Here is a 112496-nt window from a genome sequence, read left to right on the forward strand (position 1 = left end):
CCCTTCCAATGCTGGCGGACCGACCCGAGCGCGCCGAAGTCGATCTTGAGCAGCATCGGTACGATCATCAGCCAGATCAGCACCGCGACGATGAGGTTGACGCGCGCTACCTCGGCCGAGGCAACGCGCGCGAACAGGCCGGGCAAAAGGTGCCCCAAGCCGATGCCGGCAACGATGCAGAGCGCCACCCAGAGCGTCAGGTAGCGCTCGAAGGTGCCGATGCCGGCGCGCGCCGGCGCAGGTCCGGCGACAGGGGCGATCGTCGACATGGGCTCAGCCGACCCGCTCGCCGGACGCGTCCACCACCTGTTCGCCGTCCTCCTTGGCGAACGCGCCGAGCTGCCCGCTCGGCAACAGATCGAGGACGGCTTCGGACGGGCGGCAGAGCTTCACGCCCAAGGGTGAGACGACCAGCGGGCGGTTGATGAGGATCGGGTGCGCCATCATCGCGTCCACCAGCGCCTCGTCGGACAGTGTGGTGTCGCCGAGCCCCAGCTCCGCATAGGGCGTGCCTTTCTCGCGCAGCAGCTCGCGCGGCGAGATGCCCGCCCGCTCAATCAGCTCGACCAGCAGCGCGCGCGACGGCAGGGTCTTCAGATATTCGACCACGTGCGGCTCGATGCCGGCATTGCGGATCATGGCGAGCGCGTTGCGCGACGTGCCGCACTCGGGATTGTGGTAGATGACGATGTCGACGACCGAGTCAGTCCGGCTCATGGGGCGTCCTTTCAGCAGCAGGGAGCGAGTTCGGCGATGAGCGGCCCGCACAATTCGGCGTTGCCGGCACAGCAATCCTTGACGAGGAACAGCGTTAGCGCGCGCAGCCCGTCGAGGTCGGCGCGGTAGATGATCGACCGGCTGTGCCGTTCGGAGCGAACGAGGCCGGCACGGGCCAGAATACCAAGGTGCGCCGACATCGTGTTCTGCGGCACATCCAGCCGGCGGGCGATCTCGCCTGCAGCCAACCCGTCAGGCTCGTGCCGCACCAGCAGACGAAACACGTCGAGGCGCGTGCCCTGCGCCAACGCCCCCAGTGCCGCGATCGCTGACTCGTTTTCCATATATCCAGCATAGCAGATATATTAGAGAGCGATAGGCCTTCTCCCTTACCGCGGTTCGAGTGAGTGGGGGGGCTTAGGCGGTGTGACGCGCAGGTGTGCCACGTGGCACACCCTGCCCCGCCCCGATCGTCGGCAGCCCATCGAGCAGAGCCAAAAGATCGCCTAGCGCACGCCTGCGATAGGCGTTGTACCACCGGCGCCGGCGATGCTCGGCCGCGTCGTGGATCATGTGGCAGCGCTGGCAGAGCGCGGCGAGATTGCGCGGCGCATTGTCGGTCGGGTCGTGATTGAGGTGCGCGCAGGCGATATACACCCGCGTGAGCCGGACGATCGCGGCGACGTCTGCCCCGACGACACGGATGCGCCGTCCCCGCCCGTCGCGCCACTGTCGGCGATCGGCATCCCACCAGCGACCATCGCCAAGATGGAAGACGCGCGCACCGTGCGGCCGTCGGCAATGCTCGCAGCGGCCTTTAGCGCGGCCGAACCGGATCAGCCTGGACAGCTCGGGCCAGTCGATCGGGTACAGCCAGCGATGTTCCGGCATGATCGGCATGACGATTCTATGAGTCAGGGCCGAGCGGAACGAAAGCAGAAAATCACGGTCCGCACCGCGGGCGGCACATCACTCGCGCCAGCGCTGCCCATACTGAGCTAAGCGAGCCTCGATTTCGTCGATCCGGCGCCGCTGCGCCGCGGTGAGCGCCGCCATGACTCGCTTGAAAGCGGCCGGCTTCATCGTTCGGAGCTGGCCGATATCGCTGTCGCGGCGCAGCCGCACCTTCCAGTCGGCCGGGCGATACTCCACCCCGGCCGAGCCGAGCCGCCAGAAGATCATCGCCACCTGGTTGGGGGTGAACGCACCTTTGTCGTCGACGAAGGCGATGAAGTTCTGCGCGTCGAAGTCGGGTGCCTTGCGACCGAGCTTGAGCAGCGCGGTCATGACGCGTTGCTTGCGCGCGTCCTCCACCAGGCCGCGGCGGTGACGGTCCACCAGCTTTCCCGTATCGCGTGCATCGAGCCGTCGCCCTTGCTCGTCAATGCCGGCGATCTCGAAGCGCTTGATGCACTCGGAGCCGACCAGCAACGACGCGGACGTGCCGTCGTTCTCGATCTCGAAATGGTAGCGAAGCTCCTGCTGCCCGCACAGCTCGCAGGTGCCGTCCGCCGCTTCGAGGTCGAAGAAGCGCCCCGTATAGGTCCACTCCTTGAGCGCGGCGCCAAGGGTGCTCGCGCGGCTGAGCGGTAGCAACGACGCCGACGCCCGCTCCGCCCAGTTCGACATTCGCGCTTCCCCCCGAAGTCCCCTCCCGAACCTTATCCGTTTGTCTGGCGCGGGGCGACCCGCGCCGGGGAACGCCAAGGGCGCCGCCCTTTCGTTCCCGAACGACAATCTTGCCGCCCGTGTAAGCCGCCAAGCGCGGCGCCCGGCCCCGTCGGTGCCGGCCGCGCTAGGGCGGCTCGCCCGCGCCAGCTTACCAAGATTCTCGTTCCCCTCCCCATCCCGTCCTCGCCGGACAGGCAGGGCCGTGAGGCCGAACGGCCTTGCGGCCCATGCCAACAAGGAGGATCACCCATGCCGACCCCCGAGCAGATCGACACCATCCGGCGTCTCAACGATGCGGCGCGTACCCACCCTGGCCTCGCGAGCCTCGCCAACGTTACGATGGGATTCCAGGCCCTCCCCGAGCTGGACCGTTTCGCCGCGTTGGTCGCGATCACCCGGTTCACGAAGTTCGATGGCAACAACGACCCTCATGGCGAGCACGATTTCGGCGCGATCTATAAGCTCGCAACCGGCGCGTGGACGCAGGACCGTTCGGACGATGCAAAGGCGGTTGTGCAGACGGTGTTCTGGAAGATCGACTGCTACGACACGAGCCTCACCTACGGCAGTGACGCTCCGTGGAATCCCGAGCAGACTAAACGGGTGCTGACGATCATGCTGGCCAGCGAATACTAACGCCTGTGGCGTAGCGATCCGCGCTCGATTGAGCGCGGATCAACCGTGCCGAAACGGACCTGCGCCAACGTGATTTGTTGAGAAATCGCGGGGGAGCGCGTAGGGTTAACGGCGAAAGGATGACGCGATGGCCCAGATCAATCTCGACACGCTGCGCGAGCGCATCCGCTCCATGGACTTTGAGCGTGGCACCCCCGAGCAGATCGCGCTCTGGCGCGAGGACGTAGCAGAGGCGCGCGCCAACCTCGTCATCGAGGACATGACGCCGACCGGCGACGAGGATGCCATGTTCGCCATGATGCTCGATGAGGGTGTTCCCCCTTCGCTCATGCCGTCCATCATCCTCGGCCTCTACAAGCCAGGAACCCACCAGATCGCGGCCTGACCTTGGCAGACGATCCCTACACCTATCCGGGGACCGACACGCTCCGGAACCGGCTTGGGATCACGGACGACAAGACCCTCATGGAGGCCGAGCGGAGGTTGACCTTGGCGCGCGGCGCAGAAGCCGCGCGCCTCACCTTTCCAGCGACGGCGGACGGCTATCGCGCCCTACATCGGCACCTCTTCCAGGACCTTTACGACTGGGCGGGTCAGGATCGCACCGTCAATATCGCCAAGGGCGGCTCCAGTTTCGCGCACGTGCCTTACATCGCGCGCGAGCTCGATAAGCGGTTTGCCGATACGCGGGCGGGCGATGCGCTGAAGGGCCTCGCCCGCGACGAGTTTTTCGACCGGCTCGGCAACCACATCAACGAGATCAATGCCATCCACCCTTTCCGCGAGGGAAACGGGCGGACGATGCGCCACCACGCGGCGCAGCTCGCCCGCGATGCCGGCCATCCCATCAGGATCGCCTCGATCGACAAGACCGCGTGGATGGACGCGTCCCGGCATGGCTTCCTCACCGGCGATCATCGGCCTATGGCCGCGGTGCTCGCCGAGGCGGCGATCCGTCGCGACCTTGCGCCCGAAGCGCGGATCGGTCCCGCCGGGATAGCCTTGCTGCCTCAACGTGCGCCGCCCGAAGGGCAGCGCTACCGGGTGACGCTGACCAAGGCCCGCGAGGAACTGGATCGCTATCTCCCGGCCGCCCGCCAGCAGGCGGCCGACCGGCTGCGCAGCCTCATTCGAGAAGGCGCCCCCTCCCCGGTCATCGCCAACGCCCGCACCGAGCTGGCCTATGTCCGCCACGCCAAAGGCCCGATCTACCAGTCACACCTTCTCACCTATCTTGGCGTGCGTCAGGTCGATGCGGTCATCACCCCGCAGCAGACTCCGCTTGAGCGCGTCCGCGAGATCGGCGCGGCTCTCGGCGTCCAGATCAATTCGCAGCAGCCAGCGCAGCTCCAGCGCGCCGTCCGCTCGCTGGAGCGACCGATCCTGCCGCCTGGGGCTTCGCCAGGCCAGGAGCGGCTCGCCGAGCTGTTCCTGAAGAACACGGCCGAGAAGAACCACGCCGACCCACGTCTCGCGCCCGCCCAGACGATCGTCGACGACGCCATGCAGAAGGCGCGCGAGCGCGGCGAAAGCGCGCGCATGGTCAACACGGTCGGGGAATCCACTCGCCAGCTTGTCGCCGACCGGATCAAGATCGGGGCCGCGCTCGAAGGGGCGTCCGCCCCGCCGCCCGACCGGAGCACGCCGCCCCCGGATCGTGGCAAGGATCGGAGCCGCTAGGCTTCGCCTTAGCGTTCGGGGCGTCGGGTCGGAAAGACCGGCCCGCGTACCGTCATCCTGGCGGGGTCATAGGGCTTCTGCAGGGCGACGATCTCGTCATAGAAGCCGCGCAGCCAAGTATCGACATCCTCAGGCTCCAGGATCGTAATCATCGCCTTGGGATGGATCGGCGCAACGAGCGTGTTGGGGGCACACGTCACCATCGTGAAGCCGTTGCCGTCCTCTGTGCGCTGCTAGAACCCGGCAACTGCGAACACCGGCTGATCCCCACAGGGTTTCGGGCTCGTTCGACATATGGGCGCGGTTTCACCTTGCGTCAGGTATCCCCATCCAAACGACGTCGCGTAGCGAGCCACCGGATCTCCTGGAGCCGGTGATTAGGCCGGGCTCTTCTGCGACGCTTCGTGTCGAGACAGGCGCTCGCGATGGGCGGTTGCGTCCGCAAAGGCGAGAAGGGTCCAGCGGCGATGAGCACCCGCTATTTACTGTTTCTCATTATGTTGATCCTCTCCATGTTACGGCCCAACGCCACTTCCCTCCGTTGCGACGCCATGCGTGAAATCCGTTGCGGTGAAGCCGTGCAACCCACTTGATGAGAACGATCGCGCTAGCTGGCGAGATCAGGCTAAAGGCACGTGCGAAGCGTGTGATGCGGACAAGCATCGAAGCCGCTATGAGCCAAAGGCCGGCAGGAGGCACGGGCAGCAGGCCAGCCATCAGTGGCCACCCCTTGATCGCCCGAAAGTCGCGACCCGCCAAAGATACCAGATGACGGCCAGCGCGAGCACGGCGTTGCTGACCGGCTCGATGACGCTCGCCACCTGGCTATAGCGCTCGCCCAGCTCATAGCCCGCCAGCACGAGGATCACGGTCCATATGGCCGAGCCGGCGAGCGTCGAGACCAAGAATGGACCAAGGGGCATCCCGCTGACCCCAGCGGGCACCGAAATCAGGGTCCGGACTCCCGGGACCATGCGCCCGAACAGAACCGCCCAACGACCGTAGCGGTCGAACCAGCGGTCGACATGATCGACCTCACCGGGCGTCAACGTCAGCCATCGGCCGTGGCGGGAAGCAAAGCGCTTCAATCGATCGATGCCGATCCAGCGGCCGACATAGTACCACAGCACTGCCCCTGCAGCCGATCCAAGGGTGCCGGCGATTGCCACTACCCACAGCGAGCCGCGCCCCTGCGCAGCGGTGTAGCCGGCAAGTGGCAGGATCACTTCCGACGGGATCGGCGGAAAGACGTTCTCCGCCAGCATCAACAGGAAGACGCCAAGGCCGCCTAGTGACGCGAGGATCGATGTTATAATGTCGAACACAAACCAGCCTCGTCAGAAGATCCAATAGGAGATCGCGCAAATCACGAGCAGGAGGGCGACGACGGACCCAACGATCCGATTTTCCAGGCGCGGACATTCGACGTTCCTGATCCGCACGGCGAGCTGCCAAGCGGGTCGAACCGGACACCGCCACGAACCTGCGGCAATCCGATCCAGCTCGGCATCCGACAACCCGAAGAACGATTTTGCTTCACCGCGCGATCGCCCCGCCAACCCCATCACCCGCAGCACCACGTCGCTCCATGCGACATCGATCGCGCTCGGCCGATCGACCATCGTGCCGCGCGCGTCGCCGCCCGCCCAAGAGGGGGACAGCAGGCCGATGATCTGGTGGGGGTTGCGCTCCAGCAGCGTCGCCCAGCGCAGCAAGCGATGTTGGCGGTCCCGCGCCGCGATGGTCCTCACCGGTGCCCAGCGCCGGGTAAGGCATCGCACAGGCCGCATCCATCGGCTCGCCCAAGGGCTCGTCATGGGCTCGCCGAGGTGCCGACGTCGCCATTGGTGGCGCGCTTAAGCGGACGAGAACAGCGCAGGGTGAGGAAGGTGGTGGCGCTCAGGATGAAAGCGATGTCGTATAGGCCGTAGCCTACGGCCGCGCCGAGTGCCCCAGTCGCCCACAGACTGGCCGCCGTCGCCGTGCCTGACGCCTTGTCGCCCTTCTTCAGAATCGCGCCGCCCCCGATGAAGCCGACGCCCGTAATCAGACCTTCAAGCAACCTGGCTTGCGCTGGAGACGTGCGGCCGAGGATCGCGATGCCCACCAGCACGAAGCCGCAACTGGCGATTGCAACCAACGGGAATGTACGGATGCCTGCACTGCGGGCGTCCTTCTCGCGATCCCAGCCAACAGGAAGGGCGAGTGCGTAGGCGACGGCGAGACTGATGATATGGGTGGTTATCTCCCACCACGAGCTTTGAAACATGCCGGCCTGCCTGTTCTACGCGATTGCTCCAGATCGGAGGTAAAGGGGTAAGGTCGGGCGGGGAGTCCCACAGACGTTCAGGCCCAAGGCGGGGATCGTGAACACCGGAGATCCCTACCGGTGCAGACATGCGATGATGGCGGTCACGACGGCGGTGGTTTCCGCAACGTCGCGCACTCTCACCGTATCGAGGCCAATTTCAGCGGCGGGATAGTCATTCCCACCGGGGAAGATCGCATCGCCGATGAACAGCATCCCGTCGAGCGGGACGCCGCTTTCAGCACTCAGGCGGTTCAGGCCATAGCCCTTGTCCACCCCTGCCCTGGTCACGTCGATCGATGTCGTGCCACCCAGATTAATCGAGAGGTCCGGCAGCGTCGCGCGCAACGTGGCCTGCAAAGCGGTCCTCTTCTTTCGGTCGGGATCCCACGCTTCCTTTTCCTTTAGCGGCGCTGCCTGCCCCAGCCCCGAAAAGGTGATCTGGCTGCCCCGGTCCTCGATCCGTTCGCCCCAGATACGTTCGTCGGCGAGGCCGGCATCGGTCAGGGCTTGATCGAAGGCCGTGCGGATCGTCGCCTTCTCTGCGTCGTCGAACAGCTCGGCATATACCGCGCGCCAAGCGCCATTGATGAACCGATAGAGTTTTGTGCCTGTGGTCGGCATCAACCAGAGACGGTCAAGCGCGGCGCCGGCAGGAAGACGCGAGGCGACCTGCTTTTCGAACTGCGGCCAGTCCCCGCCCGAGATCACCGCCACATCCGTGACGGCGAGCAATCGGGCGAGGGTTGCGGCCATATCCTCCGATAGCGGCCGCTTGCTCTCGGCAAGTGTGCCGTCGAGGTCGAAGGCGATCATCCACTTCATGCCGCCTTCCCCGCCGGATCGCGGTAGGCGAGCAGCCTGAGCGCATTGATGACAACAAGCAGCGTTGATCCCTCATGAACCGCCACTGCTGGCCCAATACCGAGGCCAAGGATGGTGGCAGGAACGAGAAAGGCGACGACACCCAGGCTGACGAAGACGTTCTGCCGGATGATTCCACGCGTATGCCGGCTTAGGCCCACCGCGAATGGCAGGTGCGCCAGATCGTCAGCCATCAGGGCGACGTCGGCTGTCTCCAGCGCAACGTCCGACCCCGCCGCGCCCATCGCGATGCCGACCGTGGCGCTTGCCATCGCCGGGGCATCGTTCACGCCGTCACCCACCATTGCGACCTTGTCTTCGCCGGCGAGTTTCTTGATCGCGGCAACCTTGTCTTCGGGCATGAGGTCGCCCCACGCCTCGTCGATCCCGACTTCGTTAGCGATCGCTTCGGCGACTTTCTGGTGGTCGCCAGAGATCATTATCATCCGCGACACGCCCATCTCGTGCAGCCGGCGCAGCGCGGTCTTTGCCGCTTCGCGGGGCGTGTCCATCAGGCCGATCGCGCCCAGGTCGCGGTCCCCCTTGCGGACCACCATCGTCGTGCGACCGTTCTCGCGCAGTTTCGCGATCGCGTTCTGCGCTCCCTGCCCTAGCGCCGGAATGCCCTCACTCCCGAACATCTCGGCCTTGCCGATCCAGACCGTCTCGCCATCCACGCTCGCGGTGACGCCCCGACCGGTCAGGCTCTTGAGGTCGCCGGCAGTCGGCACGGCACGATCGTTCAGTCGTTCGCGGCCGTCCTTGACGATCGCTTGGGCCAGAGGATGGTCGCTCAACGCTTCGACGGCGACGGCCAGCACCAGCAGCTCGCCTTCATCGGCGCCATCGACGGGCACGACATCGGTGATGCGCGGACGACCTTCGGTCAGCGTGCCCGTCTTGTCGAAAGCGATCGCCTTGAGCGACCCGAGGTTTTCGAGCGGTGCACCGCCCTTCACGAGCACGCCGCCCCGCGCTGCACGGGCAACGCCAGACAGGACAGCGCTCGGCGTTGCAATGGCGAGCGCGCACGGGCTTGCCGCCACCAGCACCGCCATCGCGCGATAGAAGCTGTCGCGGAACGGCTCGTCGACGACCACCCATGCGAAGAGCAGGAGCACCGACAGGATCAGGACAGCAGGCACGAAGATCCGCTCAAACCGATCGGTGAAGCGCTGCGTCGGCGACTTCTGCGTCTCCGCTTCGCTCACCATCTTCACGACCTTGGCGAGCGCGCTTTCATTGGAACGGCGTGTCACCTCGATCTCGATCGCGCCGCCACCGTTGATCGTACCGGCAAAAACCCGGCTTTCCGCGTCCACTGCATCAGGCTTTGCCCGCGCCGCTGCGGCATCGGCGACCGGCACCTTGTCGACCGGGATGCTTTCACCCGTCACCGGGGCCTGGTTGATCGCGCTGGTGCCCTTGGTGACGAAGCCGTCAGCAGGCAGGCGCTCGTTCGGGCGGACAATGGCAATGTCCCCAACGACCATTTGCTCGACCGGGATTTCGCTGGTCTGGCCGTCGCGTCGCACGGTCGCGGTTTCGGGCGCGAGCTTCGCCAGCGCCTCGATCGCCTTCTTGGCGCGTCCCATCGCGTAATGCTCAAGCGCATGGCCAAGGCTGAACAGGAATAGCAGCAGCGCGCCTTCGGCCCATGCGCCCAGCGCAGCGGCGCCGGCGGCAGCGACCAACATCAGCGTGTCGATCTCGAACTTCTTCATCCGAAGGTTGTCGATCGCCTCGCGCAGCGTGAAGAATCCGCCGAAGAAATAGGCTGCGACATAGCAGGCCGTGGGCAGCCACTCCGGTGCGCCAACAACCAGCCTCTCGATCGCATAGCCGATCCCCAGCAGCGCGCCGCAGGCAAGCGCGAAGATCAGCTCGGTATTGGGGCCTAGAAATTCGGCGTGGCTATGGTCGTGACCATCGCCGGGGCCGTGCTTCTCTTCGCCCGCGTCGTGGCCCCCGGGGCCGTGGTCGTGGCCGGCATGGTCATCGGCGGCGACCCGCTTGCCAACCCTCACCTTCAGCTTGCGAAGAGCAGCGCGCACTTCCTCTTCTGTGGTCTCTCGGCGATCATATTCGACCCGGACCGACCCGCTGGTGCTGGCGCTTGCCTGTACCACCCCGGGCAACGCGCATAGCGCATCGCTGACCGTGCGCGCCCGCCGTTCGTGACTGATCCCTGTCACCTGCCAGATCGCATGGCCGTAGCGTTCGGTGATTTCTGCGCCTGCGGCCCGCACCATTTCGCGCAATCGTGGCAACGGCAGCTTGGCGGCGTCGAAATGGATGCACAGGGCCGCCGGCGTGTCGCCTTCGAGGCAGATCACATGCGCTCGCTCGACGCCTTCGCGTTTCGACAGGGTCGATACGAGACGGTCCAGGCAAGCGTCGGCCGCGTCAGGAAGGTCCGGCAACAATACTGGAATATCGAGTTCGAGCTTGTCGTTCATGACGACCTCCTTTCGCTTTTCTTGGTTTCGGCGCGCGCGTCGCGCAGGATTTCGACACCGCCCTTGATGGCGATGATGGCGGTAGCGAAGCCGACCAGAAGGTCCGGCCAGTTGGTGCCCAGCCACAGCACCAGCACGCCGGCAATCAGGATGCCGCCATTGGAAATGAAGTCATTGAAGCTGAAGGTGGTGGCGGCCCGAAGGTTGACGTCCGGATCCTTGAGCCGCTGGAGCAGCCGCAGGCAGAGGTAGTTCACGACGCCGGCGATCGCCGACATGACCATCATGGTCGGTCCGATCGGTTCGCTGCCTTGAAGGTAGCGCCGGCCAACGTCGATCAGGATGCCGCCCGCGAAGATCAGCAGCATGACGCCCGAAGCGACCGCGGCGCGTGTCTTCCACGTCTGGCCCCGGGTGAGCGCCACAAGGCTCAGCGCATACACGGCCGTATCGGACAGGTTGTCGACGCCGTTGGCGATCAGAGCGCTCGAGTCCGCGAAAAATCCTGAGACGAAGAAACCCCCCGCGATCGCCGCGTTCAGCAGCAGGACGATCCAAAGTGTGCGACGCTCTTGCCCGCCATTGTTGTCGTTGCTCGAAATCATCCCATGATCTCCTCAAGCGTCAGCAGGGCAAGGAATCCCACGAAGAACATCGAGCTGATGAGTGGGGTGTCAGGCTTCTCGTGCGCCTCGACCAGCAGCTCTTCCGTGACGAGGTAGAGCAGCGCCATCAGACCAAAACTCAGGAAGCCAGCGACCATTACCGGTGAGAGCGTGGCGACAGGAACAGCCGCGAGTGCGCCGATCGGCAGCAGCAGCGCCAATGCCGACACAGTCACGATGATGCGCAGGCGCGAGCGATAGGTTTCCGCCAGCTCGTCGGTCAGTGTCAGACCAAGGAAGAGCACTTCGAGCGTCAGCGCGATCGTCAGCAGAAATCCCGCCTTCTCACCCGCGACGAACGCGAGGCCGAGCACCAGACCATCGACCAGAATGTCAATGCCGATCGCGGCGAGCAGTGCCATTGGCCCCTTGAAGCGGGCCTCGAAAGCCTTGAGACCCAGCATCGTCGCAACGCCCGCCGCCCCGCCGATCAACGTAGCGCTAGGTGAAGCCTCATGCTTGACCTGCGGCAGGATTTCAGTCGCTGCCGCCGCAAACACGACGCCGGCAGCGAGATGCTGGAGGCCCGCCACGACGCCAGGATTTAATTTGGTCCGGCTCGCGATGATCGCGCCGAGCACGACCGCCAGCACAGGCGCAAGCGTGTACAGCAATGCCTGCATATCCTATGATTCCTCCGGGGTTCGATGACAGACGCGGATCTTCCCGCGCTGCGTGAAGGCGATCGACCCGCCGGCCACGACTGCCCGCGACCGGTCGCCGCGAAATTCCTCGCCAGTACGTTGCGCGCGCAGGATCTCAGTTCTGCCCCTGGGCAGCCAGGTGACAGCCATTTTCAGGCCGTCGTCGATGAAGTCGACATCGGCGCGCGATCCGTCGTCGCAATACATGATGCGTTGCGCAATCAATCGAGGTGTCAGATGCTTTTCATGCGCCGGCTCAGTCGGTCCGCTCGGCGCGGGATTGCACGCCCCTACGACCATACCCGCGAACAGAACGGCGCCGATGCGCGCGGCTGTCAGGCCAGGCAGGTGCCGCACGGCGTGCATCGCCCTCACCACAGCACGCCGTGATCGGGCGTCACCGGCTCAGGGGCTGGCAGTCCAGCCGTCTGAAGAAGGTCGATCTCGATCGTGCGGCACATGGCCGTGAGCGGGACATCGTGGACGCTATTGGCGAACGGATCAGTCAGATCCTCGCCGATGCTCAGCACCGCAAGGAAGACGAGTCCGATCAGCGTCGATCCGATCGGCGTGGCGAGCCCCAGGGATTCGACCAGCGCAATCGGGAGCAGCACGCAGAACACGCGCGTGAAGAGGTTCGGAAAGAACCGAAAGCCATTGGGCAGCGGCGTGTTCTTGATCCGCTCCATGCCGCCCTGCGCATTGGCGATGTCGATCAGGACGCGCTCTACAGTCGCCTGCTGGATTTCGGTGATCCGACCTTCCGCGAGCGCGTCGGCGTAGATGCCCGATATGTCCTCCAAGAGTGCGTTCGCAGGGTTCAGGCGAGCGACCGCCATATCGGCGACGTCCGTTCCAGCGATCCGGCCAATCTCTTCATAGGGCGACTGTCGGCGAAGCTGGCAGCGCATCGAGTGCGCGAAGGCGATCTGCCGCAGGATGATGTTGTGCCGCATCTCGCTGCCCTCGGGTTCTCCCTTGGTCAGGCTGCGTGTGATCCTAGCCAGGCTGCGCGACGCATTGATGAGCGCGCCCCAAAGGGTTCGCGCTTCCCACCAGCGAGCATAAGCAGCGTTGGTCCGAAACCCCATGAAGAGCGCGATGGCAGTGCCAAACAGCGCCGTCGGCAAAGGCGGTTCCTTGATCGGGGTCATCATGTGGAATGCCGTCACCGCCACGTCCCACACGAACAGGATCGTGAGAGGCTTCCAAACCTCGATAATGATCTGCTTAAAACGAGGCCTCGCGCCGACTATCATATCAATTACGCCCTAAATCTCGTAGCGATCGTCATCCGATCGGCATGTTCATGATGTCCCGATAAGCGGACAGCAGCTTGTTCCGGACTTGCAGGGTCGCCTCGAAAGTAATGGATGCGCGGCTCTGGATGAGCGCGACGGTTGCGATGTCGGTGGTTTCGCCACGCTCATATGCTTCGGTGACGACATCCTCTTGCTCCTGGGTCTCGTTGACCTTCGCGACCACGGCATTGAGGGTGTCGGCGAAGTTCGACACCGGAGCGGTCGGCGTCACGCCGGGTGGTGCCGTCGGCTGCGCCTCACGCAAAGCGCGGCTTCGCGCGATCACTTCGGCGCGAATGGCCATCACATTCGAGATCGACGTGTCAGACATCGTTTCTCTCCCGTTGCAGTGCGACATGTCGGAAGACAGGACGGTTCATCGGGTGCCCTCCCGTTCGCAGATTCGGGTGCGGCCCTCGCCTTCCACGACGGTGAGCTGCGACCCCTTGAAGGTCGCGGTGGCTGTCTCGCCGACATATTGGAGGCCCTGCGCTGGCGCGGTCAGCGTTATGGGCACGGCGCTGCTGGAGCGCCGCAAATCGATCTGCAGGCCGTTGTCCTTGTAGTCGACGAACAGCGGTTCCCCGTCGGAACAGCGATAGGGATGGCGCCCCATTTCCCCGGTCGCCACGGCGCTGTCGGACGAATGGATTTGCTGCTCCGTTGGCGGGGCTGGCGGCTTGCCTTCCGTGCAAGCCGCCAGCCCGACAACGAGGATGAGGGCGGGCAGTACCCGCTTCGACGGCATCATCGCGCCTTCCTCCTGTAGCGGGAGGGGACGCGCTGACGATTGATCCCAAGGGCAGGCTGACCCACCCGCCAGCGCAGATAGGTTGCGAGGCGATCGTCAGCCTCGATCATCAGGGACCGCAGGCGACGCAACATCATCGCCGCGAACGGCAGAGACAGCGCCCCGCGCAGCGTGCAGCTATGTGTTAGCCTGGTGCCACCATCGTCCCCTGCCAGCTCGTACCGCTCTTCGAGCGTGAACAGATAAGGGATGCCGCAGGACCAAGCGAAGGCTCGCGGCTTATCGAATTGATCGATCCGTGCCGGCGTCCGAATCGGCCGGTTGATGCCCTGGATCGCAAAGGTTCCTCTCGTGTCGCCGAGCTGACCCGGGTTATCGAGGAGTACCAGCGGGCTCCAAGCTCGGCGATGATCCGGGTCGGTGAGTGCCGACCAGATCCGCAGTGGCCCGCCGTGAAGCATTGAGCTGGTTATGGTGCGAGGCATATCCTCATCTCCCAGAGATGAGCGGGGGCGATCGCGGATCGCCCCCGCTCACCCATCAGGCCAAGTTGTTCACGAAGGTCTGACCGTGGTCGTCCCCTTCATGCTCCTCATTGTAGTGCTCGGATTTCTCGATCACCTTCTGACCGAAGCGGGCATAGAGGGTCGGCAGCACGAACAGCGTCAGCAGCGTCGCCGAGATCAAGCCGCCGATGACAACTGTCGCCAAGGGCTTCTGCACCTCCGCACCCGCGCCCTCGCCAAGCGCCATCGGCACGAAGCCGAGGCTGGCGACGAGCGCGGTCATGACCACGGGCCGCAGTCGCTGCATTGCGCCGACATGGGCCGCCTCTTCGCGCGATAGCCCCGACCGGATCAGATCCTGGATCGAGCTGACCATCACGAGGCCGTTGAGGACCGCGATGCCCGACAGGGCGATGAAGCCCACCGCCGCCGAAATCGAAAAGTCCATGCCTCGCAAGAAGAGCAGCAGGACACCGCCCACCAGCGCGAAGGGCACGCCGGTGAAGACGATCGCGGCATCGCGGACCGATCCCAATGCGCCATAGAGCAGCAACAGGATCAGGATGAAGCAGGCCGGAATAACCAGCTTCAGCCGCTCGCTTGCCGATTGCAGGTTTTCGAATTGGCCGCCCCATTCGAGATAGGTACCGGCAGGCAGCCGAACCTGGCTGGCGATCGCTGCCTGCGCATCCGCAACCACCGATCCGACGTCGCGGCCACGCACGTTGGCTTGCACCACCACGCGCCGTTTGCCATTCTCGCGGCTGATCTGGTTGGGACCGTCGACCACCTTGATCTCGGCGACGCTGGACAGCGGCACATAGCCGCCGCCTGCGACCGGCACCTGCACCTGCTGGAGCAGGCCGATGTCGGCGCGCTGCGCCTCAGACAGGCGGATCACCACCGGGAAGCGACGATCGCCCTCGAAGATCTGGCCCGAGGTTCGCCCGCCGATCGTGGCAGTCACGGTGTCCTGCACGTCTTGCGCCGTAACGCCCAAGCGCGCCATCGCGTCACGATTGACGCGAATGTCGAGCATGGGAAGACCTGTCGTTTGCTCGACTTTCACGTCCGCGGCACCCTGCGTCTTACGCAGCGTCGCAGCGATTTGCTCGGCCGTCCGGTTCATCTGGTTGAAGTCGTCCCCGAACACCTTCACCGCGATGTCACCGCGCACGCCGGCGATCAGCTCGTTGAAGCGCATCTGGATGGGCTGGGTGATCTCGTAGGCATTGCCCGGGATCTTCGCGAGCTTACCCTCGATCCGGCTGACCAGCTCCTCCTTGGGAAGCTCAGGATCCGGCCAATCCTTGCGCGGCTTCAGGATAACGAACATGTCGGTTGCGTTCGGCGGCATCGGGTCGGCCGCCAGCTCGGCGGTGCCCGTCTTGGAATAGACGAACTGCACCTCCGGCTGCTTCGACATCATTCGCTCGATCGGCACCTGCATCGCCTGGCTCTGCTGGACCGACGTCGCCGGAATACGGAGCGACTGGATTAGCAAATCGCCTTCATCGAGCTGCGGCAGGAACACCGAGCCGAGCGTGGTGAAGGCCAGCGCCGCCACCACAAGGCTCGCGACACCCGCCCCGATCGTCACGGTCGGACGCTTCATGGCCCGATCAAGACCAGGTTCGTAGCGCTTCTTCAGCCACGTGATGATGCGGCCGTCCTTCTCCTCAACCTTCTTCGATAGCCAGATCGCGATCATCGCCGGCACGAAGGTGAGAGAGAGGATGAAGGCGAAGGCGAGCGCGATGATGACGGTGAGCGCCATCGGCACGAACGTCTTGCCCTCCACGCCTGTCAATGTGAGCAGCGGCACATAGACAAGAATGATGATCGCCTGCCCGTACACCGAGGGACGGATCATCTCACGCGCAGCGGCTGCCACGGTTGCGAGCCGTTCCTTGACGCTGAGCAATCGGCCTTCATGATGCTGTTGCTCGGCAAGCCGGCGCAGTGCGTTTTCGACGATGATGACGGCGCCATCGACGATCAGACCGAAGTCTAGGGCGCCGAGGCTCATCAGATTGGCCGAGACGCCAGCACGCAGCATCCCGAAGCCGGTCAGCATCATGGTAATCGGGATGACCAGCGCCGCAATCAGCGCCGCACGGAAGTTTCCGAGCAGCAGGAAGAGCACGACGATGACCAGTACCGCGCCTTCCGACAGGTTCTTGGCAACCGTTTTGATCGTCGAGTTGACCAGTTCGGTGCGGTTGAGCACCGGCTGGATTACGACGTCAGGGGGCAGCGACGCGTTGATCGTCTTAAGCTTCTCCGCGACCGCGGTCGACACGACGCGGCTGTTCTCGCCGATCCGCATGATCGCGGTGCCGACGACGACTTCCGTGCCATTCTCCGAGGCCGAACCCATGCGGATCGCCTGACCCGTCTTCACGGTCGCGACTTGTTCGACCGTGATCGGCACGCCGTTACGTGTCGCGATCACGGTCCTGGCCAACTCGCCGGCATTGCGCACCAGCGCATCCGAGCGGACAGCCAGACCTTCGCCATTGCGATTGACGAAGCCGCCGCCGACGCTGGTGTTGTTGCGCTCCAGCGCATTGCCCAGGTCGGTCAGCGTGATGCCGAGCGAGGCCAGCTTCTGCACATCGGGCACGACGAGGAACTGCTTGGCGTAACCGCCAATCGAGTCGACGCCGGCGAGGCCCGGAGTGTTCTTGAGAAGCGGCGTGACGATCCAGTCCTGCGCAGTGCGCAGGTAGGTCGCCTTGTCCTCTTCGGTCGTCAGTCGCTCGCCCTCTGGCGTGATATAACTGCCATCGGGCTGTTGGCCCGGTTCACCGGGCTTGTGCTTGTCGTCTGCGCGATGCTCGAGCCGAACGGTGTACATATACACCTCGCCCAAGCCGGTCGCGATCGGACCCATTTCGGGGTTTACGCCATCGGGCAGGTTCTCCTGCACGCCCTGCAGACGTTCACCCACCTGCTGACGGGCGAAATAGATGTCCGTGGCGTCCGAAAAGACCGCGGTGATCTGCGCGAAGCCGTTGCGGCTCAGCGAGCGCGTATATTCAAGGCCTGGAGTGCCGGCGAGCGCGGTTTCGATCGGGAACGACACCTGCTTCTCGACCAGCTCGGGCGAGAGCGCGGGTGCGCGGACGTTAATCTGGACCTGATTATTGGTGATGTCCGGCACCGCGTCGATCGGCAGCCGGTAGAGGGAAAACGCGCCGATGGCGGCGACGATGACGGTGAGCAGCAGGACAAGCCAGCGCTTCTCGACCGCCCATGTGACGATGCGGGCGATCATGGCTTAATCCTCGTGGCTCGCTTCGCCCTTGCCGATCTCGGCCTTGAGCGTGAAGCTTCCGGTGGTGGCGATCTGTTCGTTGCCGGTCAGGCCCGAGCGGACGATCACCGTGTCGCCCGATGCATCGCCGAGCTGGACCGGAGTCGCCTTGAAGCCCGTAGGCGTGCGAACGAACACGACCGACTTGCCCTCGAAGCTCTGGACCGCCGTTGTCGGCACGCGGATTGCGCCGCTACCGCCGCTGCCCGTGAGCTGGACGGCAGCCGTCACCGGCTCGCCGACCCGCCATTCACCACCGCGATTGTCGAGCGTGGCAAGGGCGGGCACGAGCCGCGTCTGCGGATCGAGTGCTGGCGACACGAAGGTCACGCGCGCGGTCGCCTGACGGCCCGCCGCCTTGACCAGTACCGTGTTGCCGGGGCGTACCCGGCCCGCATCCTCAGCCTTCAGATTGAGCGCGATCGACACCTGGCTCAGGTTGGCAATGCGATAGAGTTCGGCGTCCGCCGCAACCGTCTGTCCCAGCGTCACGGGGCGCGCGATGATCTGTCCCGAGATCGGCGCGGCGATGCCGAGCCGGTTGAGACCACCGCCGCCGACACCGGCGGCCGACACCATGCTCCGCGCCTGCGTCAGCGCGATCCGCGCTTCCGTCGCCGCCGTGCGGGCAGCAATCAGATCCTGCTCAGGAGACACCTTCTGCGCGTACAGCCGTTGCTCGCGTGCGAGGTTCGAATTGGCGAGCTGAAGCCGTGCCCGTGCCGCTTCGACCTCGCCCTTGATTTGCGCCGCCTCGCGGCTCTCGATTACCGCAATAGTCTGGCCGCGCCCCACGGATTGACCAAGGTTGCGCGTCAGTGCGACCACCCGTCCCGCGATCGCGGCCGAGACGACTTGCGTGCCTTGGGGATCGCCCTCGATGATCGCGGGAAGCTCGATCGTTCCGGCTCCGCCGATGATCGGCCGTCCGACCTGGACGCCCGCCGCAGCGATCTGATCGGCACCCAATAGGACGACGCCCTCATCAGCGTGACCGCCTTCAGCACCGCCCTTTTCCGCACCAGCAGCCGCTTCATTGCCGGCTGCTCCATTGGCGGCCGCCTCGTTCCCGGTGTCTTTGCCACCGCAGGCAGCCAACAGCAGGGCGAGTGACGCCGCGCCCGCGAGATAGAAGCTCTTCATCACTGATTTCCCCCATTGGGCGCAGGAGCGGTCAGTCGCTCCACTTGCGCGCGGGCATTCTGGTAGTTGGCAAGCGCATCGATCGCGGCGACCCGCGTTTCAGCGAGAGTGCGTTCCGCATCGAGCAATTCGAGCTGGCCGAACTTGCCCTCGCGATAACCGATCCGCGCGATGCGGGCGGCCTCCTGTGCAGCCGCCAGCGCCGGCCCAGACGCCGCACGAGCCGTCGTTGCGGCATTGGCCGCTTGCGCCTGCGCGTCCGTGATCGCCTGTTCGATGTCGAGCGCGGTCACGCGACGCTGTGCATCCGCCTGTGTCCGCTGCGCGGTCGCCTGCGCGATCGCCGCGCGACCATTGTTGAACACCGGGATCGGGATCGACACGGTGAACACCGCCGCCATATCGTTGGTCGCTTCCAGGCGGCGGATCGCAGGCCCGACATTGAGGTCAGGGACGCGATTGGCGCGCGCGAGCCGCACGCCGGCTTCCGCGATCGAGAAATCCGCGTTCGCCGCCGCCAGCGCGAGCGTGCCGGTTGTGTTGACCGGTGCCACCGGCCCATAGACGTTCGCCCCCGGCAGGCGATCGAGCAGCGTGTCATCGAGCGCGCCGTCGATCGGTCGGCCAATCCGACGCGCCAGATTGGCGCGGGCGGCCTCTGCCAAGCGAAGCTGCCGCTCCACATTGGCATCGGCATTGATGCGCGCGACATCCGCGCGCTGTTGCTCCAGCGGCGACGCACGTCCCGCCTGCACCCGGACGCTCGCAGCGCGCAGCGCGTCGCTGGCGATCCGGGCCTGATCCCGCGCCGTCGCCACCCGCCGGTCGGCTGCGACCGCTTCGACATAGAGCTGCGTCACCTGAAGCCGGACATCGGCTGCGATGATCGCGGCCTGGATCTCGGCCCGGGACAATTGCGCATTGGCGACCGCGACGCGGGCGCCGCGCTTGCCGCCTAGCTCGATCGGGATCGCAAAGCCGACCGTAGATTCCGCGCTGCGGACACCCCGATACGGCCCCGAGCCGATGACGTTCTCAACCTGGCCCTGGACAACCGGGTTGGGCCGCAATCCGGCGACCGTACGGCCCGCACGGGCCGCGTCAATCGCGGCTGTCGCCGCTTCGGCAGCAGGGGCCGAACCACCCGCTGCACTGACCGCTTGGTCAAGAGTGTAGATCGGCACGTCCTGCGTAACAGCCGCGGACGGTCCGACCTGCGCCTGCGCCATAGTGACGCACGACGCTGCGGCCAGCATGGCCGCGAGGATACGATACATGAAAATAGGACTCCTGACGATGATCGACAGGGGCGCGCCCAACGCGCGCCCAAATCGGACGTCAGGCTTGCGGAGGCCTCAAATGGACCATGCCAGTGCGGCCATCGAGCGACGCAGAGGCGGAGATTGTCGGCTTGGGCATCGTGAGGACGTGGGTATATTCGATCGTCGTGCGCGCAGGCGCACCAACATCATGCCCGTGACAGTAATTGTGATGGTGCGGGACGTTCTTGTCCGCATCCGACGGAACCTCGTCGATGTCACCGGCGGTATGAACGGTAAACTCAACGCCCGCGATGCTTCCCCCCGCCAAATCGGCGGCATGAGCCATGCCGGAGAAGCTGGTGAGAACCAGCATCAGGCATGTCAGGAGAGGCAAAAAGGCTCGCACGAACCCGCCCTTACCACGGAGAGGTTTCCATGTCATTGCAATAACTCGCGAGCCGGTGCCTTCGCGGCACGCCATGCCGGCCAGGCTTCGCGAAGCACGCGCCATGCCGAGCGCAGGAAAATCGCGGCGATCAATCCGCCGACAATGATGTCCGGCCAAACCGAGCCGGTCAGGCCGACCAATCCGGCAGCCGCGAGAACCCCGACGTTCGACGCGACATCATTGCGCGAGCACTCGAACGTGCTCGACATATTCACATTCTCGCGGCGGAAGCGCCAGAGCAGCGCCAGGCAGATGAGGTTCGCAACCAGCGCGGCGCTGCCAACCCCGAGCATCAAGCCCGATGCCGGAGGAACGCCGTTCGCAATCTTGTCCGCGATCTCGAAAATGACCGCGACGCCGAAAGCCAAGATGATGCCGCCCTTCGCCAGCGCCGCGCCCGCTCCCCAGCGCGCCCCCTGATGCAGTGCATAGAGACTGAGCGCATAGACCACCGCGTCGCCGAACATGTCGACCGAATCCGCCATCAAGGCGGAGGAACGCGCGACAACGCCGCCGCCAAATTCGACCACGAACATCGCGAGATTGATGAGCATCACGATGATTAGCACGCGGCGCTGCTCGGCCTTGCGACCGAGTTCCGCGATCGTGTCGCGTTTCGCTGAGCAACAAGCGTCTGCCATTATCGAAGCTCGATTCGTGGATCAGACGCTCTATATGAACCCTCATCCTACTAGAGGGTCAAGAGGTAAGCGATGAAGATTGGTGAGATCGCGCAGCGGACCGGGCTGAAGGTCGAGACGGTTCGATTCTACGAGGCCGAGGGTCTGATCGCGCCCCCGGAGCGCAGCGGTGGAAACTATCGGCTCTACGGGCAATCGCATCTCGATCGTCTCGCGTTCATCAAACGCTCGCGTGATCTGGGTTTCACCCTCGACCAGGTGCGCGACCTCCTTCGCTTGGCGGACGATCCTCGCGGTTCCTGCGCAGAGGCCGACGCGATAGCTACGGTTCACATTCAGGAGATTGACCGCAAGCTAGCGGACCTTGCTGCGCTCCGTGCTGAGATCGCGCAGTGGGGCGGCGCCTGCACTGCCACGATCATCGCTGATTGCCGCGTCATAGACGCCCTCTCGCACGCTTGAGGGTACAAGTAGCAAGCCGCGTATTACTCTTTGAGCGGGGGCTCACGCGGAGATCACCGATGCACGATCATATGAGCGCCGAGATGCAGGCTTGCATGGACGCCTGCCATCACTGCCACGTCACCTGCCTGTCGATGACCACCCAGCACTGCCTTCAGGTGGGCGGCGCACATGCCGCGCCCGACCACATCAAGATCATGCTCGATTGCGCGCAAATTTGCGCCACCTCACTCGATTTCATGGCGCGCGGGTCCGACCAGCATAAGCTCGTATGCGGCATCTGCGCCCAGATCTGCCGAGCTTGCGCAGAGACCTGCCGCGGGCTCGACGGCATGGAAGAGTGCGTCGCCGCGTGCGAGCGCTGTGCTGATGCATGCGAGAAGATGGCCGCCTGATCGGTGATGGGCGGGTGGCGATCGGCCGCCCGCTCCTCACATCGCCGTTGCGGGGGGCTCGAGCATCCCCAGCCAGGCGACCAGAGCGAGGATCGTGACCGCACAGCTCGTCTCGATCGCGAGGCTGCGCCACAGAGCACCAAGCGCGGCCCGATGATCGCCCGCGGCAACCGAGCGCTCGAAAACCGGCGTCAGCCGGAAACGATTGAGGGAGGCCAGCCCCAGCATCGCGCCGAACAGTACCAGCTTGGCGAGGAGGAGCTGGCCGTAAAGGGTGGTCAGAAGTCTCGGTAAATTGCCGGCACCGACCAGCAGCCAGCCATTGACCAGGCCCGTCACAACGATCGTGCCGACCACGAGCGTGCCGACCAGACCGAAGCCGTGCAACGCCCGGTGGGTCAGTCTGAGATGCGCGACGTCGACGCGAACTGCCGGTCGCACCACGAGCAGCGTCAACCCGAGCAGTGCGCCGACCCAGGCTCCGGCCGCCAACAGATGCAGAATATCGGCCAGCAGATGGACCCAGCCCGTCGCGCCCTCATCCATCGCGCCATGGCCTGTCCAGGCGAGCGTCGCGAGCGCAATGCCCGCCGCGAGCGCCACCATGCCGAGCGGCGCGGTACGTCCTGCCGCGATCAGCGCGGCGATCACGGCCACAATCAGCGCGACCATGCGCGCTTCCCACGCCGTGCCCGTCGCGGAGCCGGTGATCAGCATTCCGATCGCTTCCCGATCGATCGGCCACGGCGGCGCTCCAGCCATTGCCGCGGCGAGCAGGACGAGCGCAATGCCTGAAAACAGAAGGCCGAGCAGGCCACTCCCCACCAGCCAAGGGCGCAAGGCGAGTGCGTCTGCGCGCTCCCCGGCCTTGAGCCCGTAGAGGCTGAACGCCGACAGGCCGAACAGCCCGCTCAACGTCGCATAAAGCGCGAAGCGGACCCCGATCAACGGCCAGTCGGCATCCACCTTACTTCACCGCGAAGGCGAAGTTGCCCGACACCCGATGCGTGTCGGCCGAGACGACGTGCCATGCGACGCTGTAGCGGCCCGCGCCGAGCGGCGACTTGGGCACCACGACCAGCGTTCGGCCATCGGGTGCAACCTGGGTGGTGGTTGCAACCTTCATCGGTGGGTGCGTGGTGCCGCCATGGCCCGTCATCATCAAGTCCGCACCGGAGAATTTCGGCATCAGCCTCTCGCTGAACTGCAAAGCGACACGCGCGGGCTTGGCAACGGTCGCGTTGGGCGCGGGTGAGGCCACAACGAGCTTCGGGTGAGCCTGCGCCGCACTGGCGAGGCTCAGGAGAGTGAGGGCGGCAGGAAGGGCGAGACTACGCATGGGGTACTCCGACGAGGTTCGTGCACCCTTCTACGCGGCGCGCTGCCCGACCCCTCACCGGCGGTTGAGGGATGATGGGCAGCGATGCGTATCCGATGATAGAGGGGTGGAGTGGAAAGCATGGACGATCTAGACAGAGCATTGGCGCGACTAGCGGGCGCACCCGCCCCGGCCGCTTTGGAGGGTATCGAGGACCAAGTCCTCAGACGGATCGGCAGCCGCCCCGCCGTGCGCGGAGCCGGGCTCGGGATCGGTGTGATAACCGCCGCGGCGCTCGGTGTCGGGATCGTCGGTGCCGAGCTGCCCGCGACGGCAAGCCCTGCCGTCTCGCTCGCGCCGCTCGGCGGAGCCTCCCCCCTCGCTCCTTCCGCGTTGCTGATCGGCGAGCCATGACCTCGACCAAGCGGGTTGTCCTGTGCGCCTTGCTCGCCTTCCTGGCAGCGATTGGTGGTGTCTTTATCGGGCGCGCGCTGCTGCCGCAGCCCAAGCAACCCGGTGCGGCGCTCCACGAGGTGCTGCACCACAAGCTCGCGCTCGATGGCGACCAGCAGGCCCGATTGAAGGTGCTCGAAGACCGGTTCGCGGTGCAACGCCGCGCCCTCGAGCTGGAGATGCGTGCCGCCAATGCCCGCCTTGCCGAGGCGATCGAGGCCGAGCACGGCAATGGTCCGCGAGTGGCCGCCGCGGTCGACCAGAGCCATGCCGCGATGGGCGAGCTGCAGAAGGCGACGCTGGCGCACATCTTCGCCATGCGTCAGCTTCTCCGGCCCGATCAGACCTCTCAATTCGATGACGCGGTGGTGAAGGCGCTCACCGACGGCCAGGGGTGAGCCTCGATTGGACCGCGCTGTCGGATGGCGAACTGGCGACGCTCAGCATCGCCGGCCGACAAGCCGCTTTCGCCGAGATCGTGCGACGCTATCGGCAGCCGATGTTCCGGCTTTCGCGCGCCTTCCTCGGCGATGCCGACGAAGCGCTGGACGTGACGCAGGAAGCGTTTGTGGCCGCGCATCAGGCCTTGTCGCGCTACGACCCCAACCGATCAATGCAGGCGTGGCTAACGACCATCGCCGTCAACAAATGCCGCGATTGGGCGCGTAAGCGTGCCGTGCGCCGGTTTCTGTCGTTCGCGCTGCCGAACGACGAACAGGTCCAGAGCATCGTCGACGAACAGGTGCCGATCGACGACGCAGCCGGCGATCGGCAGGAACTCGACCGCGTGACGCGCGCCATCTCGACCCTGCCGGCTAACCTGAAGGAGCCTCTGGTACTTCGGACGATCGAAGGGCTGAGCCAGGCCGAAACGGCCGAGGTGCTGGGGATCAGCCAGAAGGCGGTGGAAACTCGCCTTTATCGCGCGCGGGCGCGGCTGCTCGAAAAACTAGGGAACCGCTGAGGGTTGGACAGATCGGCCGCGTAGAAGGGTCGACGGCCCTTCACGGCCCCATTCTTAGGAGCTTGCATGTCGCGCGTTCTCGACCGCCGCCAGGTGCTGCGCGGTGCCAGTCTGGCAGGCGGCGGCCTCGCCTTGTCGGCCTATATGCCGGCATGGGCACAGCCCGTCTCGGCCGGCATCGCCAAGCCGTTGCCCACGGTGTCGGGCGAGGACATCACGCTCAAGGTCGCGCATCAGATGATGATGATCGACGGGCGGCAGAGCCACGCCATCGGCATCAACGGCACCGTGCCCGCTCCGCTCATCCGCTTGCGCGAGGGGCAGAACGTCCGCCTCCACGTCGTCAATGAGCTCGACGAGGAAACCTCGATCCACTGGCACGGGCTGCTTCTCCCCTTCCAGATGGACGGGGTTCCCGGGATCGCCTTCCCCGGCATTCCGGCGCGATCGACGTTCACCTACGAGTTCCCGATCATCCAGAGCGGCACCTACTGGTACCATAGCCATTCGGGGCTTCAGGAGCAGGAGGGGCATTACGGCCCGATCCTGATCGACCCGAAGAACCCCGATCCGGTGAAGTTCGACCGGGAGCACGTGATCGTGCTGTCCGACCACAGCTTCCACCACCCGCACTACCTCTTCGATCGGTTGAAGAAGGAGTCGGGCTACTTCAACCGCCAGCGCCAGACCCTGGCCGGGCTTCTCGCCGGCAAGGATCAGTCGCTGAAAGAGCGGTTGGAGTGGGGCAAGATGCGGATGGACCCCGCCGACGTCGCCGACGTCACGGGCTCGGTCTACACCTACCTGGTCAACGGCTACGGCCCCAAGGACAATTGGACCGCGCTATTCCGCCCCGGCGAGCGGGTGCGGCTGCGCTTCATCAACGCCTCGTCGATGACCACCTTCAACGTCCGCATTCCGGGCCTGCCGATGACGATCGTCGCGGCCGACGGCTTGAACGTGCGCCCGGTCGAGATCGACGAGTTCCAGTTCGGCCCGGCCGAGACCTATGACGCGATCGTCACCCCGCCCGACCTGCGCGCCTATACGCTGGTCGGTGAGAGCATCGATCGCTCCGGCATGGCCCGCGCGACGCTCGCTCCGCGCGAGGGCATGGCGGCCGAGGTGCCCCCGCTCCGCAAGCGCCCGCTCGCGACCATGAAGGACATGGGCATGGGCGGCATGGATCATGGCACGATGGACCACGGCGGCATGAATCATGGCGCCATGGGCGGCGCTGCGGGTTCGATGTCCGGCATGGACCATGCTGCGATGGGGCATGGCGCGGGCACCGGCGCGATGGCGGGTATGGATCATTCCCAAATGAACCACGGCGCGGCCGGCACCGCGGCAGGCGGCATGGCAGGCATGGACCACGGCCAGGCTCAGGGCGGCGCCATGGCCGGTATGGACCATGGCTCCGGCACGATGCCGGCGATGAACGGCGATCAGATGGGCGGGATGGACATGGGCGGCATGAGCCATTCCATGCGCGATTTCAGCAATGCCCCCGAGGTTAAAAAGGGACCGGGCGTGCAGACCATCTCGCCGATGCCGGTCGATCGGACCGGCGATCCCGGGCAGGGGCTGGAGAATGTCGGGCATCGCGTTCTCACCTATCGCGACCTGATGGCGCTCGACCGCAACCCGGACACACGCGCACCGGAGCGGGAGATCAAGCTCCACCTCACCGGCAACATGGAGCGCTATATGTGGGGCTTCGACGGCGAGAAGCTGTCGGAGAACCCCGACCCGATCACGCTGCTTCACGGCGAGCGGGTACGGGTGACGCTCATCAACGACACGATGATGGGACATCCGATCCACATCCACGGCCACTTCTTCGACCTGGTGACCGGCAAGGGCGCCTATGCCCCCCGAAAGCATACGGTGCTGGTGCAGCCGGGAGGCACGGTGAGCTGGGACGTGACCGGCGAGGAAGGCGACTGGGCCTTCCACTGCCACATGCTCTACCACATGCACGCGGGCATGATGCGCGTTGTCCAGGTCCGCAAGGCCGGGGAGGCCGCGGCGTGATCCGGTCGCTCCTCCTCGCCGGTATGGCGCCGCTCGGCCTTGCGACACCCGCATTCGGGCAGACCATGGACCATTCCATGCACAACATGCCGGGCATGACGATGCCGGCAAAGCCGGCCGCCAAGCCGAAGGCGAAAGCCGCGGCCAAGTCCGCGACTAAGCGTAAGGCTCCCGTCCGACGCACCGCGCCGCGGCGCGCGCAACCGGCGAAGACGCAGGCTGCCGACCCTCATGCCGGGCATGACATGAGCGGGATGCAGGGAATGGATATGAGCGGTCAGCAGCAGGCTGCGCCCACCCAGAACCCGCACGCCGGGCACGATATGTCTGCTATGCCGGGCATGGCAGCATCGACAGGTGCGGGGCAGGACCCGCATGCCGGCCACGACATGAGCACGATGCCGGGCATGGCGATGCCCGGCGATCAGCCCGCTGCCAAGGTCGGAACCGACCTTCCCCCCGGCAACAAGCCCGCTCCCGCTCCAGCCGGGGACCACCTCGCCGATCGTTTCTGGGGCGCGGACGCCATGGCCAGCTCGCGCGAGAACGATCTACGCCGCGAGCATGGCGGAATGACCGTCTATCAGATCCTCTTCAATCTCGCCGAATATCAGGCTCGCAAGGGTGGCGACGGCTATCGCTGGGATGGCGAGGCCTGGATCGGGGGCGACATCAATCGCTTTACGCTAAAGAGCGAGGGCGAAGGCACGTTCGGCAAGCCGCTCGAACAGGCCGAGGTGCAGGCGCTCTACAGCCGCGCGCTCGATCCATACTGGAACCTTCAGGCGGGCGTTCGCTACGACTTCAAGCCCAACCCCTCGCGCACCTACGCGACGGTAGGGATCGAGGGGCTGGCCCCCGGTTGGTTCGAGGTGGAGGGCGCATTGTTCCTCTCCGACAAGGGCGACGTGCTTGGCCGTGCGGAGGGCTATTACGACCAGCGCATCACCAACTGGTTCGTGCTCCAGCCTAGGGTGGAGGCCAATTTCTCCGCGCAGGACGTGCCCGAAACCGGCACCGGCTCCGGGCTCACGGACCTCGAGGCCGGGCTTCGGCTTCGCTACGAGGGCCGGCGCGAGTTCGCGCCCTACATCGGCGTGTCGTGGGAGCGGCAGTTCGGCGACACCGCGCGCTTCACCCGCGCACGCGGTGACAATACGGGCGGCTTCAGCTTCGTCGCGGGCGTGAGGACCTGGTTCTGAGCCCGCGGCTCCGCCTCCATGTCGGGGCAAGCAAGGTTCACCGCTGGCTTGCGCTCCTGATCGGGGCGCAGGCGATCGTCTGGTTCACCAGCGGGCTCGTCATGAGCCTGCTGCCGATCGACACCGTGCATGGCGATCACCGGATCGACCGGAACGTCGAACCGGCCCTGATCGCCACTCAGGATTTCGCGCCCGTCCCTGCCCTTCTCGCATCGGCCGGAGCGCCGGTGCGTCAGCTCCAGCACCGGATGCTGCTGGGGCGGCCGATCGTCGAAGCCCAGCTCGGCGACGGCAAGGTGCGTTTGCTGGACGCCCGCACCGCAAAGCCGCTGCCCCCGGTCGACGGCCCGGCCGCAGCGCTGATCGCAAGGCAGGCGTATCGCGGCGAAACTGGTTCGGCGCCCGTCGTCGAGCGGATCGAGCGCCTCAGCACCGAGTACCGCGGTGCCCTCCCCGCCTGGCGTGCTTCCTTCGCCGATGACGACGGGACCCGCATCTACGTGGGCGCCGAGACGGGGCGGCTGACATCGGTCCGGACCGGCACGTGGCGGCTCTACGACTTCTTCTGGGGGCTTCACATCATGGATTGGACCGAGCACGAGCGGTTCAACACGCCGTGGCTCAACGCTTTCGCAGCGGGCGGACTCGTGTTCGCTGTCGCCGGGGCGATCCTGCTCTTCATGCGCTGGCCCCGTCGACGTCGCAGAAAAGCTCAAGGGGTCCGCTAGAGAGCTGCGTATCCTTCAGTGGGTGGGGCCGCACAGGAGAGCGCATCATGAACCACGACGACCCCGGCTCCAAACAGGGCGGTATGGGGATGAGCTACGGGCGCTTCGCCGCGATGATCGCGACGTCGACGGTCGTGATGTTCGGGCTCATGTACCTCAACACTTACGCGCTCGCCCATGTCGAATACAGTCAGACCCGGACGTGGATGGCGATCGTCATGGGCGCCGTGATGGCGCTCATCATGATCGGCTTCATGTGGGGCATGTATCCCGACCGACGGGCCAATCTCGGCATCGTGGCGGCCTCGATCGCGGTGTTCGCCGGTGCCTTGTGGCTTGTCCGCAGCCAGGAGACGGTCGGAGACGTTGCTTATATGAAGGCGATGATCCCGCATCACTCGATCGCGATCATGACCAGCGAGCGCGCTCACATCAAAGACCCCGAGGTGCGGAAACTCGCGGACGGGATCATCGACGCTCAGGTCCGCGAGATCGCGCAGATGAAGCGCTACATCGCCCGGCTTGAGGCGCACCCCACGCCCGACAATGCGCCCGACCTCCCCTCCTATCGCGACAAGCAGGTGCCTCCCCCGCCCCCCGAAACCGACGAGAGCGTCGGCGTCAACACGCTTCAGCCGATCCGCTGAGCAACATCGCTTGAGGGCTAATCGGTTTGAGCCCGTATCCCTGTTGAGCGGGAGTTTTGACGCAGGAGCGACACGATGAAGAAGATGATGATTATGGCCGTCGCGACCGCCCTCGGCGCGGCTCCCGCGGTCGCCCAGATGCAGGGCATGGACCATTCCGGCATGAACCACGGGCAGATGATGCGGCCGACGCCGGCGAACCCGTACCCGCAGGCCGAGATGGACATGCATCAGAAGATGATGTCGGCGATGGGTGCCGATGCCACCGAGACGTGGGTCCGCAAGATGGTCGAGCACCACCGTGGCGGCATCGCCATGTCGCGTATCGTGCTTCGCGAGACCAAGGACCCCAAGGTTCGCCAGATGGCCACCAAGACGATCGCAGAGCAGACCCGCGAGATCGGCGAGTTGAACGCCTGGCTGCGGGCGCATGGCAAGAGCGCCCAGTAATCGACTACCGTCCCTCCCCCCGTCACCGTGCGGGGGGATGGCCACCCGGGAACTCAGATATGGATCGCTTTCGCCTTCTCGCCGCCGCGCTGGCGTGCGCTACCCCTGCGGGGGCTCTCGCCGCGGGTCCCGTCCTGATGCATCGCGACCCGGGTTGCCCCTGTTGCGAGAAATGGGCGCAGCAGGTGAAGGAGCAGTTCGGCCGCGCCGTCCGCGTCGTCGACGATGCGAACCGGCCGGCGTTCATGAAGGCACGCGGCGTGCCTCAAGACCTCGCCTCCTGTCACACTGCCATTATCGACGGCATGACCTTCGAAGGGCACGTTCCGATTGCCGACATGAAGCGCGCCTTGGCCACGCATCCGAAGGGCGTCACCGGCCTCGCGGTCGCCGGGATGCCGATGGGCTCACCGGGCATGGAAATGCCGGGCATGAAGGCCCAGGCCTATGACGTGATCGCGTTCGGGCCGAGCGGCCGCAGGGTGTTCGCCCGCCATTGAAAAGGGGAGGCGCGAACGCCTCCCCTCCCAGCTTACTTCTTCTGCATGCCCGACATGTCGTGACCGGCGTGCTCGCCGTGCTTCATGTCCTTCATGTCGGCGCAGCAATCCTTCTTCGCGCCGTCCTTGTCCTTGCAGCAGTCGGCGCCATCCTTGCAGCACTCCTTCCCCGCGCAGCAGTCAGCGGCGGCAAAGGCCGTGGCGGGAACGAGCGCGAGCGCGATAGCCGCGCCGATGAACTTGATGGTCTTCATGTGTAATTTTCCTCAAACGCACTGATTGATCGGAATCCACGTCGATCAGGCGGTTCGAGGAGGTGGCGGTGCAGGACCGCCCGAGCGACCAACAAGGGCATGAGGCTCGGGTGCGGGCGGATCCGTTCGCACGGCGAGCTGCGGCGCGGGAGACGTGTGAACGTCGAGGGCCGTTGCGATGCAGGCTCCTACGCAGTCCACCGAAGGGGCCTTTTTCACGGGCGTGGGCGGCGCTCGATCGCAATCGGCCATTCCGGCATGCGCCTCCGCAGGCGGGGCAGCCTGCGCGATGGCCTCGCACATTGGGCCCATCCGCACGAACAGCATCGCGCCCAGCAGGAGCAGAGCGAGTGTGCGGGCGAGGCGGCCGAAGCTCATGCGGCCCTTCTAGGCTGCGCCGGGACGCTGCACCAGATCAGTGCGCGACGCCCAGCACCATCCAGATAGCCATGGCGACCATCATCACGTTCTCGGTGAGCGACAGGAAGCCCAGCGGCACATTGCTGTCACCGCCCACGCACGCGCATTTCAGCTCGCGCTTGTCGACATACACGGCCTTGATGACCGAGACCGCCCCGATCGTCCCGATCACCAGCGCGATCGGCACCGACAACCAGGTCAACACGCCGGCCGCCATCAGCACGCCCGCCGCGCCTTCCGCGTAGGGGTAGATATAGGAGTATGGCACCCAGCGCTTCGCGAGCAAGTCGTAGTTGAGGAACATGGTCGCGAACTTCTCGACGTTCTGGAGCTTCAACAGCGCCAGCACACACATGGAGAAGGCGATGAACCACTCACCGGCGCGTACCGTGAAGGGTGTGCCGAGCACGGCATAGCTGGCCGCCAGCGCCATTAATGCCGTCATCGCAAACACAACCGCGACCGGCCGGTAGGTCACCGCCTTGGGGTCGGCCACGGTCTTGCCGAAAAACCGGCGCAGATCGTCGTAGCCGCCTACCCGCTCGCCACCGATGAAGGTCTGGGGTGTCGTTTTGACCCCGTGCTCGGCTTTGAATGCGTCGGTTTCCTCGCGCGTCGTCAGCCAATGGTCCTCGACCTCGTAGCCGCGTCGGTGCAGCAGGTCCTTTGCCTTCAAGCCGTAGGGGCAGGTGTGCGTCGGCATCACCATGCGGTAGATCGTTGCCTTCTTGGGCGCCGCGGTCGCCATGTTCTTCTCCACCATGTTCGCGACACCTATATAGGGGCCGTACCATGGTACGGAGTCAAGGCATGGCCGACGTGACAATTGCGGGGCTCGCGCGCGAGGGCGGCGTCGGTGTAGAAACGGTCCGCTATTATCAGCGCAGAGGGTTGCTCGAGACGCCGGAGAGGCCTGAAGGATCGGGCTCGAATGGCGGTATTCGCCGCTACACAGCAGACGATGTTCGCCGGCTCCGGTTCATCCGATCGGCGCAGGCCGCAGGCTTCACGTTGGAGCAGATCGGAGAACTGGTGGCGCTGGACGCGACCGACGATCGCGCTCGGGCACGCCAGCTTGCCAACGAGCGGATCGCGGCGCTGGATGCAAAGATCCAGGAGCTGAAGCGCGTCCGCGCATCACTCCAGCGGCTTGCTCATGAATGTGGGTCGGGCTCGGAAGGCCCCTGCCCCATTCTAACCGCGTTCGACGCCGACTGATCCGGTCGGTGCTATACCCCTTCCGCGCTGATCGCCTCTTGTTCCGGCGCGGGAAGGTGGCGGTAGAGCGTCGGGACCGAGACGCCGATCGCCGGCGCGATCTCGCGCATCGGCATTCCGGAGGCCAGGAGCTTACGGGCCGCCTCGAGCCGCTTGGGCGTCATCACTGTCTTGCGGCCGCCTACCCTGCCCTCGCGCTTCGCCACCATCAGTGCGGCCGTCGTGCGCTCGCGGTTCAGGTCCCGCTCCATCTCCGCCATCGCCGCCATGATGTGGAAGACGAGCTTGCCGGCGGTGCCGGCGGTATCGATGCCATCCGTCAGCGACCGGAAACCGATGCCCCGGTCCGCCAACTCCGCCGCAAGGTCGACCAGGCCTTTCATCGTTCGGCCGAGCCGGTCGAGCTTCCAGACCACCAGCACGTCGCCGGCGCGAGCGTGTGACAGGGCTTCGGCCAAGCCGATCCGGTTCGCCTTCGCACCGCTCGCCTTGTCGCTGAAGGTCCGCTCACACCCCGCTTCACGCAGGGCGTCGAGCTGCGGCGTCAGATCCTGTTCGGGGGTCGACACCCGCGCGTAGCCGATCAGCATGGCACCTTCTCAAAACTCATCTCACGTGCCTAACACGACCGATCGCAATCGAGAATGTGTTTTGATACACGCGCCACGCCTGCTAGACGTTCTCACATGGCTGCGGATCAAAATCGATCGTTTGCGAGACAACTCTGAACTGGTGTCACTCGCCACCGCCGGTCGCCACTACATGTAGAAGCGGTACGACGGGTTCGGCCGATAACCTTCCGGGAACTCAACCATGAGTTGTCCGACCTTCTTCGCGAACGAGAGGGTCACTGGATAGCGCGACATGCCTTCGCTGCTGTTCCAATTGATCTTGGAAAGGGCGAGGATCTCCACGGCACGCTGACGAAGATCCGTTGCGTTCGCCGCCCCGATCTCGATCGGAGCGGGAATGTGCGGGCCCGGATATTCGCTCCACCAGGGCACGAAGCCGCTGGTGAAGAGGAAAGTTTCGTCTCCGACGATGCAGAGCGTGCCACGCCAAGGCTCCTCATGTCCCTTTCGGATGAGGCGGAACGGCGTGGGCCGGATCCAGACCAGATCGCAACTCGGCACGGCTCCACGTGCGCCCTCTAGGAAACCTTCCACTTCCTCCGGTTGATATCGCGACGTCTTATGAAGGACGAGGCGGTCGGGAGTCACGCCCGCGACGTTGCGGTACTCCTCGATGACCTCAGCGATGATTCCACGCGCCTGCTCAGCGTTGAGGTACGGTTGTCGATCGCGCCGCTGATCCTGATCGATCGTCGCCCCACTTAGGGCGAACGGCTCGACCTCAGACGCGACCGCCTGCGCTAGGCTGGCATAGATCAGGCTGCCGGAGCGCTGTCGTAGCGCAGCACGCGCGGCTTGCTCGCTGAGCCTCGTCGGCGCCGTCGTGCCGCTGGTGCTTCCGGCTGCCCCCGCGGCTGCCGACGTCGGTGGCGCGATGGACAAGTTCGTGGCCGAAGCGGGCGGTGCCGCCAACGTGACGGGCCCGAGCGCCTTTCAGGGCCAGTCGGCAGGCTATTACAGCCTCGGCAACGTCTGGACGCGCTTTCCCCAGAAGACGACCAACCTTGCCAACCTGCAGCTGCCCTCGGCCCGTGCCGGCTGTGGCGGCATCGACCTGTTCGCGGGCAGCTTCAGCTTCATCAACTCGAGCGAGATCGTCGCCATGCTGAAGGCGGTCGCGAACAATGCGGTCGGCTTCGCCTTCAAGCTCGCGATCGATACTGTCTGCCCCGAATGCTCGAAGGTCATGGATGAGTTCGCCCAGAAGGCGCAGCTCATGAACAACCTCAACATCTCGAGCTGCGAGGCCGCGCAGGCGCTGGTCGGGTCGGTGTGGCCGATCTTCTGCTGCAGGGTGGCGACAGTGCCGAGCTCATCGGGGAGCTTGGCCGCGTCCTGGAACTCGGCATAGACTTCGGCGAAGTCCATGCGGCTGAGGTCGAGCCGGGCGAACTCGTCGATGGTGAAGCCTTGGCAGCTCTCCTTCTTCGGACTGCCCCACGGCTTGTTGATCTGGGCCCTGCCCTGCTCCTGCAGGATGCGGCTGAGCTTGGACTCGAAGCAGCAATAGGTCTTCTTTTTGGTGACGCAGATTCCGAAGACGCTGTCCGAGCAGTAGCTGCCGACATAGTGGCAGAGACCCTGGGCGTCGCGCTGGTGGAGCAGGACCTCCTCGCGATCGCAGCCAAGCGTCACCAGCAGCTGCGAATAAGGGATCAGCGGGAAGGCCTTGCCCGCACAGCAGTTCAGAATGCCGAACACCTTGGAGTGGCAGGTGTCGCGCTCACCCTTGAACAGCGTCAGCTTGGCGGGATCGAACTCCTTGCCGGCTTGACCCGCGGCATTGAGCGCTACCGCGGCGTCCTTGAACTCGTCATTCGGCTGGCGGTCGATCGTCTCGCACTCGCCGTTGACGCAGTAGATGTCGCCATCGCAGACATATTGCTTGGCTGGCGTCGGCCCGCCCGGGATTGTGCAGCTGTAGATCCGCTCGCGGGTTGGGCACGGCGTCTCGTCAGTGAGGCACTCCTCGCGCGCGAACCGGCAGTCCTTGTTCGCCTCAAGCGCATCGCAGTTCTGCGCCGGTACGGCCTTGTGGCAGTCGTAGGTCCGCTGCCACGCCCAGCACGGCTTCGTCACCGAGACGCCATCGATCACTCGGGTCACCGGATCGCTCGAGGTGCAGGTCTCCACCGTGCTCGCGCAGCCGCTGTCGCCGGCGAGGCTCGCGCAGGCGCCCTCGTCGCGGCGCTCGGCGACGCTGCTCTGGGTCTCGGTGCCACGGAGCGTGGCGCCAGGCACGGGCGCGTCGCAGAGCAGCTCCTCGACCGGCTCGCCGGGCTCGGTGCAATATTGGTAGGGCGGCTTGCTGTAGCCTTGAAGGCAGCGACCTTCGTGCGAGCCGGTGCGCTGGCACGACGCCTGCTCGAACAGGCTGCAATCATCGACGCGGTTGAAGCCAGCGTTGAACGCGCTGCACCAGTAGCGATAGCCGGTCTTCTTGATCACAGAAACGACCAGCGGGATCGTGCAGCTCGCCGTCCGCTGTTTCAGCGCGACCCCGTCGTTGCAGGTCGCCTCATAGGTCCCGCTGGCACCGGTCGAGGGCGGCAGCTCGCGGCAGCTGCCCTGGCCGCCGGCGACGCTCATGCCGCTGACATAGGTGGCGGGATCGTCGGAGATGGCGCGTCCGCGGGCGATCGTCGCCTCGATGTCCTCGACTGCGACGCGCGGCCGGCGGTCGAGGGAGGAGCGGACGGTGGCATAGCCCTCGTTGCTCGACACCGCCGAGGCCGCCTGGGCGGCGATCGCATCGGGATCGTCGAATAGCGCCGATTGCGAGGGCGTACCGGCGAAGCCCGGTATGCGATCGGCAGTGGGCGCCGGCTTGGCCGCGTCCTGCGCCTTGCCGAGCGCATCGCTGCCGAACGCTTTGCCGTCGGCGCGTGCAGCTTCGGTCTGGCTCTGGCCGAGCGCCCCGCCTGCACCGAGGCCGGCGGCGAACAGGGCGAGCGCGAGCCCCAGGCTGGTGCGGGCCGGGCTCACTGCGCCTCTCCCAGCCGGGCACGATAGAGCGCCGCGACGCGAGCACCGGGACCATCGCCGCGGGCAAAGGTGTCGAGCGCGTGTGCGAGCGTGACATTGCCGTCGATGCGGTCATGCGGCGGCAGCGTCGTGCGGCAGTCGAACCCGTCACACAGGTCGAAGTCGGTGGCGGTCACGACATAAGCCGGCACGGCCTCGACCTCGAAGGCACGGAACAGCCGCGGGTCGATGCCCACCGCCGCCTTGACCTCCCCGGGCGGCAGCACCTTCGCAAGCGCGGTCGTGAACGTCCTGGCCGAGTTGCCGGGCAAGCCGCGGAACACGACCACGCCGCCTGCCCTGCTGACGTCCGCGATCATCGCCTTGAGCGAAGCGGACGGCATCGACAGGCTGGCGAACGCGACCAGCCGCGGCGCGTCCTCCGGTTCCATCTGCTTGCCCGAAGCGGCGACCATCCCGTCGAAGTCGAAGGTCGCGGCCGGATCACCGCTGGTCTTGGTCGAGGCGTAGCGGGTGGCGGCAGCGCGGGCCGAGGCCGCATTGTCGGCGGCTTCCCGGCGGAGCGCCTCGCCGCGCCGGGCGACGACGTTGGTGAGCGCTTCGGCTTCCTGCGGCGACAGCTTAGCCCGCGCGCGCACCTTGGCGAGGTCGAGGCCGTCGACGGTCTGGGCGCCGGAGGCGGCGGCGAGGCCGAGCAGCAAGCCGGTAAAGGCGGCGGTGCCGGCGATAAGTGGGAGACGGCGCCGCATCACAGCACGCAACAGTTGCGTTTGCGCCAGACGAGATAGCCCATATCTTCTCCGATCGCGGGATAGACCTGGCCGGCCGACATGAAGGTGGTCGACGCGCCGATTGGCGCGCAGGCGTAGCGCCCGCCGGTCTGCGGATTGGGGTTGGTGGCCTGGAAGCGATATTGCTGCTTCCGCATCACCGGCATGAGGTAGCTGCCGCACAGACCCTTGCTGCCCATCGTGCCCCAGGCGACGAGCTCGCGGTGGAGCTTGTAGGCAAAGCGGGCGAGCGCGAGCCGCGAGGCCTGCACATGGCCGATCGAAGCGGCGACGTTGCCGTTCAGGGGATACATCGTGCCCTGGCAGCCGGCGCACCAGAACAGAGGATCGGTCGGCAGCTTGGCGGTGGCCGCGACGCAGTCGGCGGCGCAGGCCGCGAGCGCCAGCGGGTTTCCTCGACGGTGAGCTCGATATCGCGGCGGATCGCCTGGTGGGCAATCGGGTCGAGCGGGTTGTAGTCGACCGCGTCGTCGCCGCTCGCCGTGGTCGGCGAGGTCAGGTCGTCGACGAACGCGATCAGTTCGACGGGCCCGATGTCGAGCGCCGGCACGTCGAGCGAGCGCAGCACGCCGACAAGGCTCTCGCGGACCGCGATGAGCTCGTCCTTGGTGGTGCTGCCGCTCGAAGGCACGCCGACCGAGACGAGCAGCTGGTGATGGCGGGCATGGAAGGGCGCGCCGCCTGACCCGCTGGTCCAGACGAGGTCGTAAAGGCACTGGGTGCGCGCTCGCGCGATCTGCTCGTAGACGCCACCTCGGGCATAGCGGGGCGCACCGGAAGCAGCGAAGGAACGGCTCGCCGAGTTCGTCCTAGAGCGAAAGGCGAAGCGGTCGGCGCTCGTCAGTTCAGCACCCGTGCCCCCCACCGAGGTCCTGCTGCAGGAGGTGATCGCCCAATGGCTTGAGCGTCATGTATCCGAGCTGTCAGATGGCCGCCGCTATGCGGACTCGGTGCTGAATTGGGAGCGCTTCTGGGATCAACTCAGACGGCAGAACCAGCTACCCGACCCGCTTGTCGTGAGCGCCATCAACGGTCGCATCGTCGACGCCTTCATCGGCTTCCGGCGAGCCGAAGGTGCAACGCCGCCGACGATCAGTCGTGATCTCGCTGCGCTGCGAGGCCCAATCAACTGGGCGCTGAAGGAGGAGATCATCACGTCGGCCCCGCGCGTCAAAGACGTGAAAGGTAAGGACGCCCGCAAGGAGCTGGAATGGTCGCCCGAGCAGGTCGCAGTCATTCTTGAGGCAGCATGGGCGAACGAGGCTCGACGCCACGTGCACCTGTTCACGCTCATCCACTGCAGCACGCACGGCCGGACGGAAGCCATCGTCGAGCTCGATGCAGACGCGCAGATCAGGGATGGGCTGATCTACTTTAACCGGCCCGGACGCGTGCAAACCCGGAAGCGGCGATCGATCGTGCCGATCTGCCCTACCCTCGCGCCGTGGCTAGAGGGTGTGAAGGGGAAGGTGATCAGATACCGTGTCCCCACGTCGGAGGGTACCCGTGCTGCTGGCGCCCCAGAGTTCTACGAGCGGCCGACCAACGAGATCCGGAACGCCTTCAGGGGCGTGCTGCTGGACGCGCATGCTCGCCGACCGGATCTCGGCTTCGCCAAGCAAGCCGTGGATGATGACGGTCGGAAGGTATGGCTGCCGCCGCGCGTGAAGCTTGGTGATCAGGAGCGGCGACCGAAGCTGCAAGCAATCGGTTCGCCCAACACATTGCGGCATACGATCCACACGTGGCATCAGCGACAGGGTGTACCCCAAGCGCAGATCGACGCAGCTGCGGGTCACTCCAGCGAGCAGGGGTCCGGAGCAAACTACACGCACATGCGACCCGAGTACCTGCAAGAGTTCATCGCATCGACAGAGGTTTTCTGGCGTGCCGTCGACGAACACACGAGTGTGCATCGTCCTCATCCTACATGAATGGCCGCCACCCTGCACCGATATGCTTTATAATTGCGACCAGAATAGTGGTACCTCACTCAGATAAGTAGACAATACTCCGTCCAACCCGCCTTCTCATATTATCTCTGCCTCAGTGGAATATATCAGGCGATCACGACACAAGCAATGCTGCACCTTTGCCTTTTCACTCAACGCAACAGCGCGCGCACCCATCTCTCTGGCATCCAGGTACTAACTCGTCGCTAATGTGTCGAACATACGTCTCATCTGTTCCGGTCAAAGTAACAAGTGGGAGCAGAGGAGATTGGACGCACCGCACACACGTGCAGCTCCGAAAAGTGTTCGGACAAAGTCGGTTCGCCATGCCGAGACAACGAAGAACTGCCGCGCAGCGGACTACGTCCCGCTCCCGCATGAACAATCTGGGCTTTCCCAAGCGCCAAGCGTGGCGCTTAGCGGACGGGGCTAGCTGGTTCTGCGTTCGTCTGGCAATTGCTTACGTTGCCGCGAAGAGACCTTGTAGATGATCGTGCCAATGGCGACAATGGCCGCCGCGATCATCATCTGGCCAAGCTTAGAATGCATCATAAGCCAAAGGGTCAGGACAAAGCCAAATATGGGGATGGTTAACCTGCCGGGCAAACGGAACTGCCCCGCCTGCTCGGGTAGAGTGCGCTCAATTATTGGAACCGCGGCTATGCAGAGTGCATAGGTGATAAGCCGAACAAACGTGCTCAGCGCAATTAGCCAAACAAAATGTTGTCCGACCGCTAGGGCGACACTGAAGATGCCGCAGAAGAGGATGGAGTTAACCGGTGCGCCATTTCTCTCGCTGACCCGCCCGAACCAGGCCGGCAGGCTTCCATCCCGCGCCAAGGCGAAAGTTAGCCGGGGCGCCGTGATGAAGGAAGTGAGGCTGCCGCCGCCAACAGAGAACACAACGCCCATTCCGAGAAGGACGGCACCGGCCGGGCCCATCAGCCGCCTCGCGATATCGATCAATGGTGCATCGCTGCCGCCGAGGTCGGGCCCGACCGAGACGACGACAAGCTGGATGATCGTATAGCAAAGAGCGACCGCCAGCACCGTGCCGACCAGAGCCTTGGGAATGGCGGACCGCGCGTTCCGGGTTTCGCCGGCATTGATCAGGCTGAATTCGAACCCGATGAACGCATACATGAGGACGAGCATCGTCTCGCCCAGAGCGCCGCTGCCGATGACCGGAGCGCCGGCGACAAGGCCCCACTCCACAGACGGTAGACCGATGAGCATCAACAGCACGAGCGGCGCGAGCTTGAGCACGCTGATGAGGTACACCGCGGCCATTCCCGCCCGCACGCCAGCGGCGTTCAGCACGGTGACGAGAAGGACATAGGCGCAGACGCCGAGTGCCCTCGGCAGCCCGCTTCCAAGCGGCGCCCACAGGCCTGCAGCATAGCTGACGATCAGATTGGCGCTCGCGGCGATGGCGGCGACACGGCTCACGTAAATGAGCAGGCCCGTCTGGAACCCGACAAAGGCGCCAAAGGCGTGCGTCGTGTAGACGGTCGGGCCGCCGGTGATGTCAAAGAAGCTCGCGGCCCTCGCCAGAGACAGCGCAACCGAGAGGATGAGGATCCCGCACAGCAGGAACACCCAGGCGCTGAAATAGCCTGCCTGGGCGATCGCCACGGCGGGCAGCGCAAAAATGCCCGATCCGATGATGCCGTTCATCGCAATCGTCGCGACGCCGAGCCGCCCGATCTCGCGGCGGAGCAGCGACTCCTGGGTGCGGGGCTCCGTCACGCCAACGTCCCCGCGGCTGGCGTGTCCTTGTACCCGTTCGAGGTTGCGATCAGGACGGCGGTCTCACCGCTCGACAACTTGCCTTCGGCGATCAGCTTCTCAAGGCCGGTGAGGCTGGCTGCAGACGACAGCTCCGCATAGCAGCCATGGTGTGCGAGCCTGGTCTGATCGCGCATGACCGACTGCTCGTCGACGACGACCGCGCCTCCGCCGCTGGCGCGGATCGCCTGAACGGCCTGATAGGTGACTGTCGAACCGCCAATCGACGTCATGGCCGTCGCACCCGGAAACGAGCCTGTCACCGCTTCCCCTTCAAGCACGCGCTGAATGCGCGGGTAAGGCTCGACGGCATAGAGCCGCGGCAGGCGTCGAACATGCCCCAGCCGCTTGAGCTGACTGAAACCGACATAGAGACCCCAGATGAGGTCTCCGCGCGAGGTCGGCACCAGCACCGCGTCCAGCGGCTCGCCCCGAAGCTCCTCGAACAGTTCAAACGCGATAGTAGCGAGGCCGGGAAGCCCGAAATGATTGCTCCCGACCGGAGGATTCAGATAGTTGGTCGCAGGGAACCATCCCTCGTTGCGCGCCATCCCCGCGATCAGAGTCCATCGCTCGAGACTGTCTTCAACCGTCAGGAGCTCGGCACCCGTCATCTCGATGGCTTGCCTGAAGATCGGCGACAGGAAAGGCGTGGACACTATGCAGCATCTGAGGCCAGCCGCCGCCGCATAAAGCGCGAGCGAGGCCCCGCCATTGCCGCTCGAGGCAGCGACGATCCTGTCATAGCCCGCGTCGGCCGCTCGAGTGACGGTCAGGCAACTGACCCGATCCTTGTGCGACCCGCTGGGGTTCTGCCCTTCATTCTTGATGTAGACGGTCTTGGCCTTCACCTCGTCGGCAAGGGACGGGAAGCTCAAGCATGATGTTCCCCCCTCCCCAAGCGAGACCCAGGAGCGATAAGGCAGCCAATGGGCGTAACGCTGCATGCGCAAGCGGCTTTGGTCGGCCACGACCGACGGCTCGGAGGCGTATCTTGGCGTAAGGCTCGCAGGAGCGTTTCGCACCAGGCACCGCGGACAGCCTTCGAAATAGTCCTCGACCGGATATTCAGTGCCGCAGCTGATGCAGGTGAAGCCGAGCAGCTCCGGATTGAGGCCCGGCGAGAGGCGCTTGGACGCTGATGCTGCCGTATCGACATCGCCGATCATGAGGATTGAACTGCCTTGTCTTGCAATGGAGAGACGATCGTCACTGCGAACTCCTTAAGGGGGTGGCTCGCAGACGGCCAAAGGCGGCGTTCAGATCCTTGAGGAGGTCGTCGACCGCCTCGAGCCCGGCATGCACGCGCAGCAGCGAGCCCTCCCCCACGCTGCCGCAACTGCGCACCGGTGCCGGCCAGGCGGGCACGATCAGGCTCTCAAAGCCCCCCCAGCTCGCGCCCATCTTGAACAGGCGCAGCTCGTTGAAGAAGGCCGAGGTCTGCTCGGAAGTCATCGGATCGAGGACCAGCCCGAACAGGCCTGACGCGCCGGAGAAATCCCGCTTCCAGATCGCGTGACCTGGGTCGCTGGGGAGCGCTGGATACAGGACCTTGCGCACCTCCGGCTGCCGGCCCAACCAGTCAATGAGCGCGAGCGCGGTTCGCTGGTGCCGCTCTAGCCTGACGTCCAGCGTTCGCAGCCCGCGCTGAACCAGATAACAATCGTCGGCGCTCGCAACATTGCCCCAGCGGGCCGCGCTATCCTTGAGCCGCCTGAATATGGCGTCGGTGCTGGCCGTCATCGTGCCGAGCATCACATCGGAATGGCCCGACAGATATTTCGTGGCCGCCGCAATCGAGACATCCACGCCATGCTCGATCGGCCGAAACAGCAGCGGCGTGGCCCAGGTGTTGTCGATCGCCGTCACCACGCCACGGGCGCGCGTCACGTCCGTGATCGCGCGGATATCGGCCATCTCGAAGGTGAGCGAGCCGGGCGTCTCCAAGAACACCATCCGGGTGTTCGGACGCAGCAAATCGGCGATCGCGCCGCCGACATCCGGAGCGAAGTAGGAGACCTCGACCCCATAGCCGGCCAGAACTTCGTCGCAGAAGCGCCGGGTGGAGCGATAGGCTGTGTCGATGATCAGCAGATGATCCCCCGCCTTCAGGAAGGCGGAGAGGCTGAGCGAAATGGCGGACGTGCCGGACGATGTGACGACCGTTTTGTGACCCCGCTCGAGCTCGGCCACTGCCGCTGCGAGCGCGAAGCCGGTCTCGGTGCCGTAGAGGCCGTAGATGACCTCGTCATAGAGCCGGCTGTGCCGCGCCACATACTCCTCGACCGTGTCATAAAGGATCGTGGACGCCCGGTGGACCGGCGGGTTCAGGAGACCCGCCGTACGGGCCGAAGGCGAGCTGGCATGAACCAGCCGAGTGACCGGCGCATCGGCGGCGGAGGGGGCTCCTGTCTCCTGAGATGAACCTTCGCTCATCGCGCCACTGTGCCCGCACCAAATGTGTAGCGGGCCCGGCGATGCGGCAGATGTGATCGGTCCTTCGGGGTCATTCCGCGCTTCTCCTTTTCTTATTGGGGTCATACCCTGGACCGATGACCAGGAAATCTGACTCATGAATCTTCGGCAGCTCGAAGCCTTTCGCGCGGTCATGCTGACCGGCTCGGTGACGCAGGCGGCGCAGGTGATGCACCTGTCGCAGCCGGCGGTGAGCAAGCTGATCGCCGACCTGGAATATGCGATCGGCTTTCGTCTCTTTGTGCGGTCGAAAGGCAGCGCGCTGACGGTCACGCCCGAAGCGGGCTATTTCTACCACGAGGTCGAACGAAGCTTCATGGGTGTCGATGCCCTGAAACGCGCGGCAAACGACATCCGGAACCTCTCGTCGGGCAATCTGCACGTCGCTGCCCTGCCCGCCCTCTCCTTCAGCTTCATGCCCAAGGTTCTTTCCGAGTTTCGCCGCGAGCACCCGAACGTCGTCATTCGGCTCTACACGCACGGATCGGCCACGGTGCGCCAGCTCGTCGCCAACCAGCAATTCGATGTGGGACTCGCCACGCGAGCCCACGAAGTCCCAGGCGTTTCCTCGAGCGTGTTCCTCCGCTCGGTCGGCGCCTGCGTGCTCCCGCCCGGACACCGGCTCGCCGCCAAGAGCATCATAGAGCCGCAGGACCTGGCCGGAGAGCCGTTCATTTCGCTCATGCTCGGCGACCAGACCCGACGCCGCATCGACCGCATCTTCGAGGACGCCGGCATCGAGCGCGACCTGGTCGTCGAGACGCAATATGCCATCACGCATTGCAGCCTGGTCACCCAGGGCGTGGGCTGCTCGATCGTCAATCCGGCGACGGCGGTGGACTTCCTGAGACAGGGACTCCTCATCCGCCCGTTCAAGCCGCGGATCGAGTTCGAGTATCTGCTCTACACCCCCGCCCTGCGGCCGCTGTCGCAGAATGCGCTGGCGCTGATCGCAACAATGGAAGCCGTTCGGGATGCCATGATCGCAGACGGGGCGTTCGGAGAACCGGTCAGCTGAGCTCGACTGTCGTCGGGACAGCCTGCGCAGCGGACGGGGCGAGCAGGCGCGGCGACCTGCCCGCCAGGGATCACGGCGCAACAGCATCACGGCTTAGAACTTCGCCGTGCCCCGGACGTACCAGAAGCCGCCGTTGAACCCGATGGGCGAGAAGCGCAGATATTTGAAGCCGTTGATCAGCTGGGCCGGCCGGACCTCGCGGTCCGGGTAGTTGTCGAAGATGTTGCTGCCGCCGACCGCCAGGGTGAAGGCGTCCGTCAGCTTGTAAGAGAGCTCCGCGTCCACAAGGATCTCGGCCCCGCCCGTCTGGTCGTTCGCGAGGTTCGGACCATAGTCCGTCCACTTGCCGTAGTAGCTGGCGGTGGTCGAGAAGCCCAGACGCTCTCCCTGGTAGTTGAACGACAGATTGCCCTTCCAGTCGGGGACGAAATTCTCCAGCTCGAGCAGCCTCTCGCGGTCTCCGGTGATCAGCGGACCCGCCCGGATGACGCGGTTCTTCGTGTAGTTCACGTTGGCACCGAAGGTTGCGTCGCCGTCGAACAGTCCGAAATGGTAGGTCAGTACGGCGTCAAAGCCTTGCGTACGGCTGTCGAAGGCATTGCCGAAAAACTGGATCGTCTGGAAATCGCCGCCGCCGGGAATGCCAGCGGCGATCAGCTGGTTCTTCTGCGCTTGGGTGAGCGTGAAGCCGCCCGACAGCCCGATGCGGTTCTCCACCTTGATGTTGAAATAGTCGATGGTGAGCGTCAGCCTGCGCATGGGCGTGAAGACGACGCCCGCAGCGATGTTGAAGGACTTTTCCGGCCGCAACGGCCGTGCGCCGAACAGCAGCGCGACCGGATTGCTCGGCGACACGATGCCCGTGATGAACGGCTCGCCCGTCAAGGGATTGATGTTGGCGAAAGTCGACGAGACGTTCGATTGACCGGGCGTCGGCGCTCTGAAGCCGGTATTGACGGAGCCACGGACGGCGATGGCGTCCGAGAACTCGACACGGCCATTCACCTTCCATGTGAAGGTCGAGCCGAAGTCCGAGAAATCCTCATACCGCCCCGCAATGCCGCCGCTCAGCCAGTCGGTCAGGTCTCCTTCCAGAGCCGCGTAGGCCGCCCAGTTGTTGCGCGAGAAGGTACCGGCCTGGAGAGGACCAAGGCCGGGGAATCCGCTCGATCCGGCGGGCAGGCCGACGCGATCGGTTGGGTTGGGCGTGTCCGGGTCCAGGACCGACGCGAACGGCCCGACCTGGTAGGATTCGAGCTGCCCTGGCGTGACTTCCCATGTCTCGCGCCGGTACTCGAGGCCGCCCGCCAGATTGAGAGGCTTGGCCAGCCCAAGCTCGAGCGGATAAGTCAGATCGAGATTGAAGTTGAGCTCGCGCTGCTCGAGTTCGCCGGCGCGGAACTCGGTCGGTGAGTTGGGCCCAAGCGAGGGATTGACGGTATTGGTGATTCGATAGCGGACATTGTTGCGGCCATAGGAACTGCTCAGATCATAGGCGAGGTCGCCCACCAGATTGCCGCGCAGGCCGCCGACCAGGGACGCGTCCCGAATGGTCGCGCTGAAGTCAGGCGAAAAGCCGCCCGGAAAGAGGGTTCGGAAGGTAAAGCGCGGCCCGCCCGGCGTCTGGGTCAGCGGGACGCTTGCAAACAGCGGGTTGGTAACCGGGTTGCGGTAGAAAAAGGCCGTCGTACCTGCCGTCCAGCTGTAATTGCCGAACGAGTAGAAGCTCATATCGTCATTCAGGTCGACGCCGGCGTTCACGAAGAGTCGTGCCGCTTCCGCCTTGGGGTTGCCTGTGCGCTGCGCCGGCACGGGCACGCCTTGGACCCCTTGGTCGATCAGCGCCTGCGCGTCGGGCCTCTGATTTTGGCGGGACGTGATCCCGGACCGGTTATATTCGGCGCTGATGTTGACGAAACCCTGGTCGGTGAAGGGCAAGCCGACATTGCCCTGTAGCAGATAGTCCTTGCCGTCGCCCTCGTAGAACTGGCCGTAGCGGGCGATGACGGTCGCTCCGTCGCGCTCCGTGCGGAGCCTGAAGTTCAGCACACCGGCGATGGCGTCGGAGCCGTAATTGGCGGAGGCGCCGTCGCGCAGCACCTCGAGCTGTCCGATCGCAATCGAGGGGATCGTGGCCAAATCCGGACCCTGTGAGCCACGAATATAAGGAATGTTCGACAGCTGCACGGTGGCGCCCCGATGGCGGCGCTTGCCATTGACCAGCACGAGCGTCTGATCGGGTGGCAGGCCACGCAAGCTATAGGGCCGCGTGAAGACCGACCCGTCGTTGCTCGTGAAGCGCTGGACGTTGAGGCTGGGGACCTCCTGACGGAGGATGTCGTTGACGTCCGAGGTGCCCTGGTTGAGCAGCTCCGCAGAACTGATGATGTCGATCGGGGTCGGCGAGTCCGCAGCCGTCAGGTCGTTCCGCCGCGTGCCGGTGACGATGATCTCCTGACCTTCAGCCGCGCTCGTCGAGGCCTCCGCGCCTTGAGAGCCCGCCGGACCTTCGGTCGCCGTCTGCGCGAGCGCAGGCCACGCCAGCGCGATCGTGAGCAGCGAGGCCGTCGCCAGCCGACATGTCAGTCGAGCCTTGTGCCTCTTCATGTCAGCTCCACCTTTTCCCTGTTCACTCTCGTCCGAAGTGCGTCATTCCCTCTCTTGCGGAGCTAATCAGGAAAGCAGGGTCGCCCCAAGGACAAATCGAACGTCATCGCGTATTCGGAGAAGGCTATTCCGACTTGTTATGACCTAGACCTTCTGTAGGCGCACGTTTGAGGTGCCGAGCACCTCTAAGTCCGATCTGCGGCAGACGAGCGCTGGGCGGACGAGTGCCGGCCATGCCCGCCGAACAGGACGCAGAAATGGTGCCGAGCTGGATTTATACGAAGACTGTCCGCGACCCGACCATCCAAATGGCTCAATGGCGCGCAATAACGTGGGCGCTGGTCACGAACTGACCGCTTGTTTAACGAGGTAAGATCTATCGAATGCGCCGTCCACATTTCCGGCGGAACCGTTCGCTGCGATACCAGCGCGATACCAGACCCGGCGAGCACTATGGGCACAGCCGGCAATTAGTCCAGTTCTTACCAGCGTTTACAAAGACTTAGAATGGTGGAGCCGAGGGGGATCGAACCCCTGACCTTCGCAATGCCATTGCGACGCTCTCCCAGCTGAGCTACGGCCCCATTCCGTTGGGAAGGCGCCCACTAACGGGGCGCTTCAGGCTTGGCAAGCGGCGTTTTCACGGCCGCCTGCCGAAACCCGAAATTTTTTCGACGATCAGTTATTCTCGTCGTCGTCGTTGGACGTTTCCACACCCAGATCGTCGTCGCCGCCGAGATCAACCTCGTCGTCAGCGCTGGGCTCCTCGTCCTCGTCCGCGACCAGATCGGTATCGTCGTCACCAGCAAGGTCGCTGTCCGCGGCCTGCTTCTCGGACTTGCTCGCCTCGAAGGGAAGCGGCTGCTTCGACTTCAGGATCGGTTCGGGCTCCCAGGCGAAGCCGCATTCGATGCAGGTGACGGGCTCGTCCTTCTGCAGGTCGTAGAAACGCGTCGCGCATTTCGGGCACGTCCGCTTCGTGCCCCATTCCGGCTTGATCATGCCGTCTCGTGCCTTTCGGATGGATGGATCAACAGGTTCAGAAAGCCTGAGCCTGCGAAGTGGTGGGCGCCTTGCCATAGCGCAACCCCGCTGGCAAGGCGCGGCGCGCAATGGCGCATCCCCTCCCCCGCTCCGTCACGGTCCATCCCGCATCCCGCTTGCAGGGGCGGATCCGCGTCCCCGGTGATAAGTCGATCAGCCATCGCGCCCTGATGCTGTCGGCACTAGCCGTGGGGGAAAGCCGCATCGAAGGCCTCCTCGAGGGGGAGGACGTGCTGGCCACGGCGGCTGCCATGCGCGCAATGGGCGCGACAATCATACGCAGCGACGACGGTATCTGGCGCGTGCATGGCGTCGGCGTAGGCGGACTGCTGCAGCCCGAAACCGCGCTCGACATGGGCAATTCAGGCACCTCGACACGGCTGCTGATGGGGTTGGTTGCCAGCCATCCGATCACTGCTACCTTCGTCGGTGACGCCTCCTTGTCGTCGCGTCCGATGAAGCGCGTCATCGATCCGCTTTCTACCATGGGTGCCGAGATCACGGCCTCGCCCGGCGGCCGCCTGCCGCTCATGGTGCGGGGCCTCTGCCCGGCCGTGCCGATCACTTACACCTTGCCGGTCGCTTCGGCGCAGGTGAAATCCGCGGTGCTGCTCGCCGGGCTCAACACCCCCGGCATCACTCGCGTGATCGAGCCAATCGCCACGCGCGATCACAGCGAACGGATGCTGGAGGGGTTTGGCGCGAACATCTCGGTAGAGGTGAATAAAGGCGGCCGGACGATCGCCATCGTCGGCGAGGCCGATCTGAAACCGCAGTCCATCGTCGTGCCGGGCGACCCCTCCTCGGCGGCCTTCTGGATGGTCGCGGCCACCATCGTGCCCGGTAGCGACGTCGTGATCGAGAATGTCGGGCTGAACGCCACCCGCGCCGGTCTGGTAACAGCGCTGCGCCTCATGGGAGCGGACATCGTGGAGCTCGATCCGCGCGTCGTTGGCGGAGAGCCGGTCGCCGACTTGCGGGTGCGTCACGCACCCTTGACCGGCATCGACGTGCCGCACGACCTCGCCCCTTCGATGATCGACGAATATCCGGCGCTGTTCGTGGCTGCCGCCTTTGCGCAAGGGCGAACGATCGCACGCGGCGCGGATGAACTGCGCGTCAAGGAGTCGGACCGAATTGCCGTCATGAAGGCAGCGCTCGTGGCGAACGGCGTGCCGTGTGAGGAGCATGAGGACGGGCTGACGATCGACGGCAGCGGTGGGGAGCCGATTGCCGGCGGCGCGCAGGTCGCCTCGAAACTTGATCATCGTATCGCAATGAGCATGGCGATCGCTGGACTTCACGCGCGCACCGCGATCACCATCGATGATGCGAGCCCGGTCGCGACAAGCTTTCCCAGCTTTTTCGACCTGTTGGATACGCTGGGGGGACAGGCTACTTGGGGCTGATCGACCGCCGATCGTTGATTGCCGGCGCCGGGGCGAGCCTGATCGCCGCACCGGCGCTTGCCCGTGCGCTCGAACGCCCCACCCGCGAATTGATGGTGCCGGTGCCGGGCGGCCGCGTCTATGTTCGCGTCAACGGCGGTCTGTCCGCGCGCCGGGCGCCGATCGTGATGATCCATGGCGGGCCCGGCGGCACCCACGCCAGCTTCCTGGAGGCGCTGCCGCTTGCGGATGAGCGGGCCGTGATCCTCTATGACCAACTGGATACCGGCCGTTCCGACCGCCCCGATGATCCCGCGAACTGGCGCGTGTCCCGCTTCGTCGATGAACTGGAGGCGATCCGCTCAGCTCTGGGCGTCGCACGCTGGCACGTATTGGGCGCCAGTTGGGGTGGAACGGTCGCGCTGGAATATGGCGCCCGCCGCCCCGCCGCGCTCCTCGGCCTTGCCCTCGCAAGCCCGCTGATCTCAACGCGCAGCTGGCTGGCGGATGCCAAGGCGCTGATCGCAAACCTGCCGCCGACTATTCGTGATGAACTGCAGCGCTGCGGCGCACTCACCCTTGCCGAGCCGCCGGCAGCTTGCGATGCGCCCACGCGGGCCTTCTACGCCGCCTTCAATCGGCGAATGCCGGCAGCAGCGGATGTCGCAGCCTATGGTCGGGACGTGCGCGGCAACCGGCGCATGTATCAGGCGATGTGGGGTGCGAGCGAATTCGTCTCCACCGGCACGCTAAAGGATTATGACGGCGAGCCGTTGCTCGCCCAGTTGGAAGGAAAGCGTACCTTGTTCCTTTGTGGCCAGTACGACGAGGCCCGCCCCATTACCACGGGCGCCTTTGCCGGCCGGGTACCCGACGCGGAATTCGCTGTCGTTCCCGGCGCTGCGCACGGGCTGTTCAATGATCGCCCGGCGGAAACCATTGCCCTGCTTCGCGGCTGGCTGGCGCGCCAGGATGCCATCGCATGATCATCGCCGTTGATGGACCCGCCGCCTCCGGCAAGGGCACGATCGCCCGGGCGCTGGCGAAACACTATAACCTGCCGCACCTGGACACCGGCCTCCTGTACCGCGCAGTCGCGGCCACGGTGAAGCGGCTCGACTTCGATCCCACCCGGGAAGCGGATGCCGTCGCCGCTTGCGACTTTGACGAGCTCACGTTGGCCGATCCGGTGCTTCGCGAGGACGAGATCGGGAAGCTCGCGTCCGTCGTCTCGGCCCACCCCCTTGTTCGGGCCGCCCTGCTGCAACGGCAGAAACGGTTCGCCCATCAGGAGGGCGGCGCCATTCTCGACGGCCGCGACATCGGCACCGTGATCGCGCCCGACGCGGACGCCAAGCTGTTCGTCCGGGCCACCCCGACGATCCGGGCACGACGCCGCCATGCCGAACTGCAAAGCCGTGGGTCCACGGTCACGTTCGATCAGGTGCTGGCCGACATTCGCGCCCGGGATCAGCGCGACAGCTCACGCTCCACCGCGCCGCTTGTCCTCGCGCCGGATGCCGCACTGCTGGATACCAGCTTCCTGTCGATCGAAGCGTCGATCGAAAAGGCAATTGGCCTAGTCGAGTCGCGCCGCCGCCGCGATTAAAAACAACGTCGACGTCCGTTTTTCCGGGTCTCTCAGGGAGTTTGCGCCCTGCGGGGCCCCGGCCTGCCTTGCTCCAGAGGGCACTTTGCAGTATGGCGCGCCGTCCGGCGGGCTGGGGCTCGCGGAGGCATGGCGCAGGGGGACAGCCCTCTCGCGCCCTTTTCGCGTAAGCGCGTCGAGGCCCTCGCTCCCCAATTCGCCTGATGCTGCCCCGGCGTGCGGCCGGTGTGGCGGTGATGGCCAAGACCAGCGGAACCAACCGCTTGGCCGGAAACGAACTGACTAGGACAAACCACTTTTATGGCAACTCAGCCAAATCCCACGCGTGACGATTTCGCGGCAATGCTCGATGACATGTTCGGCGGCGCCGACAGCTTCGAGGGCCGCGTGGTGCTCGGCACCGTCACCGGCATCGAGAATGACCTCGCCGTCATCGACGTCGGCCTGAAGAGCGAAGGCCGCGTGCCGCTGCGCGAATTCGCGCCGGCGCCGGGTCAGAAGGCCGAGCTGAAGATCGGTGACGAAGTCGAAGTCTATGTCGACCGCGTCGAGAACATGCACGGTGAAGCGATGCTGTCGCGCGACCGCGCACGCCGCGAAGCTGCATGGGACAAGCTGGAGACCGAGTTCGCCAAGACCGCGCGCGTTGAAGGCGTGATCTTCGGCCGCGTGAAGGGCGGCTTCACCGTCGACCTGAACGGCGCCGTGGCCTTCCTGCCGGGTTCGCAGGTCGATATCCGTCCGGTGCGTGACGTCACGCCGCTGATGGACATCCCGCAGCCGTTCCAGATCCTGAAGATGGACCGCAAGCGCGGCAACATCGTCGTGTCGCGTCGCGCCGTTCTGGAAGAGACTCGCGCCGAGCAGCGTTCGGGCCTGATCCAGAGCCTGGCCGAGGGCCAGATCATCGAAGGCGTGGTGAAGAACATCACCGACTACGGCGCGTTCGTGGACCTGGGCGGCATCGACGGCCTGCTGCACGTCACCGACCTCTCCTACAAGCGCGTCCAGCACCCGTCGGAGATGATCAACATCGGCGACACCGTGAAGGTGCAGATCATCCGCATCAACAAGGACACGCAGCGCATCTCGCTGGGCATGAAGCAGCTCGAGAGCGATCCGTGGGATGGCGCGTCGGTCAAGTATCCGGTCGGCGCGAAGCTTTCGGGCCGCGTCACGAACATCACCGAATATGGTGCGTTCGTCGAACTGGAGCCGGGCATCGAGGGCCTGGTGCACGTCAGCGAAATGTCGTGGACCAAGAAGAACGTCCACCCGGGCAAGATCGTGTCGACCTCGCAGGAAGTCGACGTGGTGGTGCTCGAGGTCGACGCCGACAAGCGTCGTATCTCGCTGGGCCTGAAGCAGGCGCAGCAGAACCCGTGGGAGCGCTTCGCTGCCGAGCATCCGGTCGGTTCGACCGTCGAGGGCGAAGTCAAGAACGCCACCGAGTTTGGTCTCTTCATCGGCCTCGACAACGACGTCGACGGCATGGTCCACATGTCCGACATCGCATGGGGTGTTTCGGGCGAGGACGCGCTCAACCTGCACCGCAAGGGCGAGACGGTTCAGGCGATCGTGCTTGACGTCGACCCCGAGAAGGAGCGCATCAGCCTCGGCATGAAGCAGCTGGAGCGCGGCGCACCGGTGGCTGGCGGTTCGGCTGCGGCCGGCGACCGTCTGGGCAAGAACCAGGTCATCACCGTCACCGTTCTCGAAGTCCGCGACGCTGGGCTCGAAGTGCAGGCCGGGGACGATGGCGCCACTGGCTTCATCAAGCGCACCGATCTTGGCCGTGACCGTGACGAGCAGCGTCCGGAGCGTTTCCAGGTCGGCCAGAAGTTCGACGCGATGGTTACTGGCTTCGATCGTTCCAAGAAGCCGACCTTCTCGGTCAAGGCGATGCAGATCGCCGAAGAGAAGCAGGCTGTGGCGCAGTATGGCTCGTCCGACTCGGGCGCGTCGCTGGGCGACATTCTTGGCGAGGCGCTGAAGGCCCGTCAGAACAAGCAGTAATGCGACGGCCCGGTACCGGGCCAAAGGGGCCGGGTGGCATCAGCCGCCCGGCCCTTCTTTTTTGCGGTATAAACCATTCTTTCGGTCGATAATCGCGTTTCGGTCCTATTCCGCGCGAACTTTACCTGTATTAAGGCGATCACGCGCCACGACGGTTCCGTGGCACATCAAGGGCGGGGCAAATGATCCGATCGGAACTGGTGCAGCATCTGGCAGAGACCAATCCTGGTCTGTCGGTGCGCGAGGTCGAGGCAATCGTTTCCACCTTCTTCGATGAGATCGTGCGCCGCCTGGCCGAAAACGGCCGCGTTGAGCTGCGCGGCTTCGGCGCCTTTTCCACGCGCGCTCGCGATGCCCGCACGGGCCGCAATCCTCGCACTGGCGAAGTCGTTGAAGTGACGGCAAAGCGCGTGCCCTATTTCAAGCCCGGCAAGGAAATGCGCCAGCGTTTGAACGTCTGAGCGCTTGACGGCGGCGCCTCCGTGCCGCTTTTCGGCGCTTGTGATGCGCGGACGTGGCGGAATCGGTAGACGCCGGAGACTTAAAATCTTCTGCCTGTATAGGCGTGCGGGTTCGAGTCCCGCCGTCCGCACCATCACTCTCGCCTTGGCCCTTGCGGCTTCCGGATGTGAGCGGCGGCCCGATGTGGGGCCGGTGATCGTCAGCGCGAACGGCTCCCAGCCGCGCCTGTCCCTAGCCCCGATCGCCGACGACGACATGGCGCGCCGGTTGCTCACCGACAGCGCCGCACAGGGACTTGTTCGCTTCGACGCTGCCGGCCAGATCGTCCCCGGTGTGGCCGAACGCTGGATCGTCACGGACGAGGGGCGCACCTATATTTTCCGCCTGCGCGATACATCCTGGGCGGATGGTCGGCCGATGCGCGCTGCAGAGGTTGTCGCAATCCTGCGCCGCCGGCTGCAACAGCGTGCGCGCAATCCCCTCGCTCCCTATCTGACGGCGCTAGATTCAATCGTCGAAATGACGCCAGAGGTGATCCAGGTCGAACTGGCCCGGCCGCGGCCTGACCTGTTGAAACTCTTTGCGCAGCCCGACATGGCCATCATCCATCCAGTTCGTGGCATTGGCAGTGGCCCGATGCAGGTGGTCGGCAAGATCGGACAGGTCACGCGGCTGCGCCCGATCCCGGATCCCAACCGTGCGGCGGATGAACAGGAAGATCCACAGCCCGAGGACGACGTGCTGTTGATCGCGGAGCGGCCCGCCGCCGGGGTTGCGCGCTTCGCTGCGCGCCGGTCCGATCTGTTCACCGGCGGCACGGTGGGAGAATGGCCACTGCTCACCGCCGCGGGCATCGACGCGGCAGAGGTCCGGCTCGATCCCGCCGCTGGCCTGTTCGGCCTCGCCATCGTGCGCCCAGAAGGCTTTCTCGCCACGCCGGAGAACCGAGGCGCGCTCGCGCTGGCGATCGATCGCGCGGCGCTGGTTCAAGCTTTCACCGCTGATTGGCAGCCTGCCGAGGACTTGCTGCCCGCGGCGCTTGATTCCGCCAGCCCGCCCGCCAAGGCCCCGTGGCAAGCCGTGCCGGCCGCGGATCGGCGCGCGACGGCACGTGCGCGTGTCGATGCATGGGTTGGTGCGGGGAATGAGAACCCCACGGTCCGGATCGCGCTGCCGGCCAGCGCGGGCGGCACCTTGCTCTGGGCGCGCATCGCCGCGGATCTCTACGCGGTCGGAATCCGGCCTATTCGAGTGGCATGGGACGCTGAAGCGGATCTGCGCCTGATCGATGCGGTGGCGCCTTTCGACAGCGGCCGGTGGTACCTTGGCCACGCCTGCCAGCCCTGCAGCGAGGGCGCCTCGCAGGCGATCGAAGCTGCACGCATGGCGCCGTCGCTCGCCGAACGTGCGCGGGCCATTGCCGCGGCGGACCGGCTCCTTGCTGAAGATATCGCCTTTGTGCCGCTCGCCCGGCCGCTGCGCTGGTCCCTGGTCGCGCCGCGTCTCCGCACCTGGCAGGCGAATGAGCGGGCTTGGCACCCGTTGAACGGGGTTCGCCGAGACCCCAATTGATTCGTCATGCCCAACGCCCATTTCCGTCCAGCTCCCGACCATATGGCAAACCTGCCGCTCGGTCGTGATCCGGCCTCCATCCGCCGCCGCGTGGAAGCGATGGAGCAGTTGCTGGAGGGCATGGTCACCGTGCCAGGGTTGAACCGCAAGGTCGGGCTCGACGTGCTGCTCGGCTTTGTCCCGGTGATTGGTGATGCCGTTGCCGCCGCCATGGGCGCTTATATCGTGTGGGAGGCGCGGAACCTGGGCATGAGCAAGCTCCAGCTCACCCGAATGGGCGCGCGTGTGGGCTTCGACGCGATGCTGGGCCTCGTGCCAATCGTCGGCGACGCCGCGGATTTCTTCTTCCGCTCGAACAGCCGCAACCTGAAGACGATCAAGCGTCACCTCGACCGGCACCATCCGGCCACCGTCACCGTCGATCGCTGACGCTTCCCTCGCTGCCGCGCAGGCGGCGCTCAGGCCTCGGCGCGCGCTTGCGGCTGGTGCACCACCCCGCCCGTCATCGGCTGCGGCGCGCCCGTCGTGCCGGGGAATGAAATCGGCAGCTCCTTCAGCGTTCGCACGGCCATATAGGCGAAGCCTTCGGCCTCGATCGCGTCGCCGTTCCATCCCAGGCTGTCGACCGGCTCGGGGGCCAGGCCAACTTTCTCCGCAATCATCCGGAGCATGACGGGATTGTGCCGCCCGCCGCCGGCGACCAGCAGTCGTTCGGGTCGTGCCGGCAGCAACAGGAACGCCTCCGCCACCGTGGCGGCAGTGAAGGCGGTCAGCGTTGCCGCACCGTCGGCTGGGCTGAGGCCGCGGGCCGGCTGGATCGTGAAGTCGTTGCGGTCCAGCGACTTGGGGGCTGGCTGAGCGAAAAACGGGTGATCCAGCATCGCCGTCAGCACCGCCTCGTCCACCCGCCCGGCAGCCGCAAGCGCCCCATCCGCATCGAACCGCGCGCCCGTTTCCGCTTCCACCCAGCTGTCGATCAAGCCGTTGGCCGGACCGGTATCGAAGGCGACCAGAGTGCCGTCGCCTCCGATCCAGGTGATGTTCGCGACGCCGCCCAGGTTCAGCACCGCGAGCGGCCGCTCCAGACCCGCCGTGAGCGCCGCATGGTACACCGGCAGCAATGGTGCCCCCTGCCCGCCGGCTGCCACGTCTGCGCTGCGGAAATCCGCCACAGTGGCAATGCCGGTCGCGTCGGCAAGCGCCTGGCCATTGCCGATCTGCCAGGTCCAGCGACGATCCGGGCGATGAGCGACGGTCTGCCCGTGAAAGCCGATCACGTCGACCTCTCCTGCGCGCAGTCCCGCGTCCCGCAGCAGTTTCTGCACGGCAAGCACATGCGTGCGGGCGATAAGATCAGCCGCGGCCATCACCTCGGGATTGGCGCGTGGTCGTTCAAAGGTTAGCGCCAGCGCCGTTGCAGCGGCAAGCTGCGCTCGGGCGGCGTCTGAATAGGCCTCGCCGCGAAAAGCGATCGGGCGGGCGAATCGCTCCCCGTCCGTTTCGATCAGCGCCGCGTCCACTCCATCGAGTGACGTCCCGGACATCAGCCCGATCGCCAGCATCGCACAACCCCCACGCTACTCCCCGCGCCCCTGCGAGGCGCCAACGATTAGCGCAAGATGATTGATTCGGCGAGCATATGGCAAATCGGCCCGTCCCGCACTATGTGCGCGCGCACTCATGGCAACACGTCTTCCTACACCGCCCCGCGTGGGCATGGTGTCGCTCGGCTGTCCCAAGAACTTGGTCGACAGCGAACGCATCCTCACTCAGCTGCGTGCTGACGGCTATCAGATGTCGCCCGATTACGCGGGCGCAGATGTCGTGCTCGTCAACACGTGCGGCTTCCTGGACTCCGCCAAGGAGGAAAGCCTCGAGGCGATCGGCGAAGCGATCGCGGAAAACGGTCGCGTTATCGTCACCGGCTGCATGGGCAATGAGGCCGAGACGATCCGGGCGCGCTTTCCGGGCGTTCTCGCGATCACTGGGGCTCATCAATATGAGCAGGTGGTTGAAGCGGTGCACGATGCCGCCCCGGCCAACCTGTCGCCCTATATCGACCTCGTGCCTGACGCCGGGCTGAAGCTGACCCCGCGGCACTACAGCTATCTGAAGATTTCGGAGGGCTGCAATCATCGCTGCTCCTTCTGCATCATCCCGTCGTTGCGCGGCGATCTCGCCAGCCGGCGTCCCGATGCGATCCTGCGCGAGGCGGAAAAGCTTGTCGCGGCTGGCACCAGGGAGCTGCTGGTCATCAGCCAGGACACGTCGGCCTACGGGCTGGACCTGCGCCACGCCGCTTACCCGCTGAAGGGCGGCGGCGAGGTGCGCGCGCACATGACCGATCTCGCGCGTGAGCTGGGGAAGATCGCGCCGTGGGTCCGCCTCCACTACGTCTACCCATATCCGCACGTGGATCAGGTGATCCCACTGATGGCGGAAGGGCTGGTGCTCCCGTATCTCGATATCCCGTTCCAGCACGCGGCACCCAATGTGCTGCGCGCCATGAAGCGGCCGGCGAACGACGCAAAGGTTCTGGCTCGTCTGCGTGCCTGGCGCGAGGTGTGTCCGGACATCGCCATCCGCTCCACCTTCGTGGTCGGCTTCCCCGGCGAAACCGAAGCGGACTTCAATTATCTGCTCGAATGGCTGGACGAGGCACAGCTTGATCGGGTCGGCGCGTTCCGGTTCGAACCGGTCGAGGGCGCCAGCGCGAATGCTCTTCCCGATCAGGTACCCGAAGAGGTCAAGGAGGAGCGCTACGCCCGCATCATGGAGCGAACGGCCGCCATCAGCGCTGCCAAGCTGCAGGCGAAGATCGGCCGCACGATGGAGGTCATCATCGATTCAGTCGGCGAAGACGGCGCTTCGGGCCGTTCCTATGCCGATGCGCCGGAGATCGACGGCGAAGTTCACCTGCGCGATGCCGGCCATCTTTCCGAGGGCGATATCGTGCGCGTGACCATCGAGGATGCCGACGAACACGATCTCTTTGGCGTTCCCGCTTGACCCCGGCGAAAGCGCTGCTATCAGGCGCGCCTCGCCCGGCGGAAAAGCCGCGGTGAATGCCCTTGGGGCGGAGTAGCTCAGCTGGTTAGAGCAGCGGAATCATAATCCGCGTGTCGGGGGTTCAAGTCCCTCCTCCGCTACCATTTCTTCAAGATCGTAGCATTGCGGCGGCGGACAGCCCGCCTGCGCTGACGCCCGGAGGCACCGGCGACTAGCCAGCGCGGAAGCGATGCTGCGACAGCGGCTCCCAGGGGCCGCCGCGATACCACCATGTCGCAAGCCCATCGATGATGAGCGGCCTGGGCCGAAACTCCCTGCCCAGATCGGCAAGCAACGCCTTTGCCGTCGCTGGCTCCACCTTGTTCTGTATCGTCACATGTGGGCGCCAGCCCGCTTGGTCCTGCGGCGTCAGCAATCCTGCGAACGCCTCCGCCAAGCTGGCGCGGATCGCGGCAAGCTCGGCGCTGTCGACGCGGTAAGCGACGCCCCGGCCGAGGGAGAATGGCGCCGCCAGCGCGGCTTTGGGACGGGGCACCGCGCGCGTTTCCTCCGCCAGCCGCCACTTCAGTTCCTCAGCCGCGCTCGGCGGCAGATGATGGAACATGGTCAGGTGCGCGGCTAGGAAGTTGCGCTCTGGCGGGAAGTGGCGCTGCCGCAGCCCGTCCAACCAGATCTGATCGGACCGCCCAAGCAAGGCGGTCACGATGATCGGTGCCGGCGGCGACTCGCTCAAATCTCTATCTGGCTGCCGAGTTCGACGACACGGTTCGTGGGCAGCCGGAAGAACTCCATCGCGCTTTCCGCATTCCGCAGCATCCAGGAGAACAGCTTCTCACGCCAGATCGCCATGCCCGGGTGCGCCGACGCGAGCAGCGTCTGGCGGGAGAGGAAGAAGCTGGTCTCCATCATCCGGAACTCCCCGCCGCATTGGTCGAACGACTTCAACGCCGCTGGGATGTCCGGCGATTCCATGAACCCATACCGGAGGATCACGCGGTGGAAGCCTTCGCCCAGCACCTCGTGGTTGAAACGGTCTTGCTCCGGATAGAATGGCATGTCCGTGACCTTCACGGTCAGCAGGATGACGCGCTCGTGAAGCACGCGATTATGCTTCAGGTTGTGCAGCAGGGCGGGCGGCACTCCTTCGGGGGTTGAGGTCATGAACACCGCCGTTCCGGTCACGCGAGTCGCGCTGTTCGCCGCCGAGCCGATGAACACCTTGATCGGCATGGCGCCCTCACGCATTCGCTCCAGCATCAGCTTGCGCCCCGTCGCCCAGGTCGTGAGCAGAACAAAGACGATGATCGCGACCAGCAACGGGAACCAGCCACCGTCCGGCACTTTCGTCAGGTTCGACGAGAAATACAGGCCGTCGATCAGCAGGAAGCTGGCCACGAACGGCACGACCGCCGCGATCGGCCAATGCCAGACGCGCTGGATGAGCACGGCGACCATGCAGGTCGAAATGAACATCGTGCCGGTCACGGCGATGCCATAGGCCGCCGCCAGGTTCGAAGACTCCCGAAAGCCGAAGATCAGCAACAGCACCATCACCATCAGCGCCCAGTTGACGGACGGGATGTAGATCTGCCCCGCAGCCGAGGCGCTGGTATGATCGATGCGCAGGCGCGGCATCAGGCCGAGCTGCACGGCTTGCTGAACCACCGAATAGGCGCCGGTGATCACCGCCTGGCTGGCGATCACCGTCGCCAGCGTGGCGAGTATCACCAGCGGCAGGCGCCATTGCTCCGGCGCCATCAGGAAGAACGGGTTTTGGGCGGCCGAGGGGTCGCCCAGCAGCAGCGCGCCCTGGCCAAGGTAATTCAGCATCAACGCTGGAAAGACGAACCACAGCCAGGCGAGCGCGATTGGCCGGCGGCCGAAATGCCCCATGTCGGCGTACAGCGCCTCGGCGCCCGTTACCGCCAGCACCACCGAACCTAGCGCCAGGAAGGCCAGCGTGCCATCGGCAGCGGCAAACCGGATCGCCCATCGCGGATCAAGCGCCAGCAGGACCTCCGGCTGGGCGGCGACGTGAATCAGGCCGAGCACCGACAGGGTCACGAAGTAGACCGCCATGATCGGGCCGAAGAGCTTGCCCACCTTCGCCGTGCCGACCTTCTGAAGGTAGAACAGCCCGATCATGATCGCCGCCGCGATGGGGATGACGAAGCTGTCGAACCGCTGCTCCACGGTCGCGAGCCCCTCCACCGCGGACAGCACCGAAATGGCCGGAGTGATCATGCAGTCACCGAAGAACAGCGCCGTCGCCAGGACACCGAGCATAACGAGGCTCGGTCCCCATCGCTTGCCCGGTCCGCTCCGGCGCTGGATCAGCGCCAGCAGGGCCAGGCTCCCGCCTTCTCCGTTGTTGTCGGCGCGAAGGATGACCATCACGTACTTGAACGTCACGATCAGTACGAGCGACCAGAACACCAGGCTCAGCACGCCGAAGATATGCAAGCGATCAACGGCGAGTGGGTGGTGCCCGACGAACACCTCCTTCATCGCGTAAAGCGGGCTGGTGCCGATGTCGCCATAGACGACGCCGATCGCCCCCAGCGCCAGCTTGCTGAGCCCGTCGCTATGGTGATCGTGCGGGATGGTGGCCGGCGCGGCGGTGGGAGCGGTACTGCTCACCGACGATCAACCAGCGCCAGGTTCAAGGGCAACAAAACCACCGTCATCCTGTAAAAGCCTGGGCGCGCCTAGCACTTCGCAACCGCGCCGCAAGGGGAACATTGCAGGAACGCGGGAGTTCCACTCCTCGAAGGAGACCATCATGGTTGAGAGCAATCCCAAGAGCGAACCGTTTTCGAACGCCGAGAAGGACCCGGATGACTGGACCACGGGTGACGAGCCGATGACCGGCGCTCAGGCCAGTTATCTCAAGACCTTGAGCGAAGAGGCAGGTGAGGAGTTCGACGAGGCGCTGACCAAGGCCGAAGCGTCGAAACGCATCGACGCCCTCCAGGACAAGACCGGGCGAGGAAAATAGCGCCATTTGGTTGGCCAACGAGCAGGCAAGCTGCCGGATCCGCCGCGATCGCGGCGCTACCGCCCCGCCTGCTCTACGGCCGCCATGTAGCGATCGAGCACGATCAGCTGGCCCGCAAGCTGCCGACGATATTCCGTACCCTCCCGCGACAAGGATACGGCCCGGGCGAGCAGCCGCCGCGCGGCCGGCAGGTCACCCGCGCGAATATAGGCCAGTGCGGCATAATAAGGCGGGCCCGGATGTTCGGGTGCGAGGTGCATGGCCCGTCCGAACGCCAGCTTGGCCGCCGGCGACATCTGGTCGCCGTCGTGAATGGCCAGATTGGTCCCCAGCTGGGTCCACAGAATGAAGCTTTGCGGAATAGCGCGAACCCCGCCCAGCACCACCTGCGCTGCGGCGCGCCGATCGCCGGCCCGCAACATGGCGTCGGATGCCACCAGATAGGCGGTGTCGGCGGTGAACCGGCCCATCAGCCGCTCGCGCAGGGCGATGCTTTCGGGCTCCACGGCGACCGGGTTTGCAGTGGGCTTCGCTGGCGCCGCGGCAAGCGCCGGTCGCCCCTGCCATGCGTAGCCAGCCGCACCCAGGAACAGCGCGGCGCCGGCAAAGGACCACACCAGGCGCGGCAGCCGAAGCAACACCATGGCACCAAAGGCAAGCGCACCGATCACGGCAAGAGCGATGAAGCCCGTCACTGATCCAGGCTCTTGGTTTCGTGCATCTTGCCGGCAAGCTCCGGCGGCATGTACTTCTCGTCGTGCTTCGCCAGCAGGTTGGAGGCGACAAACGATCCGTCGCGCTGGAAGCGGCCCTCGGCCACGACGCCCGAACCTTCGCGGAACAGGTCGGGCACAATTCCCGCAAAGCTCACCGGCGTCGTCGCGCGCCCGTCCGTGACGCGGAAATGCACGGTTACGCCATCGGCTGCGCGGGCGACCGAGCCGCCCGCCACCATGCCGCCCAGGCGCACCGCCCGGTCAGCAAGCAGCACTTCGGGTGTGACATCGGACGGCGCGTAGAAGAACGCCGCCTGATCCTTCAGTCCAGACAGGGCAAGCAGCGCCGCCACCGCAACCGCGACCAACGCGGCACCGGCCAGCCACAATCGTTGATGCTTCGCCTTCATCGCCGGTCCTTTTCGGCGCGGCGCATTGCCCGAAGGCTGGCCAGCGCAATGATCGCGCACGTGCCCAATGCCACTGCGTAAGCGGCGAAGACGAACGGCCAGGCGTTCACGTCGTTGCCCTCCGGCGCAGCCGCGCCTCCGCCTTGGCAATCGCCAGCAGGGTCCGCATGCGCATCAGCACGATAGCGCCAAAAAGGAAGCTGAAGCCCGCCAGCATGATCGGCAACGGCCACAGGATGGAGGCGTCGATCGACGATCGTGTCAGCCCGATGCTCGGCCCCTGATGCAGCGTATTCCACCACACAACGGAATAGCGGATGATCGGCAGCAGCACCGTACCGGCGATGCCGAACAAGGCGGCGATCCGCCCGTCCCCGCCGCGCTCGCGATCGGCACGCGCCAGAGCGATGTAGGCGAGGTAAACGAAGAACAGCAGCAGCATGGAGGTCAGCCGACCATCCCACTGCCAATAAGTGCCCCAGGTAGGACGCCCCCAGATGGCGCCCGTGACAAGGCACACGGCGGCGAAGCTTGCCCCCGGCACCGCAATGGCACGCGCCGCGACATCCGCCAGCGGATGGCGCCAGACGAGATAGGCAATGCTGGAAATCGCAATGCCGCTCCACCCACCCATGCCAAGCCAGGCGGCGGGAACGTGGACGTACATGATGCGCACCGATTCGCCCTGAAGGTAATCGGGCGGCGTTTGCGTCAGCCCAGCCCAGCAACCGATCGCGATCAGCGCAACGCCCATCCACCCGAACAGGGAGGTGAGCGGTCGCGCGATCTTCAGGAAGCGCGCAGGATTGGCGAGGGCATGGAGCGCGGGCACGATGGTGTCATCCCATATGGGCAAATTCGCGTGTCGTCATCGCTTGACTGACGCGTACCCCGCTCCTCTCACGACATTGGCGGCACGGCGGAGGGTCGATGCCCCCCGCTCGCCTCTTTGGCGGCTTCAGCCCCGGCCGATGAGCCGCTTCGCAATCCGATCCGCGACATCCGCTGCCGGATCGCCGCTGGCGTCGCTTTCGTCCCACACCTCGATCAGGCGGTCGGGGATGCGTGCGATGCGCGCCTTCACTTCCGCCTCATCGCCATGACCCAGATATTCCAGGCCCACGTTGATGATGCCGCCGGCATTGATCACGTAATCCGGCGCAAACAGGATACCGCGCTCATGAACGCGGCGGCCATCATCGCGGGTCGCAAGCTGGTTGTTGGCGCCACCGGCGATCACCTTCGCCTTGACGGCGCCGATCGACTGTTCGGTCAGCACCGCGCCAAGCGCATTCGGGCTCACCAGATCGACGTCGGCCGAAAGGATCTCTTCGGTCGCGGCCGTCGCGGCGCCGATCTCGGCAGCCAGTGCCTCGGCCCGCTGCTGGTTGACATCGGCGAGCGTCAGTACCGCGCCGTCGGCCGCCAGCAGGCGCGCCAGACCGCCGCCGACCGAGCCGACACCCTGAATGGCGACGCGAACGCCCTTCATGTCGATCGCGCCCAGACCACGCTGAGCCGCCGCCTTCACGCCCAGGTAGACGCCCATGGCCGTATAGGGACCCGGGTCGCCGCCAGCGGCGCCGCTCGCCACCGGCAAGCCGGACACGTAGCGGGTCTCTTCCGAGATCACCTTCATCCGGGCTTCGGACATGCCGACGTCCTCTGCCGTGACGTAGCGGCCGCCCAGCGACTCAACCGCACGGCCGAACGCCCGCAGTTGCGCTTCGCTGATGGTGGCGCCAGGCGCATCGGCGAGCACGACGCCCTTGCCGCCGCCCAGCTCGAGGCCCGCCATGGCATTCTTGAAGCTCATGCCACGCGACAGCCGAAGCGCGTCGGTGATCGCTGCGGTATGATCGGCATAGTGCCAGAACCGCACACCACCGGCCGCCGGGCCGAGAGCCGTGGAATGAACCGCAATTACGGCGCGCAGGCCGGATGCCGGATCGGTGAAAAGGTGGACGCCCTCATGGTCGTCAAAGTCGGGGAAGCCCCACGCGGTCATGTCGTTCCCGGGGAAAAAATGGGGCGATCGACGGGACTTGAACCCGCGACCCTCGGTACCACAAACCGATGCTCTAACCAACTGAGCTACGATCGCCGTGAGAAAGCGCGCCCCTACGGCTCGGGGGTTGAGGCGTCAAGGTTCGACACGCAATTTCCTTCAAGCTTTGAACGGAATTGATTGGCCCGGTGGCCACGCTCCGCCCGTCGCCGGCCAATTTTACCCACGCTGCGCTCAGAAACGTCCTTCGATCGCCAGTTCCATCCCGCGGTCCGTCTGGATGAAACCGCTGGCCTGCAGCCTGGCGCTGGCTGCCGGATCGGACGGCTGCAACGTCAACTCGGCACGGTATCGTCCATCAGGCCACAGCCGGATCGTGCTTCCTTCATTCCCAGCGGCGCTGACCAGCGGCAGCAGCAAGGCACCTGAATCGCAGCGGGCGTTGCCGTTAAGAGAGGCCGGCACCGCCATTCCCCCGATTTCTCCGCTCATGGTTGCTCGCACCCGCCCCTCGGCCTGTTCGCACGAGTCGCTGCGGAAGCGGACGCTGACGTCCTGAAGATCCAGCAGCGTCACCGGAACCGGGCGGAAGGTCCCGCCGACCGGCAACGACGCGGTAACATCGTCCAGGCCGAAGCTGTGCCTGCTGATCCCGACCGCGCCCGACAAGCGCGGGGCAGAGCCCGCCGCGCCCTCCACACCGTCCAGATCGACGCGCGCGCGCCCCACGACAAGCTGCACCGGCGAGACGCCTGCCGAAAGGTCGCCCAGCGCGATCCGGCCGAATGCCGCTTCGCGCAACTCGCCGGCCCAGACACTGCCCGTGACTTCCCGAGCCGTCATTCCCTGCTCGGCCAGCCCGAACCACGCCAGGGCAAGGCGAAGCGGCAGGAAGGCGATCAAGGCCACGACGAAAAAAGCCAGAAACAACGCGCCGGGCCCGGTCGCCATTCGTATCCGCCTCATGGCGCCCTCCCCCTCAACGTCAGCGTTGCGGACACGGTGCCGTCACCATTCCCATTGATGGTGGAGGCATCCACGAGCAGGCCGTCCGCCTCCAGCCCGGCGATCCAGCCCAGCAGAGGGCCGGGCCGGGCCGTGGCAATGGCGATCCGGATCCGGTCGCCCTCCGGCTCCAGGTTCGCAAGGACAAACCCTGCCTCATCGGCTCGCGCCCGAACCACATCGGCCAGCGACCCTTCAGGCGTTCGTGGCCGCGCGCGCTGGATCGCCTTCACCTGCGCGACCTGCGCCTTCACTTCGCCTAGACGGATCTCGGCGCTGGCGTGGCGCTGGCGAGTCGATTCCAGCCCGTCGCGGACCGGCCGGATGATGCCAGCGAACACCAGGGTGATCACGAACAGCGCCACCATCACCATCAGCAGCCGCTGTTCGCGAACGGTGCGGCCGCGGAACCAGATCAGCAAAGCGTTCATGGCAGCGCCACCGTCACGTCTCCGCGCACACGCTGCCCGTCCGATTGGAAGGTGCTCGCAGTGACAGCGAAGCCTGCTTCCCTTAGCCGGTCCAGCAATTGGTTGGCCTGCGCCTCGCCATTCGCGGCGACGGTGGCGCGCAGCTCTCCACTGGGTTCGAAAGCGATCGCGATCACCTCGGTCCCTTCAACCTCGCGCGTGGCGTTCGCCAGCACGGCAGCCGTTGCGCTGAACCCAGCGCCTGGGCCTCGCAGGCGCGACAGTCGTTCACTGAGCAGCCGCCCCGCATCTCCCTGATCCGCGCCGCGCGGCAGGCCCTCACGCGCCAGCGCCTCGGCCTGCGCTTCCGCCGCATCGGCAGCGATCGCATACCGTGTGATTCGCACCAGATCGATCATCAGCGTCAGCAGCAGGACCAGACCGGCCAGCACTGCCAGCCGACGTATCAGCGGCCAATCGACCGCGCGACGCTTGCGCCGCGCAAACGGCCCCTGACGCAGGTTCAGCTGCGGGCTCGTCGCGCTGGAGATGATGTTCAACTCCACCTCGTCGCGGCCCAAGGTCTCCGGCGGCCGCCCGCCTGTGACGAGGTCGGTCAGGCGGGCTTCATCGGCAAAGCCGCTCGTCGCGCCGCGAATAACTGGTTGGCCGCCCAGTTCGGCTCGAACATATCCCTCCGCAGGCGGCGCGATCAGCAGCGGGGCTGGAACGATCGCCCCTGGATCGATGCCGAGGCCGGAAAGCGACGCCAGCCACTCACGCATACGTTCAATCGCGACCACGCCGATCGGCCGTTCGTCTTCGGACGCATCGCCCACCGCCACGTGGAGGCCGTCGATTGGCGCGGCACTCGCGTCAGAAACCACGATCCGCGCCGCAGCCACGGCCTGCGCTTGCGACCGCGCGGGAAGGCTCGACCAGTGGAGCGTCACTGCGTCGGCGGGCGCAACGGCAATGGTTTCGCCCCCCGTCTGCTCCGGCGCACCCTCGCCGCGCGCGGCCACCGCATTGTTCTCCAGCCGCAGCCATCGCCAGGGCTGATCGGCATGGGCCGGCAGGAAGATGATCGTCGCACTCATAGGATCTCGCCCCATTGCCGCGAGACGAGCCGTGCCGGAAGCGTCGTCGCATCGATCACCCCCCGCTCCTGCAGCTCGCTGTCCCCCACGGAGACATCTATCCGCACGTCGAACCAGGTGGTGATCACGCCGGTCTGCTGTTCCGCAAGCGGATCCGTGATGCCGGAGGCCGCGAAGATCTTCCAGAAATCCTGCGTATCCCCAAACCCGCCAGCGGGCCGCCGCAACAGACCTGCCGCCGCGGCCTGGACGCTCAAGGTGTCCGGCAACAGCATCGCGACAAGCGGCGCCTGTTCGGGGGTCAGCGTGTTGACGTTGATCGTCGATCGCTTCGCCTGCGGCAGGGTACAAAGCCAGGGCCGCAGCCGGGCATAGGCCTCGCCGGTCACACCGGTCACCGCGCGCAACTCGCTGGGATCAACCATCAGCGTGCCCGACGTGCGGTAGGGCGTCGGAAGTCCGGTATAGGCGCCGTCTTCAGCGCCCGCGCCGAGCGGCTCATCGTCGCTGTCGATCCAGTCCGCGGCCGCCGCGGCGATTCCCTCCCCGCCGGGTATGTTGAGCAGCCTCGCCAGCCGTGCGAACTGCGCCACTGCCGTGGGATCGGCGACATATCTGCCATCAAGTTCGGTGACCAGGCCATTGAGGTTGAAACAATTCCCGCCGTCACTTACCCGAACGGTCGCTGCTCCGCCGGGTAGCGGAAGGGAGAAAGGCTGATTGCTCCAGCCGCCCGCCAGCGTGACCCGGTCCGGGCTCTGCCGCAGCAATTGGGTGATCCTGCCGGTTGCCAGCGTCTCCGCAGCAAAAGCAAGGCCGCGTGCCTGGTCCAGCGCCACGGCATTGGCGGTCAGCCGCGTGGACAAGCGCAACCGTTCCAGCGCGGTGGCTGCCATGACGGCGACGATCGCGACCAGCAGCAATACCGTCAGCAACGCCGCTCCGCGCTCCCCGGGCCGCTTATTGCTCGCCATCAGGCGCTCCCACTGGAGGCGCCATCGCCACGACCGGCGCGGCACCACTGCCGACCAGGAACAGCTGGCGGAAAGTCACGCCGTCGCGGCGCTGCAACGTCAGTTCCAGCGCTTGCGGCAAAGCGGCGGCCTGCGTGCCGTTCCAGCTTTCGCTCCACGCGCCCGCGATCCGGTACCTCAGCTTCGCACCGGCGACATCGGTCAAGGCGGCGGAGGCTGGCAAGGGCGCGGCTCCATCCACCATGGGCCAGGCAATGCGCTGGAATACCCCATCGACCAAACGGTAGCTCACCTTTTGCAACGTCGATCGTGGCTCCGCATCGATGTTGCTCCACCCCGCCCGCACGAATGTGACGCTGGTTGCATCGCCGACAAAAGCCGGGAACCTCGTGCCCCGCTCATCGCGGGCCGGGCGGTTCATCGCCTGCGCGAGATCGGCGGCAAGCAGGGACGATTGCCGGGCAAGCGCGCCCACGTCATCGAGCCGCGCCGTCGTGGCAGCCTGGGCGCGGATGCTGAACGCCAGAAGCGCCACCCCTGCCGACGCGATCAGGCCGAAGATCATCAGCGCGACCATCACTTCGACCAGCGTGAAGCCTGCCTCAGCACCTGGCGCTCGTGGTCGCGACCCGTGCTGCCGACGGGTGCCACCGCTCCGCCGGGGGGAGTCACCTGCGGACGATCGCCCGCGCGTGGTTGGCCCGGGCAGTATCATGACGTGGTCACGATCGTTTGCGGCGGCCGGATCATCGTCAACCGCCCGACTGCTCGCCCGCCAGCGTCCATCACCGCCACGTCGATGCGCAAGATCTGGGCATCGCCAGTGCGCCGCACCTCGCGCGCCCAGCGCCAGGCACGGCCGCCATTCTGCTCGACACCGCTGGTCCGTCCCAGGGCGGGCGGTGCCGGCGCGGTGATCGCATCCACGGCGACGTTGCGGGCCACCATCTGCGCCATGATCGTGTCACCCAGCACAGCTGTGGAGCGTATCGTCGCGCCTTCCAGCCGGATCAGCGCCAGGGCAGCAAGGCTGAACACGGCGAGGGCCACCATCACCTCGATCAGGGTGAAGCCGGCTGCCCCGCCGCGACGCGAGCGGCGCGCGAGGGCGGATCGCCGGCAGGAACGCGGCTCAGCCATCAACCCACGCGCCCTTGTCATCCCCAACCATCACCGTCAGCCGGGTGCGCTCGCGGCGCAGCGGCACCACCAGCACCCGATCGGCCATGCCGGTGGTGTCGAACGTGACTCGCGCCCGCTCCGGAAGCACCGCCTGCGTACCCTCGCTCCATTGCGACACGCGCAGCGGCTTTTCGGCGATCGCGATCCACTGGCCGCCGCGCCGCTCGTCGAAGCCATAGCCGCCCGGCGTAACCCACACGCTGACCGGACGCCCGCCAATCACTGCAGCGTCGCGGGCCGCCCGCACGCGCGTGGCAAAGCGCGCGCCTTCATCCGCGAGGCGCCCGCGCGGATCCGGCATGGCGAGAACCGCCGCCGCGGAGGCAAGGCCAATCACCGCGATCGCGATCATCAATTCGACAAGAGTGAAGCCACGCGCCGCCCCGGGCCTTACCGCCCGCGATTGACCCCGAAGGCGCAAGGCGGCACGAGCAGCCAAGTCGCGCCTATTGCCAGGAACCGATGTCGGCGTTGATCCCGTCGCCACCTTCCTGGCCATCGGCGCCGTTGCTCCAGACATCGGCCGCGCCATGTTTGCCCGGCGAGGCATAGAGATACGCCCGGCCCCACGGATCCTCGGGCAGCTTCTTGATGTAGCCACCGGCCTGGTAAGCGGCAGGATTGGAAAGCCCCGCAGGCGCCGTCACCAGTGCATCGAGGCCCTGGGCCGTCGTCGGATAGCTGTTCTGCTGAAGCCGATAGAGTTCGAGCGCCTGCTCGATAGTGGCGATGTCGGCCTTCGCCTTCTGCACCTTCGCGGTATCCCCGGAAGGAATGACGTTGAGCGCCACGATGGTGGCCAGCAAGCCGATGATGACAATCACCACCATCAGCTCGACCAGCGTGAAGCCGTTCCGCTTCCGACGCTTTCTCAGTTCTTTGCGCATGATATCTCTCATTGCCCCGCAAGCGTGTTGAGCTGCAGGATGGGAAGCAGGATGGATAGCACGATTGTCGCCACGATGCCGCCCATCACCACGATGATCGCCGGCTCCAGCAAGGACATGGCGGTGGCGGTGAAGCGATCGAATTCCCGCTCCAAATAATCCGCAGCACGCTCCAGCATTTCGTCCAGCCGACCCGCCGCTTCGCCTGACGCCGCCAGATAGGTGAGCAGCGGCGGGAACACTCCGGCCCGCCGCATGGCCGAGGATAAACTGCCGCCACCCCGGATCGACTCGGTGATCTGGTCGGAGGCCAGCTTCAGCCGACGATTGTGGATCGTGCCGGCAGTCAGCGCGAGACCTTCGAGAAGCGGCAGGCGGCTTGCCACCATGGTGGCCAGTGTCCGCGCCATTCGGGCAGCATGAAGATCCCTCAGCAGCCGCCCAAGCAGCGGAATACGCAGCAGCCAGGTGTCAAAGGCCAGGCGAACCGGCGGCTGCCGGAGCGCGACCGCGAAGCCGGCCACCAGCACGGCAGCGACCAGCAGCATCAGCCACCACCAGCCGACCAGCACGTCGGAGATGCCGATCACGATCCGGGTCAGCAGTGGCAGCTGCTGTCCAACCGTGTCGAATTGTTCCACCACCTGCGGCACCACGAAGATCATCAGCGCGGCAACGACGCCCATGGCGACACACGCGAGGATCGTGGGATAAGCCAATGCCGTCAGCAGCTTGCCGCGGATTTCTGCCTGCCGCTCGAGGAGCCCCGACAGACGCTCGAGAATGGCGGGCAGCGTACCGGAGCTCTCGCCGGCGGCGACCATGGCCCGGTATAACGCCGGGAAACTTCTCGGCTCGCGTCCCATCGCATCAGCCAGGCGGCGCCCTTCCACCACCCCTGCATGCACGGTCTGAACGACGTTGCGCACCTTCTCCTGCTCCGTCTGCCGCGTAATGGTGCGCAGCGATTCCTCCAGTGGCGACACGCGAGAAAGCGTCGCCAGCTGGCGCGTGAACAGGGTCAGTTGCTTGGCCGACATTTTCGGCCTGCCGATCTGCAAACCGAACAATGGTCGCCCACGCGCGGCGGGGGCGCTGCCCGGCTCGAGACGCACCACATACAGCCGCCGACGGTCAAGCACCGCCCGCGCCGTTTCCACGTCCACCGCGGAAACATGGCCGCGCGTTTCCTGCCCGCGCGTATCAATGGCCAGATAATCGAAGTCGGGCACGCGGCCTTACCCCCGACCGGCGCGCCAAGCGCGGGCAATGGTGCGAGCGGGGCTCGCCACGTTCGTTGCTTTCATGGCATGCCAGCAGGCACGGACAAGAGACTGATATTCTTCAGTCATTGTCTTCACGCCGCGACACGCGCACCGCCTCTTCTGGGGTCGTCACGCCTTCTTCCACCATCCGGCGTGCAGCCGCGCTCAGCGTTTCGCTGCGCGCAAAGGCATGGGCAGCAATGGACGCTTCATCGGCGCCATCGTTGATCATGCGGCGAGTGGTTTCGTCGATCCTCACGGCTTCGAACACGCCGACCCGGCCCTTGAAGCCGCTGTGGTTGCACTCCCCACAGCCCGCCGGTTCGTACACCACCGCCTCACGCCCGATCCCCAGCAGCGGTGCCACGGTGTCGCCGGCCGACAAGGCACGGCGACAGGTCGGGCACAGCCGGCGCACCAGCCGCTGCGCAATGACCGCGCGCAGCGTGGAGGCAAGCAGGAACGGCTCTACCTTCATGTCACGCATACGCGTGATCGCGCCGACGGCGTCGTTGGTGTGCACCGTCGACAGCACGAGATGCCCGGTAAGCGAGGCCTGAACCGCGATTTCCGCGGTTTCGCGATCGCGGATCTCGCCCACCATCACCACGTCAGGGTCCTGGCGCAGGATCGCACGCAGCCCGGCGGCAAAGGTCAGACCGACCTTCGCATTCACCTGAGTCTGCCCCACCCCCTCGACCGCATATTCGACGGGATCCTCGACGGTCAGGATGTTGCGGCTGCCGTCGTTGAGCAGGCGCAGCGCTGCATACAGCGTGGTGGTCTTGCCGCTGCCGGTTGGCCCGGTGACCAGCACGATGCCGTTCGGCTCGTTGACTGCCGCTTCCAGCATGGCGTGCATCGGCTTGGACATGCCGAGCGCGTCGAGGTCGATGCCGGCATTATCCTTGTCGAGGATACGCAGCACGACCCGCTCGCCTGCCCGGCTCGGCAGCGTCGACACACGCACGTCCAGCAGCTTGCCGCCCAGTGTCAGGCCCATGCGCCCATCCTGGGGCACGCGCCGCTCCGCAATGTCGAGCCGCGCCATCACCTTGATCCGGCTAACCACCACCGGCGCGACATGGGGCGGCATGCGCAGCGTTTCGCGCAGCACGCCATCCACGCGCATGCGGACGACGAGCCCGGTTTCATAAGGCTCGATGTGAATGTCGGACACGCCGTTGCGGGCCGCATCCGCGATCACGCCGTTGATCAGTCGAATTGCCGGCGCGTCGTCGGCCGTGTCCAGCAGATCCTCGGCAGTGGGGATGCCGTCGGCCAGCAGGTCGAGCTCATCGCCCATGCCGACCGCGGCAAGCGCCGTCGCCTGGCCGTCCATGGCGTAATTGTCGCCGAGCAGGCGGTCGAACGCCGCCGGCTCCAGCACCGTCACGTCAAACGGGCGACCAAGAACGCGGCGCACCTCGATCAGCGCCCGTGGATCCGCCCCCTCTCTCAGGGCAACGGCGTCCCCGGACAGCGTGACCCCGAACTTGCGTGCGAAAGCATAGGGAAGCGACACCAGCGCGGGCGCATGATCGTGGCCGGCTAGCGATGCCCCCGATCCCTGTTCCGCGTCCATCGGCGCGATGGCTCCACCCGCGCCACCCGCCGCCGCCGGAAATGCGGGCGAAGACAGATCGCGGCCGGTCCTGATCACTTGTCCCGCCGCTTGATGGTGACGGTGGAGTTGCGCTGCACGGGCACGTTCACGCGCGGATCCTCGATGTTGCCCGGCACCGGCGCGGAGGGGATTGGCGCTGCCGCCCCCATGTAATCGCGCACCAGTTCGTCGATCGACGGCTCACGCGCCGGGTTGTGCTGCCCCTGCTGGAGCCGCAGATAACCGTAGCGCTGCTCCGTCACCCGGCGATTATCCTCGGATGATCGAAGGATCGTCGGACGGATGAAGACCATGAGGTTGGTCTTCGACCGCTGCCGCGCCTTCGACCGGAACAGGTTGCCGATCACGGGAATGTCCCCGAGCAGCGGCAGCTTCTCCAGGGTGCGCCGCTCATCATCGCTCAGCAGGCCGCCGATGATGGCGATCTGCCCATCGTCGACGGTAAGCGTGGTCTCCACCTCGCGCTTGTTCAGGATCAGGTCCGAATTATCGTCGCTGACCGGCCCTGCGATGGAGCTCACCTGCTGGTGGAGGAACAGCTTGATCGAGCCCGAGGAATTGACCTGCGGCCGAACCTCCAGCTGGATGCCGACATTCTCGCGCTGAACGGTGCGAAAGGCATTGTCGAAATTCTGGCTCAGCGCCTGGCCCGTGGTGATCGGGATTTCCTGCCCGACCAGGATACGCGCTTCCTGATTGTCGAGCGTAATCAGGCTCGGCGCCTGCAGCAGGTTCGACGTGGTGTCGCTCTTCACGGCATTGATGATCGTGCCGAAGATCGTATCCCCACCGATGTTCCCGCCAAAGCCGGCGAACCCGCCGCCAGCGCCCAGAATGGAGTTGATCGCCTGCTGGGCCAGGGCGTCGCTGGCGGTATTGCCGGTGCTGGTGGTCGTCCGTGTTCCGTCGGGCGCCACCACCGTGGTCGTCGTCCCACCCACCTCACGCGCGCCGATCGCTCCTGCGATGGTCAGCAGATTGGGGGCGGAATTGGAAAAGCTGGTCGCGCCGAACGCCCCACCGGACAGGCTGCCCAGCAGGAACTGGAAGCCAAGGCGGCTGGCTGTCACGTCCGATACTTCGGCGACGATCGCTTCCACCAGCACCTGCTCGCGCCGGGTGTCGAGCTGTCGCACCACCTCCGCCAGCTGCCGCTGAATGTCGGCGGGCGCCGCGATCACAATGGCGTTCGCGCCCACGAACCGCGTCACGACGGCCGGCGCCCGGCCACCTTGCGCCTGCACGGCGGCCTGTCCGCTCGATCCGCCGCCCGGCGCGCTTTCGCTCTGCGCCTGGCTGGCGGCGTTGGCGCTCGGCTGCCCGCCAGTCCCGTTGCTCCCGGTGGAGGCCCCGAAGTTCGATTGGCTGAGCTGGTTCTGCGGCACGGCGTCGGGGGTCTGCCCGACGAGTTGCTGAAGCACCGGCAGCAGCTGCGCCGCATCGGCATGTTCCAGGAAGACGACGCGGATTTCCGTGCCGCTCTTCGCCTTCTGGTCCAGATCGAGCGCCACTTGCGCCAGCCGCGCGACCGTTGAAGGATCGCCGCGCAGCGCCACGGAGTTCGCGCCCTCCACGGGCACGACGCTGGCACTCGCCGTTTGCCCCTGCGCCGGCGTCCCCAGCAGCCCCTGAAGCGCCGTCGCAATGTCGCGGGCACCGGCGTTCTTCAGCGCGATGACGCGGGTCGAATTGTTATCGGTATCGATCCGCCGCAGCACTTCGCGCACCCGGCGGACATTATCGGCGAAGTCGGCGATAACGATCGAGCTGCCGGCCCGATTGGCGCTGACCGATCCTTGCGCGGAAACAAGCGGGCGGACCGTATCAACGGCCGATTGCGCGTCAATGGCACTCAGCCGCACGATCTCCGTCACGAACTGGTTTCGTGCCGCGCCACTGGTGCCGATCCGCCCCGGCTGGCTGGCGGCATTCTCGATCGGCTGAACACGCAGCGCGCCATTGGCGGTGGGCACCGTGACGAGGCCGTTGGCGCGCAGCGTGGAGAGGAACACCTCGAAATATTCGGACCGGCTGAGCGGTCGATCCGTAACCACCGTCACCTTGCCCTGAACGCGGCTGTCGATGATGAAGGTGCGCCCGGTCACCTTCGCCGCATCGGCGATAAACGCGCGGATGTCGGCATCGCGCACGTTCAGCGTCGTTTGCGCTTGCGCCTGAACGCCCAGGACGAGCGCCAGCGCCGGCGCGAGCAGCCAGCGCTTCATTGTCCCGCCACCTGGATGCTGAGGGGCAGCGTCTGCCCGCCGCGATCCACCGTGATCGCGATGGCGCCGCCACCGGCATATTGAGTGGCCAGTCGCTCGATATCGCCAGGCCCCTGCACCGCGCGGCCGCCGATCTCCGTCACGATGTCACCCTCGCGAAGGCCAGCAGCACGGAACGCCGCGCCGGAGCCTGCCGGCCGCACGACCAGGCCGTTGATCCGCCCACCTTCGACACGCGGCACAAAACCGATTTCACGCTGAAACTGCTGCACTGTGATCCCTGAGGTAGAAGGCGTGGCGGTGGCCTGCTCGGCGTCGCCCGGCACGGGCGTCGGCGTGGCGGCACCCGCGGATTGATCGAGAAACAGGTCTTCGCGCGCGCCGCCGCGCTCGATCGTCACATGATCGAACGCCACCGCTCTCAGCACCACGCCCGGCATGATTTCCTCGCCCACCGCGACGCTTTTTTGCACATTGTCCGGTCCCGCCAGGATCGCGGAGCCGCGACCCGTCGCCTCGTCGATCCGGGTACCGAAAAGGGTCAGTTGAAGCGAGGTCACGACTCCGGCACCGTTCTGGGCCGAGCCGCCGCTGATGCGGAAAAACGGGTCGAAACTGCGCAGCACGTCGCCCGGCGCGTTGGGCAGAACAACGCCCGCCGGTCGCCATTCGCCCAGGGGCGAGACCGGCGTCACCACCGTCCAGACCAGCCGCGCGCACTGGATCGCCAGCGCCCCGAGCAACAGCAGTTCCGCCAGCGAATAGACGTTCACGACGGGCATCCGCCGCAGGATCGCCTTCGCGCGGGCGTCGAAGTTCAATCGCATGTATTTGCCAATCCCCGCGCAGCCGCCGCTATGTCCGCGATGTTACAGCGGCATTGCAAGCCAGTGTAATATCTAGGGCGTTCGCCGGCCATTCCTATCGGCGGCGCCCTGCGGCTGGTGACGAAGGCTCAGCGTTCGCCCCGGCCGGATCGACCCGGCCGGGGGCGGTGTGCTGGCGTAACGCTGGCCTCGCCAGCAAAGGTGGGATCAGAAGGTGACGCTGGCGCCCAGCGTGAACATCCGCCCCTGCTCGTAGCGATTGATAAACACGCGCCGCCCGTCCTCGAAGGTTTGCCGCTCCTGGTAACGGGTGCCCGTCAGATTGCGGGCCTCCCCCTTCAGCTCCAGCCGCGTACCAAGGAAATCGACGGTCTGCCGAACCACGAAGTCCAGCCGGATGCCGGGGCGCTCGATGATGTCGGGCTGAAAGCCGACGCCGGACAACAGCGACGGGCCACGATTGGTCACGCGATCACTGGCGTAATTGAACAGCAGCGTCGCCTGCATGTCGTTGTCGCGATCCTCATAGCCGAGCTGAAGGTTCACGAGATGGTCGGACTGGCCGGTCAGCGGCGCTCCGTCGCGGAACTGGAGGTTAGCCGGGGCAAACCCGGCCCCGCACCGGCCCAGCGAAACGCCGAGCACGCTGGGCACGCACTGCTCGTCCGCGGTGATCTGCGACTGCGTATAGGTGTAATTGGCGATGATCACCGCCCGCTTGCCGGCCATGCCCTCGGAGATGAAGTCGAGCGGCAGGTACTTCTGCACCTCGATCTCGCCGCCCCACAGGGTCGCCTTGGGCAGGTAGGTAAAGCCGGTCTGAAGCCGCGCGTCTGGCGTCGGATAGAAGCCAACCTGCTCGATCGGATTGTCGATCCGCTTGTAGAAGCCTGCTGCCGTGATCCGCTGGTCACGATCAAAGAACCATTCGTAGCGCGCTTCCAGATTGTAGAGCTTGGAGTCGCGCAGGTTGGGGTTGCCGAAGAACAGGCGGTCCGACTCGAAATCGCGGAACGCCTGGGGGGCGAGTTCGCGGAACTGCGGACGCGCGATGGTCTTCGCCGCGGCCAGTCGCAGCTGCATGTCCGGTGCGAAGTTCCAGGTCAGCGTCGCCGCTGGCAGGAAGTAATCATTGCTCAGCCGCGTCGGTGCGGCACCGATCGGCGTCACTTCCTGCTTCGCCGTCTCGTACCGAACGCCAATGATCGCACGGATGCCATCGATCGCTTCGGCCTCTGCCTGAACGTAACCGGCATGGATTCTGAGGCTCGCGTCATAGGCGTAGGAGCCGTTCAGACCCGAGTCGAACCGCAGCTGGACGGCGTTCTCCGCCGGCGTGCCGGACGTCGCCACCGGGCAGCCGTTCAGCACGTCCGGGGACAGGAGGTAATCGGGGCGGAAGAGATTGCAGGGGAACGGGATCGCTCCGCCGGTGGCCGTCTGGAAAGTGAATGGCAGGCGAAGCGAGGATCGTTCGTTCTGCGAATAATAATAGCCGGCCGACAGGGTGAAGGGACGGTCGCCGGGCAGCTTGTAGGCAACGTCGGCCTGCCCGGAATACAGGTCCTCGTTCAGCTCGCTGAAGACGACGGTGGCAAAGCGATCGAACGCATTGGTGGCCTGCCACACTCCCGGGCAGCTCAGCGCGCTGCCACCAACAGGGTTGGTCACCTGAATGTTGAGGCCGGTGTTGCAGGTGTAGATGAATTGGCGCTCATAGGGCGAGTTGCGCTTCGAATTCGCATAGGCGCCGCGCACATCCACCGACAGATCGTCGACCGGCTTGAACTCACCGACCAGCTGCGTCTCGATCAGCTGCCGTTCGAACCAGTTGGTGTTCTGCTGGAAAATCGGGTTGCCCGACGAATTGTTGTAAACCGTCGCGGCGGAGGCGCGCCCCTGCTTCAACGTGTCGTGGATATAGACGTTGGTCCAGCGGATGCGGTTCTCGTCAAATTCATAGCCGAAGCCGAGCAGCCCGTTCACGACCGCGCGATTGTCGGTGATCAGCGTGTCGAAGTCGTTCCGCAGCGTTCCGTCATTGCTGATCGTGTCCTGCTGCGTGGTGGCGCGGGTGCGCCAGGTGTTGGACACGCTGCCGGTCGCGATCATGCCGATGCGCCCCGGTCCGAGTTCGCCGACAAGACCCAGGTTGAGATCGGCTGACCAGTTTGGCGGAATGTCGAAATTGCGCTGAAGCAAGGTGGTCCGCGCATTGGACAGCTGCGCGACCTGCGCAGTCGGGATCACGCCCGATCCGTTTGGCGCATTGCGCAGGAAGTCGGGCAGTTTGCGCTCGCCCGAATCATAGCCGAGCCAGTCCGTCTTCGATCCGTAATAGGTGTTGCCGAGCTTGCCCGTGGTTTCGGTATCGATGCCCAGCGACCCGCCCATGGTGACGTAATTCTCGTCCGGAATGGCCTTGGTGGTCAGGTTGATGACGCCGCCGCCGAACTCCCCGGGATAATTGGCGGAATAGGTCTTCTGGACCAGCGCCGAACCGACGATGGTGGTGGGAAAAATGTCGAGCGGCACCGTCCGGCGCAGCGGCTCCGGGCTCGGCAGCGGCGATCCGTTCAGCAGCGCGGAGGAATAGCGGTCGCCAAGCCCCCGCACGAAGACATAGCCATTGCCGACCACCGACAGGCCGGTGACGCGCGTCAGGGCGCCCGCGATATCGCCTTCACCTGTTCGTGCGATATCGGCCGTGGAAAGGACGCTGATCACCTGGGCGGTGGATCGCACGGTGTTCGGGATGTTCCGCCCGACCACCACGATGTCCCCGCCGGCCGCCGCATCCACGCCGGGAGCGGACACTTCCGCGCTCTGCTCATCGGCGGCCGTTGGGGCAGATTGCTGGCTGACGGCGCTCGTGTCCGTGCCTGCCGGATCGGCCGGCGGGGCGATGGTGCCGGTGCTCGGCCCTGCCGCCGGAGCGCCACCGGAAGGCGCGACCTGCGCCAGCGCGGCTGGGGCGACGAGCGTCGTCGTCACGAGGAGCAGGGAGGCGTAGAGGGCGCGCTGGCGCATGATCAGGTCTTCCGGTGAATTGGCAAGGAGCGGGCCCGCCGCGGCGCTTGTCGCACGCACGGGCCCGCTACGGTCAGCAGTGGCGGCCGGGGCTCAGCGGCCCTGGCACTGGAAGTAGACCGAGTTGAAGGTCGGCGGCCCCACGTCCTGAAGCGCGGCATCGGCCGGCCGGATGGTCGTGCGGGTGTCACCCGAGCCGGCGCCTGCCACCAGGTTGATGCAGCCCTGGCCGGAGCCGGTCTTCACCACGCCGTTGACGAAGGCGAAGTCCGCGCCGCCGCGCAAGCGGATCGCGGCCGGGGCCGAAGGCGCCGTCTGGATGAAGGTGAAGTTGGCGTAGCGGCCAAAGGTGCGCGGCAGCAGGTCCTCGGCGCCGTTCGAGTCGATCTCGGTCGCGAACGAGTCGGCGGTCGCGCCGCCGGCCTTCTGCGCCGCAATGATGAACTGCATGAAACCGCGCCAGCCGTTGTCGACGTCGAAGCCATCGTCGTCCGCACCGGTCACCACGAAATACTTCAGGTTGGTGGTGCCGCCGAAGATCTCGATGCCATCGTCCGCCGAATTGTGGCTCTGAACATGGTCGATGGTCGTGCCGCTGCCGGTGCCGCCCAGGGTCAGGCCCTGAAGCTCGTTGCCCTCGCTGATGGCGATGCCGGTGTAGCGGATCTGCACATATTGCAGCGTGCCGGAGTTATCGGCCTGGTTGGTACCGCCGTAGAAGCGGCCCGGAACGCCCTCGATCGGTGCCTGGCAGGTCGTGCTGGTGCCGCCGGCGTCGTTGCCGGTGGTGCCACCTTGATTGTTGCCACCGGTGCCCGCCGCGCAGACCGCGGTCGGTGCGCGGCCGAGCAGGATGAGGCCGCCCCACTGGCCCTGCGTCGAATCGGACACGCCATTGGCGGTCAGGTTCTGCTGCGAGGTGAAGATGATCGGCGCCGCGGCGGTGCCCACCGCATTGATGCGGCTGCCCCGGTTCACCAGGATCAGGTCGTTCGAGGCCTCGCTCGAGTCGGCGGCGAGAACAACGCCCGGCGCGATCGTCAGCGTGACGCCCGAGTCCGCTCCCTGCGAGCCGACGTCGACGCCCACTTCGGTCTGCCCGCGGAAACGGTAGAAGACGCCCGCGATCTTCGGCAGCGTCAGGCTGCTCGTGATCTTTTCCGGAAGGCGGCAGGCGCGGAAACCGGCGACCAGGCCGTCGTCGGTCGTTCCCGTCGGGCATGCCGCGCCCGCCGCCAGCGTGCCGATATTAGGCACCGCGGTGCAGGCGGTCGTGCTGCCGCCGAAGTTTGCGGAGGAGGAATTGCAGGTCCAGCCCTGAAACGACGTATCATCAGGCCCGCTTACCGCCCCAACGAAGCTCGTCGGCACGAAGAAATTGCCCAGCGTCGTTGGGTTGCTCGGCGTGGTCAGCGGCGTGTTGTTGACGGGGTAGATGCCGTTCAGCCCGGCGGCGCCGTTCACATTGTTGTTGGTGCCCGCATTGACCAGCGCGAACTGCTCGTCGGCGGTGATGGTGACGCCGCTCTGCGTCGTCGCGACGGCGAATTGCGCTGCCGTGATCGGCGAGGGCGTCGGCGTACCCGTCGTCGGCGGCGTGGGCGTGGGCGCCGGGGTGACGATCACGTCGATGTTGCCCGCCCCCGGCGATGCGACATCGTCCGCGCCGCACCCGGCGAGCAGAAGGCAGGCGGTGCCGGAAAGAAAGTGGTGGCGGCTGAAGCTGAGCATGTCTCACTCCCGTTGAGCTGATCGGTCCTCCCCTGGACCGCGGGCGAGCCGGGCCACATGCCCGTCCCCCCTTGAGGAGTGCCGCTAGGCGCGTGACGTGACAGCCAAGTGGAGGTTCAGAGACTCGGGAGTGACGGCGATGTTGCGAAGCCGTGACAATCGCGGCGGAGTCCGATCGAGCGTCGGATCAGATCACTCGTCGATGCCGAAGTTCAGCGTTCGGGAAACCATCGGGTCCGCCACCCCGACCAGCAGATAGGCGGCAAATTGCTTCACCCGCTGCCACAAGCCGGTGACCGCCAGGTAGCGATCCATGGTGATTTCTTCCGACTGGGCGATCTCGCCATCGATATAGGCGCGGACATGATCGGCGAACGCCACGTCCTCGATCCGCAGCATCAGCTCCAGGTTGATGAACAGGCTGCGCATGTCGAAATTGGCGCTGCCGATGTGCACTGCCCGGTCCACCGCGTACAATTTGGTGTGCAGCTTGGTGGGCAGATACTCGAACACCCTGATCCCGCGCTTCAACAGGCCGCGATAGGTGAAGCGCGCTGCTGCGATGGTGGCATTGTTGTCCGACTTTCGCGCCGTCACCACGCGCACCACCCTGCCCTTTCGGCCTGCGCGGTCGATCTGCCGCAGCATGGTCGGGCTGGGGGTGAAATAGGCCGCGATGATGTCGATCCGCTCGGCACGGCGCATGTCTCCGCGCACCGCTCGTGCCCAGGGCGACAGTCGCCGAGTCGGCCCGCCGATCAGCCACCGCACCTCGCCCTCCTGCTCGCTCCATTGCGACAGCGCCCGATTGAGGTGGCGAAGCTTGCCTTTCGGCTCCCGCACCCAGGCGTTCAGCGCATCGAAATAGCCGGCGATGCGCGCGGCGGCCGGCCCTTCCATCAGCAGCCCCAGATCGCGCCACGCCTGGTCGCCGGCGGTGCCGAAATAATCATCCTCGATATTGAAGCCGCCAACGATGATCCGCGGCGCCGCTTCCTCCGCATCGGCCAACGCCAGCTTCTGGTGATTGCGCAGGAGATAGCGCCGGCCCAGCCGGGGCACGAACCGGCAGACCGAAATTCCGGCCGCCTCCAGCGGATCGAAAAAGCGCCGGTCTGCCGCCTCGTCGCTGCCGAAGCCGTCGACGATCAGCGACACCTCGACACCTCGGTTGGCGGCGTCGATCAAAGCCTCGTTGACCCGCTCCCCCGCGTGATCGTCCGCATATATGTAGTAGAGCATCCGCAGCGAGCGGCGGGCGCCCTCGATCAGGTCGATCAGGGCATTCAGTCGCTCCGGCCCTTCGATCAGCAGGGTCAGCTGGTTGCCGGCGACGGTGAAGGGACGCGCATCGTTCATTGCGGGCTGACTTGGACTGCGCGGGCCACGGCGGCAAGGATGCGGATTCCTTGACTTGGCGGGCCCTTGGGCCTAGATCGCCTGCCTTCATCCAGCAGTAGTTTAGCGAAGGAAGCGTCTATGGCGCGCGTCACGGTCGAGGATTGCGTCGACAAGATCCCCAACCGGTTCGATCTGGTTCTGCTCGCGGCTCAGCGCGCGCGGCAGGTGTCAGGCGGCGCCGAACTGACGATCGACCGCGATCGGGATAAGAATCCGGTGGTCGCGCTGCGTGAGATCGCCGAACAGACGGTCAAGCCGGAAGAGCTCCGCGAAGGCGTGGTGCAGAGCCTGCAGCGCGTTCAGATCGACGACGAGGAAGAGGCCGATGCCGTCGGCTCGCTGGCTGCTTCGGCAGAGGCGCTGCGCCTCACCGCCGCTGCCCCGCCGCGCAATCAGAACCTCGGCGCCGATTACGACGGCTGATCGGCCGCGCCCGGCGCCTGCCGGGCATGTCGGCTGTCGAAGTCGCAACAACGAAAAGGCCGCAGCGGCGACGCTGCGGCCTTTTCGTTTGCGCTCGTTCAGCCAGGACCCGCCATCGCAGGCAAAAAACCGGGACTGGCGCATCGGCGTGGGCCGACAGCCCACGCCTGCACCCGGCGGCTATTCCTGGCGCCGCCCCTTGAAGCCCTGCGCCACCACGAACCATTCCACCGATCCCTTGCGGCTCGACGGCGGCTTGGCATGTTTCACGGTGGTGAAGTTGCGCTTCAGCAAGGTCACCAGCGCCGAATCCGCGCCGCCGGCGAACACCTTCGCCACGAACGTGCCCCCGGGCCGCAGCACCGAAATCGCGAAGTCGCTTGCCGCTTCCACCAGTGCCATGGTGCGCAGCGCATCGGTTTGCGGATGACCGACGGTATTCGCGGCCATGTCGGAAAGCACGACATCGGGTGCGCCGCCCAGTTCCTCGATCAGCCGCTCGGGCGCATCGTCGGCCATGAAATCCATTTGCAGGATCGTCACGCCGTCCAGCGGGTCTACCGGCAACAGGTCGATACCCACCACCGCACTGCCCGGCAGTTTGCGGCGGACCACCTGGCTCCACCCGCCCGGCGCCATGCCCAGGTCGACGATGCGCTTGGCCCCGCGCAGGAAATTGAACCGCTCGTCCAGCTCCAGCAGCTTGTACGCCGCCCGGCTGCGATACCCTTCGGCCTTGGCCCGCTTCACATAGGGATCGTTCAGCTGCCGCTCCAGCCAGCGCGTCGATTGCGCCGTCCGGCCCCGCGCGGTTTTGACGCGCGTGCGAAGTCCGCCCCCGCCCCTCATGCCGCGCTCGTCATCAGGCGGCGCAGGATACCCTCGCGGATGCCGCGATCGGCAATGCCCAGCCGCTCCGCGGGCCATAGATCCAGGATGGTTTCGAGGATCGCACAGCCCGCCACCACCAGGTCCGCACGTTCGCGGCCGATGCACGGCAGCTTCGCGCGCTCTGTAATGGACAGGTGCGCCAGCCGCTGGCTGATCGCCCGCATCGAATCGGCCGGTGCGATCAGGCCGTCCACCTGCGCGCGGTCATAGCGGTCGAGCCCCAGATGGACGCTCGCCAGCGTGGTGACCGTGCCGGACGTGCCGAGCAGACGCCGCGGGCCGTCGACCTTCGGCAAGCGATCCGCAAAGGGGGCAAAGCTTTCCCGCACCAGGTTCCGCATCCGATCATAGGCTGCGGCCAATCCGGCCGGCCCCTCGCCGCCGCCCGCGCTTTCCGTCAGCGACACGACCCCCCAGGGGGCCGAGTGCCAGTCGATCACGGTTGGCACAGTGGTGGAAGTGTCGATCAGCACCAGTTCGGTCGAACCGCCGCCGATATCGAAGACGAGTGCCGGCGCGTTGCCCGGCTCCAGCAGCACATGGCAACCCAGCACGGCAAGCCGCGCCTCCTCTTCGGCCGAGATCACGTCGAGGTGGATGCCCGTCTCCCGATAGGCGCGTTCGATGAAAGCCGTGCCGTTGCTGGCGCGGCGGCAGGCTTCGGTAGCGACGGATCGCGCCAAAGTCACGTTGCGGCGCTTCAGCTTGTCGGCGCAAATGCGTAGCGCAGCGATGGTTCGATCCACCGCCGCATCCGATAATCGGCCGCTGGTCGCCAGCCCCTCGCCCAGCCGTACGATGCGGGAAAAGGCGTCGACGACCGCGAATCCCTCGCCTTGGGGGCGGGCGATCAGCAATCTGCAATTGTTGGTGCCGAGATCCAGCGCGGCATAATGACGCGCGAAATGCTGGCGAAAGGGGGCCTTTTGCGAGCCCTCGCTTGCCGGACGGGCGCGGCGATCGCGCCGGTACGGCAGGTCGGCGTGATGATGCGCCACGTGCCGTCGTTCTTTCTTTTGTTCTTCCGTCGCGGGTAACCCCGCTCGGTGCTTGGCAGGGAAGCTAGCGTGCGCCGTGGCCCACTGCAACCCGCCCCCGCAATCAGGTGCTTGACCTTGCCGATCCGCCGGATTAGAGGCGCCCACCTGTTGCTGCTTCATCGCAGCGGCGCGGCTGTTGCCCGATCCTCTAATGGTAAGAGAGCGGACTCTGACTCCGTCAATCAAGGTTCGAATCCTTGTCGGGCATCCAGCACAACCTCCCCCGAACATCTGCGGACCTTTGGCTATCCGATAGCCGACCCGTGTCGACGCATCCGCCCTTCTTCGGCTGCCAGTTCGCGGGGTTCCGTCCTGTTGCGAACGCCGGATGACACAGCTTTCATCGGCGATTGCCGCGTAACCATTGCTGGCGTCAGACCCGCAAAAAGCCGCCACACCATTGACGCACTGGGCCTCTAGCCGCGATGGCGGGCCTTTCGTGATACCTGCGTGACATGCTGATCCTCTCCCTTCTCCTCCAGGCCAGCCCGATTGTGGTGACCGGCCCGCAGCCCGGCGCGCCGCAGCCGCCCGCGACCATGGCCTATGAACCAGCCGCAATGCTGATCGCGACGTTCGACGCGGATGGCGACGCGCGCGTGACTCGTGAGGAAATGGAAGACGGCCTCGCCGCCTCCTTCGCCCTCATCGACGCGGCAAAGGCGGGATCGCTCCGCTATATCGAATTTGCCGACTGGGCCGAGCGCTTCCTGGGCGATCGCAATGCGCTGCCCAGTCCGTTTGAAGTCGATCGCGACGGCGATGATCGGGTCGCGTTGCGTGAACTTCAGGCGCGCTTCTCCGAATATTTCACCCGTTACGATCGGGACAAGGACGGTGTTCTGACGCGCGCCGAGCTCCTGACGATCCGCGCCCGCGTGTTCGGCGACGACAGCCGGCCCAACGATGGAAAGAAGCGGAAGCCACCCCGTAAATGACCGACCGTTTCACCTTCACCATCGCCGCCACGGACGGCGCCGCTCGTACCGGCAGCATCGCCATGCACCGCGGCACGATCCGAACGCCTGCCTTCATGCCGGTTGGCACTGCCGCCACGGTCAAGGCGATGAAGCCGGCCGACGTCGAGGCCGCTGGCGCGGACATCATCCTTGGTAACACCTATCACCTCATGCTTCGCCCCGGCGCGGAGCGTGTGGCGCGGCTCGGCGGGCTCCACCGCTTCATGGGCTGGGACAAGCCGATCCTGACCGATTCAGGCGGCTATCAGGTGATGAGCCTGTCCGATCTGACCAAGCGGTCGGAGGAAGGCATCACCTTCAAATCGCACCTCGACGGCACGCGGCACCTGCTCAGCCCGGAACGCTCGATCGAGATCCAGCGGCTGCTCGGCTCCAACATCATCATGGCGTTTGACGAACTGGTGCCGACCACCTCCACGCGAGAGGTGCAGGCGGCGGCCATGGAGCGCTCGATGCGCTGGGCAAAGCGATCGCGGGATGCCTTCGACAGCGGCGGAGAGCATGCCGCGAACAACGCCATCTTCGGGATCCAGCAGGGCGCGCTTGACGAGGGGTTACGCCGCACCTCGGCCGACGCGCTGATCGACATCGGCTTTGATGGCTATGCGATCGGCGGCCTGGCGGTCGGCGAGGGACAGGAGGCGATGTTCGCCTGCCTCGATTTTGCCCCCGGCCAGCTGCCCGCCGATCGCCCGCGATACCTGATGGGCGTCGGCAAGCCCGACGACATCGTCGGCGCGGTGGAGCGCGGGGTCGACATGTTCGATTGCGTGCTGCCGACCCGCTCGGGCCGCACCGGTCAGGCGTTCACCCGCACCGGCCCGATCAACATCCGCAACGCCCGCTTCAACGAGGATCAAGGCCCGCTCGATCCCGAATGCGGCTGTCCGACCTGCGCCACCTGGAGCCGGGCCTACCTCCATCATCTCGTGCGTGCGGGTGAGATCCTGGGCGCCATGCTGATGACCGAACACAACATCTTCTTCTACGAAACGCTGATGGCTGACCTGCGCTCGGCGATCGCCGAACAGCGGCTCAAAGCCTTTGCCGATGCGTTCCGGTCGCGGTACCAGCGCGGCAAAGGAGAGTAAGCGTGTCCGACGAACCCAATGAGATCCTCGCCGCCGCCGCTGCCGCCAAGCAGCATGAAACCGCCGCCAAGGACGCCACCGCAGCGCGTCAGAAGCGTGGCTGGGATCTGGGCAAGATCGGTCTGGGCGTGGGCATCGGTTCCGCCGCCATCGCCGCTGCGGTCCTCTTCACCCGCAAAAAGGACTGACGCGCACCCGCCGCTGGCCCAGCCAGCGGCCACCTCCTGCAGATCGCGGGGCGGGCAAGAGCCGCCCTCTCGCCAGCATCGCGAGCAGGCAGTTTCCTGCGCCTCCATGCTGAGGCGCTTGCGGTATCCAAGCGGCCACTGACGAGCCGCCGTCCGCCCCGACCCCCTCGATCACCAGCATGCGCTTGCCGTGAATGGCACCTCATCAGCAGCCGGCGCTCGCCGACGCGCACGCCTCCGCGCGGAGTGCCTGAACTGCTTCCCGGCCGCTGCGTAGGGCATGCGTGGTTCAGGCGAAGCAGAGCAGTTTCCCCCTGCGGAGGCTGCGCGGCCGCTCCCCTCCGTCAGTCGCCGACATTCGCAAGAAGCCGATCTGCAACGACTGGTCCATCGCGCCATGCCCGGGCGACACCCCGCTGGAAACGAGGCGTCAGGGATCGATGCGAAGCGCAAGGTGAAGCGGCGATCATCCCCGCTTATGCAGGTCTGACCGCCGCCGCCCAACCCCGGCGTCAATCGTCAAGATCCGATGAACCGGGCTCAGCCCGCCAGATCCTTGAACGCCGCATCCTTGTCCGTCCGGATCTCGCCCGGCAGGCCAAGCACGCGCTCGGCGATGATGTTCTTAAGAATCTCGTCGGTGCCGCCGGCGATGCGCAGGCCCGGCGCGTTCATCACTGCGCCCTGGAACAGCCCCTTCAGCGGCAGCAGCGCAGGATCGTTGATGATCCCATACTGATCCTCCGCCTCGACCGCGGCATTGCCCAGGTCCTGCAGCACGTTGGCGGCGATGATCTTGCCGATCGAGCTTTCCGGCCCCGGCGTCTGCCCGCGGCTCAGCGCAGTCATCGTGCGCATGCGGGTGTTCCGCAGCCCCTCCGACTGGACGTACCAGTCGGCCAGCCGCTGGCGGAACGCACTGTCCTTGATCAGCGGGCCGTCCGCCGCGTCGAGGTCCTTGGCCAGCGACAGTATCTCCTTCGGGCTCGCCCCGCTCGCCCCGCCGACCGCGAGCCGCTCGTTCATCAGCGTGACCAGCGCGACCTTCCAGCCGTCGTCCACCGCGCCCAGCCGCTGCGAATCGGGGATGCGGACGTCGGTGAAATACACCTCGTTGAAGTTCGAGCCGCCCGACATCTGGTGGATCGGCCGGATCTCGACACCCGGCGATTTCAGGTCGAGCCAGAACATCGTCAGGCCCTTATGCTTGGGCACGTCGGGGTTGGTGCGGACCAGGACGATGCCATAGTCCGAATAATGCGCGCCAGATGTCCACACCTTCTGGCCGTTCACCACCCAATCGTCGCCATCACGCACCGCACGGGTGCGGATCGCCGCCACGTCGGAACCGCCGGCGGGTTCGGAGAACAGCTGCGACCAGATCTCCTCGCCGCGCAGCGCCGGGCCGACGAAGCGCTTCTTGGTCTCCGCATCGGCGAACGCCATCACGGTCGGCACGCACATGCCGAGCCCGATGGTGAAATAGCCGTATTGCACCGGGAACTTGGCCTCTTCCTGGCTGAAGATCACCGACTGGATCGGCGTCCCGCCAGCCCCGCCCCATTCCTTGGGCCAGGTGATCTGAGCGTAACCGGCCTCGGCCTTGCGCTTCTGCCATGCCTTGCCCGCCGCCATGTCGTCGGCGTGGTTCATCGCCTTGTGCTCGGCGACGTTCTTCTCCAGCCAGGCGCGCGCCTTGGCGCGATAGTCGGCTTCTTCCGGGGAGTCGTTGAAGTCCATCTCGCTATCCTCTCAAAAGCTCAGGCGGCGTTCTTCATCTCAAGCTGGCTCACCAGCCGCTCGCGCCACGTCGCCGGGGCACCCGCCACGAGGCTGAGCTGCCGCGAGCGGCGATAATAAAGCTGCGGGTCCGCTTCCCAGGTGAAGCCGATGCCGCCATGCGTCTGGATATTCTCCTTGGAGGCGAACCAGAACGCCTCGCTCGCCGCGACCCGCGCCGTCGCCGCCGCCAGCGGCAGCTCGCCCGCATCGGTGTTGAGCGCCCAGGCGCCGAAATAGGCGTTGGAGCGCGCGATCTCGTTCTTGACGTACATGTCGGCCAGCTTGTGCTTGATCGCCTGATAGCCGCCGATCACCCGGCCGAACGCCTGCCGGTCGAGCGCATAGGCCTTGGCCATCTCAAGGCACTTGTCCGCGCCGCCGACCTGCTCGAACGCGAGCAGGATCGCCGCCCGGTCGAACACCGCCTGCATCGCCGCGATGCCATCCTCGTCACCCAGTCGCTCAGCCGGTGCACCCGAGAAGGTGAGCTTGGCCGCCGACCGCGTCGGGTCCAGCGTCGTCAGCACCTCGGCCGACACGCCTTCGCCCTTCTCGACGAGGTACAGCCCATCCTTGGCCAGCACGACGATCAGGTCGGCGACATCGCCGTCAGTGACCGGGATCTTCTCGCCGCTCAGCTTGCCGCCCGTGACGCTGGTCTTGATCGACCGCGCCGTCACCGGCCCCTTGCCCTCACTCGTCGCAAACGCGCCGATCACTTCGCCAGCAGCGATCTTCGGCAGCCACTTCGCCTTCTGCTCCTGCGAGCCGAACTTCATCAGCGCCTCGGCGACGAAATAGACGGTCGAGGCGAACGGGATCGGCGCACAGGCGCGGCCCAGCTCCTCGGCCAGCCCGCATAGCTCGACATGGCCCAGCCCCAGCCCGCCGAACTCTTCGGGGATCGCCGCGCCCAGCCAGCCCTGTTCGGCCACGCCCTTCCACAGCCCCTCGTCATAGGCGCGGTCGGCATTGTCGAGCACGCCGCGCACCACCTTCGCATCGCATTTCGCGGCGAGGAACTTGCGCGCCTCGTCCTTCAGCATCTTCTGATCGTCGGAATAATCGAAGTTCATCTAAACTCTCCCCGCCCGCGCCGTTCGTGCTTCGGCCATGCCCAGCACGAACGGGAAGCTGTTGATTTGCTTTACCGCGGCTGCATCCGGATCGCGCCGTCGAGCCGCACGTCCTCGCCGTTGAAATAGCCGTTGCGCAGCATCTCAACCGCCAGCATCGCATATTCCTCCGCCGCGCCCAGCCGCTTGGGGAACGGCACCATCGCCGACAGCGCGGCCTTCACCTGCGGCTTCGCCCGCGCCAGCAGCGGCGTGTCGAAAATCCCCGGCAGGATCGTATTGCAGCGCACGCCCTCGCTCGCGAGATCGCGCGCGACGTTCAGCGTCATGCCGATCACGCCCGCCTTGGCCGAGGCATAAGCGACCTGCCCCATCTGCCCTTCCTCACCCGCGACGCTCGCGGTGTTGACGATGGCGCCACGATCCCCGTCCTCGGTCGGGTCCAGCGTCATCATCCCAGCAACTGACCCGACGATGCAGCGGAATGAGCCGACCAGGTTCAGCTCCAGCGTCTTCTGGAAATTCTCGATCGGATAAGGGACGATCGATCCGTCCTCTTTAGACCGCGCCACCGTCTTGTTCGGCCCGCCGAAGCCGCCGCCGGCGCAATTCACCAGCGCGCGCTCCTGCCCGTTCGCGGCGCGCGCCTTGGCAAAGCCGGCGTCGACCGACGCCTGGTCCATCACGTCGACTTCGCAGAACACTGCACCGATCTCTTCGGCGACGCCCGGGCCGATTTCGGCATTCTTGTCGAACAGGGCGACCTTCACGCCCTGCGCGCGCAGCGCCTTGGCGGTGGCCAGCCCCAGCCCCGAGGCACCCCCGGTGATAACGGCAGCAATATCCGGTCCGAGCTTCACGCCCCTCTCCCCTAATTCATGAGCGGCGACCCCGTTGGCCGTCCGCGATTGCAGGATAACTTTAGTTATGTAGAGTGCGCCGTCAACAAGCATCAGCAACAAGCATGAGTGGGAGAGGCAGCGTGGAATATGAGATGATCTCGGTCGAGCGCCGGGGCGAAGTGGATTGGGTGACGATGAACCGCCCGCACGTCCTGAACGCGCTCAACGATCGCCACGTGGAGGAATTGAACCATTATTTCGGCGCGCTCCACAAGGATCGTGACTGCCGCGTGGTGGTACTGAAAGGCGCCGGCCGCGCCTATTGCGCCGGGCTCGATCTGCAGGAGGGCGGCCGCTCCGAATTCGACACGATCGATCGCCTCGCGCACCAGCGCTCGATCGCCGAGATCGTGATGAAGATGCGTTACTGCCCGCAGCCGATCATCAGCCTCGTGCACGGCCCAGCGTGCGGCGGCGGCTTCGCGATGGCGCTGGCGTCGGACATCCGCATCGCCGGCGAATCGGTCCGCATGAACGCCGCCTTCATCCGCATCGGGCTTTCCGCCTGCGACATCGGCGTCAGCTATTTCCTCCCACGCCTCGTCGGCGCGAGCGTGGCGGCCGAGTTCATGCTCACCGGCAATTTCATCACCGCCGATCGCGCGCTGGCCACCGGCCTTGTCAGCCGCGTCGTGCCCGATGATCAGATGGAGGAAGCCGCCGCGCCGCTGATCGAACAGATGCTCACCACCTCGCCGATGGGCCTTCGCCTCACCAAGGAGTGCCTGCGCATGTCGATCGACGCGCCCAGCCTCGAGGCAGCGGTGGCGATGGAGGATCGCAACCAGATCCTGTGCGCGACCTCCCCCGATTTCGGCGAGGGCATCAAGGCGTTCTTCGAGAAGCGCCGGCCCGATTATACCAAGAAGAAGGAGCAGGCTGCATGAGTGGGGGACTTGAGGGACGGGTCGCACTGGTAACCGGCGGGGGCCGCGGCATTGGGCGCGAGATCGCGCTCCGCCTGGCGCGTGACGGCGCCGACGTCGCGGTCAACTACCGCCGCGATGCCGAGGCTGCCGAGGAAGTCGTGCGGGAGATCGAGGGCCTCGGCCGCCGCGCCAAGGCCTATGCCGCCTCGGTCGACCAGTTCGAGGATTGCGAGAAACTGGTCGACGCGGTCGTCGCCGATTTCGGCGGGATCGACATCCTCGTCAACAACGCTGGCATCGCCAGCCGCGGGCAGAGCGTCGCCGATACCGACCCGGCCGAGTTCGAACGCGTCATGCGCACCCACTGCTTCGCACCGCACTACATGTCGAAGCTCGTCCTTCCCTCGATGCGCGAGCGTGCCAAGGCGAAAGGCCGCGGTGACATCATCATGATTTCCAGCGTCGCGACGCTCTACCACGCCCCTAATGGCGCGCCCTATTCGATGGGTAAGGCCGCCGCCGAGGCGCTCGCGCTGGTGCTGTCGAAAGAAGAGCGCGCCAACAACATCCGCACCAACATCGTCGCCCCCGGCCTCACCGTCACCGACATGGGCGAGCGACTGGCCAAGGCCACGCGCGGCGTCGCGGACATCCACGATCTCGCCGCGCAATCACCCTTCGGCCGCGTCTCCACCCCGGCCGATGTCGCGGCGGCGGTGGCGTACTTCGTCTCGGCCGACGGCGAATATGCCAACGGGCAGAAGATCAACCTCCACGGCGGCGGCTGATGCTGCATCTCCCCTCCCGTCCGCGGGAGGGGAGCCCCCTCACCCCTCGCGCAGCTTGCGCTCGCCTTCGAACATGTAATCACGCGTCAGCGGCACCGAATGGCGCCCCTTGGTCAGCTGCACCTGGTAATTGCACAGCCCCCCGTTGCGGAACGCCGCTGCCGCCCCGGCGAGGTAGAAGGTCCACATGCGGAAGAAGCGCTCGTCATACAGCGCGACGATCGCGTCCCTCGCCGCCACCGTCCGGTCGTACCAATGGTCGAGCGTATAGGCGTAATGGACGCGCAGCACCTCGATATCGGTCGGGAAAAGCTTGGTCCCCTCGTATGCGGTCACGATTTCGCTCAGCGCCGGGTTATAGCCGCCCGGGAAGATGTATTTCGCGGTCCAGTCGTCGGTGATCCCCGGCCCGCCCATGCGCCCAATGGTGTGCAGCAGCATCACGCCGTCATCGGTCAGCAGCTCGCGGCACTTGCGGAAGAAGGTGCGATATTGCGGTGGCCCGACATGCTCGAACATGCCGACCGACACGATCCGGTCGAAGCTGCCGGTGACGCGGCGGTAATCGATCAGCTCGAACTTCACCCGGTCCGCCACGCCCGCCGCGGCGGCGCGATCGCGCGCCACCTTCAGCTGTTCTTCGGACAGCGTCACGCCCAACACGTCGACGTCGAAATGCTTGTTGAGGTACAGCGCCATGCCGCCCCAGCCGCAGCCGATGTCCAGCACGCGCATCCCCGGCTTCAGCGCCAGCTTGGCCGCGATATGGGCCTTTTTGTCGTCCTGCGCCTGCTCCAGGCTGTTGCCCGGATCGGTGAAGTACGCGCAGCTGTACTGCTTGTCGCGATCGAGGAACAGGTCGTAGAGCCGGCCCGACAGGTCATAGTGATGCGCCACGTTGCGCTTCGATCGGCGCTCCATGTTGATCCGGTCGGCGCGATATTTCACCGCATTGAAGGTACGCGCAGCCAGCCCCGGCTTCAGGTTCTTCGTCCCCTTCTCCCAGGCATCATTGCGCTTCAGCAGCTCGACGAGGTCGCGAATGTCGCCCTTCTCGACAATCAGCCGCCCGTTCATGAAACATTCGCCAGCGCCAAGCGCCGGATTGCGCGCGATCGTCAGCGCGACGCCGCTGTCGGCGAAGCGGATCGTTACGTCGGGAAAACCGAGCTCGGGCGTACCATAGGTGCGGGTCGCCGCCTTGGGGCGATGAAGCGTGAGCGTGCCACGCTTCACCGCGCGGGAAAGGAAGATATCGATCAAAGCCATGGATCGAAATCGTAACGATCAGATCCCGGCATACCAATCGTAATCGACATTATCCTCCCAATAGCCGCCCTTGCCCTTGCCTACGCCTGCAAGGCTCGCCACGGCGTCGATCCGCATCAGATATTTGGCGTGCTTGTATCCCAGCTGCCGCTCCACGCGCAGGCGGCACGGCGCGCCGTTCATCACCGGCAGGAACTGGTCGTTAAGCGCCCAGGCCAGGATCGTCTGCGGGTGGAAGGCATCGATGAGGTCAATCGATTCATAATAAGGCGCGCCGCCATACAGGTCGGCGCAGGTGAACACGATGTAGCGCGCCGCATCGCGCAGACCGGCCGCCTTCAACACTTCGCCGAGCTGCGGCCCCTGCCACTTGGCGATAGCACTCCACCCTTCCACGCAATCGTGCCGCGTGATCTGGGCGCGCTGCGGAAACGCCGCCAGGTCCGTGAGCGCCAGCGACAAGGGACGCGCTACGAGCCCTCCGATCTGCAGCCGCCACTCCGCGAAGTTCCCCGCCCGCATCGCTGCATATTCCGGCGTACCTGGGTCGCGGGTGCCGTTGGGGCGGAAAAAGGGCGATCGTTGCTCTGGGCGAAATTCCGGCGCCAGCGCGTTGCGATCGACCAAGGCACGTTGCAGCCCGCGCTGCATGTCCTCGCCCATGAACAGGATGCGGCGTGCGGCGGGATGCTCGACCACCTTGTCGCAGCCCGCCAGCAGCGCGGCGGTGCCGGCGATCAGGCTGCGTCGCGCAAGGATCATGGCCGCGGCTCCTCGGGTACACGCCACCATCCCGTGATCATCGACCGGATCTCGTTGATCGCTCCTGCCAGGATCACCAGGGTCAGGTGCACGATGGTGAACAGCGTCAGTCCGACCATACACAGGAAATGGATCGACCGCGCCGATTGCCGCCCGCCGAACAGGTCCAGCAACCAGGGGAAACCGGCGTTCATCATCGGCGACAGCGCGATCCCGCTAAAGATCACCAGCGGCAGCAGGACGAAGATGACCGCGATATAGGACAGCTTCTGGAAGATGTTGTAGGCGGACGGATTGGCGGGATCATGAAAGCGCAGCGCGAGATGCTCGCGCACATCTGCCGCCAGGTTCCGCCGCGACAGGTCCTCACGCCGCACCCGCAGGCGCCGTGCGAAATGCCGGTTCAGCAGGCTCACCATCATATAGGCAAGCAGGCCGAAACCGAGCACCATTGCAAAGAACAGATGCCAGCGCCGTGACAGCGCAAGATTGTAATTGGCGGGGATCGTCAGCCACGCGGGGAATCGCGGCAGCTCCAGCCACGCCGCGTCGAAGTTCGCGCCGTAGCGTCCCCAGTATAATCGCGGATGCGCGTTGGATATGCCCAGCCCCGATCCGATCAGGATGAAGATCGCGGCGGCGTTGATCCAATGCCACAATCGGGTCGCAAGGCGGTGGCGAAAAACGACGCGCATCGGCTGAACGCTACCATGAATTTGGCCGGTCCACACCTGCCCCCGGGGACATGTGCGGCCTACTGGCCGGCGCTCTTCCGCACGCGGCCAAACCGCTCCGGATAGCGGCCGAAACGCTCCGAAAGGCGGCCGTCCTTATCCGTAGGCGCGCCAGAAAAAGACAAGGGTCGTGGCTCCCGACAACAACAACGTCCACCAGCGTACCACCGCATGCGGCAGCAGCTTGCCCACCACCGCCCCGGCCCAGCCACCAACCAGCGCACCGACCAGCATCGGCACGGCCGACGCCCAATGGATCATGCCCGTGGCGACGAAAACGATCGCCGCCGCGGCATTGGCGATCGCCAGCATCAACGTGCGCGGCGCGAACATCGCCCGGGGATGCAGCCCGGCGAGCAGACCGTAGGTCGCGGTCATCATCAATCCGACTCCGCCGCCGAAATAGCCGCCATAGATGCCCAGCAGCGCTTGTGCCGCGATCAGCGTGCGCGTCCCAATCGTCACCCGCTCCGCCAGCCACACCGACGCTCGCTTGCCCACGGCCAGAACGACAAAGGCGTAGAGCACCAGCCACGGCACGATCACGTCGAACGTCTGCGCCGGAGTCAGCACCAGCAGCATGCTGCCGATCAGCCCTGCAACGAACGTCACCCACCCCAGCACGCTGAGGTTGACGCCGCCAAGTGGCGCGCGCTCCTTCCGGAACGACCAGCTGCTCATGGCCGCGCCCGGAAGCACCGCGAAGTTGGAGGTCGAATTGGCGATATTCGCCGGCAGCCCGATGGCGAGCAGGGCCGGCATGGTCGCGAACGATCCTCCGCCGGCCAGCGCGTTCATCGCGCCGCCAAGAAATCCGGCGCCGGTAACCAGCGCGATAGCAGCAAGATCAAGCACCCGCGGCTCTTTGCGCCGCATGCGCCGCTTGTCGAGTGCCGTCCCTCCGCACCGCGGCGCAGGCCCGCGGGATGCTTCGGCTCAGAGCCGCCGGGTGCCGGGATAGGCAAACAGCAGGTCTGCGTCCTCAGAGGCGTGGAGAAGCTCGGCGCCGGTCACCATCACGCACTCGCCCGCGCGCCAGGCCACGCCGCCGACAACGCCCTCGCCCCGGATCGGCACCAGCCAGCCCGTTGCGCCCTCCGGCAGATCGATCTGCCGCTTGCCGCCGGTCCAGCGCTCGAGCACGAACTTTGGCCCTTCCACGAGAATGGTACGCCCGGGCTCAACCAGGCCCGGGCGCAGTGGTGCGACATAGGGCTCCAGATCCGCGACGGCGACACCATCCTCAAGGTGCAGCTCGCGCGGCCGCCCATAGTCATAGAGCCGGTAGGTAGTATCGGAATTCTGCTGCACCTCGATCAGCGTCAGCCCCGCGCCGATCGCGTGAATAACGCCTGAGTGTGAATAATAGAAATCACCCGCCTTCACCGGCTTCCAGTCGAGCTTGTCTTCGATCGAGCCGTCCAGCGCGCTTGCGCGCAGCTCCTCTGCCGTCATCTTCTGCTTGGGGCCGATGGCGATGGTCGAATCCGGCTCCGCATCCAGGATCAGCCAGCACTCATCCTTGCCACGCGGCAGCCCGCGCTTGTGGGCCTCTTCATCGGAAGGATGGTTCTGAACGGACAGCTTTTCGCTGGTAAACAGATACTTGATCAGCATCTCCGGCTCTTCGGGATGCGGCGATTGGAACCACACTTCGCCGATCGGCTCGCCATCGGGCGATGGATCCGGAAATCCTGGATAGAGCTTGTGGCGACCCCATGGTTTCTCCACGCGCTTGGTGGCCAGCAAGGTTGCAGTCATGTGAACCCCCGCAAAGATGAGCTTTGTCTCTAACTCGTGAACGCCGTCCGAACCAATGCGTTTCCCGCCAGATCCTGCTTCGCGCGTTTCAGCATTGTTCGCATGCGCGGCCCTGCGCTAAAGGCCTCCCCGATGCGTAATATTCCGTCTCGCCCGCTCGTCGCCCTGCTGCTCGCGGCCATGGCCTTGCCGATCGCCGGTTGCGCCCGCAATCGCGCCTCGGGCGACCTGCCCTATGTCGCGCGTGACGTGGGCACTCTGTACAGCGCCGCCCGCCAAAAGCTCGATCAGCGCCAGTACAAGCTGGCTGCCGCTCTGTTCGACGAGGTGGAGCGTCAGCACCCCTATTCCATCTGGGCACGCCGCGCGCAGCTGATGGGTGCGTTCAGCAATTATCTGGCGAAGAACTACACCGAGGCGATTCAGGGCGCACAGCGCTTCCTGTCGGTCCACCCCGGCAACCGCGATGCGCCTTATGCCTATTACCTCATCGCGATGAGCTATTACGAGCAGATCAACGACGTCACCCGCGACCAGAAGATCACGGCGCAGGCGCAGGACGCGCTGGGTGAGCTCACCCGCCGCTATCCCAGTTCGCGCTATGCCGCCGATGCGCGGCTGAAGATCGATCTCGTCCGCGATCACCTCGCCGGCAAGGAGATGGAGATCGGGCGCTTCTATGAGCGTCGGGGCCAATGGCTTGCTGCAACGCTGCGGTTCCGCCGTGTGGTGGATGAATATCAGACCACGACCCACACGCCCGAAGCCTTGATGCGCCTGACCGAAACGTATCTGGCGCTCGGCGTCCGGGAGGAAGCCAAGCGCGCGGCGGCAGTGCTGGGCGCCAATTATCCGGAGACTTGGTGGTATCAGCGCGCCTTCGATCTGCTTGGCGAAAACCCCGCGCAGCCGGTTCGCCCGCTCGCCCCGGGGGAACAGGTGATCCCGCAAGCGACCGTCGCACGGCCGGAAACGCCGATCCGCAAGGAAGTCGAAGTGCTGCCGGTCGACAACTCGCCGACGCCGCGCGCGGAGGCACCGGGCGCCCCCACCCCGGCGACGCCGTCGGGCGGCGCGGGCTCGACTCCGGCGGGCAACAATCCTTCAACCGCCACGCCCACCGGCGTTCAGCCCGGCGCGCCGCCAGCGCCGTCGAGCGACGCGCCGCGGGACCAGTGAGGCACCGCCCGGCTTGCCGGGCGTTGGCGCAACCATGCTGACCGCGCTCTCGATCCGCGACGTGGTGCTGATCGAGGCGCTCGACCTCGAATTCGGCTCCGGCCTTGGCGTGCTCACCGGCGAAACCGGTGCCGGCAAGTCCATCCTGCTTGACGCACTTGGCCTTGCGCTGGGCGCGAGGGGCGACAGCGGGCTCGTTCGTCACGGAGCAACCCAGGCCAGCGTCACCGCCACGTTCGAGGCGCCGGCCGACCTAGCCGCCCTGTTGGATGAGAACGGCATCGAAGCGGAACCGGGTGAACCGCTGATCATCAGGCGCGTCGTGAAGGCCGATGGCGGAAGCCGTGGGTTCGTCAACAACCAGCCCGCCTCGGCCGCGCTGTTGCGAGAGCTCGGCGCTCGGCTCGTGGAGATTCACGGGCAGCACGACGATCGCGGGCTGCTTAACCCGCGCGGCCATAGGGCGCTGCTCGATATGTTCGCCCGGCTCGATACCGTGGCGGTAAACGCCGCGTGGCAAAGTTGGCGCAGCGCCGAAACGGCGCTCGAAGCAGCGCGAGAGGAAATCGAAACCGCCGCGCGCGACCGCGAATGGCTGGACCATGCCGTTGCCGAGCTGGATGCGCTCGCCCCCGAACCCGGCGAAGAGGAAACGCTGGCCGAGCGCCGTCGCACCATGCAGCGATCGGAAAAGATCTCGGAGGATCTCAACGCCCTGATTGATGCGCTGGACGGCTCGGAGGGTGCGCTGTCTCGCCTGCGGCAGGCAGCGCGGATCCTGGATCGGATTTCCTCGGACCACCCCTCGCTTGCGGAAGCACTGGCCGCGCTCGACCGCGCCATGGTTGAGGCCTCCAGCGCCGGCGATCAGGTCGGCGAGGCGACCCGGGCGCTGGCGTTCGACCCACGCGCCCTGGAGGAGGATGAGGCGCGACTTTTCGAGTTGCGCGGCATGGCGCGTAAACATCGGGTCCAGCCCGACGATCTCGCCGCTCTTGCCGACGAGCTTCGCGCCCGACGCGAACGGTTGGAGGCGGGCGAGGAAGGCATCGCCGCGCTTGAGGCGAAGGCCAGCGTTGCTCGCCAGGCTTATGCAGCCGCAGCGCAGAAGCTGTCGAAGGGTCGCGCTGCCGCCGCTCAGCGCCTGGATGCCGCCGTCGCTGCCGAATTGCCTCCGCTCAAGCTGGATGCAGCCCGTTTCCGAACGGCCGTGGCGCCGCTGCCGGAGGAACAATGGGGACCGGCAGGTCAGGACCGGGTCGAGTTCGAGATCGCGACCAACCCTGGGGCGCCTTTCGGGCCGCTCATCAAGATCGCGTCGGGGGGCGAGCTGTCACGCTTCATCCTGGCGCTGAAGGTGGCGCTGGCGGAAGAAGGTGGGGCTGCGACGATGATCTTCGACGAAATCGACCGCGGTGTCGGCGGCGCCGTGGCATCGGCGATCGGCGAACGACTCCACCGGCTGGCTCGCCAGACCCAGCTTCTGGTCGTCACCCACTCGCCGCAGGTGGCCGCCCGCGGTGCGGAGCATCTGCTAATCGCCAAGCGCAATGACGGGGTTGTCACTCGTACCGGCGTTCGCCAGCTAACTGCGGCCGAGCGCCGGGAGGAAATCGCCCGCATGCTGTCGGGCGCCACCATCACCGAAGAGGCGCGGGCACAAGCGGATCGCCTGATCGAAACGGCCTGACACCCCCGGCGCCGCTCGGTCACTCATGAGACCTCCGTGCACCGCGATCACGCCTGCATGTGACGTCTCGTCTTCGCTTGCTGCGCCCGCTTCAGCCGCAAGCGCAGACGCGCATCACGCAGCAATGCACCCGGCAGATCAGTCGCTGCCCTGAGACCGGCAACGCTGGATATGTTGCGGATCGTGCGCCGGGTCTCATCCAGCACATGTCCCACCATCTCGCGGCGCTCGATCTCCCCATGCTCCTCCACCAGGGTAAGCCGGTGGATCGCATAAAGGCCGATGATGCCGGCAATCAGAAAGTAAAAATCCCACTGGGTGACCAGCAGCGGCAGCGAGAACACACCGTTGGGGCTGCTCCACCGCGCTACGAGTTCGAACTCGCGTGCCGCGAAGAAGTCGGCAAGCAGCCCGCCGAGGATCGGCGCCATCCCAGCGGCGACTGCTGTCACCATGGCATTGGTTGCGACATAGGCGGTCGCCGATCCCTTGGGAGACAGCTTAAGCGCGATGTTGGTGCTGGTCAGCGTGACCCCGGCGATCGACGCGCCCATGATAGCATGGAGCAGCATCAGCCAGATCTTCACGAGATCGCGATCGCCCAGTTGTGACGCGCCGATCATGCCCACGATGGCCAGGATATAGGTCGGCGCACAGACGGCCAGTACCGACTTGTTCGCAAACCGATCGCTCAACGTGCCCCACATCCGCAGCGCCGCAATGTTGGCGATCTGGCTTAAGACGCTCAGCACCATGACGAAGCTGACATTGAAGTGCAGTTGCCGCACGATGAACACGGTGAAGAACGGCGTCGCAAAGTTGATGGCGAACTGCCAGCTCGCCACGAAAACCAGCAAGCGTTTGAAATTATGGTCGCGGAGCGGCTGGCTGAGCAGTTCCAGCAGGCGAAGCTCGCCCGGTGCAGGCGGCATCAACGGCTCGGGCATGGCCGCGACGACACGCGCGCTGATCAGCCCGGTGATGCAGCCGGCCAGGAACATGCTGGCAAATACGACATTGCGTGCCATGGACCCGGGCGCCGTCCAGTCCAGCGCCAACGCTGCGACAAGGCCCAGCACCAGGCTAATCGCCGTCAGCCACACGGTTCGTTGTGCGAAGACCTTGCCCAGCTGCTCCTCGGGCGCGAGATCGCGCATCCAGGCGTTCCACGCGCATGCGCCGATTGCGCCCAGCCCGCAGAGCAACAGTTGCGCCGCCAGGAACACCATCAGCGGCCCCGTGCCGTGAAAGAACGCGAGCACCGCCATCACCGCCAGCATGGCGCGTCCGATCAGGCTGGTGACCACCGAGATCTGCTTGCGCCGGCGTCGGCGCTCTACCATCCCGATCGCCGGAAGCTGAAGCAGCTGCGCCAGGAAGGGTGCGCTCGCCAGCACCCCGACCATCGCGTTCGATGCGCCTAGGTGAAGCGCGAAGGCGGTCAGGATCACGCCTGTCGTCAATGCCGCAGTGCCGCCGGAGAATGCGGCCTCTATCACCAGCAAGCGAAGCCCCCGCTCGCGTTCGGCTTCGGTCACTTCGGGCTGGGGAAGTAGCTTTGCCACCCGTGCCAAACACCCGTGGCGCCACCATGTTTCGACGCTTTGGCGCGCGATCCGAACAATTTGGCAGTTCGCCGGTCTTGCACGACGGATTAGCGCGACGCCGCTCATCGTTGTAGAGCGCGGCGATGATCCGTCTTAGTGACTTGAAACTGCCACTGCATCATGCCGACGAAGCGCTTCCGGCTGCCATTTGCCGCCGCTTGCGGATCACGCCCCGCGAGTTGGTTCGCTTCACAATCGTTCGGCGTGGTCACGACGCGCGCGACAAGAGCAACATCACGCTGGTCTATTCCGTCGACGTTTCAGTCAAGAACGAAGGTGCGGTTCTCGCGCGTTTCCGAAAGGACCGGGATGTTCAGACAACCCCGGACACGCGTTACCATTCGCCGATCACCGCGCCCGCCGATGCCCCCCGCCCAGTCGTTATCGGTGCTGGCCCTTGCGGCCTGTTCGCGGCGCTGATCCTGGCACAGGCCGGTTTCCGACCGATCGTGCTGGAGCGCGGCAAGGTGGTTCGCGAGCGGACAAAGGACACTTGGGGTCTTTGGCGGCGCAGCGAGCTGAACCCGGAATCGAACGTGCAATTCGGCGAGGGCGGTGCCGGCACGTTTTCAGATGGCAAGCTCTACAGCCGCATCAAGGACCCACGGCACCTCAACCGCAAGGTGTTGACCGAGTTCGTGAAGGCGGGCGCTCCCTCGGAAATTCTGACGGAGGCGCATCCCCATATCGGCACCTTCCGCTTGGTGACGATGGTGGAAAGCATGCGTGCCACGATCGAGGAGCTCGGGGGCGAATATCGCTTTTCGACGCGGGTCGACGGCTTCGACATCGAGGCGGACGGCGCCGGCAACCGCCGGCTCCGTGGGCTTCATCTCCACAACGGCGAGTATCTGGCCGCCAACCACGTCGTGCTGGCGATCGGCCACAGCGCGCGCGACACATTCGCCCTGCTGCAGGACGCCGGAGTCTTTGTCGAGGCGAAGCCGTTTTCCATCGGTGTGCGCATCGAACATCCGCAGTCATGGATCGACCGCTCGCGCTTTGGCCATGAAGCCGGCAACCCGATCCTGGGCGCCGCCGAGTACCACATCTCGCACCATTGCTCGAACGGTCGCACCGTGTACAGCTTCTGCATGTGCCCGGGCGGCACGGTGGTGGCGGCAACCTCGGAAGAAGGCCGCGTCGCGACCAACGGCATGAGCCAATATTCCCGCAACGAACGAAATGCGAATTCCGGCTTCGTCGTCGCCATCGATCCCGCACGCGACTATCCCGGTGATCCCCTCGCCGGCATCAAGCTCCAACGTCACTGGGAGGAGCGCGCCTTCGCTGCCGGCGGCAGCAATTATAAGGCCCCGGCGCAGCGCGTGGGTGATTTCCTCGCCGGACGCCCGTCCACGTCGCTGGGGTCAGTGATCCCATCCTACCGCCCTGGCGTTCAGCCGACCGATTTGTCGGAGTGCTTGCCGGACTTCGTGGTTGCCGCGATGCGCGAGGCGCTGCCGGTGTTCGGTCGCCAGATCAAGGATTACGATCATCCCGACGTGGTGATGACCGGCGTCGAAACACGCACCTCCTCGCCGGTTCGCTTTACCCGCGGAGAGGATGGTCAAAGCATCAACACGGCCGGTCTCTTCCCGGCTGGCGAGGGAGCGGGTTACGCCGGCGGCATCCTTTCGGCGGCGGTGGACGGCATCAAGACCGCAGAGGCCGTCGCCAGAAGCATCGTCGCTGGATGACGCTGCTGTTGTTCAACAAGCCTTATGGCGTGCTCAGTCAGTTCACTGACCGCAGCATGCCCGAGGGGCGGGCCACGCTCTCCGACTATATCGACCAGCCTGGCGTTTATCCCGCCGGTCGGCTGGACCGCGACAGTGAGGGCCTGCTGCTGCTGACTGATGACGGGCGATTGCAGGCGCGCATCGCTGACCCGAAGTTCAAACTGCCCAAGACCTATCTCGTCCAGGTAGAGGGCGAGCCTAACGAAGGCACACTCGCCCGCTTGCGTCAGGGCGTGACCCTGAAGGACGGCCCTACGCGTCCCGCCGAAGTGGAGCGCATCGCCGATCCCGCGCTCTGGCCACGCGATCCGCCGATCCGGTATCGCGCCAGCGTCCCCGATTGCTGGCTATCCCTGACGATCCGGGAAGGGCGCAATCGCCAGGTCCGCCGGATGACTGCTGCCGTCGGCCATCCCACACTTCGCCTGGTACGCTGGCGTATCGGTGACTGGACGCTCGCCGATCTGCGCCCCGGCGAGTTCGCGCTGGGGTGAAGATCTTCTTCGACGGCGGACTGCGGCCGGCACCCGCCGGCATGGAGCTGGCGGTGGTCGCCGGCGGGCGCAGCCATGTCGAGCGCGAGCTTGGGCCGGGCACCAGCATGGAAGCGGAATGGCTGGCGCTGATCGCCGCCATGCGGCTGGCCGGGCAACTGGAGCTTGCAGACGCCGTTCTACTTGGCGATGCAGCCGCAGTGATCGATCAGGCCAATGGCCGGGTTAAAGTACCGCGCGTTCATTTGCACCATTTCCAGACCTTTCTGGCATTGCCCCAGCCCCCGCGGTTTCGCCTGCGCCATATCAGGCGGACGCAGAACCTAGCTGGGATCGTCCTCGCGAAGCGCTGACCAGTGTTTTAGCCGCCATCCTCGCGGCACAGCCAGGCGGCGCAGGCAAGATCCTGAACGATGCTGCCGAGCGACTTGTAGAGCGTGACGTCCTGCGCCGCGGTGCGACCCGCCAGCGAGCCGGCAAACACCTCGCCAATCTCCCCCAGCACGTGATCGTCATCGATCGCCCCTTCCGCCTTGGCACGGAGGAACTCGGCTCCCTGGCTCAGCACGCCGGCACGGTGGTCGGCGAAAAAGCGGCTGCGCACCACAAGGTCGGTGGCGATTTCGGCAGGGCCGGCACGGCTCGAACCCACAGCATTGATGTGGCTTCCAGCGCGAACATCGGGCGCGAACAAGATCGGTTCAGCAGCTGCCGTCACGGTGCAGATGATGGCCGCATCGGCCACCGCCTCGCACGGTGAGGGCGCAGTCTCGCACCCGAGCTCCTCCGCCAGCGCAGCCGCGCGAGCGGCATCCCTTCCCCATATGGTGACGCGTTGCAGTGGACGAATCGCCCGGATCGCCAGAATATGGCGCCGCGCCTGCTCCCCCGTGCCCAGCACCGCCAGATGGTTTGCGTCGCCAAGCGCCAGCGCCTGCGTTGCGGCAGCCGATGCCGCCGCCGTACGGATTGCCGTCACTTCCCCAGCGTCAACAACCGCCACCGGGGCGCCGGTCTCAGGATCGAACATGACGATCAATCCCTGGTGCGACATGCCTCCGCGCGTGACATTTCCGGGGAAGACGCTGACGAGCTTCGCACCGAACGATCCCTGGTCCATCGCGCCCGGCATCACCCCGAATGCGTTTCCACCATCCAGATCGATGATCCCGCGCAGCAATTGTCGTGTTCGCCCCTGTGCCAGCGCAATCATCGCCTGCCGGACCAGCGGGACGGCCGCCTCATAGGTCAGCCGCCGGGCGACCTCGCCTGCGTCGATGAACCTGATGTTCATGCGGCGTCGGCCTCGCTCGCGATCCGCCGACGGAACCAGCGGATCAGCAGTGTTGCGTTCAGCAGCATCACGACGCCGTAGATATTCTGCGTCACGGCCAGCGGCAGGCTCCCCAATACCGTTAGCGTCAGGAACAGTGCCAGCGTCGCATTCTGAACGCCCGTCTCGATGGCGAGCGTCATGCGATCACGCGCGTTGAGTCCAAGGAGCCGCCCCACGATCAGGCCGAACGCCATGGCAGCAATGTTGAGCGCATAGATCGCGGGCGTGGCAGCGATCAGATTCTGCACCACCATGTCGAAGCTGACCATGACGGAAAAGCCGATCACCGCCACCAACACGACGAAAGCTGTCGGCCGCAGCCGCTGGGCAATGCGCGCCGCCGCATCCGGCGCGAACCGTCGAACAACCATGCCAAACGCGATCGGTGCCAGCGTGATCCTGGCAAGCTGTCCCATGGTGCTGACGATGTCGAGTTGCGGCACCGCCGCATTGGAACCGTCAAGAAACCAGGGAACCGCCCAGCGCAGCAGGATCGGAATGGTGAACACCGTTACCACGCTCGTCATCAGCGTCAGCACCACCGCCAGCGCCAGATTGCCGCGTCCGACAAAGGTCAGCGCGTTCGAGGTCGTACCGGCAGGACAGATGGAGATGATGAACAGCCCGAGCGCCAGTTCGGGCGACAGGCCGAACAATGCCCCCACGGCGAGGCCAAGCAGCGGCAGCACTAGAAGGTGCGTGGCAAATCCTGCTGCCGCCGCACGGCCGCCGGATAGGATAGCCGCGAAATCCCGCAATGCCAGCGTCAGCCCCATGCTGAACATGATCAGTGCGAGGCCGCACGGCACTATCGTCTGATTGACGAAGGCAATCGCTTCCGGGCTCATGCGCCCCACACGTCGCGTGCGTAGCGGATGAAGTTCATGCCCATGACTTTCTCGATCCGCGCCGCTTTATGGCCGCGCTGTTCGAGCAGCCCGATCAGCTTGCGGAACTGCCCGGGCCCGCTCAGATCCTCGACAAAGGGAAGCGTGTCGGGGTTTTCACCTTTCGCGCCGATGCCGGCCGCGCGGCGCTCCGCAATCTCCTGCCGGATCGCGGCACGATAAGCGATCATGTCGTCTACGGCGGTGGTGCCGCCATCGGTGCCGATCCCGACATGGTCTTCGCCACAGATGTTGATGGCGTGTTCGATGTGGGCAACCACATCGGCGGCGCTGGCGACGCTCTTCGGATTGAGGAACGGCATGAAGTAGATGCCCACAAATCCGCCCCGCTCAGCCACCAATCGCAGTTCCGCATCCGTCTTGTTGCGGGGCAGATCCGTCAGTGCACGGCAGCCGGTATGATTGATCGAGATCGGCTGCGCGGAGTGCCGAGCCGCCTCAAGACAGGTGCGCTCACCGCTATGTGACAGATCCACCATCACCCGATTATGATTCAACCGCTCGATGACGGTTCGGCCGAACGCCGTGACCCCGCCATTCTCCGGCGCCATGGACCCGCTGCCGACGGCGTTCGCCGGATTATAGGTCAACTGGATAACCCGCACGCCAAGGTCAGCAAAAACGTCGGCGCGGCTTGCGTCGTCACCAAGCATGGTTGTGTTCTGGAAACCGTAAATCACGCCAATCCTGCCGGTCTCCCGCGCGCGTAGGATATCGGCGGCCGACGCCACCTTGCTGAGCGAATCAGGCCGCGCCCGAATCCGCCGCTCCCACACGCCGATCTCGCGAACGGTCAGCGCAAACGGATCCTCGGGTCCAGACACATGGCCAAGGGTGATGTTGACTGCGTCCATCCCCGATCCGCGCGCATCCGCTATCACCCGGTCGCTGAGGAGGCTTCGTGGCTCCACTGGCACCGCGCCTTCACCCCGTCTGGCGTTGGGATCGGTGAACCCGCCCAGCGCATTCACGATCAGCGGGTCTGTCTTCGTCTGCGGCTGCGCGATGGCCGGCATGGCACTGGCCCCGATGGCCGCACCGGCAAGTTGCAGGAACGAACGACGATCAGTCACGGCCCAGTTCCTCCGCGGTTACCGGCTTGAAGTCGTCCCTGTGATACGCGCGGCCACGCTTCACCGTCATCAAGACACTGCGCATGTTGGCGATGTCGGTCAGCGGGTTACGGGTAAGCACCACCATGTTGGCGAGCTTGCCGGGCGCGACGGTGCCGATATCCGCCTCCTGACCCATCGCTTTCGCCCCAATGAGAGTGGCGGCCCGGATTGCCTCTGCGGCCTTGAAGCCAGCCTTGCCGACCAGCAGTTCCAGTTCTTCGAACAAGCCGGGATAAGGGGCTCCCGCTTCGGTATCGCCATCGGTGCCTGCGGAGATCTCAACTCCCGCCTGATGCGCCTGGGCCGTGAGCGCAGCGGCCAGGTCGAGCGAGCAATAGGCCGGTCCCCCTCCGGTACGCGCCCGCTTCTCGCCCTCCTGATAGACGCGCAAGGTCGCATCCAGCAGCATGCCGCGCTCCCTCATCGTCGCGAACAGTCCGGCCATCACGGGATTGTTCCGCGCGATAAAGGGCGCAGGATCGATCGCCACGCGCTGCTGGTAGGTGGCTGGCCGCTTGTCGACCGCTTGGTAGGCGAGATAACAGGTGTGTGACACGACGTCCGGACCGGCTGCGATAACATCGGCAGGCGGGGTCGGGAACACCATGCCATGCGCCCAGACCTGCATGTCCTGCCGATGCGCCTCCTTGGTGATCCGGGCGATGAGATCGGCCGGCAGGTTGGCGTAGATCTTGATCGCCGTCGCTCCCGTGCCCTTCGCGCGCGCCACGGCGAGCGGCAGGTCCGACCGGTCATCCACGGCCTGCATCCAGGCGCCGGTGCCCGGCTTCACCCCGGCGCTCACGGCAAGTGTACGCGGGTCATCGAAGAAGCTGGGGCCAGCAAACAGCGCGGCATAGTGTAGATCCGGCGAGGCGATTTCCCCCACCACCGCAGCCCGCGCGATCTCCGCCACTGATCGAAGATCGTCCGCCATGATGCGGGTCGCGGTGATGCCGCTGTACAGGTCGCGGCGCATCAGCGCTTCGGCGCGGCGCCGGTTGGGCGGCGTGGCGATATGCTGGTGGCTGTCGATCAGGCCCGGCAGCAGAAAGCGCCCGGTGAGATCGACGATTTCGGCGCCCTTCAGCATATCCGCCGTGACCTTGGCGTCGGCCAGCACCGCCTCCACGCGCTCCCCGCGCGTTACCACCGTCATGCCGGGCAGCGCCGGGCCGCCAGTACCGTCGATAAGGGTCGCGTGCCGGTAAAGGATCGCCGCCGCTGCCGCTTCGGTTGCCGGCGCGGCCTGAACCGTTGTCGGCACGGCAACCGCCAATGCCGCCATCAAAAGCCTCAAGCGCATCGTCTCCCCCCCTGCTTCCCCCAAGCGAGCCGCTACTAAAAATGCGTCCCTTTGTCATAGCTTCGCTGACGCGCCGGCATTGCGCCAGCGCGATGCTCTTCTTCGGCGATGCAGTTGCTGCATGGCCCGCCCGATCGGACTGTGCTCCGGCGGCGAATTCTCCTTTTCAGCTTAGCTGCAATGTAACATTAGCGAACACAAGTTCGTAATGTGAACATTCTTGAAGAGGGGTTTCAATGTCGGCATTTTTCCTGACTCTGGCGCTGGCAGCCGCGCCAACTGCGCCCACCACCCGGGCAGCAGAACTTCAGATGCCGGCTATCCTGCCGCTCGAGCGGCGCGCCGAGACCGAAGATCGCTGGCTCAAGCTGCGCTTCGAGCAGGTTCTCCCCACGCTGATGCGCCGTGACAAGGTGCAGATGTGGGTGCTCGTCGCGGGCGAGTATAACGAAGATCCCGTGATGGCGACGATGCTGCCTGCCACCTGGCTCCACGCGCGCCGCCGCACCATCCTCGTCTTCTTCGATCCGGGCGAAGGCAAGCCGATCGAGAAGCTCGCCCTCGCCCGTTATCCGGTCGGCGATTTCCAGCCCGCCTGGAACCCGGACGAACAGCCCGATCAATGGGCGGAGCTCGCCAAGATCATCGCCGAGCGCAATCCGGCGACGATCGCGCTGAACCGCTCGGAAGGCTTCCCGCTCGCCGATGGGCTCAGCTCCACCCATTATGAGGCGATCGTCCGCGCGCTCGGGCCCGACATGTCGAAGCGCCTCGTCGCGCACGAACGGTTGGCGCTCGGCTGGCTCGAAACGCGCATCCCGGAGGAGATGGCGACCTATCCGATCGTCTCGCGCATCTCGCACTCGATCATCGAGGAAGGTTTCTCCGAACGCGTCATCACCCCCGGCGTCACCACCTCGGACGATGTCGTCTGGTGGTTCCGCAACCGCATCAACTCGCTCGGCCTCGACACCTGGTTCCAGCCCAGCGTCGCCATCCAGCGCGCCGATGGCGGCAAGTTCAGCGTTCAGGAGATGGGCCACCGTGGCGATACGATCATCATGCCGGGTGACATGCTGCACGTGGATTTCGGCATCACCTATCTCGGGCTCAACACCGACATCCAGCGCCTCGCCTACGTGCTGAAGCCGGGCGAGACCGATGCGCCGAAGGGCCTGAAGGACGGGCTTGCCGCGATGAACCGCGTGCGCGCCGCCACCGTCGCGGCGCTGAAGCCGGGCCGCACCGGCAACGAGGTGCTGGCAGCGGCACGCCGGCAGGTCGAGGCGGAGAAAATCGACGGCACGATCTATTCGCATCCGATCGGCTATCACGGCCATGGCGCGGGCACCTGGATCGGCGCCTGGGAAAGCCAGAAGCCGGCGCCGGGTCGCGGCGATTATCGCATCGATCCGAACACGGCCTGGTCGATCGAGCTGAATGCCCAGCATAACGTGCCCGAATGGGGCAACCAGAAGGTCCGCTTCATGCACGAGGAGGACGGGTTCCTCGCGGCGGACGGCACCTTCCGCTTCCTGGACGGTGCGCAGGACGAATTCATCCTGCTGCCGCGGCCATAGCCACAACGCGTCGTCACCCCGGCCCTGTGCCGGGGTCCAGGCTTTCGCAAACTCCATGGGGCGAGAGGAGCGGCGCCTGCTCCCACCAAAAAAGAAGGGCCCCACCCTACGTCGGGTGAGGCCCAGTTTTGGGCACGGGATTAAGGATCAGCGGCGCCTCAGCGTGCCCCGATCAGGTGAAACTTGGTCTGGCGCCCGTCGATGTAGCGGACGGTCTTGCCGTCGAAGAAGGCGTCTTCCTCGCTCTTGAAATCGACCATCTGGCCGCCCCATTCGGGAACGGCCTTGGTCGCCATCAACTCGATCGACCAAGCGATGTTCGGCCGAAGCTTGTACTCGCCGGTCGGCACGAACTTCTGCTCTTCCGACAGCCCGATCGAGCTGCCCGCGCCGTGGCCGTGATAGCCGATCGGATGCGAATAGATCGTCGGCTTCAGCCCGGCCGCGATCGCCTTGGCGCGCGCACGGTTCAGCACCTCGTTGCCGGTGGCGCCAACGCGGAACTCGCTGGTCACCGCGTCCTGCACGAGGTTGTTGTCGCGCAGGCCCGCCTTGAGCCCGGCGGGCGCATCGGTCTCACCGTCACGCAGCACATAAGCGACGTGCTGCGTATCGGTGCTGAAGTTCAGGTAATGGATGCCGAAGTCGACGCGCAGCATGTCGCCCTTCTGGATCACGCTCGCCTGTTCGCGCAGCACGCCCGGCGTGCCCTTGCGGGTGACTTCGACCGAGGGGTGGAACCACGATGCAAGGCCGAGGTCCGCAACGCGCTGGCGATACCACCAGACGAGATCCTCGTTGGTCGTCACGCCCGGCTTCACCACCGCGGGCGAGAAGCCTTCGCCGATGATCGCATGCGCGACGCGCACGATCTCTGGATAGACCTTCATTTCCTCCGGCGTGCGGGTCTCCAGCCAGCCGATCGCCAGCGGATAGCCGGAGACGATGCGGCTCTGCTGCTCCGGCGTCAGCGCCTTCATCAGATCGGTGTACTGGCTGTGCGTCAGGCCATCGCCGAACGCCGTCAGCGACGAGATGTTGAGCGCGATCTTCTTCGGGTTCCGCTCGGCGATCAGCTCGCGCACGCGCGCGAACTGATCGGGCTGCTTCTCCATGTCCCACACGGGCTGGTACAGATCGCCCATACCGTGCTTGCTGACGACCAGCCGCTCGATCGGCTTGCCCTCGCCCGGATCGAAATAAATGAGGATCGTCCGCCGCCGCGCGCGCAAATTCGTCGCGTTCAGCATCGTCGAGACGACTGGGTCTTCCAGATATTCGCGCGCGATCAGCACCCACATGTCGATGCCGTTCTCGCGCATCAGCTGCGGCAGCACGGTCTCGAAACGGCGCTCCAGCCACGCATCGCGAAGCTGCGCCTGATCGCGCAGGCTCATGATCTTCGGCAGCGCCGGCGACATGGACTGTTCTTCCTGCGCCATTGCCGCGGGCGCGAGCGCCACCATGGCGAACGCCGCAGCGCCGCCCAACAAGCTCTTCAATCGTGGCATTTCAGCCCTCTCCTCTTTTATCCGAACGGCTTGTCGAGCGATGAGGGCGGCTGCGTGAAGAAGCGCGGCCCCTGCTCGGTCATGGTGAAGCAATCCTCGATGCGGATGCCGAACTTGCCCGGCAGGTAGATGCCCGGCTCGTTCGAGAAGCACATGCCCGGCGCGAGCGGCGTGGTTTCGCCATGCACCAGGTTCACCGGCTCGTGCACGTCGAGGCCGATGCCGTGGCCGGTGCGATGCGACAGCCCCGGCAGCGCGTAGCGCGGCCCGTAGCCAAGCTTCTCGTAATAGCTGCGCACCGCGTCATCGACGCTGCCCGCCGGGGCGCCGACCTTGGCCGCGTCCATCGCCACATTCATGCCCTGGCGCATATGGCCGAACACGCGGCGCTGCTCCGCGGTCGGCTCCCCGAACACGAAGGTGCGCGAGACGTCAGAGACATAGCCGTGCATGCTGCAGGTGCAGTCCATCAGCACCACGGTGCCTTCGGTCAGCTTCAGCCGTTCCTTGGAGCCGTGCGGCAGTGCGCTGCCCGGTCCCACCTGCGCGCTGCTCGACGCGCGCTGCCCGCCGAAGCGCTTCAGCTCGCCTTCCATGATCGCGTTGATGTCGTTGCCGGTCATCCCGGCCTGCACCTGGCCGTGGGTGGCGCGATAAGCCGCGATCATGATGTCGTTGGCGCGCTGCAACAGCGCGATCTCGGCCGGGCTCTTGATCATGCGCAGTGCATTGACGGCGCTGGCGCCCGAGACAGTCTTCAGGCCCGGCAGCAGCCGGCGAACGCCATCGACGATGAAGAAGCGCACCGTCTCCTCCACCGCCAGCGTGCCGGCGCCCAGCTTCTTCTCCTTCAGCCAGCCGGCAATCAGCGCGAAGGGGCTTTCGTCCTCCTGCCACACGCGCACTTCGCCGGGCACGTCGAGCATTTCGCGGATCGACGGCTCCTCGAAGAACGGCGTGACGATCAGCACCGGACCCTCGGCCGGGATCACCGCCGCGGTGGTCCGCTCGCTGCGCCACCAGTCGACGCCGGTGAAATAGACGAGGCTCGACCCCGCCTCGACCAGCAGCGCCGACAGGTTGCGGCGGCGAAGCTCCGCCTGCATCCGCGCCAGCCGCGCCTCACGCTCGGCGCGTGAAATAGGCGCGATCGGCGGAAAGGAGGGCCCTGCCGCGCCTTGGGCCAGCAAGCCACCCGGCATGGCGATCAACGCCGCGCCGGCCGCCGCCCCACGCATCACCTCGCGCCGCGCCAGATCGCCGATCACTTGCGGCTCCCCAGATCGCGCAGCAGGTAATCCCAATAGTCCAGCTGCTTCAGATACGCGTCGATCGGCACGCGCTCGTCGGTGCCATGCGCCCGCGCATCATCCGCCTTCAGCGCCAGCGCGCCCGCGCCATAGGTCGGGATGCCCGCCGCGCGGAATTCGCGCCCGTCGGTGCCGCCCGACGACATGCTCGGCTTCAGCTCGACCCCCGGATAGGTCGCGTCCATCGCCTTCTGCAGCCGCGCGAACAAGGCCGGGTTCACCGGCGACGCCGGGCTCGCGACGCCTTCGCCGACCAGCGAAACGGTCAGCTTGTCGTTGCCGACCGCCTGCGCGATCGTCTTCTGCACGTCCTCCACCGACGTGCCGGGGAAGATGCGGCAATTGACGTTGGCGGTCGCATTCTGCGGCAGCGCGTTCGGCGCATTGCCCGCCTGCAGCATCGTCGCCACGCAGGTCGTCCACAGAATGTTCGCCTGGTGCGGATATTTCTCCGCCACCGCCCGCGCCGCGGCATCGTTCGGGTTCGCCATCAGCGTGGTCAGCGCAGCGCCGAGCTCGCCGCCCTTCTCCTTCGCCATGTCGGCGACCATGATGCGGGTGATCTCGTTGAACTCGACCGGGAAGCGAAGCGCCTCCAGCTTGGTCAGCGCACGGGCCAGATCATAGATCGCATTGTCGGCGCGCGGCGCGGAGCTGTGCCCGCCCGAATTCTTCGCGGCGATCGCGAAATTGGCGTAAGTCTTCTCCGCCGCCTGGATGTTGAAGCGATACTTGCCGTCCTCGCCCATCGATCCCGAACCGGCATCGGAATTGAGCGCGAACTCGGCACGCGAGACGAGCGGGTGCTTGGTCAGCGCACGCGTCGTCATCATGCCGCTTTCCTCGTCGCCCGAGAAGGCGAGCAGCAAGTCACGCTCCGGCACGAAGCCCGATTTCTTCAGGCGGATGAAGCTGGCGACCAGCGCCGTCACGCCGGCCTTGTTGTCGGTCGATC

Annotated in this window: 114 protein-coding genes, 5 tRNA genes and 4 pseudogenes (2 of these 123 only partly in view); 42 read left to right on the forward strand and 81 right to left on the reverse strand. The window is 65.7% G+C overall.

The features are described from left to right. The 5 genes from arsB to LQ954_RS13150 form a co-directional block, all read right to left on the reverse strand. Positions 1-269 carry the beginning of an ACR3 family arsenite efflux transporter gene (gene arsB, locus LQ954_RS13130; protein WP_058733679.1) on the reverse strand. It extends 811 nt beyond the left edge of the window, so 269 of the gene's 1080 nt are visible here — the first part of the coding sequence; it begins with the start codon at positions 267-269; the stop codon falls past the left edge of the window. Between the two features lie 4 nt (positions 270-273). Next, entirely contained in the window at positions 274-717 is a 444-nt protein-coding gene (gene arsC / locus LQ954_RS13135) for an arsenate reductase (glutaredoxin) (protein WP_231023547.1), read from the reverse strand. 11 nt (positions 718-728) lie between these two features. Next, positions 729-1061 (reverse strand): ArsR/SmtB family transcription factor, encoded by a 333-nt coding sequence (locus LQ954_RS13140; protein ID WP_231023548.1) that lies wholly within the window; start codon positions 1059-1061, stop codon positions 729-731. A 73-nt stretch (positions 1062-1134) separates the two neighbouring features. Beyond that, positions 1135-1617 (reverse strand): hypothetical protein, encoded by a 483-nt coding sequence (locus LQ954_RS13145; RefSeq protein WP_058733677.1) that lies wholly within the window; start codon positions 1615-1617, stop codon positions 1135-1137. Between the two features lie 69 nt (positions 1618-1686). Further along, entirely contained in the window at positions 1687-2346 is a 660-nt protein-coding gene (locus LQ954_RS13150) for a hypothetical protein (protein ID WP_058733676.1), read from the reverse strand. A 291-nt stretch (positions 2347-2637) separates the two neighbouring features. Here LQ954_RS13150 and LQ954_RS13155 point away from each other — a divergent pair, with 291 nt between their 5' ends. The 3 genes from LQ954_RS13155 (at position 2638) to LQ954_RS13165 (ending at position 4704) form a co-directional block, all read left to right on the forward strand. After that, positions 2638-3024, forward strand: coding sequence for a DUF3768 domain-containing protein (locus LQ954_RS13155; RefSeq protein ID WP_058733675.1), 387 nt, complete (start codon positions 2638-2640; stop codon positions 3022-3024). A 127-nt stretch (positions 3025-3151) separates the two neighbouring features. Further along, entirely contained in the window at positions 3152-3409 is a 258-nt protein-coding gene (locus LQ954_RS13160; protein ID WP_041043231.1) for a hypothetical protein, read from the forward strand. Positions 3410-3411: 2 nt separating this feature from the next. Then, a complete protein-coding gene (locus LQ954_RS13165; protein WP_058733674.1) occupies positions 3412-4704 on the forward strand; it encodes a Fic/DOC family protein in 1293 nt (430 codons plus the stop codon). 8 nt (positions 4705-4712) lie between these two features. On the opposite strand, the pseudogene LQ954_RS13170 reads toward LQ954_RS13165, so the two are convergent. The 18 genes and pseudogenes from LQ954_RS13170 to LQ954_RS13255 form a co-directional block, all read right to left on the reverse strand. Then, positions 4713-4970, reverse strand: a pseudogene (locus LQ954_RS13170) (SOS response-associated peptidase family protein); the annotation flags it as partial. Positions 4971-5420: 450 nt separating this feature from the next. Next, positions 5421-6029 carry a DedA family protein gene (locus LQ954_RS13175; protein WP_041043233.1) on the reverse strand — a complete coding sequence of 203 codons (609 nt, stop codon included), beginning with the start codon at positions 6027-6029 and terminating at the stop codon, positions 5421-5423. 12 nt (positions 6030-6041) lie between these two features. Further along, positions 6042-6419 (reverse strand): hypothetical protein, encoded by a 378-nt coding sequence (locus tag LQ954_RS13180; RefSeq protein WP_058733673.1) that lies wholly within the window; start codon positions 6417-6419, stop codon positions 6042-6044. 98 nt (positions 6420-6517) lie between these two features. After that, the gene (locus LQ954_RS13185; RefSeq protein WP_041043235.1) at positions 6518-6973 is read right to left on the reverse strand and encodes an MgtC/SapB family protein; all 456 of its coding nucleotides are present in this window, start codon (positions 6971-6973) and stop codon (positions 6518-6520) included. A 114-nt stretch (positions 6974-7087) separates the two neighbouring features. Continuing rightward, positions 7088-7837: an HAD-IIB family hydrolase gene (locus LQ954_RS13190; protein WP_041043236.1), complete on the reverse strand. Its 750-nt coding sequence runs from the start codon at positions 7835-7837 to the stop codon at positions 7088-7090. Next, positions 7834-10335, reverse strand: coding sequence for a heavy metal translocating P-type ATPase (locus tag LQ954_RS13195; protein WP_058733672.1), 2502 nt, complete (start codon positions 10333-10335; stop codon positions 7834-7836). Before LQ954_RS13195 ends, LQ954_RS13190 begins: the two co-directional genes overlap by 4 nt. Then, positions 10332-10940 (reverse strand): cation transporter, encoded by a 609-nt coding sequence (locus tag LQ954_RS13200; RefSeq protein ID WP_041043238.1) that lies wholly within the window; start codon positions 10938-10940, stop codon positions 10332-10334. Before LQ954_RS13200 ends, LQ954_RS13195 begins: the two co-directional genes overlap by 4 nt. After that, on the reverse strand, positions 10937-11623 hold the full coding sequence (locus LQ954_RS13205; RefSeq protein WP_037457577.1) for a ZIP family metal transporter: 687 nt from the start codon (positions 11621-11623) through the stop codon (positions 10937-10939). The genes LQ954_RS13200 and LQ954_RS13205 overlap by 4 nt, the downstream gene beginning before the upstream one ends. Positions 11624-11626: 3 nt before the next feature. Next, the gene (locus LQ954_RS13210; protein ID WP_058733671.1) at positions 11627-12010 is read right to left on the reverse strand and encodes a hypothetical protein; all 384 of its coding nucleotides are present in this window, start codon (positions 12008-12010) and stop codon (positions 11627-11629) included. A gap of 5 nt (positions 12011-12015) precedes the next feature. Beyond that, positions 12016-12903 carry a bestrophin family protein gene (locus tag LQ954_RS13215; protein WP_071838549.1) on the reverse strand — a complete coding sequence of 296 codons (888 nt, stop codon included), beginning with the start codon at positions 12901-12903 and terminating at the stop codon, positions 12016-12018. Between the two features lie 31 nt (positions 12904-12934). After that, a complete protein-coding gene (gene fliE, locus LQ954_RS13220) occupies positions 12935-13276 on the reverse strand; it encodes a flagellar hook-basal body complex protein FliE (protein ID WP_058733724.1) in 342 nt (113 codons plus the stop codon). A 45-nt stretch (positions 13277-13321) separates the two neighbouring features. Next, positions 13322-13696 carry a hypothetical protein gene (locus LQ954_RS13225; RefSeq protein WP_058733723.1) on the reverse strand — a complete coding sequence of 125 codons (375 nt, stop codon included), beginning with the start codon at positions 13694-13696 and terminating at the stop codon, positions 13322-13324. Next, positions 13693-14181, reverse strand: coding sequence for an SRPBCC family protein (locus LQ954_RS13230; RefSeq protein WP_041043242.1), 489 nt, complete (start codon positions 14179-14181; stop codon positions 13693-13695). The genes LQ954_RS13225 and LQ954_RS13230 overlap by 4 nt, the downstream gene beginning before the upstream one ends. Before the next feature lie 55 nt (positions 14182-14236). Then, on the reverse strand, positions 14237-17482 hold the full coding sequence (locus LQ954_RS13235; protein ID WP_058733722.1) for an efflux RND transporter permease subunit: 3246 nt from the start codon (positions 17480-17482) through the stop codon (positions 14237-14239). Between the two features lie 3 nt (positions 17483-17485). Next, positions 17486-18664 (reverse strand): efflux RND transporter periplasmic adaptor subunit, encoded by a 1179-nt coding sequence (locus tag LQ954_RS13240; RefSeq protein WP_058733721.1) that lies wholly within the window; start codon positions 18662-18664, stop codon positions 17486-17488. Next, a complete protein-coding gene (locus LQ954_RS13245) occupies positions 18664-19941 on the reverse strand; it encodes a TolC family protein (RefSeq protein WP_041043246.1) in 1278 nt (425 codons plus the stop codon). Before LQ954_RS13245 ends, LQ954_RS13240 begins: the two co-directional genes overlap by 1 nt. A gap of 61 nt (positions 19942-20002) precedes the next feature. Beyond that, positions 20003-20299, reverse strand: a complete 297-nt coding sequence (locus LQ954_RS13250) for a hypothetical protein (RefSeq protein WP_041043298.1) — start codon at positions 20297-20299, stop codon at positions 20003-20005. Between the two features lie 65 nt (positions 20300-20364). Beyond that, positions 20365-21015, reverse strand: coding sequence for a cation transporter (locus LQ954_RS13255; RefSeq protein WP_041043247.1), 651 nt, complete (start codon positions 21013-21015; stop codon positions 20365-20367). Between the two features lie 72 nt (positions 21016-21087). On the opposite strand from LQ954_RS13255, the gene LQ954_RS13260 reads away from it, so the two are divergent. Both LQ954_RS13260 and LQ954_RS13265 read left to right on the forward strand, forming a co-directional pair. After that, complete coding sequence (locus LQ954_RS13260) at positions 21088-21477, forward strand: MerR family transcriptional regulator (protein ID WP_041043248.1); 390 nt, start codon at positions 21088-21090, stop codon at positions 21475-21477. A gap of 59 nt (positions 21478-21536) precedes the next feature. Beyond that, positions 21537-21872, forward strand: coding sequence for a four-helix bundle copper-binding protein (locus tag LQ954_RS13265; RefSeq protein ID WP_041043249.1), 336 nt, complete (start codon positions 21537-21539; stop codon positions 21870-21872). 36 nt (positions 21873-21908) lie between these two features. Here LQ954_RS13265 and copD read toward each other — a convergent pair whose 3' ends face one another. Together copD and copC are read right to left on the reverse strand one after the other, a co-directional pair. After that, positions 21909-22838, reverse strand: a complete 930-nt coding sequence (gene copD, locus LQ954_RS13270) for a copper homeostasis membrane protein CopD (protein ID WP_041043250.1) — start codon at positions 22836-22838, stop codon at positions 21909-21911. A gap of 1 nt (position 22839) precedes the next feature. Continuing rightward, entirely contained in the window at positions 22840-23211 is a 372-nt protein-coding gene (gene copC, locus LQ954_RS13275) for a copper homeostasis periplasmic binding protein CopC (RefSeq protein WP_041043251.1), read from the reverse strand. Between the two features lie 120 nt (positions 23212-23331). Here copC and LQ954_RS13280 point away from each other — a divergent pair, with 120 nt between their 5' ends. From LQ954_RS13280 to LQ954_RS13320, 9 genes are all read left to right on the forward strand, one after another. After that, a complete protein-coding gene (locus LQ954_RS13280) occupies positions 23332-23604 on the forward strand; it encodes a hypothetical protein (RefSeq protein ID WP_041043252.1) in 273 nt (90 codons plus the stop codon). Further along, positions 23601-24041: a periplasmic heavy metal sensor gene (locus LQ954_RS13285; protein ID WP_041043253.1), complete on the forward strand. Its 441-nt coding sequence runs from the start codon at positions 23601-23603 to the stop codon at positions 24039-24041. Before LQ954_RS13280 ends, LQ954_RS13285 begins: the two co-directional genes overlap by 4 nt. Continuing rightward, a complete protein-coding gene (locus tag LQ954_RS13290; protein ID WP_041043254.1) occupies positions 24038-24607 on the forward strand; it encodes an RNA polymerase sigma factor in 570 nt (189 codons plus the stop codon). Before LQ954_RS13285 ends, LQ954_RS13290 begins: the two co-directional genes overlap by 4 nt. A 66-nt stretch (positions 24608-24673) precedes the next feature. Then, complete coding sequence (locus LQ954_RS13295) at positions 24674-26644, forward strand: copper resistance system multicopper oxidase (protein WP_058733720.1); 1971 nt, start codon at positions 24674-24676, stop codon at positions 26642-26644. 23 nt (positions 26645-26667) lie between these two features. Next, positions 26668-27846 (forward strand): copper resistance protein B, encoded by a 1179-nt coding sequence (locus tag LQ954_RS13300; RefSeq protein ID WP_174236674.1) that lies wholly within the window; start codon positions 26668-26670, stop codon positions 27844-27846. Next, a complete protein-coding gene (locus tag LQ954_RS13305; RefSeq protein WP_041043257.1) occupies positions 27843-28574 on the forward strand; it encodes a PepSY domain-containing protein in 732 nt (243 codons plus the stop codon). Before LQ954_RS13300 ends, LQ954_RS13305 begins: the two co-directional genes overlap by 4 nt. A 47-nt stretch (positions 28575-28621) precedes the next feature. Beyond that, positions 28622-29221 (forward strand): DUF305 domain-containing protein, encoded by a 600-nt coding sequence (locus LQ954_RS13310; protein WP_201279660.1) that lies wholly within the window; start codon positions 28622-28624, stop codon positions 29219-29221. A gap of 75 nt (positions 29222-29296) precedes the next feature. Next, a complete protein-coding gene (locus LQ954_RS13315) occupies positions 29297-29671 on the forward strand; it encodes a DUF305 domain-containing protein (protein WP_174236673.1) in 375 nt (124 codons plus the stop codon). A 59-nt stretch (positions 29672-29730) separates the two neighbouring features. Then, positions 29731-30171 (forward strand): DUF411 domain-containing protein, encoded by a 441-nt coding sequence (locus tag LQ954_RS13320; RefSeq protein ID WP_058733718.1) that lies wholly within the window; start codon positions 29731-29733, stop codon positions 30169-30171. A gap of 32 nt (positions 30172-30203) precedes the next feature. Here LQ954_RS13320 and LQ954_RS13325 read toward each other — a convergent pair whose 3' ends face one another. Genes LQ954_RS13325 through LQ954_RS13335 form a run of 3 tightly spaced genes read right to left on the reverse strand, consistent with a single transcriptional unit; the run spans position 30204 to position 31608 of the window. Further along, entirely contained in the window at positions 30204-30425 is a 222-nt protein-coding gene (locus LQ954_RS13325) for a hypothetical protein (RefSeq protein WP_058733717.1), read from the reverse strand. 45 nt (positions 30426-30470) lie between these two features. Beyond that, complete coding sequence (locus LQ954_RS13330; protein WP_231023551.1) at positions 30471-30803, reverse strand: hypothetical protein; 333 nt, start codon at positions 30801-30803, stop codon at positions 30471-30473. Between the two features lie 37 nt (positions 30804-30840). Further along, positions 30841-31608 carry a glutaredoxin gene (locus LQ954_RS13335; RefSeq protein ID WP_236116207.1) on the reverse strand — a complete coding sequence of 256 codons (768 nt, stop codon included), beginning with the start codon at positions 31606-31608 and terminating at the stop codon, positions 30841-30843. A gap of 47 nt (positions 31609-31655) precedes the next feature. Here LQ954_RS13335 and LQ954_RS13340 point away from each other — a divergent pair, with 47 nt between their 5' ends. Continuing rightward, positions 31656-32063 (forward strand): MerR family transcriptional regulator, encoded by a 408-nt coding sequence (locus LQ954_RS13340; RefSeq protein ID WP_041043303.1) that lies wholly within the window; start codon positions 31656-31658, stop codon positions 32061-32063. A gap of 11 nt (positions 32064-32074) precedes the next feature. Here the strand turns inward: LQ954_RS13340 and LQ954_RS13345 are convergent, their stop codons facing one another. Beyond that, positions 32075-32653: a recombinase family protein gene (locus LQ954_RS13345; protein WP_085809863.1), complete on the reverse strand. Its 579-nt coding sequence runs from the start codon at positions 32651-32653 to the stop codon at positions 32075-32077. A gap of 168 nt (positions 32654-32821) precedes the next feature. Beyond that, positions 32822-33577, reverse strand: coding sequence for a hypothetical protein (locus LQ954_RS13350; protein ID WP_231023552.1), 756 nt, complete (start codon positions 33575-33577; stop codon positions 32822-32824). Between LQ954_RS13350 and LQ954_RS13355 the strand changes: the two are divergent. Further along, a pseudogene (locus LQ954_RS13355) lies at positions 33570-33974 on the forward strand (conjugal transfer protein TraH); the annotation flags it as partial. The gene LQ954_RS13350 and the pseudogene LQ954_RS13355 sit on opposite strands and share 8 nt — an antisense overlap. On the opposite strand, the pseudogene LQ954_RS13360 reads toward LQ954_RS13355, so the two are convergent. The 4 genes and pseudogenes from LQ954_RS13360 to LQ954_RS13375 form a co-directional block, all read right to left on the reverse strand. Beyond that, positions 33974-35680 (reverse strand): annotated as a pseudogene (locus tag LQ954_RS13360) (conjugal transfer protein TraN); the annotation flags it as partial. The pseudogenes LQ954_RS13355 and LQ954_RS13360 overlap by 1 nt on opposite strands. Further along, entirely contained in the window at positions 35677-36429 is a 753-nt protein-coding gene (trbC, locus tag LQ954_RS13365) for a type-F conjugative transfer system pilin assembly protein TrbC (RefSeq protein WP_231023553.1), read from the reverse strand. The pseudogene LQ954_RS13360 and the gene trbC, both read right to left, overlap by 4 nt. Beyond that, positions 36429-36863, reverse strand: a pseudogene (locus LQ954_RS13370) (TraU family protein); the annotation flags it as partial. The gene trbC and the pseudogene LQ954_RS13370, both read right to left, overlap by 1 nt. Next, positions 36752-37336, reverse strand: coding sequence for a TraC family protein (locus LQ954_RS13375; protein ID WP_231023554.1), 585 nt, complete (start codon positions 37334-37336; stop codon positions 36752-36754). The pseudogene LQ954_RS13370 and the gene LQ954_RS13375, both read right to left, overlap by 112 nt. Here LQ954_RS13375 and LQ954_RS13380 point away from each other — a divergent pair. Continuing rightward, positions 37326-38405 (forward strand): hypothetical protein, encoded by a 1080-nt coding sequence (locus tag LQ954_RS13380; protein WP_231023555.1) that lies wholly within the window; start codon positions 37326-37328, stop codon positions 38403-38405. The genes LQ954_RS13375 and LQ954_RS13380 overlap by 11 nt on opposite strands. Before the next feature lie 447 nt (positions 38406-38852). On the opposite strand, the gene LQ954_RS13385 is transcribed toward LQ954_RS13380, so the two are convergent. Genes LQ954_RS13385 through metC form a run of 3 tightly spaced genes read right to left on the reverse strand, consistent with a single transcriptional unit; the run spans position 38853 to position 42647 of the window. Further along, positions 38853-40172, reverse strand: coding sequence for an APC family permease (locus LQ954_RS13385; RefSeq protein ID WP_231023556.1), 1320 nt, complete (start codon positions 40170-40172; stop codon positions 38853-38855). After that, complete coding sequence (locus tag LQ954_RS13390) at positions 40169-41380, reverse strand: threonine synthase (protein WP_231023558.1); 1212 nt, start codon at positions 41378-41380, stop codon at positions 40169-40171. The genes LQ954_RS13385 and LQ954_RS13390 overlap by 4 nt, the downstream gene beginning before the upstream one ends. A 40-nt stretch (positions 41381-41420) precedes the next feature. Then, positions 41421-42647: a cystathionine beta-lyase gene (gene metC / locus LQ954_RS13395; protein WP_231023559.1), complete on the reverse strand. Its 1227-nt coding sequence runs from the start codon at positions 42645-42647 to the stop codon at positions 41421-41423. A gap of 136 nt (positions 42648-42783) precedes the next feature. On the opposite strand from metC, the gene LQ954_RS13400 reads away from it, so the two are divergent. Then, positions 42784-43704 (forward strand): LysR substrate-binding domain-containing protein, encoded by a 921-nt coding sequence (locus tag LQ954_RS13400; protein ID WP_269142314.1) that lies wholly within the window; start codon positions 42784-42786, stop codon positions 43702-43704. A 93-nt stretch (positions 43705-43797) separates the two neighbouring features. Here the strand turns inward: LQ954_RS13400 and LQ954_RS13405 are convergent, their stop codons facing one another. The 3 genes from LQ954_RS13405 to LQ954_RS13415 all read right to left on the reverse strand — a co-directional run bounded on the left by LQ954_RS13405 (position 43798) and on the right by LQ954_RS13415 (position 47313). Beyond that, positions 43798-46311 (reverse strand): TonB-dependent receptor plug domain-containing protein, encoded by a 2514-nt coding sequence (locus LQ954_RS13405; protein WP_231023561.1) that lies wholly within the window; start codon positions 46309-46311, stop codon positions 43798-43800. 508 nt (positions 46312-46819) lie between these two features. Next, a tRNA-Ala gene (locus LQ954_RS13410) sits at positions 46820-46895 on the reverse strand. Positions 46896-46989: 94 nt separating this feature from the next. Next, positions 46990-47313, reverse strand: a complete 324-nt coding sequence (locus tag LQ954_RS13415) for a TIGR02300 family protein (protein ID WP_227772655.1) — start codon at positions 47311-47313, stop codon at positions 46990-46992. 110 nt (positions 47314-47423) lie between these two features. Here LQ954_RS13415 and aroA point away from each other — a divergent pair, with 110 nt between their 5' ends. From aroA to LQ954_RS13455, 8 genes are all read left to right on the forward strand, one after another. Beyond that, a complete protein-coding gene (aroA, locus tag LQ954_RS13420) occupies positions 47424-48764 on the forward strand; it encodes a 3-phosphoshikimate 1-carboxyvinyltransferase (RefSeq protein WP_231023562.1) in 1341 nt (446 codons plus the stop codon). Beyond that, a complete protein-coding gene (locus LQ954_RS13425) occupies positions 48755-49729 on the forward strand; it encodes a proline iminopeptidase-family hydrolase (protein WP_231023563.1) in 975 nt (324 codons plus the stop codon). Before aroA ends, LQ954_RS13425 begins: the two co-directional genes overlap by 10 nt. Then, the gene (gene cmk / locus LQ954_RS13430; RefSeq protein WP_227772658.1) at positions 49726-50352 is read left to right on the forward strand and encodes a (d)CMP kinase; all 627 of its coding nucleotides are present in this window, start codon (positions 49726-49728) and stop codon (positions 50350-50352) included. The genes LQ954_RS13425 and cmk overlap by 4 nt, the downstream gene beginning before the upstream one ends. Before the next feature lie 300 nt (positions 50353-50652). Next, positions 50653-52368, forward strand: coding sequence for a 30S ribosomal protein S1 (rpsA, locus tag LQ954_RS13435; RefSeq protein WP_231023565.1), 1716 nt, complete (start codon positions 50653-50655; stop codon positions 52366-52368). Positions 52369-52550: 182 nt separating this feature from the next. Next, positions 52551-52829 (forward strand): integration host factor subunit beta, encoded by a 279-nt coding sequence (locus LQ954_RS13440; protein ID WP_227772660.1) that lies wholly within the window; start codon positions 52551-52553, stop codon positions 52827-52829. A gap of 47 nt (positions 52830-52876) precedes the next feature. Beyond that, a tRNA-Leu gene (locus tag LQ954_RS13445) sits at positions 52877-52963 on the forward strand. Between the two features lie 59 nt (positions 52964-53022). Next, on the forward strand, positions 53023-54402 hold the full coding sequence (locus LQ954_RS13450) for an ABC transporter substrate-binding protein (protein ID WP_231023567.1): 1380 nt from the start codon (positions 53023-53025) through the stop codon (positions 54400-54402). Between the two features lie 6 nt (positions 54403-54408). Continuing rightward, on the forward strand, positions 54409-54831 hold the full coding sequence (locus tag LQ954_RS13455; RefSeq protein WP_227772662.1) for a DUF4112 domain-containing protein: 423 nt from the start codon (positions 54409-54411) through the stop codon (positions 54829-54831). Between the two features lie 29 nt (positions 54832-54860). On the opposite strand, the gene LQ954_RS13460 is transcribed toward LQ954_RS13455, so the two are convergent. Then, complete coding sequence (locus LQ954_RS13460; RefSeq protein WP_231023568.1) at positions 54861-55964, reverse strand: anhydro-N-acetylmuramic acid kinase; 1104 nt, start codon at positions 55962-55964, stop codon at positions 54861-54863. Positions 55965-56082: 118 nt separating this feature from the next. Here LQ954_RS13460 and rimO point away from each other — a divergent pair, with 118 nt between their 5' ends. Together rimO and LQ954_RS13470 are read left to right on the forward strand one after the other, a co-directional pair. Continuing rightward, positions 56083-57411 carry a 30S ribosomal protein S12 methylthiotransferase RimO gene (rimO, locus tag LQ954_RS13465; protein WP_227772664.1) on the forward strand — a complete coding sequence of 443 codons (1329 nt, stop codon included), beginning with the start codon at positions 56083-56085 and terminating at the stop codon, positions 57409-57411. 66 nt (positions 57412-57477) lie between these two features. Beyond that, positions 57478-57554: transfer RNA gene (locus LQ954_RS13470), tRNA-Met, on the forward strand. 68 nt (positions 57555-57622) lie between these two features. Here LQ954_RS13470 and LQ954_RS13475 read toward each other — a convergent pair. Both LQ954_RS13475 and LQ954_RS13480 read right to left on the reverse strand, forming a co-directional pair. After that, positions 57623-58144 carry a 2'-5' RNA ligase family protein gene (locus LQ954_RS13475; protein ID WP_231023569.1) on the reverse strand — a complete coding sequence of 174 codons (522 nt, stop codon included), beginning with the start codon at positions 58142-58144 and terminating at the stop codon, positions 57623-57625. Beyond that, a complete protein-coding gene (locus tag LQ954_RS13480; RefSeq protein WP_227772666.1) occupies positions 58141-60051 on the reverse strand; it encodes a potassium transporter Kup in 1911 nt (636 codons plus the stop codon). The genes LQ954_RS13475 and LQ954_RS13480 overlap by 4 nt, the downstream gene beginning before the upstream one ends. A 142-nt stretch (positions 60052-60193) precedes the next feature. Here LQ954_RS13480 and LQ954_RS13485 point away from each other — a divergent pair, with 142 nt between their 5' ends. Beyond that, positions 60194-60409: a DUF3072 domain-containing protein gene (locus LQ954_RS13485; RefSeq protein ID WP_227772667.1), complete on the forward strand. Its 216-nt coding sequence runs from the start codon at positions 60194-60196 to the stop codon at positions 60407-60409. 56 nt (positions 60410-60465) lie between these two features. On the opposite strand, the gene LQ954_RS13490 is transcribed toward LQ954_RS13485, so the two are convergent. From LQ954_RS13490 to LQ954_RS13585, 20 genes are all read right to left on the reverse strand, one after another. After that, complete coding sequence (locus LQ954_RS13490) at positions 60466-61104, reverse strand: hypothetical protein (RefSeq protein WP_231023570.1); 639 nt, start codon at positions 61102-61104, stop codon at positions 60466-60468. Beyond that, positions 61101-61535: a cytochrome c maturation protein CcmE gene (ccmE, locus tag LQ954_RS13495; RefSeq protein WP_227772669.1), complete on the reverse strand. Its 435-nt coding sequence runs from the start codon at positions 61533-61535 to the stop codon at positions 61101-61103. The genes LQ954_RS13490 and ccmE overlap by 4 nt, the downstream gene beginning before the upstream one ends. A 106-nt stretch (positions 61536-61641) precedes the next feature. Next, a complete protein-coding gene (gene ccmC / locus LQ954_RS13500) occupies positions 61642-62367 on the reverse strand; it encodes a heme ABC transporter permease CcmC (RefSeq protein ID WP_231023571.1) in 726 nt (241 codons plus the stop codon). Between the two features lie 126 nt (positions 62368-62493). Beyond that, positions 62494-63543, reverse strand: a complete 1050-nt coding sequence (locus LQ954_RS13505) for a Glu/Leu/Phe/Val family dehydrogenase (protein ID WP_231023572.1) — start codon at positions 63541-63543, stop codon at positions 62494-62496. Positions 63544-63562: 19 nt separating this feature from the next. Next, positions 63563-63639 (reverse strand) — tRNA-His (locus LQ954_RS13510). 138 nt (positions 63640-63777) lie between these two features. Beyond that, positions 63778-64494, reverse strand: coding sequence for a type II secretion system protein N (gene gspN, locus LQ954_RS13515; RefSeq protein WP_231023573.1), 717 nt, complete (start codon positions 64492-64494; stop codon positions 63778-63780). A gap of 11 nt (positions 64495-64505) precedes the next feature. Then, a complete protein-coding gene (gspM, locus tag LQ954_RS13520) occupies positions 64506-64979 on the reverse strand; it encodes a type II secretion system protein GspM (RefSeq protein ID WP_231023575.1) in 474 nt (157 codons plus the stop codon). Beyond that, positions 64976-66058 (reverse strand): type II secretion system protein GspL, encoded by a 1083-nt coding sequence (gene gspL / locus LQ954_RS13525; RefSeq protein ID WP_231023576.1) that lies wholly within the window; start codon positions 66056-66058, stop codon positions 64976-64978. Before gspL ends, gspM begins: the two co-directional genes overlap by 4 nt. Beyond that, complete coding sequence (gene gspK / locus LQ954_RS13530) at positions 66055-67032, reverse strand: type II secretion system minor pseudopilin GspK (RefSeq protein WP_231023577.1); 978 nt, start codon at positions 67030-67032, stop codon at positions 66055-66057. Before gspK ends, gspL begins: the two co-directional genes overlap by 4 nt. After that, positions 67019-67747 (reverse strand): type II secretion system minor pseudopilin GspJ, encoded by a 729-nt coding sequence (gspJ, locus tag LQ954_RS13535; protein ID WP_269142315.1) that lies wholly within the window; start codon positions 67745-67747, stop codon positions 67019-67021. Before gspJ ends, gspK begins: the two co-directional genes overlap by 14 nt. Continuing rightward, complete coding sequence (gene gspI, locus LQ954_RS13540; RefSeq protein ID WP_231023578.1) at positions 67744-68172, reverse strand: type II secretion system minor pseudopilin GspI; 429 nt, start codon at positions 68170-68172, stop codon at positions 67744-67746. Before gspI ends, gspJ begins: the two co-directional genes overlap by 4 nt. After that, on the reverse strand, positions 68165-68653 hold the full coding sequence (locus LQ954_RS13545) for a pilus assembly FimT family protein (RefSeq protein WP_330999978.1): 489 nt from the start codon (positions 68651-68653) through the stop codon (positions 68165-68167). Before LQ954_RS13545 ends, gspI begins: the two co-directional genes overlap by 8 nt. A 7-nt stretch (positions 68654-68660) precedes the next feature. Then, positions 68661-69101, reverse strand: a complete 441-nt coding sequence (gspG, locus tag LQ954_RS13550) for a type II secretion system major pseudopilin GspG (RefSeq protein WP_227772678.1) — start codon at positions 69099-69101, stop codon at positions 68661-68663. An 8-nt stretch (positions 69102-69109) separates the two neighbouring features. After that, positions 69110-70333, reverse strand: coding sequence for a type II secretion system inner membrane protein GspF (gene gspF / locus LQ954_RS13555; RefSeq protein WP_227772679.1), 1224 nt, complete (start codon positions 70331-70333; stop codon positions 69110-69112). 112 nt (positions 70334-70445) lie between these two features. After that, entirely contained in the window at positions 70446-71951 is a 1506-nt protein-coding gene (locus tag LQ954_RS13560; protein ID WP_231023643.1) for a GspE/PulE family protein, read from the reverse strand. A gap of 74 nt (positions 71952-72025) precedes the next feature. Further along, entirely contained in the window at positions 72026-74218 is a 2193-nt protein-coding gene (gspD, locus tag LQ954_RS13565; RefSeq protein WP_231023580.1) for a type II secretion system secretin GspD, read from the reverse strand. Then, the gene (locus tag LQ954_RS13570) at positions 74215-75045 is read right to left on the reverse strand and encodes a type II secretion system protein N (protein ID WP_231023581.1); all 831 of its coding nucleotides are present in this window, start codon (positions 75043-75045) and stop codon (positions 74215-74217) included. Before LQ954_RS13570 ends, gspD begins: the two co-directional genes overlap by 4 nt. Before the next feature lie 207 nt (positions 75046-75252). Beyond that, complete coding sequence (locus tag LQ954_RS13575) at positions 75253-78075, reverse strand: TonB-dependent receptor domain-containing protein (protein ID WP_231023583.1); 2823 nt, start codon at positions 78073-78075, stop codon at positions 75253-75255. Positions 78076-78168: 93 nt separating this feature from the next. Next, positions 78169-79806, reverse strand: a complete 1638-nt coding sequence (locus tag LQ954_RS13580; protein WP_231023585.1) for a hypothetical protein — start codon at positions 79804-79806, stop codon at positions 78169-78171. A 192-nt stretch (positions 79807-79998) separates the two neighbouring features. Continuing rightward, on the reverse strand, positions 79999-81165 hold the full coding sequence (locus LQ954_RS13585) for a phospholipase D-like domain-containing protein (protein ID WP_231023587.1): 1167 nt from the start codon (positions 81163-81165) through the stop codon (positions 79999-80001). A gap of 120 nt (positions 81166-81285) precedes the next feature. Between LQ954_RS13585 and rpoZ the strand changes: the two genes are divergently transcribed. Next, entirely contained in the window at positions 81286-81630 is a 345-nt protein-coding gene (rpoZ, locus tag LQ954_RS13590; RefSeq protein WP_231023589.1) for a DNA-directed RNA polymerase subunit omega, read from the forward strand. A gap of 180 nt (positions 81631-81810) precedes the next feature. On the opposite strand, the gene LQ954_RS13595 is transcribed toward rpoZ, so the two are convergent. After that, positions 81811-82479: an RlmE family RNA methyltransferase gene (locus tag LQ954_RS13595; protein ID WP_231023590.1), complete on the reverse strand. Its 669-nt coding sequence runs from the start codon at positions 82477-82479 to the stop codon at positions 81811-81813. Continuing rightward, complete coding sequence (locus LQ954_RS13600) at positions 82476-83519, reverse strand: Ppx/GppA phosphatase family protein (protein WP_231023591.1); 1044 nt, start codon at positions 83517-83519, stop codon at positions 82476-82478. The genes LQ954_RS13595 and LQ954_RS13600 overlap by 4 nt, the downstream gene beginning before the upstream one ends. Positions 83520-83698: 179 nt before the next feature. Here LQ954_RS13600 and LQ954_RS13605 point away from each other — a divergent pair. The 4 genes from LQ954_RS13605 (at position 83699) to LQ954_RS13620 (ending at position 85820) form a co-directional block, all read left to right on the forward strand. Further along, positions 83699-83772, forward strand: a tRNA-Gln gene (locus tag LQ954_RS13605). A gap of 244 nt (positions 83773-84016) precedes the next feature. Next, positions 84017-84499 carry an EF-hand domain-containing protein gene (locus tag LQ954_RS13610; protein WP_227772688.1) on the forward strand — a complete coding sequence of 161 codons (483 nt, stop codon included), beginning with the start codon at positions 84017-84019 and terminating at the stop codon, positions 84497-84499. Then, entirely contained in the window at positions 84496-85632 is a 1137-nt protein-coding gene (tgt, locus tag LQ954_RS13615) for a tRNA guanosine(34) transglycosylase Tgt (RefSeq protein ID WP_231023592.1), read from the forward strand. The genes LQ954_RS13610 and tgt overlap by 4 nt, the downstream gene beginning before the upstream one ends. 2 nt (positions 85633-85634) lie before the next feature. Then, positions 85635-85820 (forward strand): hypothetical protein, encoded by a 186-nt coding sequence (locus LQ954_RS13620; protein ID WP_227772690.1) that lies wholly within the window; start codon positions 85635-85637, stop codon positions 85818-85820. 540 nt (positions 85821-86360) lie between these two features. On the opposite strand, the gene LQ954_RS13625 is transcribed toward LQ954_RS13620, so the two are convergent. The 3 genes from LQ954_RS13625 to LQ954_RS13635 form a co-directional block, all read right to left on the reverse strand. Further along, positions 86361-87560: an acyl-CoA dehydrogenase family protein gene (locus LQ954_RS13625; protein ID WP_231023593.1), complete on the reverse strand. Its 1200-nt coding sequence runs from the start codon at positions 87558-87560 to the stop codon at positions 86361-86363. Between the two features lie 20 nt (positions 87561-87580). Further along, a complete protein-coding gene (locus LQ954_RS13630; RefSeq protein WP_231023594.1) occupies positions 87581-88678 on the reverse strand; it encodes an acyl-CoA dehydrogenase family protein in 1098 nt (365 codons plus the stop codon). Between the two features lie 71 nt (positions 88679-88749). Continuing rightward, positions 88750-89538: an SDR family NAD(P)-dependent oxidoreductase gene (locus tag LQ954_RS13635; protein ID WP_231023595.1), complete on the reverse strand. Its 789-nt coding sequence runs from the start codon at positions 89536-89538 to the stop codon at positions 88750-88752. A 104-nt stretch (positions 89539-89642) separates the two neighbouring features. Here LQ954_RS13635 and LQ954_RS13640 point away from each other — a divergent pair, with 104 nt between their 5' ends. Together LQ954_RS13640 and LQ954_RS13645 are read left to right on the forward strand one after the other, a co-directional pair. Further along, positions 89643-90467, forward strand: a complete 825-nt coding sequence (locus LQ954_RS13640; protein ID WP_443026633.1) for an enoyl-CoA hydratase/isomerase family protein — start codon at positions 89643-89645, stop codon at positions 90465-90467. Further along, positions 90464-91237 (forward strand): SDR family NAD(P)-dependent oxidoreductase, encoded by a 774-nt coding sequence (locus LQ954_RS13645; protein WP_231023597.1) that lies wholly within the window; start codon positions 90464-90466, stop codon positions 91235-91237. The genes LQ954_RS13640 and LQ954_RS13645 overlap by 4 nt, the downstream gene beginning before the upstream one ends. 39 nt (positions 91238-91276) lie before the next feature. On the opposite strand, the gene LQ954_RS13650 is transcribed toward LQ954_RS13645, so the two are convergent. The 5 genes from LQ954_RS13650 to LQ954_RS13670 all read right to left on the reverse strand — a co-directional run bounded on the left by LQ954_RS13650 (position 91277) and on the right by LQ954_RS13670 (position 95763). Beyond that, positions 91277-92314, reverse strand: coding sequence for a class I SAM-dependent methyltransferase (locus LQ954_RS13650; protein ID WP_443026635.1), 1038 nt, complete (start codon positions 92312-92314; stop codon positions 91277-91279). Between the two features lie 210 nt (positions 92315-92524). Further along, entirely contained in the window at positions 92525-93268 is a 744-nt protein-coding gene (locus LQ954_RS13655) for a molybdopterin-dependent oxidoreductase (RefSeq protein WP_231023599.1), read from the reverse strand. Next, positions 93265-93963 (reverse strand): cytochrome b/b6 domain-containing protein, encoded by a 699-nt coding sequence (locus LQ954_RS13660; protein ID WP_231023600.1) that lies wholly within the window; start codon positions 93961-93963, stop codon positions 93265-93267. The genes LQ954_RS13655 and LQ954_RS13660 overlap by 4 nt, the downstream gene beginning before the upstream one ends. A 135-nt stretch (positions 93964-94098) precedes the next feature. Continuing rightward, on the reverse strand, positions 94099-94878 hold the full coding sequence (locus LQ954_RS13665) for a sulfite exporter TauE/SafE family protein (RefSeq protein ID WP_231023601.1): 780 nt from the start codon (positions 94876-94878) through the stop codon (positions 94099-94101). A 60-nt stretch (positions 94879-94938) separates the two neighbouring features. Then, the gene (locus LQ954_RS13670; protein ID WP_231023602.1) at positions 94939-95763 is read right to left on the reverse strand and encodes a class I mannose-6-phosphate isomerase; all 825 of its coding nucleotides are present in this window, start codon (positions 95761-95763) and stop codon (positions 94939-94941) included. Positions 95764-95895: 132 nt separating this feature from the next. Here LQ954_RS13670 and bamD point away from each other — a divergent pair, with 132 nt between their 5' ends. Both bamD and recN read left to right on the forward strand, forming a co-directional pair. Next, positions 95896-96942 (forward strand): outer membrane protein assembly factor BamD, encoded by a 1047-nt coding sequence (bamD, locus tag LQ954_RS13675; protein WP_231023604.1) that lies wholly within the window; start codon positions 95896-95898, stop codon positions 96940-96942. 34 nt (positions 96943-96976) lie between these two features. After that, positions 96977-98632: a DNA repair protein RecN gene (gene recN, locus LQ954_RS13680; protein ID WP_231023605.1), complete on the forward strand. Its 1656-nt coding sequence runs from the start codon at positions 96977-96979 to the stop codon at positions 98630-98632. 47 nt (positions 98633-98679) lie between these two features. Here the strand turns inward: recN and LQ954_RS13685 are convergent, their stop codons facing one another. After that, positions 98680-100170: an MFS transporter gene (locus LQ954_RS13685; RefSeq protein ID WP_231023606.1), complete on the reverse strand. Its 1491-nt coding sequence runs from the start codon at positions 100168-100170 to the stop codon at positions 98680-98682. A gap of 152 nt (positions 100171-100322) precedes the next feature. On the opposite strand from LQ954_RS13685, the gene LQ954_RS13690 reads away from it, so the two are divergent. The 3 genes from LQ954_RS13690 to LQ954_RS13700 are packed head-to-tail and all read left to right on the forward strand — an operon-like array spanning position 100323 to position 102828. Continuing rightward, on the forward strand, positions 100323-101939 hold the full coding sequence (locus tag LQ954_RS13690; RefSeq protein ID WP_231023607.1) for an NAD(P)/FAD-dependent oxidoreductase: 1617 nt from the start codon (positions 100323-100325) through the stop codon (positions 101937-101939). Beyond that, a complete protein-coding gene (locus LQ954_RS13695; protein WP_231023608.1) occupies positions 101936-102475 on the forward strand; it encodes a pseudouridine synthase in 540 nt (179 codons plus the stop codon). Before LQ954_RS13690 ends, LQ954_RS13695 begins: the two co-directional genes overlap by 4 nt. Continuing rightward, positions 102472-102828, forward strand: coding sequence for a reverse transcriptase-like protein (locus tag LQ954_RS13700; RefSeq protein ID WP_231023609.1), 357 nt, complete (start codon positions 102472-102474; stop codon positions 102826-102828). Before LQ954_RS13695 ends, LQ954_RS13700 begins: the two co-directional genes overlap by 4 nt. A gap of 8 nt (positions 102829-102836) precedes the next feature. Here the strand turns inward: LQ954_RS13700 and LQ954_RS13705 are convergent, their stop codons facing one another. From LQ954_RS13705 to LQ954_RS13720, 4 genes are read right to left on the reverse strand one after another with little or no spacing between them, the layout of a single operon-like run. Further along, entirely contained in the window at positions 102837-103769 is a 933-nt protein-coding gene (locus LQ954_RS13705; protein WP_231023611.1) for an ornithine cyclodeaminase family protein, read from the reverse strand. Further along, the gene (locus LQ954_RS13710; RefSeq protein ID WP_231023612.1) at positions 103766-104659 is read right to left on the reverse strand and encodes a bile acid:sodium symporter family protein; all 894 of its coding nucleotides are present in this window, start codon (positions 104657-104659) and stop codon (positions 103766-103768) included. Before LQ954_RS13710 ends, LQ954_RS13705 begins: the two co-directional genes overlap by 4 nt. Beyond that, positions 104656-105792: a dipeptidase gene (locus tag LQ954_RS13715; RefSeq protein ID WP_321576568.1), complete on the reverse strand. Its 1137-nt coding sequence runs from the start codon at positions 105790-105792 to the stop codon at positions 104656-104658. The genes LQ954_RS13710 and LQ954_RS13715 overlap by 4 nt, the downstream gene beginning before the upstream one ends. Further along, positions 105785-107122: an amidohydrolase family protein gene (locus tag LQ954_RS13720; protein WP_231023613.1), complete on the reverse strand. Its 1338-nt coding sequence runs from the start codon at positions 107120-107122 to the stop codon at positions 105785-105787. Before LQ954_RS13720 ends, LQ954_RS13715 begins: the two co-directional genes overlap by 8 nt. Before the next feature lie 254 nt (positions 107123-107376). Here LQ954_RS13720 and LQ954_RS13725 point away from each other — a divergent pair, with 254 nt between their 5' ends. Further along, positions 107377-108720: a M24 family metallopeptidase gene (locus LQ954_RS13725; protein WP_231023614.1), complete on the forward strand. Its 1344-nt coding sequence runs from the start codon at positions 107377-107379 to the stop codon at positions 108718-108720. A 158-nt stretch (positions 108721-108878) separates the two neighbouring features. Here the strand turns inward: LQ954_RS13725 and LQ954_RS13730 are convergent, their stop codons facing one another. The 3 genes in view from LQ954_RS13730 to LQ954_RS13740 are tightly spaced (at most 17 nt apart) and all read right to left on the reverse strand, a layout consistent with a single transcriptional unit that may run on beyond the window. Then, the gene (locus tag LQ954_RS13730) at positions 108879-110231 is read right to left on the reverse strand and encodes a M24 family metallopeptidase (protein WP_231023615.1); all 1353 of its coding nucleotides are present in this window, start codon (positions 110229-110231) and stop codon (positions 108879-108881) included. Positions 110232-110248: 17 nt separating this feature from the next. Beyond that, positions 110249-111499 carry a M24 family metallopeptidase gene (locus LQ954_RS13735; protein WP_231023616.1) on the reverse strand — a complete coding sequence of 417 codons (1251 nt, stop codon included), beginning with the start codon at positions 111497-111499 and terminating at the stop codon, positions 110249-110251. Then, positions 111496-112496, reverse strand: partial view of a M20/M25/M40 family metallo-hydrolase gene (locus LQ954_RS13740; protein WP_231023617.1) — the 3' portion only. Its footprint extends 412 nt past the window's final position; the window shows 1001 of its 1413 coding nt (coding positions 413-1413); the start codon falls outside the window, past its right edge; its stop codon occupies positions 111496-111498. Before LQ954_RS13740 ends, LQ954_RS13735 begins: the two co-directional genes overlap by 4 nt.

This window comes from Sphingomonas sp. IC-11, from assembly GCF_021043365.1.
GTDB lineage: Bacteria > Pseudomonadota > Alphaproteobacteria > Sphingomonadales > Sphingomonadaceae > Sphingomonas.

Bases quoted from the DNA above. Each gene is read 5' to 3' on its own strand.
- rimO (WP_227772664.1), top strand. From the start codon at position 56,083: ATGGCAACACGTCTTCCTACACCGCCCCGCGTGGGCATGGTGTCGCTC.
- fliE (WP_058733724.1), bottom strand. From the start codon at position 13,276: ATGTCTGACACGTCGATCTCGAATGTGATGGCCATTCGCGCCGAAGTG.
- LQ954_RS13725 (WP_231023614.1), top strand. From the start codon at position 107,377: ATGTCGGCATTTTTCCTGACTCTGGCGCTGGCAGCCGCGCCAACTGCG.
- LQ954_RS13660 (WP_231023600.1), bottom strand. From the start codon at position 93,963: ATGCGCGTCGTTTTTCGCCACCGCCTTGCGACCCGATTGTGGCATTGG.
- LQ954_RS13260 (WP_041043248.1), top strand. From the start codon at position 21,088: ATGAAGATTGGTGAGATCGCGCAGCGGACCGGGCTGAAGGTCGAGACG.
- LQ954_RS13240 (WP_058733721.1), bottom strand. From the start codon at position 18,664: ATGAAGAGCTTCTATCTCGCGGGCGCGGCGTCACTCGCCCTGCTGTTG.
- LQ954_RS13580 (WP_231023585.1), bottom strand. From the start codon at position 79,806: ATGCTCAGCTTCAGCCGCCACCACTTTCTTTCCGGCACCGCCTGCCTT.
- LQ954_RS13695 (WP_231023608.1), top strand. From the start codon at position 101,936: ATGACGCTGCTGTTGTTCAACAAGCCTTATGGCGTGCTCAGTCAGTTC.
- LQ954_RS13650 (WP_443026635.1), bottom strand. From the start codon at position 92,314: ATGAACGGGCGGCTGATTGTCGAGAAGGGCGACATTCGCGACCTCGTC.
- LQ954_RS13265 (WP_041043249.1), top strand. From the start codon at position 21,537: ATGCACGATCATATGAGCGCCGAGATGCAGGCTTGCATGGACGCCTGC.
- LQ954_RS13140 (WP_231023548.1), bottom strand. From the start codon at position 1,061: ATGGAAAACGAGTCAGCGATCGCGGCACTGGGGGCGTTGGCGCAGGGC.
- cmk (WP_227772658.1), top strand. From the start codon at position 49,726: ATGATCATCGCCGTTGATGGACCCGCCGCCTCCGGCAAGGGCACGATC.
- bamD (WP_231023604.1), top strand. From the start codon at position 95,896: ATGCGTAATATTCCGTCTCGCCCGCTCGTCGCCCTGCTGCTCGCGGCC.
- copC (WP_041043251.1), bottom strand. From the start codon at position 23,211: ATGCGTAGTCTCGCCCTTCCTGCCGCCCTCACTCTCCTGAGCCTCGCC.
- LQ954_RS13160 (WP_041043231.1), top strand. From the start codon at position 3,152: ATGGCCCAGATCAATCTCGACACGCTGCGCGAGCGCATCCGCTCCATG.
- LQ954_RS13440 (WP_227772660.1), top strand. From the start codon at position 52,551: ATGATCCGATCGGAACTGGTGCAGCATCTGGCAGAGACCAATCCTGGT.
- LQ954_RS13570 (WP_231023581.1), bottom strand. From the start codon at position 75,045: ATGCGATTGAACTTCGACGCCCGCGCGAAGGCGATCCTGCGGCGGATG.
- gspL (WP_231023576.1), bottom strand. From the start codon at position 66,058: ATGAGTGCGACGATCATCTTCCTGCCGGCCCATGCCGATCAGCCCTGG.
- LQ954_RS13200 (WP_041043238.1), bottom strand. From the start codon at position 10,940: ATGATTTCGAGCAACGACAACAATGGCGGGCAAGAGCGTCGCACACTT.
- LQ954_RS13230 (WP_041043242.1), bottom strand. From the start codon at position 14,181: ATGCCTCGCACCATAACCAGCTCAATGCTTCACGGCGGGCCACTGCGG.
- LQ954_RS13245 (WP_041043246.1), bottom strand. From the start codon at position 19,941: ATGTATCGTATCCTCGCGGCCATGCTGGCCGCAGCGTCGTGCGTCACT.
- LQ954_RS13405 (WP_231023561.1), bottom strand. From the start codon at position 46,311: ATGAAGAGGCACAAGGCTCGACTGACATGTCGGCTGGCGACGGCCTCG.
- LQ954_RS13215 (WP_071838549.1), bottom strand. From the start codon at position 12,903: ATGATAGTCGGCGCGAGGCCTCGTTTTAAGCAGATCATTATCGAGGTT.
- LQ954_RS13320 (WP_058733718.1), top strand. From the start codon at position 29,731: ATGGATCGCTTTCGCCTTCTCGCCGCCGCGCTGGCGTGCGCTACCCCT.
- LQ954_RS13330 (WP_231023551.1), bottom strand. From the start codon at position 30,803: ATGAGCTTCGGCCGCCTCGCCCGCACACTCGCTCTGCTCCTGCTGGGC.
- LQ954_RS13390 (WP_231023558.1), bottom strand. From the start codon at position 41,380: ATGATCGGCGATGTCGATACGGCAGCATCAGCGTCCAAGCGCCTCTCG.
- aroA (WP_231023562.1), top strand. From the start codon at position 47,424: ATGGCGCATCCCCTCCCCCGCTCCGTCACGGTCCATCCCGCATCCCGC.
- rpsA (WP_231023565.1), top strand. From the start codon at position 50,653: ATGGCAACTCAGCCAAATCCCACGCGTGACGATTTCGCGGCAATGCTC.
- LQ954_RS13255 (WP_041043247.1), bottom strand. From the start codon at position 21,015: ATGGCAGACGCTTGTTGCTCAGCGAAACGCGACACGATCGCGGAACTC.
- ccmE (WP_227772669.1), bottom strand. From the start codon at position 61,535: ATGAAGGCGAAGCATCAACGATTGTGGCTGGCCGGTGCCGCGTTGGTC.
- tgt (WP_231023592.1), top strand. From the start codon at position 84,496: ATGACCGACCGTTTCACCTTCACCATCGCCGCCACGGACGGCGCCGCT.
- LQ954_RS13720 (WP_231023613.1), bottom strand. From the start codon at position 107,122: ATGGCGGCATTGGCGGTTGCCGTGCCGACAACGGTTCAGGCCGCGCCG.
- trbC (WP_231023553.1), bottom strand. From the start codon at position 36,429: ATGCGGCGCCGTCTCCCACTTATCGCCGGCACCGCCGCCTTTACCGGC.
- LQ954_RS13205 (WP_037457577.1), bottom strand. From the start codon at position 11,623: ATGCAGGCATTGCTGTACACGCTTGCGCCTGTGCTGGCGGTCGTGCTC.
- LQ954_RS13665 (WP_231023601.1), bottom strand. From the start codon at position 94,878: ATGCGGCGCAAAGAGCCGCGGGTGCTTGATCTTGCTGCTATCGCGCTG.
- LQ954_RS13595 (WP_231023590.1), bottom strand. From the start codon at position 82,479: ATGAGGGGCGGGGGCGGACTTCGCACGCGCGTCAAAACCGCGCGGGGC.
- LQ954_RS13150 (WP_058733676.1), bottom strand. From the start codon at position 2,346: ATGTCGAACTGGGCGGAGCGGGCGTCGGCGTCGTTGCTACCGCTCAGC.
- gspI (WP_231023578.1), bottom strand. From the start codon at position 68,172: ATGGCTGAGCCGCGTTCCTGCCGGCGATCCGCCCTCGCGCGCCGCTCG.
- LQ954_RS13280 (WP_041043252.1), top strand. From the start codon at position 23,332: ATGGACGATCTAGACAGAGCATTGGCGCGACTAGCGGGCGCACCCGCC.
- LQ954_RS13185 (WP_041043235.1), bottom strand. From the start codon at position 6,973: ATGTTTCAAAGCTCGTGGTGGGAGATAACCACCCATATCATCAGTCTC.
- gspG (WP_227772678.1), bottom strand. From the start codon at position 69,101: ATGCGCAAAGAACTGAGAAAGCGTCGGAAGCGGAACGGCTTCACGCTG.
- LQ954_RS13505 (WP_231023572.1), bottom strand. From the start codon at position 63,543: ATGACCGCGTGGGGCTTCCCCGACTTTGACGACCATGAGGGCGTCCAC.
- LQ954_RS13460 (WP_231023568.1), bottom strand. From the start codon at position 55,964: ATGCTGGCGATCGGGCTGATGTCCGGGACGTCACTCGATGGAGTGGAC.
- LQ954_RS13415 (WP_227772655.1), bottom strand. From the start codon at position 47,313: ATGATCAAGCCGGAATGGGGCACGAAGCGGACGTGCCCGAAATGCGCG.
- LQ954_RS13315 (WP_174236673.1), top strand. From the start codon at position 29,297: ATGAAGAAGATGATGATTATGGCCGTCGCGACCGCCCTCGGCGCGGCT.
- gspJ (WP_269142315.1), bottom strand. From the start codon at position 67,747: ATGATACTGCCCGGGCCAACCACGCGCGGGCGATCGTCCGCAGGTGAC.
- LQ954_RS13400 (WP_269142314.1), top strand. From the start codon at position 42,784: ATGAATCTTCGGCAGCTCGAAGCCTTTCGCGCGGTCATGCTGACCGGC.
- LQ954_RS13690 (WP_231023607.1), top strand. From the start codon at position 100,323: ATGATCCGTCTTAGTGACTTGAAACTGCCACTGCATCATGCCGACGAA.
- LQ954_RS13625 (WP_231023593.1), bottom strand. From the start codon at position 87,560: ATGGACTTCAACGACTCCCCGGAAGAAGCCGACTATCGCGCCAAGGCG.
- LQ954_RS13295 (WP_058733720.1), top strand. From the start codon at position 24,674: ATGTCGCGCGTTCTCGACCGCCGCCAGGTGCTGCGCGGTGCCAGTCTG.
- LQ954_RS13345 (WP_085809863.1), bottom strand. From the start codon at position 32,653: ATGCTGATCGGCTACGCGCGGGTGTCGACCCCCGAACAGGATCTGACG.
- LQ954_RS13190 (WP_041043236.1), bottom strand. From the start codon at position 7,837: ATGAAGTGGATGATCGCCTTCGACCTCGACGGCACACTTGCCGAGAGC.
- LQ954_RS13250 (WP_041043298.1), bottom strand. From the start codon at position 20,299: ATGCTGGTTCTCACCAGCTTCTCCGGCATGGCTCATGCCGCCGATTTG.
- LQ954_RS13485 (WP_227772667.1), top strand. From the start codon at position 60,194: ATGGTTGAGAGCAATCCCAAGAGCGAACCGTTTTCGAACGCCGAGAAG.
- LQ954_RS13630 (WP_231023594.1), bottom strand. From the start codon at position 88,678: ATGAACTTCGATTATTCCGACGATCAGAAGATGCTGAAGGACGAGGCG.
- rpoZ (WP_231023589.1), top strand. From the start codon at position 81,286: ATGGCGCGCGTCACGGTCGAGGATTGCGTCGACAAGATCCCCAACCGG.
- LQ954_RS13145 (WP_058733677.1), bottom strand. From the start codon at position 1,617: ATGCCGATCATGCCGGAACATCGCTGGCTGTACCCGATCGACTGGCCC.
- LQ954_RS13730 (WP_231023615.1), bottom strand. From the start codon at position 110,231: ATGCCACGATTGAAGAGCTTGTTGGGCGGCGCTGCGGCGTTCGCCATG.
- LQ954_RS13210 (WP_058733671.1), bottom strand. From the start codon at position 12,010: ATGCACGCCGTGCGGCACCTGCCTGGCCTGACAGCCGCGCGCATCGGC.
- LQ954_RS13455 (WP_227772662.1), top strand. From the start codon at position 54,409: ATGCCCAACGCCCATTTCCGTCCAGCTCCCGACCATATGGCAAACCTG.
- gspD (WP_231023580.1), bottom strand. From the start codon at position 74,218: ATGAAGCGCTGGCTGCTCGCGCCGGCGCTGGCGCTCGTCCTGGGCGTT.
- LQ954_RS13235 (WP_058733722.1), bottom strand. From the start codon at position 17,482: ATGATCGCCCGCATCGTCACATGGGCGGTCGAGAAGCGCTGGCTTGTC.
- LQ954_RS13195 (WP_058733672.1), bottom strand. From the start codon at position 10,335: ATGAACGACAAGCTCGAACTCGATATTCCAGTATTGTTGCCGGACCTT.
- LQ954_RS13155 (WP_058733675.1), top strand. From the start codon at position 2,638: ATGCCGACCCCCGAGCAGATCGACACCATCCGGCGTCTCAACGATGCG.
- LQ954_RS13705 (WP_231023611.1), bottom strand. From the start codon at position 103,769: ATGAACATCAGGTTCATCGACGCAGGCGAGGTCGCCCGGCGGCTGACC.
- LQ954_RS13640 (WP_443026633.1), top strand. From the start codon at position 89,643: ATGAGTGGGAGAGGCAGCGTGGAATATGAGATGATCTCGGTCGAGCGC.
- LQ954_RS13560 (WP_231023643.1), bottom strand. From the start codon at position 71,951: ATGGACGCGGAACAGGGATCGGGGGCATCGCTAGCCGGCCACGATCAT.
- LQ954_RS13285 (WP_041043253.1), top strand. From the start codon at position 23,601: ATGACCTCGACCAAGCGGGTTGTCCTGTGCGCCTTGCTCGCCTTCCTG.
- LQ954_RS13645 (WP_231023597.1), top strand. From the start codon at position 90,464: ATGAGTGGGGGACTTGAGGGACGGGTCGCACTGGTAACCGGCGGGGGC.
- LQ954_RS13655 (WP_231023599.1), bottom strand. From the start codon at position 93,268: ATGATCCTTGCGCGACGCAGCCTGATCGCCGGCACCGCCGCGCTGCTG.
- LQ954_RS13575 (WP_231023583.1), bottom strand. From the start codon at position 78,075: ATGCGCCAGCGCGCCCTCTACGCCTCCCTGCTCCTCGTGACGACGACG.
- gspN (WP_231023573.1), bottom strand. From the start codon at position 64,494: ATGGCGACCGGGCCCGGCGCGTTGTTTCTGGCTTTTTTCGTCGTGGCC.
- recN (WP_231023605.1), top strand. From the start codon at position 96,977: ATGCTGACCGCGCTCTCGATCCGCGACGTGGTGCTGATCGAGGCGCTC.
- metC (WP_231023559.1), bottom strand. From the start codon at position 42,647: ATGAGCGAAGGTTCATCTCAGGAGACAGGAGCCCCCTCCGCCGCCGAT.
- LQ954_RS13335 (WP_236116207.1), bottom strand. From the start codon at position 31,608: ATGGTGGAGAAGAACATGGCGACCGCGGCGCCCAAGAAGGCAACGATC.
- LQ954_RS13300 (WP_174236674.1), top strand. From the start codon at position 26,668: ATGGCGCCGCTCGGCCTTGCGACACCCGCATTCGGGCAGACCATGGAC.
- LQ954_RS13225 (WP_058733723.1), bottom strand. From the start codon at position 13,696: ATGATGCCGTCGAAGCGGGTACTGCCCGCCCTCATCCTCGTTGTCGGG.
- gspM (WP_231023575.1), bottom strand. From the start codon at position 64,979: ATGAACGCTTTGCTGATCTGGTTCCGCGGCCGCACCGTTCGCGAACAG.
- LQ954_RS13585 (WP_231023587.1), bottom strand. From the start codon at position 81,165: ATGAACGATGCGCGTCCCTTCACCGTCGCCGGCAACCAGCTGACCCTG.
- gspK (WP_231023577.1), bottom strand. From the start codon at position 67,032: ATGGCGAGCAATAAGCGGCCCGGGGAGCGCGGAGCGGCGTTGCTGACG.
- LQ954_RS13340 (WP_041043303.1), top strand. From the start codon at position 31,656: ATGGCCGACGTGACAATTGCGGGGCTCGCGCGCGAGGGCGGCGTCGGT.
- arsC (WP_231023547.1), bottom strand. From the start codon at position 717: ATGAGCCGGACTGACTCGGTCGTCGACATCGTCATCTACCACAATCCC.
- LQ954_RS13670 (WP_231023602.1), bottom strand. From the start codon at position 95,763: ATGACTGCAACCTTGCTGGCCACCAAGCGCGTGGAGAAACCATGGGGT.
- LQ954_RS13610 (WP_227772688.1), top strand. From the start codon at position 84,017: ATGCTGATCCTCTCCCTTCTCCTCCAGGCCAGCCCGATTGTGGTGACC.
- LQ954_RS13325 (WP_058733717.1), bottom strand. From the start codon at position 30,425: ATGAAGACCATCAAGTTCATCGGCGCGGCTATCGCGCTCGCGCTCGTT.
- LQ954_RS13310 (WP_201279660.1), top strand. From the start codon at position 28,622: ATGAACCACGACGACCCCGGCTCCAAACAGGGCGGTATGGGGATGAGC.
- LQ954_RS13710 (WP_231023612.1), bottom strand. From the start codon at position 104,659: ATGAGCCCGGAAGCGATTGCCTTCGTCAATCAGACGATAGTGCCGTGC.